At 40.9% G+C, this 115,343-nt stretch carries 106 protein-coding genes and 2 pseudogenes (2 of these 108 running past the window's edge); 28 read left to right on the top strand and 80 right to left on the bottom strand.

Annotated elements, in window-relative coordinates; all coding sequences use genetic code 11:
• Positions 1 to 555, top strand: partial view of a cation:proton antiporter gene (locus tag ACY8DT_RS01920; protein WP_462421261.1) — the 3' end only. It extends 1,230 nt beyond the left edge of the window; 555 of the gene's 1,785 nt are visible here — the last part of the coding sequence; its start codon lies off the left edge, out of view; it ends in the stop codon at positions 553 to 555.
• A 90-nt stretch (positions 556 to 645) separates the two neighbouring features.
• Here ACY8DT_RS01920 and ACY8DT_RS01925 read toward each other — a convergent pair whose 3' ends face one another.
• From ACY8DT_RS01925 to ACY8DT_RS01955, 7 genes are all read right to left on the bottom strand, one after another.
• Positions 646 to 870, bottom strand: coding sequence for a DUF896 domain-containing protein (locus ACY8DT_RS01925; RefSeq protein ID WP_462421262.1), 225 nt, complete (start codon positions 868 to 870; stop codon positions 646 to 648).
• 14 nt (positions 871 to 884) lie between these two features.
• Positions 885 to 1,859 (bottom strand): LLM class oxidoreductase, encoded by a 975-nt coding sequence (locus ACY8DT_RS01930; protein ID WP_462421263.1) that lies wholly within the window; start codon positions 1,857 to 1,859, stop codon positions 885 to 887.
• Positions 1,860 to 1,882: 23 nt separating this feature from the next.
• Entirely contained in the window at positions 1,883 to 2,365 is a 483-nt protein-coding gene (locus tag ACY8DT_RS01935; protein ID WP_462421264.1) for an RrF2 family transcriptional regulator, read from the bottom strand.
• 199 nt (positions 2,366 to 2,564) lie between these two features.
• Positions 2,565 to 3,776: a multidrug effflux MFS transporter gene (locus ACY8DT_RS01940; RefSeq protein ID WP_462421265.1), complete on the bottom strand. Its 1,212-nt coding sequence runs from the start codon at positions 3,774 to 3,776 to the stop codon at positions 2,565 to 2,567.
• 147 nt (positions 3,777 to 3,923) lie between these two features.
• Positions 3,924 to 4,601, bottom strand: coding sequence for an RraA family protein (locus tag ACY8DT_RS01945; RefSeq protein ID WP_462421266.1), 678 nt, complete (start codon positions 4,599 to 4,601; stop codon positions 3,924 to 3,926).
• Between the two features lie 10 nt (positions 4,602 to 4,611).
• Entirely contained in the window at positions 4,612 to 5,628 is a 1,017-nt protein-coding gene (locus tag ACY8DT_RS01950) for a C-terminal binding protein (RefSeq protein ID WP_462421267.1), read from the bottom strand.
• A gap of 21 nt (positions 5,629 to 5,649) precedes the next feature.
• Positions 5,650 to 6,927 carry an SLC13 family permease gene (locus ACY8DT_RS01955; RefSeq protein ID WP_462421268.1) on the bottom strand — a complete coding sequence of 426 codons (1,278 nt, stop codon included), beginning with the start codon at positions 6,925 to 6,927 and terminating at the stop codon, positions 5,650 to 5,652.
• Positions 6,928 to 7,149: 222 nt separating this feature from the next.
• Here ACY8DT_RS01955 and ACY8DT_RS01960 point away from each other — a divergent pair, with 222 nt between their 5' ends.
• A complete protein-coding gene (locus tag ACY8DT_RS01960; protein ID WP_462421269.1) occupies positions 7,150 to 8,088 on the top strand; it encodes a LysR family transcriptional regulator in 939 nt (312 codons plus the stop codon).
• A gap of 58 nt (positions 8,089 to 8,146) precedes the next feature.
• The gene (locus ACY8DT_RS01965; protein WP_462421270.1) at positions 8,147 to 8,656 is read left to right on the top strand and encodes a cupin domain-containing protein; all 510 of its coding nucleotides are present in this window, start codon (positions 8,147 to 8,149) and stop codon (positions 8,654 to 8,656) included.
• Positions 8,657 to 8,707: 51 nt separating this feature from the next.
• On the opposite strand, the gene ACY8DT_RS01970 is transcribed toward ACY8DT_RS01965, so the two are convergent.
• A complete protein-coding gene (locus tag ACY8DT_RS01970) occupies positions 8,708 to 9,352 on the bottom strand; it encodes an NAD(P)H-binding protein (RefSeq protein WP_462421271.1) in 645 nt (214 codons plus the stop codon).
• A gap of 190 nt (positions 9,353 to 9,542) precedes the next feature.
• Between ACY8DT_RS01970 and ACY8DT_RS01975 the strand changes: the two genes are divergently transcribed.
• Genes ACY8DT_RS01975 through ACY8DT_RS01985 form a run of 3 tightly spaced genes read left to right on the top strand, consistent with a single transcriptional unit; the run spans position 9,543 to position 12,516 of the window.
• The gene (locus ACY8DT_RS01975) at positions 9,543 to 11,282 is read left to right on the top strand and encodes a carbon starvation CstA family protein (protein ID WP_462421272.1); all 1,740 of its coding nucleotides are present in this window, start codon (positions 9,543 to 9,545) and stop codon (positions 11,280 to 11,282) included.
• Positions 11,283 to 11,305: 23 nt separating this feature from the next.
• A complete protein-coding gene (locus ACY8DT_RS01980) occupies positions 11,306 to 11,563 on the top strand; it encodes a cory-CC-star protein (protein ID WP_092984002.1) in 258 nt (85 codons plus the stop codon).
• Between the two features lie 23 nt (positions 11,564 to 11,586).
• On the top strand, positions 11,587 to 12,516 hold the full coding sequence (locus tag ACY8DT_RS01985; RefSeq protein ID WP_462421273.1) for an ArsA family ATPase: 930 nt from the start codon (positions 11,587 to 11,589) through the stop codon (positions 12,514 to 12,516).
• 50 nt (positions 12,517 to 12,566) lie between these two features.
• On the opposite strand, the gene ACY8DT_RS01990 is transcribed toward ACY8DT_RS01985, so the two are convergent.
• The 5 genes from ACY8DT_RS01990 to ACY8DT_RS02010 all read right to left on the bottom strand — a co-directional run bounded on the left by ACY8DT_RS01990 (position 12,567) and on the right by ACY8DT_RS02010 (position 17,674).
• Complete coding sequence (locus ACY8DT_RS01990; RefSeq protein WP_462421274.1) at positions 12,567 to 13,535, bottom strand: alpha/beta hydrolase fold domain-containing protein; 969 nt, start codon at positions 13,533 to 13,535, stop codon at positions 12,567 to 12,569.
• 61 nt (positions 13,536 to 13,596) lie between these two features.
• Positions 13,597 to 14,262: a DUF6320 domain-containing protein gene (locus ACY8DT_RS01995; RefSeq protein ID WP_462421275.1), complete on the bottom strand. Its 666-nt coding sequence runs from the start codon at positions 14,260 to 14,262 to the stop codon at positions 13,597 to 13,599.
• Entirely contained in the window at positions 14,259 to 15,536 is a 1,278-nt protein-coding gene (locus ACY8DT_RS02000; protein WP_462421276.1) for an alcohol acetyltransferase, read from the bottom strand. Before ACY8DT_RS02000 ends, ACY8DT_RS01995 begins: the two co-directional genes overlap by 4 nt.
• A gap of 153 nt (positions 15,537 to 15,689) precedes the next feature.
• Positions 15,690 to 16,289: a 3'-5' exonuclease gene (locus ACY8DT_RS02005; protein WP_462421277.1), complete on the bottom strand. Its 600-nt coding sequence runs from the start codon at positions 16,287 to 16,289 to the stop codon at positions 15,690 to 15,692.
• A 47-nt stretch (positions 16,290 to 16,336) separates the two neighbouring features.
• Positions 16,337 to 17,674 carry a hypothetical protein gene (locus ACY8DT_RS02010; RefSeq protein ID WP_462421278.1) on the bottom strand — a complete coding sequence of 446 codons (1,338 nt, stop codon included), beginning with the start codon at positions 17,672 to 17,674 and terminating at the stop codon, positions 16,337 to 16,339.
• 298 nt (positions 17,675 to 17,972) lie between these two features.
• Here ACY8DT_RS02010 and ACY8DT_RS02015 point away from each other — a divergent pair, with 298 nt between their 5' ends.
• Positions 17,973 to 19,235 carry a hypothetical protein gene (locus tag ACY8DT_RS02015; protein ID WP_462421279.1) on the top strand — a complete coding sequence of 421 codons (1,263 nt, stop codon included), beginning with the start codon at positions 17,973 to 17,975 and terminating at the stop codon, positions 19,233 to 19,235.
• Positions 19,236 to 19,383: 148 nt separating this feature from the next.
• Here the strand turns inward: ACY8DT_RS02015 and ACY8DT_RS02020 are convergent, their stop codons facing one another.
• The 8 genes from ACY8DT_RS02020 to ACY8DT_RS02055 form a co-directional block, all read right to left on the bottom strand.
• Complete coding sequence (locus ACY8DT_RS02020; RefSeq protein ID WP_462421280.1) at positions 19,384 to 21,522, bottom strand: LTA synthase family protein; 2,139 nt, start codon at positions 21,520 to 21,522, stop codon at positions 19,384 to 19,386.
• A gap of 467 nt (positions 21,523 to 21,989) precedes the next feature.
• Positions 21,990 to 22,763, bottom strand: coding sequence for a DeoR/GlpR family DNA-binding transcription regulator (locus ACY8DT_RS02025; RefSeq protein ID WP_462421281.1), 774 nt, complete (start codon positions 22,761 to 22,763; stop codon positions 21,990 to 21,992).
• 79 nt (positions 22,764 to 22,842) lie between these two features.
• Positions 22,843 to 24,906, bottom strand: a complete 2,064-nt coding sequence (locus ACY8DT_RS02030; protein WP_462421282.1) for a bifunctional aldolase/short-chain dehydrogenase — start codon at positions 24,904 to 24,906, stop codon at positions 22,843 to 22,845.
• A 47-nt stretch (positions 24,907 to 24,953) separates the two neighbouring features.
• Positions 24,954 to 26,207, bottom strand: coding sequence for an L-rhamnose isomerase (rhaA, locus tag ACY8DT_RS02035; RefSeq protein WP_462421283.1), 1,254 nt, complete (start codon positions 26,205 to 26,207; stop codon positions 24,954 to 24,956).
• Positions 26,208 to 26,212: 5 nt separating this feature from the next.
• Positions 26,213 to 27,631 carry a rhamnulokinase gene (gene rhaB / locus ACY8DT_RS02040; RefSeq protein ID WP_462421284.1) on the bottom strand — a complete coding sequence of 473 codons (1,419 nt, stop codon included), beginning with the start codon at positions 27,629 to 27,631 and terminating at the stop codon, positions 26,213 to 26,215.
• Between the two features lie 18 nt (positions 27,632 to 27,649).
• Entirely contained in the window at positions 27,650 to 28,996 is a 1,347-nt protein-coding gene (locus ACY8DT_RS02045) for an MFS transporter (protein ID WP_462421285.1), read from the bottom strand.
• Between the two features lie 25 nt (positions 28,997 to 29,021).
• Positions 29,022 to 29,333 carry an L-rhamnose mutarotase gene (gene rhaM / locus ACY8DT_RS02050; protein ID WP_462421286.1) on the bottom strand — a complete coding sequence of 104 codons (312 nt, stop codon included), beginning with the start codon at positions 29,331 to 29,333 and terminating at the stop codon, positions 29,022 to 29,024.
• Between the two features lie 437 nt (positions 29,334 to 29,770).
• On the bottom strand, positions 29,771 to 29,893 hold the full coding sequence (locus ACY8DT_RS02055; RefSeq protein WP_462421287.1) for a hypothetical protein: 123 nt from the start codon (positions 29,891 to 29,893) through the stop codon (positions 29,771 to 29,773).
• 92 nt (positions 29,894 to 29,985) lie between these two features.
• Between ACY8DT_RS02055 and ahlS the strand changes: the two genes are divergently transcribed.
• Complete coding sequence (ahlS, locus tag ACY8DT_RS02060; RefSeq protein WP_462421288.1) at positions 29,986 to 30,843, top strand: AhlS family quorum-quenching N-acyl homoserine lactonase; 858 nt, start codon at positions 29,986 to 29,988, stop codon at positions 30,841 to 30,843.
• A gap of 25 nt (positions 30,844 to 30,868) precedes the next feature.
• Positions 30,869 to 31,996, top strand: coding sequence for a zinc-dependent alcohol dehydrogenase family protein (locus ACY8DT_RS02065; RefSeq protein WP_462421289.1), 1,128 nt, complete (start codon positions 30,869 to 30,871; stop codon positions 31,994 to 31,996).
• Positions 31,997 to 32,769: 773 nt separating this feature from the next.
• Here ACY8DT_RS02065 and ACY8DT_RS02070 read toward each other — a convergent pair.
• The 12 genes from ACY8DT_RS02070 to ACY8DT_RS02125 all read right to left on the bottom strand — a co-directional run bounded on the left by ACY8DT_RS02070 (position 32,770) and on the right by ACY8DT_RS02125 (position 45,350).
• On the bottom strand, positions 32,770 to 34,167 hold the full coding sequence (locus ACY8DT_RS02070; RefSeq protein ID WP_462421290.1) for an NAD-dependent succinate-semialdehyde dehydrogenase: 1,398 nt from the start codon (positions 34,165 to 34,167) through the stop codon (positions 32,770 to 32,772).
• 307 nt (positions 34,168 to 34,474) lie between these two features.
• Entirely contained in the window at positions 34,475 to 35,809 is a 1,335-nt protein-coding gene (locus tag ACY8DT_RS02075; RefSeq protein ID WP_462421291.1) for a dihydrolipoamide acetyltransferase family protein, read from the bottom strand.
• Between the two features lie 11 nt (positions 35,810 to 35,820).
• Complete coding sequence (locus tag ACY8DT_RS02080; protein WP_462421292.1) at positions 35,821 to 36,801, bottom strand: alpha-ketoacid dehydrogenase subunit beta; 981 nt, start codon at positions 36,799 to 36,801, stop codon at positions 35,821 to 35,823.
• A 15-nt stretch (positions 36,802 to 36,816) separates the two neighbouring features.
• The gene (locus ACY8DT_RS02085; protein WP_462421293.1) at positions 36,817 to 37,797 is read right to left on the bottom strand and encodes a thiamine pyrophosphate-dependent dehydrogenase E1 component subunit alpha; all 981 of its coding nucleotides are present in this window, start codon (positions 37,795 to 37,797) and stop codon (positions 36,817 to 36,819) included.
• Between the two features lie 105 nt (positions 37,798 to 37,902).
• Positions 37,903 to 38,664 carry an SDR family NAD(P)-dependent oxidoreductase gene (locus ACY8DT_RS02090; protein WP_462422206.1) on the bottom strand — a complete coding sequence of 254 codons (762 nt, stop codon included), beginning with the start codon at positions 38,662 to 38,664 and terminating at the stop codon, positions 37,903 to 37,905.
• 113 nt (positions 38,665 to 38,777) lie between these two features.
• Positions 38,778 to 39,554, bottom strand: coding sequence for an SDR family NAD(P)-dependent oxidoreductase (locus tag ACY8DT_RS02095; protein WP_462421294.1), 777 nt, complete (start codon positions 39,552 to 39,554; stop codon positions 38,778 to 38,780).
• Between the two features lie 80 nt (positions 39,555 to 39,634).
• The gene (locus ACY8DT_RS02100; protein WP_462421295.1) at positions 39,635 to 40,765 is read right to left on the bottom strand and encodes a mandelate racemase/muconate lactonizing enzyme family protein; all 1,131 of its coding nucleotides are present in this window, start codon (positions 40,763 to 40,765) and stop codon (positions 39,635 to 39,637) included.
• A gap of 119 nt (positions 40,766 to 40,884) precedes the next feature.
• Positions 40,885 to 42,177, bottom strand: a complete 1,293-nt coding sequence (locus ACY8DT_RS02105) for a TRAP transporter large permease (RefSeq protein WP_462421296.1) — start codon at positions 42,175 to 42,177, stop codon at positions 40,885 to 40,887.
• 87 nt (positions 42,178 to 42,264) lie between these two features.
• A complete protein-coding gene (locus ACY8DT_RS02110) occupies positions 42,265 to 42,744 on the bottom strand; it encodes a TRAP transporter small permease (protein ID WP_462421297.1) in 480 nt (159 codons plus the stop codon).
• A 193-nt stretch (positions 42,745 to 42,937) separates the two neighbouring features.
• Complete coding sequence (dctP, locus tag ACY8DT_RS02115; protein ID WP_462421298.1) at positions 42,938 to 43,966, bottom strand: TRAP transporter substrate-binding protein DctP; 1,029 nt, start codon at positions 43,964 to 43,966, stop codon at positions 42,938 to 42,940.
• A gap of 308 nt (positions 43,967 to 44,274) precedes the next feature.
• Positions 44,275 to 45,045, bottom strand: coding sequence for an SDR family NAD(P)-dependent oxidoreductase (locus ACY8DT_RS02120; protein ID WP_462421299.1), 771 nt, complete (start codon positions 45,043 to 45,045; stop codon positions 44,275 to 44,277).
• Between the two features lie 107 nt (positions 45,046 to 45,152).
• Positions 45,153 to 45,350, bottom strand: a complete 198-nt coding sequence (locus ACY8DT_RS02125; protein WP_462421300.1) for a tautomerase family protein — start codon at positions 45,348 to 45,350, stop codon at positions 45,153 to 45,155.
• Positions 45,351 to 45,683: 333 nt separating this feature from the next.
• Between ACY8DT_RS02125 and ACY8DT_RS02130 the strand changes: the two are divergent.
• Positions 45,684 to 46,232, top strand: a pseudogene (locus ACY8DT_RS02130) (transposase); the annotation flags it as partial.
• Positions 46,233 to 47,240: 1,008 nt separating this feature from the next.
• Here ACY8DT_RS02130 and ACY8DT_RS02135 read toward each other — a convergent pair.
• The 9 genes and pseudogenes from ACY8DT_RS02135 to ACY8DT_RS02175 all read right to left on the bottom strand — a co-directional run bounded on the left by ACY8DT_RS02135 (position 47,241) and on the right by ACY8DT_RS02175 (position 58,775).
• On the bottom strand, positions 47,241 to 47,783 hold the full coding sequence (locus ACY8DT_RS02135) for a hypothetical protein (RefSeq protein WP_462421301.1): 543 nt from the start codon (positions 47,781 to 47,783) through the stop codon (positions 47,241 to 47,243).
• A 281-nt stretch (positions 47,784 to 48,064) separates the two neighbouring features.
• Positions 48,065 to 48,841, bottom strand: a complete 777-nt coding sequence (locus ACY8DT_RS02140; RefSeq protein WP_462421302.1) for an IclR family transcriptional regulator — start codon at positions 48,839 to 48,841, stop codon at positions 48,065 to 48,067.
• Between the two features lie 215 nt (positions 48,842 to 49,056).
• Positions 49,057 to 50,277: an LlaJI family restriction endonuclease gene (locus tag ACY8DT_RS02145; RefSeq protein WP_462421303.1), complete on the bottom strand. Its 1,221-nt coding sequence runs from the start codon at positions 50,275 to 50,277 to the stop codon at positions 49,057 to 49,059.
• A 1-nt stretch (position 50,278) separates the two neighbouring features.
• A complete protein-coding gene (locus ACY8DT_RS02150) occupies positions 50,279 to 51,217 on the bottom strand; it encodes an AAA family ATPase (protein WP_462421304.1) in 939 nt (312 codons plus the stop codon).
• A gap of 4 nt (positions 51,218 to 51,221) precedes the next feature.
• Positions 51,222 to 52,058, bottom strand: coding sequence for a hypothetical protein (locus ACY8DT_RS02155; RefSeq protein ID WP_462421305.1), 837 nt, complete (start codon positions 52,056 to 52,058; stop codon positions 51,222 to 51,224).
• Between the two features lie 8 nt (positions 52,059 to 52,066).
• Positions 52,067 to 53,932 carry a DNA adenine methylase gene (locus tag ACY8DT_RS02160; RefSeq protein ID WP_462421306.1) on the bottom strand — a complete coding sequence of 622 codons (1,866 nt, stop codon included), beginning with the start codon at positions 53,930 to 53,932 and terminating at the stop codon, positions 52,067 to 52,069.
• A 60-nt stretch (positions 53,933 to 53,992) separates the two neighbouring features.
• Positions 53,993 to 54,298, bottom strand: coding sequence for a hypothetical protein (locus ACY8DT_RS02165; RefSeq protein ID WP_462421307.1), 306 nt, complete (start codon positions 54,296 to 54,298; stop codon positions 53,993 to 53,995).
• Between the two features lie 755 nt (positions 54,299 to 55,053).
• Positions 55,054 to 56,799 (bottom strand): hypothetical protein, encoded by a 1,746-nt coding sequence (locus tag ACY8DT_RS02170; protein WP_462421308.1) that lies wholly within the window; start codon positions 56,797 to 56,799, stop codon positions 55,054 to 55,056.
• Between the two features lie 527 nt (positions 56,800 to 57,326).
• Positions 57,327 to 58,775 (bottom strand): annotated as a pseudogene (locus ACY8DT_RS02175) (DUF2075 domain-containing protein).
• Positions 58,776 to 59,065: 290 nt separating this feature from the next.
• Here ACY8DT_RS02175 and ACY8DT_RS02180 point away from each other — a divergent pair.
• Positions 59,066 to 60,487, top strand: a complete 1,422-nt coding sequence (locus tag ACY8DT_RS02180; protein ID WP_462421309.1) for a sodium:solute symporter family protein — start codon at positions 59,066 to 59,068, stop codon at positions 60,485 to 60,487.
• 197 nt (positions 60,488 to 60,684) lie between these two features.
• Here ACY8DT_RS02180 and ACY8DT_RS02185 read toward each other — a convergent pair whose 3' ends face one another.
• Positions 60,685 to 62,358 carry a M20/M25/M40 family metallo-hydrolase gene (locus ACY8DT_RS02185; protein WP_462421310.1) on the bottom strand — a complete coding sequence of 558 codons (1,674 nt, stop codon included), beginning with the start codon at positions 62,356 to 62,358 and terminating at the stop codon, positions 60,685 to 60,687.
• Positions 62,359 to 62,619: 261 nt separating this feature from the next.
• Here ACY8DT_RS02185 and ACY8DT_RS02190 point away from each other — a divergent pair, with 261 nt between their 5' ends.
• On the top strand, positions 62,620 to 63,324 hold the full coding sequence (locus ACY8DT_RS02190; protein WP_462421311.1) for a DUF554 domain-containing protein: 705 nt from the start codon (positions 62,620 to 62,622) through the stop codon (positions 63,322 to 63,324).
• Positions 63,325 to 63,452: 128 nt separating this feature from the next.
• On the opposite strand, the gene ACY8DT_RS02195 is transcribed toward ACY8DT_RS02190, so the two are convergent.
• The 4 genes from ACY8DT_RS02195 to ACY8DT_RS02210 all read right to left on the bottom strand — a co-directional run bounded on the left by ACY8DT_RS02195 (position 63,453) and on the right by ACY8DT_RS02210 (position 67,329).
• Positions 63,453 to 64,484 carry a glutamate synthase-related protein gene (locus tag ACY8DT_RS02195; RefSeq protein ID WP_462421312.1) on the bottom strand — a complete coding sequence of 344 codons (1,032 nt, stop codon included), beginning with the start codon at positions 64,482 to 64,484 and terminating at the stop codon, positions 63,453 to 63,455.
• A gap of 37 nt (positions 64,485 to 64,521) precedes the next feature.
• Positions 64,522 to 65,145, bottom strand: coding sequence for an NAD(P)H-binding protein (locus tag ACY8DT_RS02200; RefSeq protein ID WP_462421313.1), 624 nt, complete (start codon positions 65,143 to 65,145; stop codon positions 64,522 to 64,524).
• Between the two features lie 303 nt (positions 65,146 to 65,448).
• Entirely contained in the window at positions 65,449 to 66,894 is a 1,446-nt protein-coding gene (gene aldA, locus ACY8DT_RS02205; protein ID WP_462421314.1) for an aldehyde dehydrogenase, read from the bottom strand.
• A 72-nt stretch (positions 66,895 to 66,966) separates the two neighbouring features.
• On the bottom strand, positions 66,967 to 67,329 hold the full coding sequence (locus ACY8DT_RS02210; RefSeq protein WP_462422207.1) for an MFS transporter: 363 nt from the start codon (positions 67,327 to 67,329) through the stop codon (positions 66,967 to 66,969).
• Between the two features lie 187 nt (positions 67,330 to 67,516).
• Between ACY8DT_RS02210 and ACY8DT_RS02215 the strand changes: the two genes are divergently transcribed.
• Complete coding sequence (locus ACY8DT_RS02215; protein WP_462421315.1) at positions 67,517 to 68,767, top strand: hemolysin family protein; 1,251 nt, start codon at positions 67,517 to 67,519, stop codon at positions 68,765 to 68,767.
• Positions 68,768 to 68,829: 62 nt separating this feature from the next.
• Here the strand turns inward: ACY8DT_RS02215 and ACY8DT_RS02220 are convergent, their stop codons facing one another.
• From ACY8DT_RS02220 to ACY8DT_RS02245, 6 genes are all read right to left on the bottom strand, one after another.
• The gene (locus tag ACY8DT_RS02220) at positions 68,830 to 70,098 is read right to left on the bottom strand and encodes a TRAP transporter large permease (RefSeq protein WP_462421316.1); all 1,269 of its coding nucleotides are present in this window, start codon (positions 70,096 to 70,098) and stop codon (positions 68,830 to 68,832) included.
• Complete coding sequence (locus tag ACY8DT_RS02225) at positions 70,095 to 70,598, bottom strand: TRAP transporter small permease (RefSeq protein WP_462421317.1); 504 nt, start codon at positions 70,596 to 70,598, stop codon at positions 70,095 to 70,097. The genes ACY8DT_RS02220 and ACY8DT_RS02225 overlap by 4 nt, the downstream gene beginning before the upstream one ends.
• Before the next feature lie 21 nt (positions 70,599 to 70,619).
• Entirely contained in the window at positions 70,620 to 71,618 is a 999-nt protein-coding gene (locus ACY8DT_RS02230; RefSeq protein ID WP_462421318.1) for a TRAP transporter substrate-binding protein, read from the bottom strand.
• A gap of 117 nt (positions 71,619 to 71,735) precedes the next feature.
• Positions 71,736 to 72,497, bottom strand: coding sequence for an SDR family NAD(P)-dependent oxidoreductase (locus ACY8DT_RS02235; protein WP_462421319.1), 762 nt, complete (start codon positions 72,495 to 72,497; stop codon positions 71,736 to 71,738).
• Between the two features lie 50 nt (positions 72,498 to 72,547).
• Positions 72,548 to 73,540 (bottom strand): transketolase family protein, encoded by a 993-nt coding sequence (locus tag ACY8DT_RS02240; protein WP_462421320.1) that lies wholly within the window; start codon positions 73,538 to 73,540, stop codon positions 72,548 to 72,550.
• 1 nt (position 73,541) lies between these two features.
• The gene (locus ACY8DT_RS02245) at positions 73,542 to 74,390 is read right to left on the bottom strand and encodes a transketolase (protein WP_462421321.1); all 849 of its coding nucleotides are present in this window, start codon (positions 74,388 to 74,390) and stop codon (positions 73,542 to 73,544) included.
• Positions 74,391 to 74,593: 203 nt separating this feature from the next.
• On the opposite strand from ACY8DT_RS02245, the gene ACY8DT_RS02250 reads away from it, so the two are divergent.
• Positions 74,594 to 75,592, top strand: a complete 999-nt coding sequence (locus ACY8DT_RS02250) for a LacI family DNA-binding transcriptional regulator (protein ID WP_462421322.1) — start codon at positions 74,594 to 74,596, stop codon at positions 75,590 to 75,592.
• Positions 75,593 to 75,805: 213 nt separating this feature from the next.
• On the opposite strand, the gene ACY8DT_RS02255 is transcribed toward ACY8DT_RS02250, so the two are convergent.
• The 3 genes from ACY8DT_RS02255 to ACY8DT_RS02265 all read right to left on the bottom strand — a co-directional run bounded on the left by ACY8DT_RS02255 (position 75,806) and on the right by ACY8DT_RS02265 (position 78,807).
• Positions 75,806 to 76,270 carry a DinB family protein gene (locus ACY8DT_RS02255; protein ID WP_462421323.1) on the bottom strand — a complete coding sequence of 155 codons (465 nt, stop codon included), beginning with the start codon at positions 76,268 to 76,270 and terminating at the stop codon, positions 75,806 to 75,808.
• A 172-nt stretch (positions 76,271 to 76,442) separates the two neighbouring features.
• Positions 76,443 to 77,414 (bottom strand): C-terminal binding protein, encoded by a 972-nt coding sequence (locus ACY8DT_RS02260; protein WP_462421324.1) that lies wholly within the window; start codon positions 77,412 to 77,414, stop codon positions 76,443 to 76,445.
• A 28-nt stretch (positions 77,415 to 77,442) separates the two neighbouring features.
• Complete coding sequence (locus ACY8DT_RS02265) at positions 77,443 to 78,807, bottom strand: YjiH family protein (protein ID WP_462421325.1); 1,365 nt, start codon at positions 78,805 to 78,807, stop codon at positions 77,443 to 77,445.
• 533 nt (positions 78,808 to 79,340) lie between these two features.
• Here ACY8DT_RS02265 and ACY8DT_RS02270 point away from each other — a divergent pair.
• The gene (locus ACY8DT_RS02270) at positions 79,341 to 80,411 is read left to right on the top strand and encodes a YkvI family membrane protein (protein WP_462421326.1); all 1,071 of its coding nucleotides are present in this window, start codon (positions 79,341 to 79,343) and stop codon (positions 80,409 to 80,411) included.
• 74 nt (positions 80,412 to 80,485) lie between these two features.
• Here ACY8DT_RS02270 and ACY8DT_RS02275 read toward each other — a convergent pair whose 3' ends face one another.
• Positions 80,486 to 81,655: a M20 metallopeptidase family protein gene (locus tag ACY8DT_RS02275; RefSeq protein WP_462421327.1), complete on the bottom strand. Its 1,170-nt coding sequence runs from the start codon at positions 81,653 to 81,655 to the stop codon at positions 80,486 to 80,488.
• A gap of 200 nt (positions 81,656 to 81,855) precedes the next feature.
• Here ACY8DT_RS02275 and ACY8DT_RS02280 point away from each other — a divergent pair, with 200 nt between their 5' ends.
• Both ACY8DT_RS02280 and ACY8DT_RS02285 read left to right on the top strand, forming a co-directional pair.
• Positions 81,856 to 83,157 (top strand): acetamidase/formamidase family protein, encoded by a 1,302-nt coding sequence (locus ACY8DT_RS02280; RefSeq protein ID WP_462421328.1) that lies wholly within the window; start codon positions 81,856 to 81,858, stop codon positions 83,155 to 83,157.
• 326 nt (positions 83,158 to 83,483) lie between these two features.
• Positions 83,484 to 83,633: a hypothetical protein gene (locus tag ACY8DT_RS02285; RefSeq protein WP_462421329.1), complete on the top strand. Its 150-nt coding sequence runs from the start codon at positions 83,484 to 83,486 to the stop codon at positions 83,631 to 83,633.
• Between the two features lie 52 nt (positions 83,634 to 83,685).
• On the opposite strand, the gene ACY8DT_RS02290 is transcribed toward ACY8DT_RS02285, so the two are convergent.
• A complete protein-coding gene (locus tag ACY8DT_RS02290) occupies positions 83,686 to 84,345 on the bottom strand; it encodes a carboxymuconolactone decarboxylase family protein (RefSeq protein WP_462421330.1) in 660 nt (219 codons plus the stop codon).
• Between the two features lie 191 nt (positions 84,346 to 84,536).
• Between ACY8DT_RS02290 and ybaK the strand changes: the two genes are divergently transcribed.
• Positions 84,537 to 84,989 (top strand): Cys-tRNA(Pro) deacylase, encoded by a 453-nt coding sequence (gene ybaK / locus ACY8DT_RS02295; protein ID WP_462422208.1) that lies wholly within the window; start codon positions 84,537 to 84,539, stop codon positions 84,987 to 84,989.
• A 54-nt stretch (positions 84,990 to 85,043) separates the two neighbouring features.
• Here ybaK and ACY8DT_RS02300 read toward each other — a convergent pair whose 3' ends face one another.
• Positions 85,044 to 86,006 (bottom strand): YsnF/AvaK domain-containing protein, encoded by a 963-nt coding sequence (locus ACY8DT_RS02300; protein WP_462421331.1) that lies wholly within the window; start codon positions 86,004 to 86,006, stop codon positions 85,044 to 85,046.
• A 209-nt stretch (positions 86,007 to 86,215) separates the two neighbouring features.
• Between ACY8DT_RS02300 and ACY8DT_RS02305 the strand changes: the two genes are divergently transcribed.
• The 3 genes from ACY8DT_RS02305 to ACY8DT_RS02315 are packed head-to-tail and all read left to right on the top strand — an operon-like array spanning position 86,216 to position 87,495.
• Positions 86,216 to 86,479 carry a DUF2243 domain-containing protein gene (locus ACY8DT_RS02305; RefSeq protein WP_462421332.1) on the top strand — a complete coding sequence of 88 codons (264 nt, stop codon included), beginning with the start codon at positions 86,216 to 86,218 and terminating at the stop codon, positions 86,477 to 86,479.
• Positions 86,476 to 86,694, top strand: coding sequence for a DUF2243 domain-containing protein (locus ACY8DT_RS02310; RefSeq protein WP_462421333.1), 219 nt, complete (start codon positions 86,476 to 86,478; stop codon positions 86,692 to 86,694). Before ACY8DT_RS02305 ends, ACY8DT_RS02310 begins: the two co-directional genes overlap by 4 nt.
• Positions 86,695 to 86,697: 3 nt before the next feature.
• On the top strand, positions 86,698 to 87,495 hold the full coding sequence (locus ACY8DT_RS02315) for a cytochrome c oxidase assembly protein (RefSeq protein ID WP_462421334.1): 798 nt from the start codon (positions 86,698 to 86,700) through the stop codon (positions 87,493 to 87,495).
• A 71-nt stretch (positions 87,496 to 87,566) separates the two neighbouring features.
• Here the strand turns inward: ACY8DT_RS02315 and ACY8DT_RS02320 are convergent, their stop codons facing one another.
• From ACY8DT_RS02320 to ACY8DT_RS02350, 7 genes are all read right to left on the bottom strand, one after another.
• A complete protein-coding gene (locus tag ACY8DT_RS02320; RefSeq protein ID WP_462421335.1) occupies positions 87,567 to 88,364 on the bottom strand; it encodes a sugar phosphate isomerase/epimerase family protein in 798 nt (265 codons plus the stop codon).
• A gap of 2 nt (positions 88,365 to 88,366) precedes the next feature.
• Positions 88,367 to 89,440, bottom strand: coding sequence for an ABC transporter ATP-binding protein (locus ACY8DT_RS02325; RefSeq protein ID WP_462421336.1), 1,074 nt, complete (start codon positions 89,438 to 89,440; stop codon positions 88,367 to 88,369).
• Between the two features lie 14 nt (positions 89,441 to 89,454).
• Positions 89,455 to 90,270: a carbohydrate ABC transporter permease gene (locus ACY8DT_RS02330; RefSeq protein ID WP_462421337.1), complete on the bottom strand. Its 816-nt coding sequence runs from the start codon at positions 90,268 to 90,270 to the stop codon at positions 89,455 to 89,457.
• Positions 90,260 to 91,135: a carbohydrate ABC transporter permease gene (locus tag ACY8DT_RS02335; RefSeq protein ID WP_462421338.1), complete on the bottom strand. Its 876-nt coding sequence runs from the start codon at positions 91,133 to 91,135 to the stop codon at positions 90,260 to 90,262. Before ACY8DT_RS02335 ends, ACY8DT_RS02330 begins: the two co-directional genes overlap by 11 nt.
• 62 nt (positions 91,136 to 91,197) lie before the next feature.
• Positions 91,198 to 92,508 carry an ABC transporter substrate-binding protein gene (locus ACY8DT_RS02340; RefSeq protein WP_462421339.1) on the bottom strand — a complete coding sequence of 437 codons (1,311 nt, stop codon included), beginning with the start codon at positions 92,506 to 92,508 and terminating at the stop codon, positions 91,198 to 91,200.
• A gap of 3 nt (positions 92,509 to 92,511) precedes the next feature.
• Positions 92,512 to 93,189: an HAD family hydrolase gene (locus ACY8DT_RS02345; protein ID WP_462421340.1), complete on the bottom strand. Its 678-nt coding sequence runs from the start codon at positions 93,187 to 93,189 to the stop codon at positions 92,512 to 92,514.
• 176 nt (positions 93,190 to 93,365) lie between these two features.
• Positions 93,366 to 93,938 carry a glycerol-3-phosphate responsive antiterminator gene (locus ACY8DT_RS02350; RefSeq protein ID WP_462421341.1) on the bottom strand — a complete coding sequence of 191 codons (573 nt, stop codon included), beginning with the start codon at positions 93,936 to 93,938 and terminating at the stop codon, positions 93,366 to 93,368.
• 288 nt (positions 93,939 to 94,226) lie between these two features.
• On the opposite strand from ACY8DT_RS02350, the gene ggt reads away from it, so the two are divergent.
• On the top strand, positions 94,227 to 95,996 hold the full coding sequence (gene ggt, locus ACY8DT_RS02355) for a gamma-glutamyltransferase (protein WP_462421342.1): 1,770 nt from the start codon (positions 94,227 to 94,229) through the stop codon (positions 95,994 to 95,996).
• Between the two features lie 73 nt (positions 95,997 to 96,069).
• Here the strand turns inward: ggt and ACY8DT_RS02360 are convergent, their stop codons facing one another.
• The 6 genes from ACY8DT_RS02360 to ACY8DT_RS02385 form a co-directional block, all read right to left on the bottom strand.
• Positions 96,070 to 96,843 carry a serine hydrolase gene (locus ACY8DT_RS02360; RefSeq protein WP_462421343.1) on the bottom strand — a complete coding sequence of 258 codons (774 nt, stop codon included), beginning with the start codon at positions 96,841 to 96,843 and terminating at the stop codon, positions 96,070 to 96,072.
• A 133-nt stretch (positions 96,844 to 96,976) separates the two neighbouring features.
• The gene (locus tag ACY8DT_RS02365) at positions 96,977 to 98,662 is read right to left on the bottom strand and encodes a glutathione ABC transporter substrate-binding protein (RefSeq protein WP_462421344.1); all 1,686 of its coding nucleotides are present in this window, start codon (positions 98,660 to 98,662) and stop codon (positions 96,977 to 96,979) included.
• A gap of 404 nt (positions 98,663 to 99,066) precedes the next feature.
• Positions 99,067 to 99,429 carry a TM2 domain-containing protein gene (locus tag ACY8DT_RS02370; protein WP_462421345.1) on the bottom strand — a complete coding sequence of 121 codons (363 nt, stop codon included), beginning with the start codon at positions 99,427 to 99,429 and terminating at the stop codon, positions 99,067 to 99,069.
• Between the two features lie 134 nt (positions 99,430 to 99,563).
• On the bottom strand, positions 99,564 to 100,274 hold the full coding sequence (locus tag ACY8DT_RS02375) for a GntR family transcriptional regulator (RefSeq protein WP_462421346.1): 711 nt from the start codon (positions 100,272 to 100,274) through the stop codon (positions 99,564 to 99,566).
• Positions 100,275 to 100,374: 100 nt separating this feature from the next.
• Complete coding sequence (locus ACY8DT_RS02380) at positions 100,375 to 102,069, bottom strand: glutathione ABC transporter substrate-binding protein (RefSeq protein WP_462421347.1); 1,695 nt, start codon at positions 102,067 to 102,069, stop codon at positions 100,375 to 100,377.
• Between the two features lie 220 nt (positions 102,070 to 102,289).
• Positions 102,290 to 103,699, bottom strand: coding sequence for an MFS transporter (locus ACY8DT_RS02385; protein WP_462422209.1), 1,410 nt, complete (start codon positions 103,697 to 103,699; stop codon positions 102,290 to 102,292).
• Positions 103,700 to 103,833: 134 nt separating this feature from the next.
• On the opposite strand from ACY8DT_RS02385, the gene ACY8DT_RS02390 reads away from it, so the two are divergent.
• Positions 103,834 to 104,694 (top strand): LysR family transcriptional regulator, encoded by an 861-nt coding sequence (locus ACY8DT_RS02390; RefSeq protein ID WP_462421348.1) that lies wholly within the window; start codon positions 103,834 to 103,836, stop codon positions 104,692 to 104,694.
• A gap of 139 nt (positions 104,695 to 104,833) precedes the next feature.
• Here ACY8DT_RS02390 and ACY8DT_RS02395 read toward each other — a convergent pair whose 3' ends face one another.
• Together ACY8DT_RS02395 and ACY8DT_RS02400 are read right to left on the bottom strand one after the other, a co-directional pair.
• On the bottom strand, positions 104,834 to 105,523 hold the full coding sequence (locus ACY8DT_RS02395; protein ID WP_462421349.1) for a TMEM164-related integral membrane acyltransferase: 690 nt from the start codon (positions 105,521 to 105,523) through the stop codon (positions 104,834 to 104,836).
• 143 nt (positions 105,524 to 105,666) lie between these two features.
• The gene (locus ACY8DT_RS02400) at positions 105,667 to 106,050 is read right to left on the bottom strand and encodes a hypothetical protein (protein ID WP_462421350.1); all 384 of its coding nucleotides are present in this window, start codon (positions 106,048 to 106,050) and stop codon (positions 105,667 to 105,669) included.
• Between the two features lie 136 nt (positions 106,051 to 106,186).
• On the opposite strand from ACY8DT_RS02400, the gene ACY8DT_RS02405 reads away from it, so the two are divergent.
• Complete coding sequence (locus ACY8DT_RS02405; protein WP_462421351.1) at positions 106,187 to 107,446, top strand: amidohydrolase family protein; 1,260 nt, start codon at positions 106,187 to 106,189, stop codon at positions 107,444 to 107,446.
• Positions 107,447 to 107,630: 184 nt separating this feature from the next.
• Here the strand turns inward: ACY8DT_RS02405 and ACY8DT_RS02410 are convergent, their stop codons facing one another.
• Positions 107,631 to 108,524, bottom strand: a complete 894-nt coding sequence (locus ACY8DT_RS02410; protein ID WP_462421352.1) for an SDR family oxidoreductase — start codon at positions 108,522 to 108,524, stop codon at positions 107,631 to 107,633.
• A 169-nt stretch (positions 108,525 to 108,693) separates the two neighbouring features.
• On the opposite strand from ACY8DT_RS02410, the gene ACY8DT_RS02415 reads away from it, so the two are divergent.
• Positions 108,694 to 109,368 (top strand): SDR family oxidoreductase, encoded by a 675-nt coding sequence (locus tag ACY8DT_RS02415; RefSeq protein WP_462421353.1) that lies wholly within the window; start codon positions 108,694 to 108,696, stop codon positions 109,366 to 109,368.
• Between the two features lie 442 nt (positions 109,369 to 109,810).
• On the opposite strand, the gene ACY8DT_RS02420 is transcribed toward ACY8DT_RS02415, so the two are convergent.
• On the bottom strand, positions 109,811 to 111,334 hold the full coding sequence (locus ACY8DT_RS02420; RefSeq protein WP_462421354.1) for an AbgT family transporter: 1,524 nt from the start codon (positions 111,332 to 111,334) through the stop codon (positions 109,811 to 109,813).
• A gap of 229 nt (positions 111,335 to 111,563) precedes the next feature.
• Between ACY8DT_RS02420 and ACY8DT_RS02425 the strand changes: the two genes are divergently transcribed.
• The 3 genes from ACY8DT_RS02425 to ACY8DT_RS02435 are packed head-to-tail and all read left to right on the top strand — an operon-like array spanning position 111,564 to position 112,618.
• On the top strand, positions 111,564 to 111,743 hold the full coding sequence (locus ACY8DT_RS02425) for a hypothetical protein (protein WP_462421355.1): 180 nt from the start codon (positions 111,564 to 111,566) through the stop codon (positions 111,741 to 111,743).
• A complete protein-coding gene (locus ACY8DT_RS02430) occupies positions 111,724 to 111,927 on the top strand; it encodes a helix-turn-helix transcriptional regulator (RefSeq protein ID WP_462421356.1) in 204 nt (67 codons plus the stop codon). The genes ACY8DT_RS02425 and ACY8DT_RS02430 overlap by 20 nt, the downstream gene beginning before the upstream one ends.
• 1 nt (position 111,928) lies before the next feature.
• Positions 111,929 to 112,618 (top strand): DUF3169 family protein, encoded by a 690-nt coding sequence (locus ACY8DT_RS02435; protein ID WP_462421357.1) that lies wholly within the window; start codon positions 111,929 to 111,931, stop codon positions 112,616 to 112,618.
• Positions 112,619 to 112,989: 371 nt separating this feature from the next.
• On the opposite strand, the gene ACY8DT_RS02440 is transcribed toward ACY8DT_RS02435, so the two are convergent.
• The 4 genes in view from ACY8DT_RS02440 to ACY8DT_RS02455 are tightly spaced (at most 42 nt apart) and all read right to left on the bottom strand, a layout consistent with a single transcriptional unit that may run on beyond the window.
• Positions 112,990 to 113,988: a zinc-binding dehydrogenase gene (locus ACY8DT_RS02440; RefSeq protein ID WP_462421358.1), complete on the bottom strand. Its 999-nt coding sequence runs from the start codon at positions 113,986 to 113,988 to the stop codon at positions 112,990 to 112,992.
• A 24-nt stretch (positions 113,989 to 114,012) separates the two neighbouring features.
• Positions 114,013 to 114,420 carry a hypothetical protein gene (locus ACY8DT_RS02445; protein ID WP_462421359.1) on the bottom strand — a complete coding sequence of 136 codons (408 nt, stop codon included), beginning with the start codon at positions 114,418 to 114,420 and terminating at the stop codon, positions 114,013 to 114,015.
• Positions 114,421 to 114,462: 42 nt separating this feature from the next.
• A complete protein-coding gene (locus tag ACY8DT_RS02450) occupies positions 114,463 to 115,044 on the bottom strand; it encodes a TetR/AcrR family transcriptional regulator (RefSeq protein ID WP_462421360.1) in 582 nt (193 codons plus the stop codon).
• A 12-nt stretch (positions 115,045 to 115,056) separates the two neighbouring features.
• On the bottom strand, positions 115,057 to 115,343 hold the end of the coding sequence (locus ACY8DT_RS02455) for an MFS transporter (RefSeq protein WP_462421361.1). The gene runs 928 nt beyond the window's last position; the window shows 287 of its 1,215 coding nt (coding positions 929–1,215); the start codon falls outside the window, past its right edge; the stop codon is at positions 115,057 to 115,059.

A 115,343-nucleotide genomic window follows, 5' to 3' on the forward strand; every position in this document is an offset into this window, starting at 1 on the left:
GGAGAAAGTTATTTTGCGATACAGCTTGCGATCAAAATTCAAAAACATAATATTCCCGTCGCAATGTCCGACGTCCTTGCGAATCAAAGGTACAATATCGAAGATTACGGCATCGAAAAGATTTCCGGCAGTCTGCTTGCAGAGTCTGAACGCATGTTCCAGGATATGACCCGTTTCGACAAATGTCTGCTCCTGACGCGTTCATTCACGTTCAACAACCTGGCCTTCAATGTTCTCAGCGAAGAGTTTGGGGTTAAAAACGTGAATATTGTCGCCCCGCCGAAAGATGCCCACTCTACCATAGAGGATTGGGAACGGAACCATATATTATTCAATGAAGATTTAAACTACAAAGTGCTGAATAAATATATCAGGGAAAATGAAATTGTCGAAATTCCTTCATCCGAACGTAAAAATCTCGATGATGATGATATTGTGCTCTACCACATCAGTAAAGATAAGAAGATTACATTCAATGTACTGACATCAAAAGTGAAAAATTCGAATGGCAGCGTACTTGGAGTATTAAAGGGCGCCGGTAGATATTTGAAATGATTCATCAAGTTAAAATCACCATTCCTGAGCTTTTCCAAACAAAAACAGCCATCCACATATGAAAGTGGATGGCTGTTTTCAACTCCAACATTATATATTACCCAGTTCCTGTTCTCTTTTCAGTTTTTCCGGAGTGACGTCATTCCCCAGCGGGTCTACGACAGTCATTCCTGAAAAGGAATCAAGCACCTGGCCTCTGATCTGCTTCAAATAATTTTCTCTTAACACGCTTTGTTCTTCTTTTTCTGCATCGGTCAAACCGATTGTTTTCTGTATTTTTGCCAACTCGTTGATTCTATCCAATCCTACTATCATCATATATCCTCATTTCATTTAAAATTTAAAAAGCTGTACTTAGGTTCGATAATTGCCGGGAACTTCGGGACCACATACTCACCCAGTTCCTGGATGACTTCTTCCGCTGGACGGCTGTTCTGCTTCAGGGCGATCATCACATGATTCACGCCCGCTTCCTGGTATGCATTCAAATAATCGATTAAAAAGTGGCGTCCTGACCTGAATCCGATCGGCAGCGGCTTCGCTGTTTCACCCGGCCGTTCGGACAGGTCAATCGCAAGCGGCTGCGCGAACGGTTTGAATGTCTTCGTTGCTGCTCTCCACTGATTCACCAGTTTTTTCTGACCCTGCAGATCCTGCGGGTAGAATAACCAGCCGTCAGTATTTTCAGCCAGCCATTCCATCTTCTGTCCACTGTATCCCGTCCCAAAAACAGGGATGCCGCCCAACCCCGGCTTCGGTACCACGTCGCCCTCGGTCAAGTTCACACGTTCCGACTGGATTTTCGGAAATTCTTCAGCCCACATCTGCTTCATCACTTCAATGGACTCCCTGAACAACTCACCTTTATCTTCAACGTCTGTTTTAAAAGCAGGAAATTCGATCGGCCGGTCCCCGCTGGCTGCGCCGAATAAAAACCGTTGGCCGGAAAGGCTCTCCAGTGTCGCGGCTGATTTTGCCGTATGAATCGGATGGCGTAAAGTTGTCACAATACTGCCTGTGCCGAGTGCGATCTCTTTAGTATGCGCCGCAACGTAAGTGAGAAACATGAAGGGGTCATACAGACCGCCGACATCTCCGAAGTTCGGATCATAGAGCGGCGCATCCCTCACGAATAATGAGGCGAAGCCATAATCTTCAGCCATTTTCGCCAGCCTGACCTGTTCTTCCAGATTCATCTCTGGAAAACTGCCTGTGTAGGATTCCAGCGGAAACATCAGGCCGAGTGTCATTTTATTTTCTTTGAATGTTCTTTTGAAACCTTTATGATTTTGAAACTGAGTCATATCTTCACCTCTTTCTATGTATGTTAAACAACCATCTTCTCTTCAACCCATTTTTTTAAATCGATTATATTTTCTGTAAAACGTCTCGAGCCGATATCTTCAGACAATGAAGCGATCGTTTCCCGCTTCAATACTTTCTTCCATGAAGTTTCCGCTTCATCCATCAGTTCCTCGAGGACGCAGCATCTGTCATCTTTTTCGAGTTCCAGCATGTCATCCAGTATTCCGCTTGGACTGTAAAGTGACTGCTGACCCTCAATCGCAACATATATATCATACACCCTGATGTCTTCAGGAGCCTTATTCAGCTTGAATCCGCCTTTAACTCCGGGTACGGATTTGATGATATCCGCACTGACCAGCTTTCGCAGCAGCTTTTGAAAATACGTCGGCGAGGCACCCAGCTGTTCACTGATCACTTCACTGTGCAAAACCGCTTTTTCCGGAAGCATATTAAGCAGCAGCACCGCGTACACCGACTGTTCCACACCAGTTTTCATCTGCATCATTCACACCGCTTTTCATAATGTCATTCTAAACTGGATAATCATTGTCCGGTTTAGCTTTCACTATATTAACAGACGAAGTTTAAACAGTCAATACCCGTGCTTGGAAAGGTTTAACAGGCACTCGCCAAACTCACGAGTGCCTGCAAGACAAGAAAACCACAGAAAACACTTCGGTTTCCTGTGGTCGACCATATATTTAATTACTTTGAACTTCTTTTCTCCAGACGAATGCCATAAAAATAGCGAATGCAGATATGCTGCATATGATTGTGACGAGAGCGAGCGGCCATGCGATGTGTTCGCCGCCTAGTCCGACGAGTGGTGAAACAACCGCTCCGCCTATAAATGGAAGGAGTCCCAAAAATGCCGAGGCGCTCCCCGCTGACTTCTTCTGGTTTTTAAGTCCCAGTGAAAATGCGGTTGGTGACACAAATCCGATACTGGAAACGACCATGAACAGAGCGATGATAATCACAGGCAGAGATAAATCCCCGACTACCACAATAATCAGCAGCACACTTCCGGTCAGTGAGAGCAGTACACCGGACAGCATGATCTTCACTTCATCCACCTTAGCCGCAATTCTCCCCGAAATCTGTGCAGCGATGATGATCCCAAGGCCATTCAGTGCAAATATCAGGGAAAATTGCTGTGGTGACACTTCATAAATATTTTGAAGGATGAACGGTGAGCCTGCGATATAAGCAAACATGCCCGACATGATCAGACTTTGTGTAAATGAAATTCCAAGGAACACTTTATCTTTCAGCAGGTCTCCAAATGTTTTCACCACCGCAAAAACTGTTCCTTCAGACCTGCCCTCAGCCGGAAGGGTTTCACTGTACAGAAACATCACTGATAACAGAAGCAGTATGCCGATCATGGCGATGATATAAAATACGACCGGCCATGAACCGAAATTGAGCACAAAGCCGCCGGATATCGGTGCCAGTATCGGTGCCGCACCGCTCACGAGTGCGAGCAGCGCGAATGCTTTGGTCAATTCATTACCCGAATAAATATCCCGTGCTGCAGCGCGTGCGATCACAATCCCCGCTGCACCAGTGAAGCCCTGGATAAAACGGAGCAGAATAAAAATCCCGATAGTCGTCGTGAATGCAAGCGCCAATGATGTGACAGAATAGATGGCCAGACTGAAAATCAAAGGTTTCTTCCTGCCTCTGATATCACTTAACGGACCGAACATCAGCTGACCCGTTGCGAGGCCGATCAGACATGTCGTCAGACTCATCTGTACGAGTGAAGCGGATGTATTGAGATCGTCCGCCACTACTGGAAGCGCCGGCAGATACATATCCATCGATAAGGGACCGATTGCGGTCAATGCACCGAGCAGGATGACAATCCAATATTTATTATGACTTTTATTACTTATAGATGAATTCATGACAGCAGCCTTTTCTTGAAATTATTTATAGACGGAACAATCAAAAGTATACCACTCCCCTATTTTACTTGCTATGGCACAAAAAAGTTCCAATCCTTTGATGGATTAGAACTCTCGTTTCGAAAAACATTCTTTTTAAGTTGAACATTATATATATTCAACCTGCAAATCTTTTAATACCTCATCTACCCATGGACGTTCATATTTCCCATTCTCGACAATATTTTTCATGATACCCACTTCTTTATCAGTAATTTTCCGTGCCTTTTCAGCCAAATCTTTTGCATCGTCAGGGTCTATGATAACTATCCCATCCGCATCTCCTACAATGATATCTCCTGGTTTGACGACTTTGCCACCAAAAGTCACTGTCGTGTTAATTTCACCTGGACCATTTTTGTATGGGCCATCAGGGGTAATGCCTCTAGCGTATACTGGAATATCCATCTGCTCCAGTGCATCAGCATCTCTGATACTCCCGTCAACAATCACACCTGCCAGTTTCCGAGACTTGCAATAACTCAGCATGATTTCTCCTAAAATCGCTCTTTCAGTATAACCGTCTGCATCTATCACGATTACATCCCCCGGTTGAGCCATATCCATAGCTTTATGGAACATCAGATTATCACCTGCCGGTACCTTTACAGTGAAAGCTGTCCCTAAAAGCGGAGCTTTATTCATAGGCCGGATTTCTGGTGCAACAGCTCCGAGCCTCCCCATACAATCATCTATATTAGGAACAGGAAGTCTTTTAAAAAGATCGACTACATCTTTGGACGGCCTATTAAATTCTTTTACTATACGACATCCGATATTTTTCATAATCATTCTCCTATTTGAAAGTGAATTCAGTATTTTTATCAAGTATTTCGCTATTCGCAACAAACCTTTTATCAATCGTATTATTATTCAGAACATCATTAACTAATTCAAACGCCCAGTTCAGTTGTTTGCTTTTTGATCCATCACCGTAAAAAGCACTATGGCTAGTAAGCAGAACATTATCCATTGCTTTTAATGCCGAATGTTCATCCAGAGGTTCGTTTTCAAATACATCCAATCCAGCAAATCTAATCTTTTTCTTCTGTAATGCATCTACTAAAGCTTCTTCATCAATTAGTGGTCCACGCGCAATATTGATAATCATCGCATCAGATTTCATTTTTTCAAATGCATCATAACTGAACATATACTTCGTTTCATCATTCAATGGTGCGTGGATAGATATTACATCTGACTGTTCAAGTAACTCATTGAAATCTACAAATTGCACATCAAAGTCTTTCTGAAGTTTTTCAGGAAAAAATGGATCGCAAGTAATCACTCTTGAATTGAATCCATGTCTAAAAATTTTATATAGTTCCTGAGCAGAACCACCAAATCCATAAAGGCCAATTGTCATTTTCGGTATGGATTTAGGTATGAAATACTGTGCTTTTGGCCATTCGCCTGCCCTGATTTTTCTATCATAGTAAGAAGTATTTCTAGTCAAGCCCAATATAAATGAGGTCGCATGTGCAGCCAGCTCTTCTGTACAAAATCCCGGCATATTCAATATCGCCGTGTTGTTGTTACTTGCAGTATCCAAATCGATGGAGTTAACACCGATTCCAAACCTTTGTACGAGTTTCAGATTCGGTGCAGAATCAAGGACTCTTTGACTGATTGGTGGGTTTCCAGTTCCCAGTATCGCATCGGCATCGGCTACTCCATCAATGATCTCATCTTCTGTATCATAATGTTGTAACTCTAGTTCTATTCCAACTTTTTTAAATTTATCTTTCAGCATTGTCAATTCATCATATGTGACACTGCCATAGTTTTTGTCTACAACAACTGCTTTCTTCATAACATTAACTCCTTTTCTGTATTATAGTGGCCAAAATATTGGTATTAAAATCATGGACCCGACTAAAACAACTACTGAAAGTCCTATACCAGGTATGAAAAATTCTTTGAATCCCAGGTTCCCCGGCTGTATCACCAATGTATTGGTGCCAGAACCTACAGGAGTTAAGAATGGTGCAGAGGCGGCCACACAAATTGCTACCCCGATAGCCACAGGATTAATATCCAGCGTTACTGCAATTGGAATGAATAACGGTGTTAACAGTACAACTGTAGAAGTATTCATCATCATATTGGTGAGCAACATGGTCAATACAAGAATAATAAATAAAAACAACAGTTTATTAGGGCTGTCTCCTAGTACATATACCATACTGTTTGCAATTACATCTCCCGCTCCACTGACACTCATTGCTGTAGATACTGCAATCATACCACCCACGATGAACAGTGTAGGCCAGTCAATTGCTTTTACAGCTTCTTTCTGGTTAAGACAACCTGTCAATACCAATAAAGCTGCGCCAATTGCGGCTACAAAGAACATCGGAAAACTTTCGTGATTAATCGCCATTGCAATCAGGACTCCAAACAATATAATTAATGTTATAACTGCTTTGAAAGGACTGAACGTTCTTGTCTCATCTTCCGATTGTGTATAAGATTTTAAAAACTCGGAATCAGAAGAATCTCCAGCTACAAGCATCTTCTTACCTATAGTTAAAAAGTACAGCAAGAATAATATGACGAGCGGCACCCCTATTTTCCCAAGTTCAAAAAAGGATAAGAACTCGATACCTTGCTCTTCAATCAGGCCGGCAGTTGCCATGTTACTTGCAGCACCTGCCAAGGTTAAGTTGCCACCTATACTTGCTGCAAAAGATAATGGAATCAACTGTCTGGAAACTGAAACTTTCGCATTCATGCTCATTCCAATTACAATTGGAAGCATCATTGCAACGACTCCAAGCCCACTGGCAATTGAAGATAATAGTACTGCTACCAAAACAACAGCCACCATAATGCCCGTTTCAGAATCTCCTGTGAATTTGGTCAGCCAGGAACTTAGCTTTCCAGCAATCCCTGTATGAAATAACGCTGAACCAATAATCATCATCGAACCCAAAAGAACGATTGTCGAGCTTCCCATTGCCTGAAAAACAACTTCCTGTTCTATTATTCCTATGACACCCAGTAAAATAGCTCCTGACATTGCTGTCACAGCCAAAGGTATCTTTTCTGTAACAAAGAAAAAGACCATTACTGCCAATACTAATAAAGTTATTATCGCTTCTGTTTCCACTTAACCACCCCTATAGCTTTAAAGTAATACTTTCTATCTTTATAGCAACAGCTCAGACAATTTCAATATGAAATTAAAGATATAATTTTAAAAACCGCTTACATTTCTAAATAATCTGAGTTGTTTGCTTATGAATACATTCTATATCTAATATCAATTGAATGATAATATGTATTATTCTATAATTGGTATAACCTTTTGGCTATATAGGAGGCATATAACATGCTCTTTAAAAATTACGATTATTTTATTGCAATAGTGGAAGAAGGCGGAATATCCAAAGCAGCTAAAAAATTGTATATTTCGCAACCTTCATTGAGTAAGTACTTATTGAGACTCGAGGATAATCTCAATGTCACTCTTTTTGACCGTACAAAAACACCGCTCGTACTGACGTATACAGGAGAGCGGTATTACAGATATATTAAGGAAGTAATCGCTTTGGATAAAAAGCTTCAAATTGAGTTTTCCGAGATTAATGAAACAGAAAGAGGGGTTGTCAATCTTGGACTAGCTCTATGGAGAGGCTCGGTTCTATTGCCGGAAATCCTGCCGAAATTTGTGAATGATCATCCTTATATTGAAATTAAGTTGACTGAGGGTATTTCCAGTTTTTTAACTGGTGAAATCATCAATGAAAAATTGGATTTTGCAATCATGAATCTGCCTATGGATATGGATATTAAAAATCTTTCATTTGATACTTTAGCCGAAGAAGAAATTTTACTTGTGGGAAATGAAGAGAGTCCTTTTGTGCAGAAAGCCCTGCAGCAAAATGATGTTAAAGGATATCATCCTTACCTGGATATTAAGACCATTCATGATGAATTGTTCATCCTTACCAAACATGGACAAAATTTAACCCGTTCAATCCATCACCACTTCAGTAAACATCATATTGAACCTAAAAATATAATTGAAACGGAAAATTTGACCACAGCGATAAACCTCGTGTCAGAAGGTTTAGGATTTACTTTTGTACCCGAGAGAGGTATTATCGGCAAGCATTTACCGGATAATATCGTCCCCTTTACCCTTAATGATCCAGGCTTGATCTGGCCTTTGGCAGTGGTTTATAAGAAGGATACTTATTTATCAAAAATATCAAGTTTATTAATAAACCACTTAAAAGATCATTTCAATGAAGACATTGATGAATGATTAACTTAACGCTCTCCAGGCTAAAGTATACTAACTAAAAATAAAGGAATGATAAATGATGAAAAGTCCTAAAGAAACAGAAATAATCCAGTTGAATATAGAAGACGATGGCAGAATACCCAACCATTGGAAGTTACCGCTTCTTATATATAAAAACGTGTTGGACGAGGAGGATGATGCCGTTAAAATCCTGAACGGCAACAACTGGGCCGGCGAATGGCTCGGTTCAGTGTTTCCATACCACCATTACCACAGCAACACCCATGAAGTCCTTGTGGCTCATAGCGGTACCGCAACTCTGCAGCTCGGCGGTGAACTTGGAGAAACGGTTGATGTAGAAAAAGGGGATGCAATAATCCTCCCGGCAGGTTACGGACATAAGATGATTGAATCAAGCAACGATTATCAGAACTACGGTGCCTACCCGAACGGAATGAGCCATGATATGTGTTACGGAAAAGAAGAGGAACGACCGGAGATGTTGGAAAACATAAAACATGTGCCCATGCCTGAAGCAGATCCCATTTTCGGTGAAGAAGGTCCGCTGTTCAACTACTGGGAAGATTGATTTATTAAACAAGCCTGTACTTGAATTTTCAGGTACAGGCTTGTCAGTATTCTAGTAAAAATCCGGCTTATCCAAATGTTCCGACCCCGGTTCATACACACCCGGGCTTTCCCGGCTGTATTTCGCCGAATTTCCTATGATATCCATGACCATTCTTGCTACGGCTTCGCGTGTAATCCGGGCACCGACGAAGGGGTCGCCTTTATCAGTCGTACTGTACGATTCATTTTCAGGATCATTATATAACCACGTCAATCTCAGTAAAGTATAATCGAGACTGGAATTCTCTACAGACTGTGCTTTTTCTTTATGCACCTGCATCACCGGAAGGCTGCCAATGATGCTCTCATTCCAGCGTCCGAACCTTCCTGCCACATCATCATATATATCCAGGACCGATGCAGCAACCAACCTCTCCACCCTGCTATGCTCCATCACGTCAATGATATTTTCAGTGCCGGAGTCGTCCGCCATCTCATTCAAATAAACAACATCCGCCCCGTCGATTGCCTGCTTCAATTTTTCAGTATCATTAAAATCGCCGTTAATAATTCTCTCTCTGCCGGAATCCACTGCTGCCAGCCTCTGATTTCCATTTCTCGCAAACAACACGATTTCGTGGTCCGTTTCATCTCTCAGTCTTTCAGTCAATATTCTGCTGATCTGCCCGGCTGCACCGAGAATCGCTATTTTCAATATACAAACCTCCAAACAACTTTATACTTTAAATGCTACAAGTTCCAAAGCTTGATAAACAGCGATTTGCCTATAATAAGCATACCGGTTTTATTTTCAAATCCTTCTTTTTTAATACTATTAAAAAGTATTTACAATTATCTGAATATTAGATATGATTATTTTCATAACATCACAGAGGGGGAATTTTATGAACGCAATAGTAGTAGCAGTCATTGGTATCGCAGTGTTCGCGCTCGGCTACCGTTATTATTCAAAATTTGTAGCAGAGCGGATATTCAGGCTGGATCCAAATTATGTGACACCGGCCCATAAGTATAATGATGGTGTCGATTTCGTCCCGACAAATAAATTCGTACTTTGGGGACACCACTTTTCTTCAGTAGCAGGTGCAGCACCTATTTTAGGGCCGGCCATCGCAGTATACTGGGGCTGGGGACCTGCATTTTTATGGGTCATCCTGGGAACGGTGCTTGCTGCAGGGGTACATGACTTCGGTACGCTGGCATTATCCGTCCGCAACAAAGGACAGTCCATCGGTACCATCGCCGAAAAATTTATCGGCAAGCGCGGAAAGATTCTATTCTTATTTATAATACTTACTTTACTATTAATGGTTAACGCAGTTTTTGCATGGGTGATCGCCAACTTATTCATCTCTTACCCTGCAAGTGTCATTCCGGTATTCATCCAGATTCCTCTTGCGATATGGATCGGGTATGCAGCATATAAACGTAACATGAAAATGCTCATTCCTTCATTGATAGCGCTCGCCATCATGTACGGTGCAGCAGTGGTTGCAGCAGAAGTGCCGTTCCTGCAGATTGATCTTGTGCAGTACATGGGCGGAGAAAATGGTGCCGGCATATTCGGTCTGGGTGCGGTGTCCAGTGCTTTCTTCATCTGGATCATGATACTTCTGATCTATGTATACTTTGCATCAACTCTGCCGGTTTGGAAACTGCTTCAGCCGAGGGACTTTATCAATTCCCACCAGCTGTCAGTCGGACTGCTTATCCTATATGCGGGTCTGTTATTTACAAATCCTGAGATTACGGCACCCATCACAAACCCTGATGCAGAGGTGTCATGGCTGCCGCTGTTATTCATCACCATCGCATGTGGTGCGATTTCCGGTTTCCACGGACTTGTATCATCCGGTACATCTTCCAAGCAGCTGGATAAGGAAACGGATGCCCGCTTCGTCGGTTACTTCGGTGCCGTCGGTGAAGGAATTCTTGCTTTGATTTCCATCCTTGCCGTTGTCACATTGTTCAACAGTACGGCTGATTTCACAGCAGCTTACGGCAGCTTTGCCGATGCAAGTGCCGGCGGCCTGAACAACTTCGTTGAAGGTGCAGCACTGCTTGCAGGCGGTCTCGGTATTGCACCGCATATCGCAACGACGATCGTTGCGATCATCGTGGTCAGCTTTGCTGCCACTTCACTTGATACATCAGTCCGCCTGATGCGTTACATCGTTTCTGAAATCGGTGTTGAATACAACGTCAATGCTTTAACTAATAAGCACGTTGCGACAACGATCACAATCGGTGCTTCAGCAGCACTTGTACTGCTTCCTGAAGGCCCGAACGGTTTCGGTTCAGGAGGATACCTGATCTGGCCGCTGTTTGGTACATCCAACCAGCTGCTTGCCGGTATCAGTTTATTATTAATATCCATCTGGCTGAAACGTAGAGGCATCAACTATGCCGTCACGCTGATTCCCATGATATTCTTGATGTTCATGACATTGTATGCGATGTTCACCCAGGTATTCCTAGAATGGGCGTGGTACGCAGAGGATTCAAACATGCTGCTGTTCGTACTGGGTGCAATCATATTCGCAATCGCGGTCTGGATCATCATTACGTCAGTCCAGGCACTCAGCGGTAAATTTGATGATGAACTTAAAAAACATAAAGACTAGTAATATACAGGGTGGTGATATATATGTTGGAAAGTGTGAAGAAACTGATCCGGTATTATGAGGAAGTGCTGGAAATGCCGCACAGGACGGAAGTGGCGAGGGAGCTCAGGGACGAGGATGATCTATTCCTGCTCCTCCTCTACTCCGAAATGATCGGCATACCGAACCCGGTCTACTATTATACGCTTGAATTATATCCGCATATCATCGAAGATTTCCATGACTGGCACCTCAGAATGGGCATGGAAAAGTCACCACTCACAGGCATACGCTGCTGTTAACATAATAAAAGGAGCATATTCACATGGCAGATCACTTGAATAAAATACTCTTCATCGGCGGCAAGGGCGGCGTCGGCAAATCGACTTCCGCCGCTGCCGTAGCCTGGAAGCTCGCCAAAGAGAATAAAAAGACGCTTCTTATTTCCACCGACCCTGCACACAATCTGGGAGATATATTTTCACAGAAAATCGGCGGGGAAACACAGAAAATAACAGACGACCTGTATGCTTTGGAGATTGATCCCGAAACAGAAACGACAAAGTACATCAACTCTGTAAAAGAAAATATCAAAGGCACGGTCCAGTCCAGCATGATTGATGAAGTGAACCGTCAGCTGGACACTGCCAAAGCTTCACCCGGTGCGGATGAATCCGCACTTTTCGATAAGCTGATTTCCATCATCATCGAAGAGGAGAAAGTCTATGACCATCTCGTCTTCGACACAGCCCCGACCGGGCACACCATCAGACTGCTGACACTGCCTGAATTGATGGGTGTGTGGATTGAAGGACTGCTGAAAAAACGCAGAAAGACAAATGAGAACTATACACAGCTGTTGAATGACGGCGAACCGATTGAAGACCCGATCTATGATGTGCTGCTCGAACGGCAGAACCGATTCAAAAAGGCACGTGAAATATTGCTTGAATCTGATAAGACAGGCTTCGTCTTCGTACTGAACCCGGAAAGACTCCCGATTCTTGAAACGAAGAAAGCAATCGACCTGCTTGATCAGTATCATCTTCACGTGAAAACCATTTTTGTCAATAAAGTCTTGCCCGAAGAAGCCGACGGCGCCTTCCTTGAAAAACGCCGCCAGCATGAGAAACAGTATTTGAAAGATATAAAAGATACATTCCCGACACAGCGGAAGATCTATATTCCGTTACTGCCTCATGATATTACGACTTTGGATGAGCTGGATGCGTTCAGTGAATATTATCAACTATAGAGACATTAAAAACAGCGGCCGCTCTTTTTATTAAAGGGATCCGCTGTTTTTTATTCCAACGATTCCAATATTTCTTTGATCTGTCTTCTCGCTTTCGCACCTTCTAAAATCGGATACTGCGGGAAGACGTGGTTCATCATCGGATATTCGTAATATTCATTTTCTACACCTGCAGCATCAAGCATGCCGGCAAACTTCCGTGCATCCGGCAGACAGATTTCCCGCTCGCCGACGAACATGTAGAATTTAGGCAGTCCCGTCAATTCGCCGTGAATCGGCGACACTTTATAATAATCGAGATCTGAATTACCGGCCCATATACGGCCGATGATTTTTAAATTATCGGGCTTAAGCATCGGGTCCACCTTCGCATATTTCTCCATTTCCGGATGGCTCAGGCTGACATCCAGCCACGGTGAAATGACGACAAGACCTTTCGGCTGAGGCAGTTCGGTCGTCGCTAGCCACTGGGAAAAGCCTATCGCAAGCCCGCCGCCTGCGGAGTCTCCGACAATGACCATCTCTTCCGCGCTCTCTTCCATCAAGTTCTTGTATAACTGCTCCACCGCCTCATACGCCTTCTCATAGGAGAACTCGGGTGTCTTCGGATAGATCGGCACAATGAATTCCTGGCCGGTATCCTGTACCATCTTATCTATGAACAGCCAATGGAACGGTGACGGCTGATGGATATAACCGCCGCCGTGCAGATAAAGGACACGTCTCCTGCTCTCTTTATCTCTTGGAATGATTCTGTATACTTTCATCCTCGCATCATAATAGTATTCAACTTTCGACCGCATGAGGTTTTCACGGATCTTATGCTCTTTTCTGTTTTCCTTGAAGTTTCTTGCGAGCATCTTCGAGTCCACCTCTTCCAAGTCAAAGTTGACGACTCTGATCAGATCTTCTGCAATCTTGCTGCCCACACTCCGCTTATCCACAAATATTGCACGGCCGGCATAGACAAGTGCGCCTGCACCTGCGAGAAAGAGAGAAGTTTTAATTACGTGTTTCATTCCATCATTCCTTTCAATTCCTATGTTCCATATGAGAATGCTGAGACATGATATATCCGCTCTATAAATGGAATCTTCTGCCGAGCTGTGTCATGAATGTCTGGTTGGCAAACACCAGAAGTAATGCAAATATCGTGACCGCGAATGACCCGGCGGTAATACTCGGCCAGAGCACTTTCGCGAGTCCCGTAATATAAAAAATCAGAGGGACAAACCCCATCGCCAGCATCATCAGTAAAAAGCTGAAATAGCCGGTCCAGTTCAGACGCACCCTGAGGATGCTGATGGACATAAGCAGTATCCCTGCAATGATCAGAAACGGTACAACATAATCCACCGACCACTGGAGATTGCCGGACATGAAATCGATGACCAGCAGCAGTATGGTCAGACTGATGACCTGCGCCGTAATCTTACCTCCGATGTGTGATGCTGACAATATCGTATGGCTCAATGATACAAGTATATAAAATACCGCAACGGCCACATAAAATACCCACAGAAACTGCGGGATGACAATCAGGTTTATCGCAAAGCATATCAATACTGCGAGTGAACCGAGCAGTATTGCGAGCCGTGAAATCCTTGTCCGTATCTTCTGTTCCTTAACATCATATTCCGGATACCCCACCGTCATTTCAGAATCTTCCTTCTTCGTCAACTCCGTACGGCATAACGGGCATATGTCCTGAGCCGTCGAAATATCACAATTCGGACATTGATTCATTCATCCTCACCCCATTCATTAGAGTAGACCATAACATCCAGTCCGGTGATTTTTCTCAGTCTCTTGAAAAATTCCTGAATGATTTCCCGTTCTTCAATCGACCGGGCAAAAGTGATGGTCAGCTTGTCATTCACAGTGCCGAGACCGCAGTTGATCGGGCTTTTTCTCGTCGGATACAAGATGACTTCCATTCTGTCTACATGCGGCTTCATCGAGTCCGGCAGTTTGGTGTTGCCGAGGTTTGACAGTGTCATCGTTTTCGCACGTTCACCAATCTGGTTAAAGCCGAATTTCATCAACGGGTATTTAATAAAGACCGGCACACCTCTGATCCACAGACTTTTCTGAAGCGAGACAAAGCGGTTGATGCCCGTCTGCAACGTATCTTTATCCGTCTTTTTAATCAGCTGACCCGTGACATCTTGAATGATATCCTCCAAATGCATATAACCGTCCATCTGCACGCCGATGTTCGCAACCGAGAAGAAATTTCTTAGTGTCGTCGATGGGAACTGTTTCCTCAGACTGATCGGTAATGCGATGGAAACCTGACCGTCGGTCAAATCCTTCGCCATTTTTTCATCATGGACAACCTCAATCATCAGGCTGGTCAACAGTCCTGTCACAGTGGTTCCCCGCTTTTTGGAGAAAGCATTGAGTTTGCCGGCATCAATCACCCCGTGGATGACATTGATCCCCGGCGGGTCGAATGCTGTGCCTTGAATCTGATAGGCTTTCCCCGGCCGCTTACCGGGACGCTTCATCGCGTGTGATGTCGCGTGTTTTTCAAAGCTGTCTTCCATTTCTTCAGGCATCGGCGTTTCATCCGGATCCAGCACCAGCCCTTCCATATCGACTGCTTCACCCTTCTCTTTCAAATACTGGTAGATCAATGTTTTCAGGAATTCCACCGCACCGCCGCCGTCTGTCAGTGAATGGAATATTTCAACCGATATCCTCTTTTCAAAATAAAGGACCCGTATCAGATAGGCATTGTTCTCCTTTCTGTCAATCGGCGTACACGGATGTTCAGTCTCTTTTTTGACGACAAGCTGTTCGTCATTATGTTCCATGAAATCCCAGAAAAGCCCTTTACGCACCCGGACCGTCAGTGTGGGAAAACGCACCGCTGTGATATTCAACGCTTCCTGTAAATATTCAGGTTCTATCTTCTCATTCAGTATCATGGACACCCTGAACACCGAGGAGTTTGTCCCATCGGAAACCGCATGAAATATCTTTCCCGTATTATCGATTCTATACCACTGATCCATCCATACACCTCCTTCTCGACACCGTCCTGTTTATACTCTTCCATTCAATTTTACCATGACTCAAACCATTTAAAATATATATATGAAACAAGTTCTGTCAAAAGAAAAACGGCCACCATTCACCCGGAGGTGTGATGACCGTTGACATGACCTTTATTTTATCAATCTGGACTTTGATCTGCGCTTTTTCGTATAGCCGTTTCTGCCCAGAGTACCCAGCTGATAATTGTAGCTGGCATTGAAATCGTCGATGCTCAAATTGTTTTCTTTAAGAATATTATATGTGATGTGCCCAGCCATCCTCGCATCTGCCAGCGCGTTATGATGGTTGTCCGTCTTCACATTGAAATACTCCGCCATCTGGACGAGCTTATGCGATGGTAATTGGTAAATGGATTTTGAAAGCCTGTAGGAACATATATAATTCAAAGGCGGTATTTCCAGTCTGTACTTATTATATGCATCCTGGATGCCGTACATATCAAACTGGGAGAAATGCGCCACCATTATATCATTATCGATAAACGACTCCAGCTCACTTCGTAATTCCGGGAATGTCGGCTGACCGACAACATCCGCTTCAGTGATGCCGTGAATATCTATATTCATATAAGAGAAATAATCCACTTCAGGGTTCATCAGCGAATAAAATTCATCGATGATTCTGCCCTCTTCAAACTTGACCATTCCGATGGAACAGATTGAACTTCTTTCATTATTGGCCGTTTCTATATCGAGCGCCACGTATTTCATCATTCTGCCTCCTATCATAATTTCTTATTATAACTGCCCGGCGCCGATTACACAAAATACAGGATTACAATCATTGCATAACCCGCGAACCACATGCACAGACTGTACAACACATTATGCTTCGGCATGGTGAATATGCTCTTATTTGCAAGGCTCGACATCAGCAGGTTAATGCCGGTGAACGGCGTCATATTGACAGTAACCGTCCAGTTTAAAAGCAGCCCGATGGCGATATAATAATGCTCACTGACATCCATGTCCATACTGAGCACGGCGAGTGAAGCGACTGTAATCGTAATGATTGGATGCACACTGAAAAATGATAACCCGATAGTGAGGACCGCGAATATCGGAATGAGCAGCAGCACATGACTCACCCCTGCCGCTTCAAGCATGCTGATCAGAAACGTATCAAATCCGATGACTAAGAGCGATGTCCCGAATACGCCGGCACTGATGAAGACCAGCAACTCGTTACCCATCTTCGGAATCCGTTCCTGCGTATAGCTTTTCAAGCCTTTTTGCACTTTAGGAAATCCACCGATAACTGATGTCCAAATGACAAACAGAACAAGTGCAACAATCGGAATGATGTTGACGATCGCAAATCCGCTGAATATATCAAGCGCGATGATCAAAGCCGTCATCGACAGCATGATTGCTCCGAGCTCCATAATCCGCTTCTTATTGTAGGCCTCTGGCGGTGATTTTTCAATTTCCTTATATTTTTTAGTAGAAGATAAAAACCATTCGCCGATGATACTGACTGCCGACAATGTGAGTCCGAATGCCGCGATGGCCACCCACTGCACTTCAAAATATGACAAAATGACCGCAATGGAAATGAAGTACGGCGACCAGGTGAAAAGGAGTGCTATGCCGCGGTTCAGTGCCGCCATACGCATCACTTTATGGTCTTTGAACTGTTCCGTGTCAGTCAGATAGTACAATATTGGCAGCGTTCCGACGTTCAGTACGGAACCAATTGAAAACATCCCGAATTTCAACGCATTGTACGACTGCTTCGTATTTTTAAAAGACGACTTCAAAAGTGCACTGATATCATTCAGGTACCTCGGTGAAGTGATCGGTATCGCAAGAAGCGGCACGAAGATGAAAATCATCAGAACTGCAGTGTTCATGAGCAGCCCTTCAATGACATCATCCATCGTCCCGCCGATAGAATAGAAAATTACCGCAGTCACATTCAATATGATGACAACGATCAAAGGCACCCTGCTCAAGTAAGGCAGATAACTGATGAGTGCCAGTGCGGTGAATACGGCAATGGCGATTTCGATGCCGGGGATGTCCACGAACAAAGACGTCAAGAACATGATCCCCATGCCGAGGACGAAAAACGGTCTGAAGAATTTTATTTTCATATGTAACTTCCTTACAAATGTTTTAACTTCATGATAGCGTATTTGATTCGATCAGGACAGTAAACGGTTTGAATATTTTATATAGTGAAACTTCTCTGTCAAAGACCACTGATTTATCCTATAATTAATGAATATATTGATGGATATATTCCCCCACACATTTATCGTGAAAGCAGGTTTTACATTGAATATCCTATACAATCAGACTTTACTCAGGAACTTCTATTACATATATGCCACATTGTTCATTCTTTTTCTCATTTATTTTTTCAGCGGTATCGGAATCCTTGGAGGATTCGTGAATTATCTGGCGATAGGGGTGCTCATCATATCCTGGGTTTTCAGTTCCAGACTGTTCAAGATGATTGGCGGTCTCTTCGTTGCCGCCGGAGGTATATTTACACTCACATCGGGCGGAGGCATTGAGACAATCATCAGCAATTCGACAAGCAATCTGCCCCTTCTGATGTTTTTCAGTCTACTGCCATGGATTGGTACGGTCGTTAAAGTCGGCGGACTCGATGAAAGCATCACGGACATGATTCAGGACCGGAAGAACAGGGTCGATAAAATATACGGCAGCAGCGTCTTCACGACCTACTTCCTTGGAATCTTTCTAAATATATCGGCCATCTACATCATCCAGCGGATGTTGAACGATTTGTTCAAAAGAGCACCTGTCACTTTAAAGAATGAATTCATCATCAAATCCACGCTCAGGGCGTTTGCACTTGCGGTCATTTGGAGCCCGCTCGAAGTCATCGTCGGACTGACTGTAGACTCGACAAGTGTTTCGTATTTCACACTGCTTCCTTGGCTGCTTCTGACTTCAATCATTGTTGGACTGATAGAAGTGTTTATGACAAGACGTGAATTCAACGGCATTACAGTTGATGCAGAATTCGATGAAATAAACAGCTCGGCGCTTCGGAAATCCATCATCAAGATGTTAATATTGCTGGTCAGTTTCCTTTCAGTCGTGATGTTCTTCAATATGAATTCAGAACTTGATTTCGTTTTGACAGTCGCATTGATCATTGTTCCGTTTTCTTTCGTCGCGGCATTCGTCATGAAACGTTTTCCGATCTTCCTCAAAACAGGATGGAGTACGTGGCAGAATCATAATAACCACATGCAGAACTTTTCAGTGCTGTTCCTGTCACTCGGTATTTTCTCCGGCGGATTCAACAGCAGTGCCGCTCCGGACGTGATGCAGCAGGTGTTCGACTATGTCGATTCATTCCTTATACTGATACTGCTCTTGATCATGGCCGTCATCTACGGCCTCGCCATGATCGGCGTCCATCCGGTGGCATCACTTGCCATATTGGCAGAGGTTCTGACACCTGTCATTACTCCCGCAAATGCCCTCGCCATCGGAATCGTGATGGTCGTCTGCGGCATGGGGATATCCGCAGCCGCACCATACGGAGTCAATGCGACCATGACCGCCCAGAGTATGGGCATCAATCCTTACAAAATCACTAAAATGAACATGGGCTTTTCGCTCAGGATGGGCCTGACCGGCATCCTGATCGCAATGATTGCACTGATGATATGAAATAGCTACTGAATTACAATCAATCAATTTGAAATGAGATTTTCTATAAAATTGATACATGTTCAAATAACTAAAGACAGGATATCCAAATTCATGGATATCCTGTCTTTTAAACTACTGTATTCTTTTTTGACTCTAATTCACTCTTTTATTCCGGTTGACCAGGTGAATCTGAATATTCATCTGAGGCACCATTTCCTGACTCTTGTATTTCAGGTGCATCTGTTTGATATAAATCCACAGTTGACTCTCCATCACGCTGTTCAATCAAACTCGTTTCTTTTCCTGGTTCTTCTTCTAAGACATCTAATTGATCACGATATAAATAATCAATTTCTTTTAATTCATCCATATGTTCAGGGTTATAGAAACGCAACAGATCTTTCATTTGAATTTCGTCAGAATGATTTAATTCTTCCCTTGCTTCGTCTCTATACTCGAAAAGTTCTTCCAATTCTTCTTCAGAAAGCTTATCGTTCAGTAATTCCCCTGATTCTGTATCATAGACTTCCGATTCAAAGAAAGTATATTCAGGTGTCACTACACGGCCGTTTCTTAGCGGTACGGTATTATCATGTTCTTCTGATAATATATCCTGTCCCATAAATAGATAGCCATCTGTTTTCATGCCCAGTAAATGCATTAAAGTCGGCAGCATGTCCACCTGTCCGCTGTATGTGTCGAATACTTCACCATTATCAACGCCTGGAACGTGCACGATAAATGGAACTCTTTGCATTTGAGTATCATTATAGCTGTTCCATTCCTCACGCTCTTCACCGACTAAAGGTGCGAGACTGGGATTTCTCATATCAGAGATACCGTAATGGTCACCGTACATGACTATGATTGAATCTTCATATAAACCGCTGGACTTCAAGTAATTGAAAAACTCTTCCAGCGCCTGATCAGCATAATGCGCTGTCACGAAATAATTATTAATTGTATCATCGTCTGTCTGTGCAGCTGGAAATTCCGTATTTTGCTCATCTAAAGGATAAGGAAAATGATGGGAAACAGTAAGGAACTTGGAATAGAATGGCTGAGGCAGCTGTTCTAGATACTCTGCCGAATCATGGAAAAACAATTTATCCTTCAAGCCATATTCCATTGACCTGTCCCCGGATACATCATAAAACTCAGAATCAAAGAAGTAGTCATAGCCAAAGCTTTGATAAGTATCCGTCCGGTTCCAAAATGAGCCGACATTTCCGTGAAAAGCAGCTGAGGTATAATCCCCTTGCTGCTCCAAAATATTTGGCGCAGAATGAAATGTATTCGTGGAACCCAATGTTTGGAAAACACTGCCCTGAGGCAGACCATATAATGACAGCTCGCCTAACACTTCAGCGTCGGATGATTTACCCTGACCTGTCTGATGGAAAAAGTTTTCGAAACTGTATGAGGCCTCATCATCATATATACTTGAAAGGAACGGCATGACTTCATGAGATTGTCCATTTTCATCTTCCAATTCATAATCAATGACAAATTGCTGCACACTTTCCAGTCCAATCATGATGACGTTGCGATCTTCCGCCACCCCGAAGTATTCAGGATTTGGCTCCGCATGATTTTCAGATGAAAAGTTGAACACCTTCGATAAATCAGACTCGTCAGCACTTACGCGCAATTGACTGCTTTGTGTTGTTTTGAAAGCATCATAACCTGAATAGAAATTCAAACCTAAATATTTAACAATATAATTCCTGTCAAAAGTCCGGGTCAATAATTCCGGACGGTCAATTTCTGCCAATATCAGGTTTCCTGCCAGAAGCAGGACACCGACAAATGTGACTGAGACTTTTGTCCACCGTTTATATTCTTTTTTACCTCCACTGAGGGGTGCTTCCTTTTTATAGAAGAACAAATAGCCGAACAGCATAATATCGACCCAGTATAACAGGTCCCAAAATCTCATCATTTCAAACGTTGAACTAAATAACGCTGAAGACACATTATTGGAATTCAATAAAATATTAGATGTCAGAAAATCAGCGAACTCCCTGTAATATAGTATGTTCGCATATAACAATACAGTCATTAACAGTAATAATGTAAACATCATCCATTTTCTTAATGCAGGACTTTTAAAAAACAGTGCAATGGACAGCAGTATGACACCCGTCGCAATCGGGTTGATCAGCAATATAAGGTGTTGATATATGCTTGAAACACCTAAACTGAATTCAATCCAGTACGCTGTGTATGTTTTCAGCCAGAATAAAAATAGAAATAAGATGAAATATCCATACCGTTTATTCAATAATTCTTTTATTTTTGACATAACTTCACTTCCTGATTCTCTATTTTTCTGTTATTTTCAAATAATTGATAAAGAATCTATCCAAATTATTCTTAATAAATTAAAATAGAGTAAAATATAATAAAACCCTCGAACACTGGCGTTGAGGGTTTTGTGACGGACGGCAAGGAAAATTAAAACACTTAACTATCAGTGGTTACAAGAACGTATTGTCAATATAGAAACCGTCGTTCCCTCACGTCATTGAGGTGTTACCCCTTTACGGATCCTATATTGACAACTTCAATTTTTTCACTTACAGCCTCAGATTTTTACAATTACTTAACGAACTTTATCAATGCTTAACATTATAACCTATTATATATACATAGAGCAAGAAATTACACAAATCTTAACAAAAATATTTATAGATAATTGATAAATCCCCTGTAACCATTTAAAAAATGTACAGGGGATTTCTAACAACATATTATATTTTACAGATTGACTCACTCATCCATTTCCGGTCTGACGACTGGAATTAATCTATCTTCAAAGAATTGAATTGCTTCCCGGCTCATTTTGCTGTCTGTGATTATTGTATCCACTAACTTCACACTTCCGATACACGAAAAAGACTTCAAGCCAAATTTGCTGTAATCTACCATAATATATGACTGAGTCGCACTCTGAATCATTTTTGATTTCACCACTGCCTGCTGCTCATCTGATTCACTCATTCCAAAAGTTGGATGGAGGGCTTTGCATGAGATAAATGCCTTATTTACATGATATGAAGCTATCGTTTCCTCAGTCTTGTAACCAACAAAGGAAAGTGATTTTCTTAATAACTCCCCACCTGTAGAAATGACTTTAATATTGGTTTTTGAAGTGAGTTCCAAAGTAACTTTTATAGAGTTGGTCACCACAGTCAAAGAAACATCAGGGAGTGCTTTTGCCATATACCATGCGGTTGTACTTGCATCCAGAAAGATTTTGTCACCTTCTGAAATGAATTTAACCGCTTCATCAGCTATCGCTTTTTTCTCTTCCATATTGATGATTTCTCGTTCAAAATAAGGTATTTCAGTTGTGTCTGATTTAGAAATGCTTAATGCGCCGCCGTGGCTTCTTTTCAGTTCATCGTCACGCTCGAGCTTTTCTAAATCTCTCCTGATGGTTTCTTCTGTAACTGAAAACATTTTACTCAGTTCAGTCACTCTTATACTTTTCTTGTCATTGACTATATCGATTATTTTCTTTCGCCTTTCAGCTACGAGCATAATAGACATCCTTTTCAAGTTATGTAATTGATGTAATTGTATAACAAAACCCGCATTCTTGCGAACGCGGGTTTTATCATTACCTTGTAAAGGCTGCTGCCACTCCACCATCAACGGTTACCATGCAACCGGTCGTTTTAGCAGATTTTTCCGATGCCAGGAATCGTATGGTTTCTGCAATATCGCTTGGCAGAACATTTTCCTTCAATATCGTTCTCTGTCTGTAGTGGTCTTCCAGCTCGTCTGCACCGATACCATATGATGATGCTCTTTCATTTTTCCATTTGGAATCCCAGATCTTAGAACCTTTTATCACTGCATCCGGAAGCACAGAGTTCACTCTGATGCCGAATTCTCCACCTTCTACTGCGATTGTTCTTGCAAGATGTACTTCTGCTGCTTTCGCAGTACTGTAGGCAGCATTGTTTTTTCCTGCATAAATCGAATTTTTTGACCCTACAAATACCATAGATCCACCTAAATTCTGATTTTTCATGTGCGAGAATATTTCTCTTGCAACTAAAAAGTACCCTGTCAGCAATACATCGATGTTCAGATTCCATTTTTTCATCGTCGTTTCTTCCAATGGGCTGGAACTTGCAAGTCCCGCGTTGTTAACAAGTACGTCTATACCACCATACTGAAGAATGGAGCTTTCTATCGCCTGAATGACTTCCTGCTCTTTTGTCACGTCCATTTTCACAGCATATGCTCTGTTTTCACCATACATTTCATTGAAGCCTTCAACGACATCTTCGGCACCTTCCAAGTTGATATCAGCAACAATCACATGACCCCCTTCTTCAAGGAATGCTTTACATGATTCGCCCCCGATACCTCCGGCGCCGCCTGTAACGAACGCCACTTTTCTCGAGAATTCAGCTTCAGCAGGTGCAAGACTTAATTTATATAGCTCAAGCGGCCAATACTCTATCGCAAAAGATTCACTTTCATTAAGTGATACAAATTGCCCCAGTGCATAAGTGCCTTTCATCACAGAAATCGCACGCTGATAAAGTCCATCACTTACTTTTGATGCACTCCAGCTCTTGCCGGTGTTTATCATGCCGATACCAGGAATAAGAATCACTCTAGGTAAAACTTCCATTATTTCATCTTCTTCACTGCTGTTTCTCTCGAAATATTCGATATATTCTTCTTTATATTTCTTGATTCCATCACGAACCAGCTGTTTTAAATCGTCCAAGCTGTCTTTTTGAGGATTCCATTCTACGTATAATGGTGTTCTTTTCGTGTGTACCAGGTGATCCGGGCATGCTGCACCAACCTGTGATAAATCTTTTGCCTCGGCGCTGTTGACGAATTCCATTATTTTTTCCGAGTCATTATAAGAGACGAGCATTTTCTTTTCCGCACTTACCTCTCCTCTGACGATTGGCATAATTTGGACTAACGCATCTTTTCGCTCTTCCGACTCGAGAGCCTGATATTCCGCTCCTCCAAATGAAGCCGAGCCTTCTGCTTTTTTATGGATATAATTTTCTGCTTCACGGATGACTTCAATCGTTTTATCATAACTTTCCTTTGAAGTCTCTCCCCATGTCACCAGTCCATGTTTTTCCATGACAACAAGGTCAGCATTTTTGTTGGCAGCCACACCATCAGCAATTAATTTCGAGAGTTTGAATCCTGGTCTGATATAAGGCACCCAGACCATTCTGTCACCATATATTTCTTCTGCTATCTTTTTACCATTGTGTGCGCACGCAATACTTATAATTGCATCAGGATGCGTATGGTCTACGTGTTTATAAGGTAGAAATGCATGTAATAAAGTCTCGATTGATGAACGGGGATGTTTGGTATCCAACATGCAATGAGACAAGTAGCTGACCATATCTTCATCTGACATATCTTCTTTTTCTTTCAGCGGTTCGATATCATTTAAGTTCAGTGCTGTGAAATTGTCTTTCGTCATAGTCGCCAAATCGGAACCACTGCCTTTAACCCACAGGACATCCACATCTTCACCTTTGAAGTTTTTCTCAACACTCTTGACCGAAGTGTTTCCGCCACCCCAATTCACTATAGATCTGTCTTTGCCTAAAATATTAGATCTGTACACAAGTTCTTCCAGACTGTTATTAAAACTTTTATCATCTGTCCATAAATTTTCTACCATAATCATTTACGCCTCCATAATTAATCAACTATTTTAACAATTAACTCTTATCTTTTATTCGTTACTTCTTTTTCATATTGTTCTACATCGTTCAGCCATTCTTCTCTGACAGGAACCCCCATCGTTTCACAATAGTGGTCCCAAACAGCACCAAATGGATATGTTTTGAACTCCTCATAAAGTGCCAACCTTTTTGTAAAATCACCCTTTTCCTGAAGTTCCTTCATATAGTCGTTGGGTACAAGCAGCGCATATAGTATCGATTTGATCATATTACGTGTACCGATAACCCAGCCGGCAACACGGTTGATACTTGCATCAAAGAAATCCAACCCGATCAGCACTTTATCAAGTGCATCATTCCTTACAATTTCCAAACCGATTTCCTTCAGTTCATCATCAAAAGCAACGACATGATCGCTGTCCCATCTGACCGGTCTTGAAACATGAAGTGCCAGCTTATCATTGAATAACAGCATTGATGATATTTTATTGGATACCATCTCTGTTGGATGATAATGACCAGTATCCATCAGGCAAAGCTTATCGTTTTTCATTGCATAATTCATATAGAATTCATGGGAACCGACGACATAAGCTTCAGAGCCTATACCGAACAGTTTACTTTCCAATGCATCGAGGTTATACTGCTCATCAATTTTATCTTCATAAATTTTATCCAGTGAGTCTTTCAGTCTTTTCCTTGGTGTCAGTCTGTCACTCGGCGTGTCTTTGAAACCATCCGGTATCCAGACGTTTGTCAACGATGGCGTTTTTAATTCTTTTCCGAAATACTCGCTGATTTTCCTGCTTGCCTGAACATGTCGGATCCAGAATTCCCTTATTTCTTCATCTGGATGAGCCAACGTCAAACCATCATCAGTTTTTGGATGGGAGAAAAGTGTCGGATTAAAATCCAGGCCCAGATTATTCTTTTTAGCCCACTCCACCCAATTTTTAAAATGTTCAGGTTTCAATTCATCACGGTCCACTATTACTCCATCAGTTTCGGCATATATGGAATGCAGATTCACTCTGTGAGTGCCAGGAATGAGAGAAAGCGCCTTTTCCAGGTCTCCTCTCAATTCTTCAGGTGTCGTCGCTTTACCGGGATAATTACCGGTGACATCGATCCCGCCTGAAAGTTCCTGCTGATCCACTTCAAAGCCGCTGATATCATCACCTTGCCAGCAGTTGACTGAAATTGAAAGTTTCTTTAATTTTTCAAAAGCTTCCTCAACATTTACGCCTAATTTTTCATACTTTGCTTTTGCCAATTCAAACTCTTTATTAGTATTCATTATATTCAACCTTCCGAGATAAATATTTGACCGATCTGTTTTATATCAAAGGAGTTTTTTATCATTTCCCTTGCTTCATGAATGCCGTCTATCTCTTTGATGGATATGAGCTGACTGGCTATATTGCCTATTGCTGTCGCTTCAACAGGTCCTGCAAATACTTCTTTTCCTGTAGCTTCTGCGATGAGACTGTTAAGATAGTCGTTTTTTGAACCGCCGCCGAAAATATTTATCCGTTTAAATCTTTTCTCATATATTTCTTCAATTTGGCTGATGGCAGTACAATAACTGACGACCAGACTTTCAAAAATGCATTTGGCAATCTGACCGGGTGTTTCCGGTATCTGCTGACCAGTTTCTACGCAATAATCCTTGATTTCTTCAACCATATTTACAGGTCTCAGAAATCTGTCATTATCCACTTCCACTATGGACTTGAAGTTGTTTTCCTTTTTTGCGAGTTCGACCAATTCAGAATGAGTGTATTTATCTTTATAATTCCTCTTCACTTCCTGAATCATCCACAGACCCATAATGTTTTTTAAAAAACGGAACCTGTAGTCCAGACCACCTTCATTAGTGAAGTTATACTTACGGGCGATATCGACACTGATCGGAAAACTGTTTTCGACGCCGATAAGCGACCATGTTCCTGAACTGATGTATATGCTGTCTTCCCCGCTCGCCATAGAGACAACGGCAGAAGCTGTATCGTGGGTTGCAGGTAATACGACCTCTGCATCAAACCCAAAGTCTTTGACATGTTCATTTCTTAAAGAACCGACCGTAGATTTGGGTGGCAGAATATCCTGAAATATATTTCTATCCAACCCTAGTTCTTTCAAAAGACTTTCATCCCAATTCTTACTGAAGGCATTCACCAATTGTGTCGTTGTTGCATTCGTGTATTCATTCGTCTTTACTCCTGTGAGTAAAAAATTGATATAGTCTGGAATCATTAAAAATGACTTTGCTTTCTCTAATACTTCAGGGTATTTTTTCTTTAAATAATATAATTGATAAATGGTATTGAATTTTTGGAATTGGATTCCTGTCTCCAGATACAGTTTTTCCTTACCTACTATATCCAGTACTTCTTCCATGATTCCGTCCGTTCTTGGGTCCCTGTATGAAACCGTTGGAGTCAACGGCTCATCATTTTCATCCAATAAAATGAAATCGACCGCCCATGTGTCCACACCGATGGTGCTTGGCGAATAATCAGATTCCCCCGCCATTCTTAGACCGGTTTTAATTTCCTCATATAACTTGTCTATATCCCAACAGATGTAACCGTCTTTTTCGATGAGATGATTTTCGAATCTGTAAATCTCTTCTTTCTTGATGAACCCATCTTCTACGAATCCAACGACAATCCTGCCGCTGGAAGCACCAATGTCCACCGCTAAACTACACTTCTTCATACATACACCTCTAAGCACTTATATTGTAGCTGTATTTTTCTCAGCAGTTTCATCTTCTGAAACCACTTGCCCGTATCTTTCTCTTTCAATTTGCTCCAAAGTTTTGCCACGTGTATTCGGTGCAAGTGCCAATCCGATCACGAGCTGTATCACGAGGAATATTGTCATCACTATTCCTGCTGTTCTGAATCCTAGCGTTGCCATGATAGTCGGTAAAACAAATGACCATAAAGCAATTCCTGTTCTCACAACGAAATATAATAGACCTTGAGCTGTCGCACGATACTGTGTCGGGAATAACTCATTCGTCCACAGTGCATAGAATGCCTGCGCTCCGATACCTGCTGCTGCGCCCCAAAGTACGACGAATGCGATTAAAGTCGGCCATGTCATTGGAGAGAAAGTTAGAATAATCCATGCGACGATTCCCATGACTGCCCCGATTGTAAACATGGTTCTTCTGCTGATGACATCTCCGAATTTCATAAACACAAAGTATGTCGTGAGTACCGTAAACATCCATAGGAAGGCTTGTAACAAGTTGGCCTGTATATTGCTCAGTCCGCCGACATTTTCGTAAATGTAAGGCATGAAGTAACCCATTGCTCCTGCAGTCAAGTTCCAGAATAAGTATATACCTAAAGTCAGATATATCGCCTGTCTTGTTGCCGGGTGTGCAAATAAATCTTTCAAAGAACCTTTTGATGCCATTTTCGGTTTAACTGTTTTATTTTCTTTAGCCAGTTTTAATTTTCTTTGTTCCTCTTCCCAAACTTCTGATTCAGGCAATCCTCTTCTGATATATAAAGCGATACCTGCAATAATGAATAAGTGTAGGAAAATCAATCTTGACCCTAGAAGGCCGAGTGGCGCTACCAATACTGCCAATGCAAATGTGATCATCGGACCCACCGACCAGGCAAGCTGAGCAGTACCTACGTGCGCTGCACGTTTATTTTTAGGTGACTGTTCTGCGATGTAAGTCCATGAAACCGGAACTCCCGCACCAACCGCAATACCTGTAATCACTGTACCTACGAGTAACATCGGAAAGTTGAATGCGAACACTATGAGTATCACACCGACCATGTAAATTAGTAAATCATAGTTAAAAACAATTTTTCTTCCGAATTTATCGGTCAATGGTCCACCGACCAATGCACCGATTGCTGCCCCAAGAGCATTTGCGCTTAATGCACTTAAAATTCCCACTCCAATGTTGTCAAAACCTAAAAACGCCTGCCATAAAGTCAAACTGCTTGCCGCCGCGATAATCGAACCTGCTTCTATGTAATTCGCCATGGCAATCGCTATCCGTGCTTTTAAACCGGTTACATTCTTTGCTGCAAATCTTTTTGCTGACATAAATATTATCCCCCTCTATATTAAATTAAAGATGAAATACTTCCTTAAGATCAATAACTGTCGGACTGTTATCATCATTGGTCTCCATTAAAGGCGCCATATGATTCCACCATTGCTGGTTAATTTCTGTCTGTGCCATTTGATTCCACTTTTCTTCGTTTTCAATTTCCAAATAGGCAAAAAGCTTACTTGCTTCTTTGTCCAAATATATTGAATAACTGATTACCCCATGATTTTTCAATTCTTTTTCCATTTCCGGCCAAATATCGTTATGTCTTTGTTCGTATTCATCATGCTTATCTTTGTAAACATTCATTAAAAACGCTTTCCTGATCATTTTCATTACCTCCTTAAATAAATATATATTACACAGAATCTTTACATATTTTTGATTGTATTCGCTTTCAAGTTAAAAGTCAACACTAACAAAAGATAATTATTAGCTAAACAAAAATAAACAGACATTAAAATAGTGTGATAAGTTTTAAATAGTGTGAACTGATAACTTGAATCAACTGAATAGATCAACTCAAAAACAAATGAAGAATGGCTCTTTCTAAATGGTTTGAACGGAATTACCAGGGCGGGCTAGTAGATAAATTGAAGAAAAAAAGATACCACGTCTTTTCTGACAAGAGTATCAAGATAACAGTATATTAAATTTTATAGAATCGTTTACTTCTTTTTGGAAAGTTTGATGTTGAAGGAATACATATCCGTTCTTTAGGCAGCGCGCTCATATCGACCAACTTTCTTTCGAAAATGGTGAGGACTCTATTTGAATATACTTTTTAAAAGTTTCCCATCCTCCTTTTTAACAAGCTCTGATTGGATTGTCTGGCCGGCTTCGATCGACATGATGCCCAGTTCCTGCTCCAGCAGGTCATCTAACGACACTTCGTCCAAATCATACTGAATTCAGAACATTCTTTGTTTTTGTAAACGTTTTCATATATAATAAAATTACATTATATGAAGAGGTGAATGACATGGCAAACATCAACAAAGACCGCATGAAGATTTACGTTCTCGACAATGGTACGCTCAGAATGGACAAGAACCTCATGATTGCTAACTCCAATCAAGCCACTATCGACAATCCCAATGCACCGAATGAGTTAATCGAGTTCCCTATCTACACTGTTTTCATCGATCACCCTGAAGCAAAGATACTTTTCGATACTGCCTGTAACCCTGAAGGTATGGCAGGTGAAGATCACGAAGGACGCTGGGGACCGAACACCCAGAAAGCGTTCCCCTACTCTGCCACTGAAGAATGTTACTTACCCAACAGACTTGAACAGATTGGTGTCGACCCGAAAGAAGTTGATTATGTTGTTGCTTCCCACCTCCACCTTGACCACGCAGGATGCCTCGAATATTTCACTAATGCAGTAGTAATCGTACATGATGATGAATTGAACGGCACGATGCAGACCTATGCCAGAAACCAGAAAGAAGGCGCTTATATCTGGGCGGATATTGATGCCTGGATTAAAAATGATTTAACATGGAAAACCATAAAATCTTATGAAGATAACTTAGAAATCGTAGAAGGTATCAAAGTGCTGAACTTCGGCAGCGGCCATGCCTGGGGCATGATCGGTCTTGAAATAGAAACTGCAGAGCTTGGTACGCTGATTCTTGCGTCTGACGCCATCTATACAAAAGACAGCATGGAACCGATGTTGAAGCCTCCTGGTATCATATATGACTCCATCGGATGGGCACGCTCTGTCGAGAAAATCCAGAAGCTTGCCAAAGAGAAGAACGCAGAAATCTGGTTCGGCCATGACGGTGAACAATTTGAAGGTTTCAGAAAGTCTACAGAAGGCTACTACGAATAAACTAAGCAATTAACAGGAGGTAACTATGGAGATCAAAGCTGCGGTTTTACATGAAATGGGGTTGCCTGCACCTTATGCAGAAAGCAAGCCCTTGAAGATAGAGACACTTGAACTGGATGATCCGAAAAGTAATGAAGTGATGATTAAAATCGGGGCTATCGGCCTGTGCCATTCGGACTTATCCGTCATCAACGGCTCAAGACCACGTCCGATGCCGATGGCACTCGGGCATGAAGCGGCCGGGGAAATCATCAAGATCGGCGATCATGTCGATGACTTTGAAGTCGGCGACCATGTCGTCTGCGCGTTCGTGCCGAGCTGCGGCCACTGCATTCCCTGCCGTGAAGGAAGACCGGCCCTGTGTGAAAAAGGTGCGGCATCCAATGAAAAAGGCGAACTGCCGGATGGCGGCAAGAGACTGCACATGGACGGCGAAGAAGTCCACCACCACGTCGGGGTTTCAGGGTTTGCGACACATGCGGTCGTTTCGGCGAACTCCGTCATCAAAGTCGATAAAGATATTCCATTTGAGAAAGTGGCGATATTCGGCTGTGCAGTAATCACCGGCATTGGTGCCATCATCAACACCGCCCAGGTCAAACCGGGCAGCACCGTCGCAGTCGTCGGGCTTGGCGGCATCGGATTGAATGCGATCCTCGGCGCCAAACTCACCGGTGCCAGTAAGATCATCGCACTGGACATCAACTCGAAAAAATTTGATCTTGCGAAAAAACTGGGCGCCACCCATACATTTGATTCATCAGATGAAAAATCTTTGGATGAAGTCAAAGAACTGACGAACGGCGGAGTCAACTATGCGTTCGAAACCGCAGGCGTCGTCCCTGCGATGGAAGCCGCCTACAAGATCACAAGACGAGGCGGCATGACAGTCACCACCGGGCTTCCGGATCCAAAGCATAATTTCTCCTTCCCACAGGTCACCCTGACGGCGGAAGAAAGGACGATCAAAGGATCCTACGTCGGCAGCTGTGTCCCGATCCGTGACATCCCGAGATTCATCGACCTTTATAAGCAGGACAGGCTGCCCGTGGATACGCTGTTGTCGGACACGCTTAAACTTGAAGACATCAATGAAGGGTTCGACAGGTTGGAAAAAGGAGATGTTGCGAGGTTGGTTGTGAAAATAGATTGATATAGGTGTTCAAATGAATATCTATTTCTATGTTGCTTGAATCAATTTTCTTTAAGATTATAGAATATTGTATGCTTGAATCAATTAGCTAGAAAATTTTTAAAGAATTCGATTATCACCCATTACTATTTGTAAAATTTAATGGAAGAGTGGATTTTAAAATGAAGAAAAAGTAAGTGCATCAATTTGTTTCTGATATATGGTCAAGTAACAGGCATGTAAAATGCACACTCACCGATTGGACTGGGTGCCTTATAAAATACCTAGAACAGAACTTGAAGAATCTTCAGCAAAAACTGAGTTAATGAAGTATGGAATGTATTTCTATAGGATTATCTTGTGATTTATAGATAGTTGAAGTTTATATTGGGCAAATTCAGACTATACAAAATGATTAACAGAATTGATTAATGGAGAAAAATTGTATACACTGTAGAACTCTCTATAGAGTCATTAATTTGAAGGAGAATGTATCGAAAGGCTTTGCAGTACTAATTAGCGATTAAAACCTAAACGAAGATGCTTACAGAATAAATAAAACTGAAGAAAAATTCCTATACATCATACTTGTAGTTGTTTTAGTAGTGTATAGGAACTTTTATTTGAATGGTCATAAAGAATACAACACTTATTATTGAAACTTGACTCAGTAATTTATAATGAATAATCTTAAATGAACTCTATTGTTTCAGTTTCCAATCAACTCATCTGAGAATACTGAGTATCAAACTATACCTTCAATATTGTTCTGTTTATAAACTGAATCTCTTTCTTCAAACTAAATTCCCAATCGATAAATATTTCGTATCCAAATACGCTTCGATGCCTTCAATGCCGCCTTCTTTTCCAAGGCCGCTTTCTTTCAAGCCGCCAAACGGGGCGTGAGCAGCGGAAGGCGCACCGTCATTCCAGCCGATGATGCCGAAGTCCAGCTGTTCTGACAGATATAATCCGACTTTGTAATCATTCGTAAAGTAATATGCAGCCAGACCAAAAGGCAGTCCGTTCGCAAGCACGATTGCATCATCTGTATCCGTGAATGACTGAATGGGAATTAACGGACCGAATGTCTCTTCATTCATAATTTCCATTTCCTGATTTGCATTCTTTATCACTGTAGGCTTATAAAAGTAAGTCTTTCTATCAGCGTCAACAATGCCTTCGCCGCCGCACAGAATCTCTGCGCCCAGTTCTCTCGCATTGTCTGCATGGGCACTGACTTTGTCATATGCCGCTTCATTGATCAACGGACCGACCTGGATGCCTTCTTCCAGACCGTTGCCGACTTTCAGCTCTGCGACTTTCGCACTCAGCTTTTCTGAAAACTCGTCCACCACGGATTCATGGACAAACAATCTGTTCGCGCATATACATGTCTGACCCGCATTTCTGAATTTCGATGTGATGGTCTGATCGACCGCGATATCAACATCCGCATCACCGCAGACTATGATCGGTGCATGCCCGCCGAGTTCCATGGACAAGTGCTTGACAGTCTCCGCACTGTTTTCAATTAGTGACTTTCCGACTGATGTAGATCCTGTGAATGTAATCTTTCTGACCAATGGACTGTCTGTAAATAAAGGCCCGATATCCTTGCCGGAACCGTTCACAGCTTTGAAGACATTCTCAGGTATGCCGGCCGCGTAGGCAAGCTCGACCAGTTTCTTTGTTGTCAGCGGTGTTTCTGCCGCGGGTTTGATTATAAATGAGCATCCTGCAGCCAGTGCTGGTGCGACCTTTCTCGTCAGCATTGCTGCCGGGAAATTCCACGGTGTAATTCCTGCGACTAAACCGACCGGCTGCTTTTTAATGATGATATTTTTATGCGGCGAATTTGCCGGTATCGTTCTGCCGTAAACACGCTTCGCTTCTTCTGCGTACCATTCAATGTAGGCATTCGCATAGGCGGCTTCACCCAGTGCTTCCTGCAGGGGCTTGCCGCTCTCTTTAGTAATGATTTCAGCCAGTTCGTCCTTATTTTCATTGATCAGACGGAACCATTCATTGATGATACCGGAGCGGTAATGGGCATCTGTTTTACTCCATTCCTTGAAGCCTCTATGGCATTCTTCGATTGCTGCCTGCACTTCTTCTTTTGAACTTTTATTCAAAGTATCAATGACTTCACCGGTTGCCGGGTTTTTAACTTGGACTGTATAATTAGCCATTGTTATCTTCCTTTTTTTATGTTTAATTTATAGACTTTAACGATTAGTTATAATTGAATCTTTTCTAACTACTAAATCAATTTTCCAAAAAATTTCTTGAGCGTCTTAATCTGTGGACATCTATTACTATACTTGATCTTTTTAAATAAACTACGCCAAGATGATTAAAACCTCCTATTAAAACATACATTACAAACATGATTGGTATCAATAGAAAAGATTTTCTTTTTTGAACTATATATAAAAGTTATCCATAAACCTAAACTATCTCAATAAGTGTAGAATCACGATACATGATATTATCCACTTATACTAACAATTGGTTTGGTTGCTCAAGTAGATTTTTTAAATCTGTTAAAAATTTCGCAGCAGGTGCACCATCTATAACACGGTGATCAAATGACAAACTTAAAGTCATAATTGATCTTATATTTAACTCATTATTTACCGCAACAGGCTTATCTTGAATTTGACCAACACCTAGAATTGCAGCATTAGGCTGGTTAATAATTGGTGTAAAACCATCTACTGAAAACATACCTAAATTGCTGATTGAGAAAGTACTTCCCTGCATATCTTCCGGGAGAAGTTGTCCTCCTCGAGCTTTTTCAGCATATGATTTTGACTCTTGGACTAAAGAACCTAATCCTTTTTCATCAACATTTTTTAAAACCGGTACAACTAATCCATTAGGTACTGCCACTGCCATACCAATATTAATATTAGAATGATAAACAATTTCTTTTTCATTTTCTAAAGAAATGTTTATCTCTGGATTATTTTTTAAAGCATATGCACTAGCTTTAATCATTATCTCATTGTAAGATAAGCGGACACCATTCTTCTCTTCAATTAATGGAAGAAGTTGTTCTCTTAGCTTCACAACTTCAGTCATATCTATATCTGAATATAAAGTTACATGAGGAGCTGAATAAAAACTTTCAGAAATCCTATTTGCAATAACTTTGCGCATGCCTTTAAATGCAACTCTCTCTTCTTTATTAGCATTTAAATTTTCTTCATTTATATGTGATAAGTCTTTTTCAACAATTTTTCCATTGGTTCCTGACCCTTCAATATTCGTCAATTCAATTTGTTTATCTTCTGCAATGCTTTTCGCTAATGGAGTGATTAATTTACTATGTTTGGCTAAATATTTCTCAACATCTACTTTTTGAATACGACCAAAAGGTCCTGTTCCTTTAATTTCAGCCAAACTGATATTATTTTCTTTGGCTATTCGACGTGCTTGTGGAGTTCTTCTTACTTTGTTGGGCTCATGTTCTTTGAGTTCTGGCTTTTCAGATTGTACTTCTTCTACTTCTGATGTAGAGGATGCTTTTGTATTTAAATCAGCGACATCATTTTCCTGATTAATAGAGGTATATTCTTCAAGATTTTCATTCTGTTCTCCAACAAAAGCTATTACTTCTTGTACAGGGACTGAATCCCCTTCTCCATAGAGTTTTTTCAGTAAAAATCCACTTATTTCAGCTTCAACTTCCATTGTAATCTTGTCAGTTTGAATTTCTACTATTGGATCTCCTTCTTCTACCTCTCCCCCAACTTCGACTAACCACGTATCGATTATACCTTCTTCCATTGTAGCCCCTAGTTTGGGCATAACTATTTTTTCAGCCATATGGCACCTCCTTACTTGTTCAATATTGATTTACATTTATTAATAATATCTTTTACTTGTGGTACTGCTGCCTTCTCTAATGTTGGATTGTATGGGATTGGAGTAGCTACACCACCAAGTCGGATCACGGGTGAATCTAAAAAGTCAAATGCATCACTCTCACCTATCATGCTGGCTATCTCTGCTCCATATCCTCCTCTTTCTACAGCTTCATAAACTACCAAAACATTATTGGTCTTTTTAACTGAATTTACTATAGTTTCTTTATCTAGCGGAACTAAGGTTCTTGGATCTATGACTTCAACATCGATACCTTGTGATTCTAATTCTTTAGCCGCTTCAAGAGTTTTACTCACCATTATACCTGTAGCCACAACTGTTAAATCGGCACCTTTTCTCTTAACATCTGCAACCCCAAGAGGAATTTCATATTCATCCTCAGGTACGTCACCCTTAGTGCCGTATAGCAGTTTATGTTCGTAGTATATAACAGGATTATTATTATCAATAGCAGATTTCATCAACCCTTTTGCATCATATGCATTAGATGGTTGAACAACAATTAATCCTGGAACATGTGTCATCCAAGCTTCCAAACTTTGAGAATGCTGAGCTGCAAAACCTGCACCTGATCCACCGGGCAATCTGATTACTGTAGGAACTTGTGCTTTTCCTCCAAACATATATCTCATTTTAGCTGCTTGGTTAACTATATTATCCATTGCAATCATTACAAAGTCTGAAAATTGCAATTCTAATATAGGTCGCATACCCATCATTGCTGCTCCTACAGCACATCCACTAATAGCTGACTCTGATATTGGAGTTATTCGAATTCTTTCATGGCCAAATTCATTAGTCATACCATTTGTTACTCCAAAAGCCCCTCCGTAAACACCGATATCTTCACCTAACATAAAAACATTTTCATCTACACGCATTCTCTGGCTCATAGCCTCTCTTAAGGCCTGTGCATATGTTATTTCTCTCACAAAAAGCATCCCTTTCTATGCATAAATATCTGTAGTTAAGGTTTCTAAACTTGGTTCATTACTTTCTTCAGCAAACTTTAAAGCCTCATCTAATTCTCTACTCATGCGTTGTTCTAGTTCTGCAAACTTGTCTTCAGACAATACCCTCTCTTCCATCAATCTGATTTTAAATGATTCAATTGGATCGCGGTTCTTTCTCCAATCTTTTTCTTCATCTCTGGAACGATATTTTCTTGCATCACTTCGAGAATGTCCTCTCCATCGGTAAGTTTCTGCTTCAATCAACGTTGGACCTTTTCCACTTCTAGCACGTTCAACAGCCTTTTCAGTCGTTGCAGCTACTTCTAGAACATTATTACCGTCAATAGTGGTGCCTGGAATTCCATAAGATTTTGCACGTTCAGCGATATGTTCAACATTAACCATTTCTTTTATTGAACCTGACATACCATATAGGTTGTTTTCACAGAAGAATACCATAGGTAATTTCCATACAGATGCCAAATTCAGTGCTTCATGAAATGCCCCTTCATTCGTAGCACCATCGCCAAAAAAGCATAGAACCACATATCCAAGATCTTTCATTTTGGAAGGGAGTGCGGCCCCTGTACCTAGTGGCAATCCAGCTGCAACAATTCCATTAGCTCCCAAATTTCCTACATCAAAGTCTGCGATATGCATTGAACCACCTTTACCTTTACAGTATCCCGTTTCTTTGCCAAGTAATTCAGCCATCATTCTATCTACTTTTGTACCTTTAGCAATACTATGCCCATGTCCTCTATGATTACTTGTAATCTTATCTTCGTTAGTTAATGGTGTGCATGCCCCTACTGCTGTTGCTTCCTGCCCTATGCAGAGATGCATAGTTCCATGTATTTTTCCATCTTGAAATAGTTTTTCAACAGTTTCTTCAAAGCCGCGAATTAACATCATATCGTATAGCATCTCAATCTTTTGTTCGTTATTATATGGCGTTTCTTTTTTTTGTGACATTATAAACCTCCGGAATTATCTCGAGGTCCTGATATTTCTTAAAAAGACCTCAAAATATGATAAAATTCATATATTATTTTTGTGATTCTTGTCTCTTGTAACCATTTAGAAATTCATACGAGATTGACCGCCATCTACATTTAAGCTTGCCCCTAAAACCCATGAAGATCTTTCTGATGCTAAAAAGACAGCAACATTTGCTATTTCTTCTGGAGTCCCGAAACGCCCAGCTGGAATTTCATTATCTATGAATGATTTTATTGCTTCAGGATTTTCTTCTAATCTCTTTTTCCAATTACCTGTATCATGCAGAACGCTACCTGGGGCAATGCTATTGACCCTTATCCCCTCTGCTGCTACGTCATTTGCTAATGATTTCGTATAACTAATTAAAGCAGCTTTTGCAGTATTATAAGTTACACTACCTCCACTTTCTCTGCCAAAAATTGATGTAATATTAATGATAGAGCCGCTTTTTTGTATTTTCATTTGTGCTACAACTAATTTACTCAAGTGAACTGCAGAGAAAAAGTTTATCTCAAATGCATTGTAGTAATCTACTAGTGGTGTTTCAGATGCACTTCCATCTATACTGCCACCTGCATTATTTACTAAAACATCTATCCTTCCATGATCTCTCATAAAATCTCTTATTAATTTTTCTCGTTCAGATTCTTTTGTTAAATCAGCTGAGTATATAGAAAGTTTGTTTTTAAGATTTTGATTAGCTTCTTCAAGAGTTTTTTTAGTTCTTCCTACAATTGAGACTTCTGCACCTTCTGATACGAACGCTTTGGCAATTTCAAAACCAATACCTTTTGAACCACCTGTCACCAATACTTTTTTTCCATCTAGATTCATAGTGATTTTCCTCCTGATTACTTTAATTTTATTTATTAATTAAGAAATATTTATATAAATTTATATACTCTAAATTTAACAGCCTGACTTCTCTTCCTATTTAATAAAATAACCTCTAGTCAGGACAATGCAGCCATTCCACCATCTATTCGCAGACAACTCCCTGTTATAAATGAAGATTTATTTGAAGCTAAAAATAGTACAGATTCTGCAATCTCACTTGGTTCAGAATAACGCTGCATCGGTATTCTTTTTTCATAAATTTGCTTAGATATAGATGCATTCTCTGGATTTTTCATGGTATCAATTGAATTTATCATCCTTGTATTAACTGGTGAAGGACAGATTGCATTCACTCTTATTCCATTAGCTGAAGCTTCCAAAGCAGCTGTTTTTGTTAGTCCAATTACGGCATGTTTAGATGCTGAATACGAAGCAAGTCCAGGTGATCCGTTTAAACCAGCAATCGAAGAAGAATTAATAATATTCCCCGATTTATTTTTAATCATTGCCTTTAGTACATACTTTAATCCGTAAAACACGCCTTTCACATTTACATCAAACACTGAATCAAACATTCCAGTGCTCGTGTCAGTAATCATGCCATAATTGCCTTCAATTCCAGCATTGTTAAAAAATATATCAATATTTCCATATTTACTGATAGTGGCATCTACATAGTTTTTAACTTGTATCTCTTTTGATACATCTGCCTTTAAAAGTAGTAAATTTTCGTTATTGGTTAAGTGATTGAAATTGTTTTTTAAAACTTCTAAATCTAAATCAACAAGCGCTAAGTTTGTTCCTTGTTTATAAAATAATTCTGCAACTGCCTTACCAATACCACCTGCTGCGCCTGTAATTAAAACTGTTTTTCCTTGAAAACTTGATTCCATGTCCATCCTCCTTAATAAAATACAAAATGAGACTTCTTAATCTAATCATAAGAGCAAATATATTAATTAAACATTAGAAACTATGCATTGTAAGACTGTATATCAATAGTATGGGAATCCATAAATTCTCTATTAGGAATTAAACCAAGGCCGAGAAAATCTTTAGGATAAGCAACACCCTCTCTAAATTCGTAGTTTTCTCCTACCAATAAAGAAAAACTACTATTTTTATTTTGTTGAGATACAACTTCAACCATATTAGAGTTTGGAAAAGCTAGTGCTGTATGTAGATGAATAGGTGCAAAATAATGTGGAATCATTTGCAATCCCCATGAACTTGCCATTGCTGCGATACGTTTCCACTCTGTAATACCTCCACATAAAGTGGCGTCAGCACGTACAATGTCCATGTAACCTCTACTTATTGCATTTTTAAATGACCATCGACCAGCCATAAATTCTCCAACTGCAATTTTTACCGTTGTTTGATTACGTAACCATGTGTACCATTCAATATTTTCTGGTGGAAAAGGCTCCTCAAGAAAAGAAATTTCATAATTTTTTTCTTCAATTAGATTTATCCAACGTAAAACAGCTTTTGGATCGTCCCAACTTCCATTTGCATCGACAGCTAGAGTTATATCTGAAGGAAGATTCTTTCTTAACATAATAAATCTCTCTCTATCCTCTTCCATACTCGCCCCACCTACCATAAGCTTCAGATGCTTATATCCGTCTTTCACATAGCCTTCATACTCTTCCAATAACTCATTAAGATTTTTATCAGTACCATAGTATCCCCCAGCCATTAAAACTGGAATTGAATCACGATATCCGCCTATCATTTTATAGAGAGGTAGTTGAGCCTTTTTTGATTTTATATCCCAAATAGCTAAATCTACAATACTTAAAGCTCTCATGAACAACCCCTGCTGGCCATTTAAACGATTTTTAATATAAACTTCTTCCCAAATTTTTTCGACTTGGTCGATCGACTGTCCTATTAATATAGGAGCTATATTTTTGATCACTGTTGAAGTTAAGTCTCCACCTCTTGAAAATGTAAGTGCATAACCAATACTCCCTTCACTTGTAATGATTTCTATAAAACAGTAATCTCTTTCTGTTACTGAAGAACCTCCTAATTTAACAGGTTTATCCAACGGTACTATAATGGTTCTGGCTTTCACTTCTTTAATTACATCTTTCATAAAAGATAACCTCCACGTTTAACAATTCATGACTCCAAACTTCCACTAGAATTATTATTATTACACATCTCAAGAATTGACTATAATTCAAGCTATTTTATTTTTATTCTCAGAAATTTTTAAAGTAATAGATCAGGAACAATCGTTATTATTTGTGGGAATAGTAAAAATAATAGAATTACTGCGAGTAAAACTAAGAAAAATGGTATTATATTTCTCATGTATTCTCCTGTTGAAATACCTGAGATAGACATTGTTATGAACATCATCGTTCCAAACGGTGGTGTAATTCCTCCAATAACCAAAGTGACACACATTATTATTCCAAAATAAACAGGATCAATTCCCATAGCTGCAACTATTGGAACAAAAAGCGGAGTAAGTAGTATGACTGCAGCAGTCCCGTCTAGGAACAAACCAATTATGATTAAAAAAATGACAATCATCAAAAGTAATGTAAATTGGCTATCCACATTACTAAATAAAAATTCTGTTAAATGGTGAGGTATACGCTCAAAAGTCAAATAACTTCCAAAAGCCATCGCTGAACCAATTAAAATCATAACTTCTGCTGTGGCCAAAGCTGATTCTTTAAGTATTGGCCCAAAATCCCTAAACTTTAATTCTTTATAGATAAACATTCCAACTAGAACAGCATATAGAATACACATTGCTCCAGCTTCAGTTGGTGTAAATAAACCAAATCTAAGCCCCATTATTATGCCTAGTGGCAGCAATAAAGCCCATATAGAATCAATAAATTGTAAAGATATTTGTTTGAAACTTGCTATTTTTTCTCTTGAAGGCTGGAAATTTCTTTTCTTAGAAATGAAATGTACAGCTATCATCAGAGCAATAGCCATTACTATGCCTGGAAGATATCCTGCAAAAAATAGCTGTGTAATCGATACATTCGCAACTACCCCATATAGAATAAGCAAGATTCCAGGAGGTATGATGGGAGTAATCGTTGATGATGCAGCTGTTATAGCAACTGAAAATCCTTTATCATAACCTAATTTTGTCATCTGAGGAACAACAATTTTAGTTTGCATCGCTGCATCTGCATTAGATGATCCTGAAAGCCCTCCCATAAATAAGCTCAAAAGAACATTCACATGCCCCATGCCGCCTTGTAGATGACCAATAATATATTCAGCTAATTTCATTAATCGTTCTGTAATTCCTGCATAATTAAAAACAACCCCTGCGCATACAAAAAAAGGTATAGCTAGCATAGTAAAAGATTCTGTAGTTGAAAAAATTCCTTGAACTATAAACTGTACTGGTAAATCATTATTTATAAATAAAAAGTAAATAGCCGATGAAATCAGTAAACTATATGCCACTGGTACTTTTAAAAAGAATAGTATAAATAGTAAAATAATTGGTAAAAATGATGCGAAATCCATAAGCAAGCCTCCCCTCGAAATGTATATAAACACTTTAAAAAATTCCTCTTAGTTACTCAATTAGAGTAACTTTATAAACAATCAAATTCACATTATTAAATTACTTTCATCACTTGAATTTGGTGGCCTTTTTATTAAAAATGTGATTGAATATATTGTCATTAAAGAAAATGCTACAAGTGCTGATAGATACGGTATAGTATAAGGAATGCTTAAAAAGGTTGTTTCTCTCATCCAGCCATTTACTGTTAAGATATAACTGAGATATGCTAAAAATAAACTAGTTAATATCATAAACAAGCTGTTGAAAAACAGAACTATTCTCTCTATTTTTTCTGGTAGATTATCGACGATTACTCCAATCGCTATCAAACCTTTTGTTCGATATAATACGACCATGCCAAACATTATGCTATATGAAAAACATATAAAAGAGATTTCAGCTGTAAATCCTAAAGAATAATTAAATATTATTCGAGACAAAACATCAACTGTAACTACAACAACCATAATTAAAAATGAAACAATAGCAATCAATTCTTCCAAGTTTTGTATAAATCTCTTCATTCTTCCACCTCACTTTCAGACATAAATTATTTAGAAAATGTCGATTTTAGTATCTTATTGTTAATCAATTAAAAATGCTAGAAAAGATTTCTTAATCCAATAATAAGGAACCCAATCCATTTACATTTAATAGAAACTAGTAGTTTGGTATAAAGGCTCCTTATATTTTAAATTTTTGCTTCAAAAGTAAATATTATTCAATTATTTCTAATACCTCTTCATATAGTCCTGGTGTCCATTCAGGAAAATCATCACTTATATTTTCAGCAGCACTTTCGAAACTTTCTAGGTCCACTTCATGCACTTCTGTTCCCTCTTCTTTTAATAGTTCCAAATAATTTTCTTCGGACTCAAACATAACATCTCTTAATTTAGGTGGAAATTCGCTTCCGACTTCATCTATTGCTGTCTGAGCCTTGGGATCTAATGACTGGTATACTTCTTCCGACATTACCATTCCATTAGTTGCAGTTAGATGACCTGTTAAATTCAAATGAGGAGCTGCCTCATAAATTTTTGATGAATATATTCCTGAGACTGGATTCTCAGCTCCATCAATTACTCCTTGTGAAACAGCCGTATATACTTCCGACCAAGCTGTATGAACTGGACTACCGCCTAATACATACGTTACTTGATCCCACATTTTAGTTGGAGCATTTCTAAACTGTAAGTTTTGTGCATCATCCCTTGTTGTTACTTCTTGGTTTGCTATTAAATGTCTTGTCCCAAAATAGCCTAAGGCACTTACTCTTAAACCTTTTTCTTGAAGTTCACTATCCAATCTCTGTCCAAGATCAGATTTCCATAGAGTGTCTATATCATCAGGTTCTTTTAGTAAATAAGGATGCATATAAATTGAATAGTCATCTACATACTCCCCATATTGCGAAGGATCACTATGCATCATGATTGGTGCTCCTTGTGATATTTGTTCAATTACATCAGCTGCATTTCCTAATTGTTCTGATGGATAAACTTCAACCTCAAGTGTTCCTTCGGATGCTTCCTCTAAATCTTCTGCATATTGCTCCCATACCGCATAACTATCTTCTGATTCTGCGATTACCATATTCATTCTTAATAATGTTGCTTCGTTCTCCCCTTCACCGGCTTCAGTTTCGGTCTCTTCAATTAATTCTCCCGAAGAACACGCAACAACAAAAATTACACTTAGTAATGTTAGTAGCAACATAAACTTTTTTTCTGTTTTGAAATTCATTATTTTCTCCTCCTCGTATAAATACCTATAAATAAATTTTCGTTTGTATTAAAAATTATTATCAAATCCAAATACCGACATTATCACTTACTTCTTTCTGGTCTAACCAACTGCTTAATCATTAAAAATATTGCTTGTATACTTTTAAGAAACAATTATTATCAATCCCCTTTTAATAAATTTAATTGACATTTACATTATGAATGCTTTTATCTGAATCATATCAAAGCCAAAAACATCTCCCCCTTTAATGGCTTTAATATTACAAAATACTATTATTGAAATATATTGAAGCATGACCTAAATTTTTACTGAGATAAAAAACCACCATCAATGGGTAATATATGACCAGTAATCATCTTTGAAGCATCAGATGCTAATAAAATAACTGCGCCAATAACTTCTTCTTTTTTTACCAAGCGTCTTTTGGGAACGTTTTCAATTGTATGTTTATATAATTCGGGATCATTAAATACCTTCAAGCCCATTTCAGTATCTGTCCAAGATGGTGCAACTGCATTAACCCTGACTCCACGACTAGCCCATTCCACTGCCATTGTACGTGTAATTTGGTTTACTGCACCTTTACTTGCAGCATATGCTATAGACCCTTTAAACCCTACTTCCCCCGCAATGGATGATAAGTTAATAATACTACCACTACCTTGTTTAATCATAAGAGTTCCAACTATCTGAGAGCTTATAAGAGCACCAGTCAAGTTTACTTCTATGATTTTATCCCACATTTCCTTGGAGAAACTCTCTGAAGGCTCCCTCTTGGTGATTCCAAAAGCATTTACCAAAATATCAATTGTATTAAATTCATTCGTTACAGAATTCACCATTTGCTTTACTTGTTCTTGATTTGTAATATCCACTTTATAAGCGAGACAAGATCTTCCTGTTCTTTCCTTAATTTCTTTTGATACTTTTTTTGAATTTTCAATTGATAAATCGGCAACAGCAACATTAGCGCCAGCTTCCGCTAACCCAAACGCTACCTCTTTCCCAAGTCCTCCGATACCTATAACTAAAGCATTTTTATCATTAAGTCCAAATAAACGTTGTAATAATTCCATTTAATTCCACCTTATTTCATTAATTCTAAATAATACTTAATAATGCTACTATGAAATTTTCTATAACTATCCTTTATGATTCTCTACTTTAGATAAATAATAATAAATCATTCATTACTTTTTTTATCTATTACTAAATCTCCTCCTACACTAAATAAATCCTTCTCAACTTCAATTAATTCAATCCTTACGTTGTCCGGAGTTATTTGAAGAGACTTACAAACTGATTCTGTCACAGATGAAACAAGAGTTCTTTTGATTTCTAAGCTCCTTCCTTCAACCAACTTCAATTTAATATATGGCATACTATTTTCTCCTTTCACTATTTATATAGTTTATATAACTCTAAATATGTATTATTTAACTATTTGTTCGCAATGTAAAATGTCCTTATGGTGAACATTATATTTGTAAGCGTTATACATGTCAATATAAATTTCAAAGTTTTATCTATTTTCTCTATATTCTTAATTTTTAGTATATATCCTTAATTATTCATACAAAATTACTTACCGGCTGTGAAGCCCGGTATAATTTGTTTTTCTATCAAATAGCCATTCATCTAAAAAATGAAAAAAGAACCCGTTTCTGATAAGGTTAAAAGTACCACCAAATAACCAAAAGAAAGGGTTCTTCTAATGGCTACATTACCGCATTTCACACTGGATTTCAATCGTCAAATCAAACTCACGGGTGACGGGGGTGAACTTTCGTCAGATACCGGAGAATTCCTGTTTCGGGAATTCGATGAAACCATCGGGTTCTCTCAAACATTGGCGGACCATCTGCACCTCAAGGATGACCGGTTGTATCATATTCATTCCAACGAAAATCTGCTGCGTCAGAAGCTCTATCAGATGATCGCTGGATACGCCGAAGATGATGCCGCAGACCATTTGACGGCCGACCCGGTATTCACGCAGATCCTTGGCACCGATGCCTTGGCATCACAGCCCAGTCTGTCCCGATTTTTCAGTCGTTTTGACGATCAGTCCATGGCACAGCTGAACCAGGAGAACCAGGAAATGATCGACAAAGTGCACGGGCACCGACAGTCCGAGACGGTCATCTTTGATCTGGATTCCACGCATGCCGATACGTACGGCGAACAGGAGTCGACAGCTTACAATGCGCACTATGGCACCGTTGGCTTCCATCCATTGGTAGCTTTCGACGGAGTCACCGGTTGCCTCGAGCTTCCTTCAGATTCCGCCTCACGACGGACACCTTTGCTTTTGGCTATGTGTTTACCGCTACCCGGTCACACTCGGGACTTTCACCCGTTAGAGTTCGCCCATGCTGGGCGAACAAAAAATAATCCTCTAAAAGAGGATTGAGTGGGTACATCTAGTCCGATTCAGGTGGTAATATGGTGTGCGATTTGGGTGGTATCAAAACCTCCGACGCAGTGGTAACATTAGAGCGCCGTAAGCACACTATATAAATTCATATTTTTATTAATTCCTAAATCGAACTTTAAGTACAAAATCAATTCCATTAGTAAAGTTATTAATTAATGAAATATAAAATAACCCCCGAAAACTCTCCTATTGAGCTCCGGGGGTTATTTATTCTGGTGAACTTGTGAGTAAACTCATGGTAAGTAGTCTATCACTTATTAGTAACAATCATGACAAAAATACTGAGTTTATAAAAAATTAATGATCAGATGTATTCATAACAATATAAACACTTTTCAAATGATTACGGCCAACCGAATGTACCACCTCTGCCATCTTTCTTACCACCAAATGACAAGAAATGTACCAATCAATGCCGATCCATTTACCAGTACTTCCGGTATAATAAATGCGCACACTAATTAGTGTGACATTTTTATATCGGAGGTATTTTTATGATTCGGTATCGTAAGATATTAGAATTACACGATGAAGGCATCAGTTTAAGAGGTATTGCGGCCAGTACAGGTCACTCTTCACAACTGTGATTCAACTGGCAGAAAGGAAAGGGTTAACCTGTCCCTTGGCAGAGGAAATGACAGATATTTGGATTGAAGAATTCTTGTTCCCAGAACAGATGTTAGAAGTTTCTGGGCGTCAGCCACTGGACTTTGAGTACATTCATAAGGAGCTCGCAAAACCGAATGTCCCCCTGTCACTCCTGCACCGTAAATATGAAGCTGAATGCCGGACCAATCAAAAGATTCCTTATTCATACCGGAGTTTTGTGCGCCATTACAGTCGATATGCCGATAAGCATAAAGCCACGATGAGAATTCGTCGAAAACCTGGGGAGATTCTGGAGGTGGATTGGGCCAAATGTAAAGCTTTACATTTACTCCAGTCGACTTCAGTGGTGGCGCCCGGTTTGTGTACCAGGTGGTTGGTGAGTTTATAACTTAAGATATACTCTTGATAACCTTGGCAAAACTTTGTATAGCCCATGGCGATAGTACCTTTATCCTGACACTTTTCTTGATACTCTTTCCATAGTAGTTTTAACTTCACCCCGACCCGTTTCAATTCTTTATGAATATACGCATATTCAGGGGCTTCATAGAGTGTCTCCGATTGATACCTGTCTGGAAAGACCTTTTTATACACTTCCATTTCGGATAAATCCGCTACATCTTGATAGGTTAAATCCAAGTCCTCTCCACGCTTGAAGACGTCACTCACTGAACTTCTTCCGACTTTCTGTGTCTTTGCGATGAGATTCCTTGATAATCCCATTGCCCGATACTCCAGTATTCGCTTTGCTGGAATCTTTCTGGCCATAATAAATAGGCCTCCTTTTCATTAAATTTGAAAGCTTTAATGCTTTCAAATTTAATATACCGAAAAGCAGACCTCAGGGCGGACTCTTTATATGTATTGCCGGGCTTCAACTGCGAATTGATAAAATCATGGGACAGACTCGATGTCATGAACGGGTGGACTCCAATTGCGTATAGGCGGACTTCAACTCGCGAAATAATCAGGTAACATCTCATGGCTGTAATCATTCAAATACTTAATAAACTTATCTTAAAATATATTTATGAATTTAACATAAAACTTTAACTTAAAAGATTACTATATATCTTTTTATCAATTAGCTTTTCAAACTTTGTAATAGATTCCTGTACAGCTAATATTACTTCTGGATATTTTTCCATTCTAGCAGTAGGTAGAGAAGATGAAACGCATCCAATAATTTCATTTTCTAATTTAACAGGATGAGAATAACAAATAACACCATCTAAAAATTCTTCATTATCCTCAGCATATCCCTGGTTTCTTATACGCTCTAATTCATTTAAAAATTTAGGTTTTGATACGATTGATTTTTTTGCCAATTTTTGTAGGGGGGAATTGTTAAGATAATTATTCAATTCATCATTGCTTAAGGTGCTCAAATAAATCTTTCCCGCAGCTCTCGCATGTAGGTGTTGTGGTTCTCCTGGAAGTGGATTTGCTTGTACAACCCTTAATGCACCTAAACCTAACACAGAATCCACTGGGACTACTCCACCATCAAACAATGAAAAATAAGTGGTTTCTTCAGTATTACTTACAATGTCAACTAATATGCTATTAATGAAATTCAGTAATAATCCTCTAGGATTTTGATTAATAACTTCGTAGAAAAATGAGCCAATATAGTATTTATTATCAGTTTTTGTTTCAACAAAATTATGATCCAGTAAAGTAGAAATGAGATGATGCGCCGTACTACGATTCAAATCTAAGTATTGGCTTACCTCTAAAGTCGTTAATCCCTCGTTTTTAAAGCTTAATAATTCAAGAATATTACATGCTCTTGAAACAGACTGTACTCTTGATTTTTTTTTCAAAATTTTTACTCCACCTTTATTGTAAGTTCTCTAATTAATGTAATATGATGAAAGTTAGCATATTATTTTACAGAAGTACAGTGAAAGATAACAAGTAAATTTAAAAATATATTTATTAGTTTATGACAAATTCAAGATATTATCTACAAAACATAGTATATTTTTCCAGTATTTATATATATCCCTACAATTCATTCAGCACTGTGCAAAGAACATTATAATGGGCTTTCTAAATAACTCTTCATCACATCTTTTACGGGCAATGTTAATTCATAAATTACAAATTTATCATCACTTTTTAGTTTAAAATGTTCTACAACATTTTCTTCAGGACCTGGCAATATTATTGCTGAAATAATTTTAATAAATGATTTAGCTGAAATATTTCTAAAAATTTGTAAATAGGTGAATTGCTTATAATCTAAATGTGTTATTTTTCTATAATATTTTGAATCGAAAAGGTAAAGTGTATCATTTTTTTGCCAAATGTGATCAGGACTTATATAAAAGTTGTTTTTCGAATCATCGATATAGTAATCAAATGACTCGAATTCATTTTTCTTTGATAAAACAGTTTTTGATATAACAAGTTTTTTAGCTTGCATGTCTATGAAATGATTATTCAAATAATATGTCACCATATTTTGCCAAATAAAATTAAAATATTTTATTTTTATATGAAAATCATTAGCTTTATTTACCTCATCAAAACTCCTAAAAAACGAAATTAAATTTTGTACTAAATTTTTTTCATGATCTTTTCTTAATGAAGTGAATATATTCATTAATTTTCTAATAACAAAATCTCGGTTAGTAATAAAATCAAAATTATTATGTAAATCTTCAACTTTTTTTAGAAATATAAAGCTTTCAAACCTGCTGATAGTGTAATTAATAACAAAAGACATACATTCGCTGATAAACTCATAATTGTATTCTTTAACTTTAACTTTAAAAGGTACATATATAAGATTTCCATTATTTAAAATAGTATTTGATTGTTGTATTGTTGATTTCCATGCAATATTACCAGAATAACCATCTTTTATTCTTTTTTTTTCATAGCGGTAAAAATTATATCTAATATAATATTCATATACATTTAAAAATTCTTGGAATGGAAAATTAGAATCAAATAAATGCTCATCACCATAATACAATTCTGCTTTAGGATTAGTTTGAGCAATTTCTAAATATTTAAATATAGTTTGAAAGAGCATCCGTGAATCTTTTTCCTTAATATCATCAATATTGTTTAAGTATCTACATGGAAATACAATTAGGTTTTTATCTTTTTGAGATATGATGCCAACAAAGTTATAATAATACTCTTTTTCTTTTGAATCAAAACGTATGTCAGGTTGCTTTAGTTCAAAATAGGTAATTGTATCTACAGAAACAAAACCTTTATCAAACCCATATTCAGTTTCAAACATACTATTCTCCTTTTAATAACCCTATAAAGTCAGGGCTGAATATTTGTTTGTTAGCTGCGAAATTTTTAAAGAGCATTTCAAAATTCTCAATATCAGAATTAAAAAGCTTAACAGTTGGTCTAAAACTAGCTTTATGAACATCTTCCCATAAATAGAACAACATTTTATTCTTGAAAGTCATTTCTATATATTCATGATTAAGAAGTTCATTGAAATAAATAAAAAATTGTCCTATTTGTTTATCCTCACTCAAACCCAAGTATGATTCCGATGTAATGAATTTGTTCAATTTTTCATAAAAGTCTACCCATTCGACAGTAATTGTTGAATCGATATCATATAATATCAAATCTGGATTATTAAGATAATTACCATCTACACCTTTAACTGGTTCTGTACCGACATACTCCCATTCAAACCTTCTTTTGAAAGCAGTATCTAATACAAAAACATTTTGATCACTCGTGTTAACAGTCCCAAGTATATATAAATTAGGTGGTAGTCGAACTTTGTCACTGTCAAAGTTTAATACATCTTTAGCAATTAACTGATTAGTAATAAAATATTTACTATAACCTTTAGAGATGCCTTTTGTATGTCTATCAAGCAACTGGAAAATATCTCCTAAAACTGCAGAACTATTTGCTCTAGAAATTTCTTCAATCACCAAGTAAACATTCTCTGACAAATCCAAATATGCTTTTTTTAAAGCTTGAGTAAAAACACCATCAATAAACTTATACTTAATTATTTCTGTATTGTTATCTTGAGACTTTTCAATTACAGGCATTATTTGACCAACAAAATCATTATAAGTGTACTCAGGATGAAATGTAATTCTAAAAATATTATTCTCCGATACTTCATTACTCTTAAGATAATTGTCTATACTATGACTTTTGCCAGTACCTGGTGGGCCATAGTAAATCTTTTGTAACATAATCCTAATACCCCTCATCTATAAATTGTTGAACATACTCCTTAAAAATATCAATAGTTTTATTATGTTGTACATAATTTAAATCTTCCATATCAATCGAGTAATTCTCTCTCACTGCCATTTGTACTATTGTATATCCTTTAATAACAAACCAATATGGTTGATTGGTTAATGTTTCTTTAGAAATTCTATCTTTTTTTATCACGACTTTCTGATTTTCGATATCCAAATCAAAAAAATCATTAGTGTGTTGTTGCCTTCCGCTTTTTATCAAATTATAATTATAATCACTCAAGTTATGTGCTTTAGTAACTAAATCGTTATCTACCATTATTTTTTTCATATCTCTATCAAAAACATCGATATAGTTGAAGCCTAAATATTCACCACTTTGAATGTTAATAACCTTAGAAGCTGTAAGTTTATTTTCATTTAAATTAACAATAAATACTGGTCTATTAGATATACCATTTTCATTAGATGTTATAGTTTTAGAAATAACAGTAGATAGAGAAGGAAACACTTGTTGAGCTAAAAGTCCTGATCTAGTATCATACTGTGGGGGAATAATAAATAAATAACCTGATATTATATCGTTATAATCTTTAATCAAACATAGGTGACTAGAGCTTTCATTATAAATCTCTACTTGCTCTTCATAAACAATCTCCTTCAAATTTAAATGAACATACTTCTTATTTAAATTCCTAACAGATTTTTCTAGAAGATCATCTACATTATTAATTTCATACTTTGACCAAAATTTTAGTGTATCAGTATGAAGATTTTCTGTTGAAAATTTCTCTGAAAATGAACTAGGAACCACTAATTTTCTTTGCATTATATCCCTCAATAATTTTTTATAATTACTTCTTTTTTACTGTATCTCCATCCACTTTTCCCTAAATCTACAATATTATAATCATTCTTTTTTATCCAATCTACCAAAAGATGATTAGTTTCCCCTTTGTGTTCAATAGCATTTGACAAAATAAATTTATATCCTAATTGATTGATATTATCTAAAGTACCTAACAACTCTCCATCCGAGTTGTTATTCCATCCTTTTTGTCCCCGTTTACCATCATTATAAGCTGCTTTTGTGAGGGAATAAGGTGGATCGAAATAAAACAATGTTTCCGCTGGAAAACTTTCCCAATTTAGTTCTAAATAATCTTTATTTGAATATTTCACTTTTTTTGTTTTAGGATTAAAATTTAAGATTCTGTTTTTCATTGCTTCACTATAGCCAGCAACTCCTATTGGTGTATTGAATTTTTTATTTGTATTAAACCTTATCATATTTTGAAAAGAATACAGATGTAATATATAAAGCCATAATACATTCGGGTTTCCGTTATAAAGTGTTCTTAAATTGTTATATTCTTCCTTTCCCCTTTTTGATAAACTGAACAATTTTATATCATTCTCAATATCTTTAACTAATGATTGTTTATCTGAAGTCAATAACCATTTCACTAGAGAATAAATTTGGGTGTTAATTTCATTATAAACTACTTCATTTCTAGCATAAATATTGCATCCAACATTAAATGCCCCCCCCATAACATCTACAAAAGTATCGATAGATTTTGGAAGTTCTTTTTGAATCTTTGAAACTAAATAATTTTTACTTCCGGAATAGTTAAGTGGTGATTTTAGAATTGTTAAGTCTTTCTCAAAATAAATTATAACTTCTTTATGCTTTTCACTTGATTTAAGTTCTTCCGGCGTTTTGTTCCTAACTCTATGATTTCTATATTCTCTATAATTTATAGTTTTTACATGTACTATATTATCTTTTGCAAATGTTTTAGCCAAACTTATTAATTCCTCTAAATCAACCAAACCTTTATTGTTGTAACTTAATAATATATGTTTAAAATTTAGCTGTCTAAATAAGTCTTCAAACTGATGTAAGACTCGACTTCTTTGGGAGTAAAAGGAGTTTTGACCATTTCTGTCTCTTTTACCACCTATTCCTTTAATCTCTGGATAATCATAGCGAGCTATTGTTTCAAACATATGATAAGCAGAAATATATTGTGTAACAGTGTAAGGTGGATCTAAGTAAGCAATATCTCCACTTATTTCTCGGGCTAAAATATTGGCATCTTTCTGGAATACCTCAGAGCCTCTTAATTTTAATGTGTTTTTAAAATTTAAAGGAGAAATAATAAAGTCATTTAATGCACGTTTATCCCAGTGTTTCAAAAATGCTTCATATGTTCCTGATATATTAGAGAACTTTGTAATACTCTCTATTAATGATGCTATTAAAAAATTATATTCATTATCATCAATCTGATTTTTTATTTTTAAATTCTCTATCTCTAGACGAATGGAATCAATTTTTATTCCGTTTTTTTCTGTGAAAAATTTCCTGTTACCTTTAGGTGTATAGTTATTATAAACAAAACATTTAGATTTATCTTTAGATGGTAAGGAGTTTAACCATAAAAAAATATCGCAATTATAGTTTCTATAAAAGCTTTTAAATTGTGGAATCTCATTATTTTCGAGTTTCGCTTTATTTAATATATAACAATAATATAAGCTATCATTTGATATTATTTTGTATTTATCTTTAAAGTAATCGCCTACAACTCCAGTTCCAGAAAATAGGTCAGCGAATGTCTCCCCTTTTATATTATGTTCATCGATAACATTCTCAATTAGTTTTAATAATTTTGTTTTATTTCCTAAATATCGCAATTACTTTCTTCCTTTACAAGATTATAAGTTATAATAATATATTATACCATACATCTCAGTTCAATAAGAACATTTGTTCTGTTTTTTTATTTTTTCTTTATATGCTTTCTTTACTATTCTATGAAGAGCATCATTTTTTGAATCAGATAATATGATGTTTTTCACTTTTTCAAAATTTAGTTGTTCTTTATAAAATGAATTTTCTTTTACTGACTTTCTTACTATGCCTACTATGCTTCCTGTTTCAGTATAAGTTTTAATGACATATGTTTTTAAGTCTTTTTCCTCATAATCATTAACCAGTTGTACATATTCCTGCAGTGTATAAATTTGATTAATAGCCTCATCATAAGTTAAAAATTTCACTGTAACTCACTCCTGTCACCTCTATGTATTAATCCGCCAACTTCAAATATTCAAGTAGATATTTCTTTTGAAAACCCATAAAGTTCTTTTAAACCATCATTTATAAATTTTCGCAAATCTGATTGTAGAACACTACAAAAAACATCTTTATTATATCAATATCCTTTTGAAATTTTCTAAATTTTCTATATTAAGATAAAAATCTGCTGATGATCTATTAAACCCCCACCAACAGATGATTACAAATATTATCTAATTATTCTTTTCCATATTGTTGAAATCTCTCTTTAAAAGGAATAACTTTTCTTTTTAGATTCATTCGAGACAAAGCATTTCTTGTCCATCACTTATTTTTTCTAAATATATATTCATAAAAATATCATTCCTTTAAACTTCAGACAACACTGCGATAAATGTGGATCAAAATATTCTTTGTTTCATATCTTTTTTAAATTCTACTTTTATCACTTATGAAGTCACAGTCTTACATGACAGTATACTATCGCTCTATTTATATAAGTGGGATAGTTATCCATTATTATCCCAACTTGCACCCTAAATATATAAATGAAATAAAAACTTTCTAAAATCTTAGCGGATATATTTGTAACTCGATCTAGACATTTTAAAGAAAAGATGAAGTTTGTTGAACATCGTTTAAAATATTCTTTTAATACAAAGGGTGTTTTCTTCAAAGTGAATTAAATATCTTGTGCTACTGGTATGGTTCCATCTGAATCCTGTTAAAAATAAAATTATATTATCGATTTAAATAAGTGATAAATTGGATAGTTATAATATTCTTGCTTCTTTTTCTCTTCTAATTTTGAAAAGTTGTCTATAGCGTATGCTTTATTTTCTAATAACACATGAATAGAGAATAAAAATTCATTGTTATTTTCATATATTTCAATCATTTCAAATAAACGCTTCAAATATTTTCCATCTATTATGTTACCTCCTGATCTCTTAATAGCTTGTAAATAATTTAGAAAGAGTATATCTTTATTCTCTTCATCTATCAGGTTACCAGATGCTATTTCATATAGAGATTTCACTAAATAAATAAAACTATCATTATTGAATTGGTCGAAAGCATTGAGTGAATTCAATATAAATCTATTGATATTAGTAAACTGATAGTCAATATGAGTGACATCGATTTTATTGAATGAATCTTTTATAATACCAGAATCGAAATTCTGACATTCAAATGCTTCAAATTCTAAAACTAAGAAAATAGATGTTACTATATCTTTACCTTCATGCGTAAAATAAGCAATACTTCTTTCTTCAAAACTTTCAAATGGGTTTATTATATCCTTACTTTTCGGATTATAAAAAAGTAAGAATTTTTTATAATATAGCTTAATAATAAAAAATATATAATCGGAATTATTTTCGAACTTCGTCTTTGAAAAATTCTTTTCCAGAACCATGTCATTTAAAACACTTAATGTATGAATGTCTTCATCGCCTTGAATTACAAAATTTAAAGGTAAAAAAAGTTTAGCTGCTGTTTTTTTGAAGTTTTCGAGTTCATATTTCATTTCTTGAAAATATTCAATAGAGTCTAAAATATTGTCTGTATCGAAAATTATTTCAAAATACCTAGATTTTAAATGACCATTTTTTAACAAAATAATAATAAAATTGATAATGGGCAATTGGGCGTTAACATCGCCATATTTAATTAGTGAGAATCTAACTTTTTGAGAATTTCCGTCGATAGGTTTCAATAAAAACTTATCCTCAATAAATAAATGCCATTCATTTTCTTTTTTTGTGTATGTTATATTCAAATTAAACTCCTCGTCATTTACATACAGCTTACTTAATGTATTTATAATACTAATCCCTTCTAAATAAGATATTCCGACAGGTAACTCCATTTGATCAATATGTCCATATGTAGAGAATGGCTCTTTGAAAATACTGTTCTCTTTAAAAATATCTTTCAAATTTGGGGTATTAGGCACTATTTCAACCTTTTTTATAGTTGGATTGGATAATGAGATTAAACCTTTATTATGTTGCTTGATCATTTCATTTTTCATAAATTCACATATTTGTATTAAATGTGCTTTTGATTCTAAGATATGAAAATTTTGAGAAATGTATTTGTTTTCTCTTTTACTAATCAATAATTCATTTAAATACATAGGCAAAAAACATTTAAAATATGGCTTTGCTTCCCCAGTTAATTTATTAATTTCTACGATAAAAACTAGACAACCACCTCTTTTTATATAATTTTTAAAATGAGCTGACTTAAAACTATAGCTTATAGATCCTTCAGTAAAAGCTGTCACTTGCTTAGATTTAACCTGAATAGGAATCTCATATTCATAACCTTCTATTTTTCGTCCCTTTTTATTATAAAGTATTATTTTACCATCAAATGAAATACCTTTATCATTAACAGGAATATCACTAGATAATCTGGTAGATAGTGCGCATAAGTTCGCAATTTTATCTACTGCTAGCTTTTCAAATTCCATTTAATCTCTCCTTTAATAAAGAGTGTATAATACTATCTTTGTCTGAATAAACTCAACAAAGCATTAAAATTTCATTTTTTTAAATAGTGTCTTCTAAAAGAGATTATCATTATCAATCTACTTAATCGGATACTTAACTTCATTCTTTTTCTGAGGGTTTCTATTGAAAATTTTCTGACAAACCTTAGGCCTTTAAAGATAATATCATAGCTTAATTTTTGAATTATGACATTTTCTCCTGTTTCTTTAATCCCTGAATTTGTTGATTTCAGTAATCAGATTTTCCACGGACAGTCCTTTCTATTTAATGTGATTCAGTGCTCTACGTAATTTTATACCACTTGCATAAATATATAATTTTAAATCCCCTTTTCATCAACACATTAACGATGTTTAATATGATTTGTTCTTTGGTTTCTCTAACGTTAAACTCGACTGTTTTCTTCGTCGAGTCACGGAATGCTTCTACACCCTTTATACATTTACGCTAAAATCACCAATTCTTCTTTTTTCTCACTATAGGAAGCCTATGGACCTAGTATGACTCCTATATAATTCAAATCAAAGCACTGTACCGTATAGATGGAGCCGACTTCTTTTACCGTGTCTGTCCTCTCTGCCCATGTCTGCTTTTCACCGGTGGTGTTCCATATGCCTTTAAAGCCAATTTCCTCTACATAATATTCCTTGCCGTCTTTCTTATGTTCATAATCAAAAGTTGCAACGATCCTGGATAAACTGTGCGTTTTATCCTTCTTTTTAATGAGGTCGAACATGTCCCCTGCATTATCAAATACTTCCAACTCATAGTCGTCCGATGAATCCGGAATCGGCCGGACTTTCTTGCTGACAAAGTCGTCGATCCAGTCCACAATTTCATCATCTGCCTGCATCCTGAACTGGTCGGTCAGTTCGAAAGTTTTCACTTTCGCACCTTTGCTGATTTTCTTAAATAAATCTTCAGACCAATAACTTTTCAATTTCAAAAATTGTTTTTCATCAAAAACAACTATCGTCACTTTGCTGGATTGGATAATATCCTTTAAATGATTATCTCCTACATAATTGTTATATGCATCTTCCCTCGACAACAGTAAGTGCGCTTCATCAACCAATGTGATATCCGCTTTCTCGATTTTCCCCTTACTGACATCATTAATGAAAGTCGTCGGTTTCATGAAGCTCTTCTTCAGAAGATTCGGCAGACTCTACGCTATGGATTTATAAGTCTTTATCATTTCTTCATGATTGACCAGTAAATGATTTTTCGTATCAAATAAATCTGAATGCTTCTCTTTCGACAAATCCTGGATTGCATTGAATGTCGAACTCAAGACAACACTCTTACCTGTCCCTGCGTCACCTTTAATGAAATATACCGCAGGCTCTTCACTATCAATATTCTCCTTACAGAACTCCAGTATGTTTTCCTTCAACTCTATCTGTGACTCTGAGAGTTCCTTATAGGGTGACAATTTGAATATGTCTTTATTCTGCAGATGCTCGAGCGTCCCGTCCACCAGCTTGTCCTGCCTGAGCTTTTCCCATAAATCCTGGAATATATCATAATCATATTTTGGTTTCTCATAATAGTTATGGGTCACTGAAGATGTTGTCTGGCTTTTATTCAGCAGTTCATATTTCTGATCAGCAATGAAATAATTTATGAGGTTCGTCTCAATATTATATGTCGCTGATTGATTAAAGTGTTCATGAGAAATAATGAGCGCTTTATCCATCGCCTTCTTATCTTTCCAATGACTGTTCAATCTGTTCCGGATTTGAACGGTCTCCCCTATGTATGCTTTCAACTTCTTCCTATTGCTGTGAAGTATGTATACGACTGGATAATTATTGTAATCCATACTTTTGAGTCCAGTTATTCTGTCTTTAGTGAATGGAATGATTTCTGTGTTTAATTTCCCCATTAAAACAACTCCTGAGTACGAATGAAATTTTATGAAGTGATGGGACATTCATCTTGACTCCCACCATTCGATAGAATTGGAATTTGATTCCATTGTACTATATTTATCTGAATAATAAGAGTATATGATTTGAATAGTGTATGTCGTTGATTGACGGGCTGCATATATGCAGGTACCGCATCAAAAATGTAAATGATCATTCATCTCCTGTCGCTATCGTCTATAAATATTTTTCATTTTATAGTAAACAGATTGGAATTAAATAATGAAATTGGTAAAATAATTGGTGGGTATTTTTAAAATTATACTACATAAAATTTAAAGAGGTGGGTCACCGTATGTTCAGCGGAGATGCAAGAATCTTTTTGTCAGTCATCGTATTTGCCTACTTCATCTTTCTGTTTGTCATGGCTTTATACATGACCCGGAAAAATAAGACATATGAAGATTACAATGTGGCAGGCAGATCTGTTTCAATCTTACCCATAATCATGACATTCATCGGGACGGGCGTCGGCGGCTCGACGCTGCTCGGCTACATGGAAAACGGCTACCGCCTGGGTATGGGACAGCAGTGGATACATATTTCCATATTCCTGTGCGTGATCATTTTCGCTGCATTTTTAATCAAACGCATCGGCCATCTGGGCGAGCAGCATAATATGGTCACGATTGGAGACTACACTGCGCTCCGTTACAGTGAACGCGCTCGTGTGCCTACTGTATTCAGCATTTTATTCTCTTACTGCGCTATGACAGGTACGAATTTCATCGCAATTGCCACCATATTGAATTTGACAATCGGGATGAACTTCACGCTCGGTATTTTCATCGGATGGTTCCTGCTCACGTTCAAAACTTATTTCGGCGGACTGAAGGCCATCATCTGGCAGGATGTCATCCACGGGACCATCCTCACCATCGGCATCATCATCTTATTCATCACAGTAGTGTCAGCTTCCGGCGGATGGGGTCCGACTGCAGAATATGCTGCATCCGTCGGCGATGAGAACATGCTCAGCGTGATGAATATCTCAACAGGTGAAATATTGATCTATCTGTTTACGCTCGGTGTGTTCCAGTTTGTCAGACAGGATCTCTGGCAGCGTGTGTGGGCATCGAAGAGCGTCAAAACCGCCACCAATGCGTACTGGATATCAATGGTCATTGCCGTCGGTCTTGGTGTGCTCATCGTCCTCATCGGTGTATTCAGCCGGTATGGGCTCAGGCTCACGGATATCGATCCAGTATTCATTTACTACGGCGTCATTGAAGAAGTATTTCCCTTCTCGATGGTCGTTCTGATGATCATCGTGCTGCTTGCGGTCGTCATCTCAAGTGCAGATTCTTTCCTGCTGGCCGGTGCCTCTTCAATCGTGAACGACATCGTCAGACCGAATGCAACACATTACAGAGAAAAGAAAATGCTGCTTTGGAGCAGGTACTCTGTACTGATCGTGTCCGTCGTCGCACTTATTTCTGCATTGGTGATCCCGGAGCTCGTCAACCTGATGGTGACTGGCACGGCAATGACCGTCTCCGGTCTGCTTGCTCCCGTCATCATCGGAATGTTTTGGAAAAGAGTGCCGAATTCCGCCGGTATTGCCTCCATGTGGGGCGGCCTGGTCACAGCTGTCATTTGGCAGGTGCTGGGGCATCCTTTCGGACTGCATCCCATCTTCATCGGTCTGCCGGTGTCGATCATCATTCTGCTTGTCATGACTTTATTTACAAAAACAAATTCGCCCGCGAGGGCATAATAATAAATGCCGTGAGTCTCCAATCAAGGACACTTACGGCATTTATTTATTCTGGAATTGATTAATTGAATGACGCGATTTTATGGTAAAATTATACAAACGGAATTTAAAATACGCCCAGAACTGTCAGGATATATAATAACGGTCTGAAATACTCATATATACTACACACTGAGCATTTGTCGTTTATAGTGATTCTAGCCGGTTTCAAGCACTCTTCTCAAAACAATATTCGCAAGATTCGGCACCATTTCAAGCGAGTAGGTCATTTCCATCCGCTCGAGCCGCTTATGGCCGTCCATGCCGTATGGTCCGATGTTGATGACTGGGATATTCAGATCGGCAACATCCTGATAATCGACGTACAGCTTCTTACCCCACGACGGTGTATTCCGGACCATATCATCAATTTCAGACATGTCGTCACTCATCGCAACAAAACTCATATCCGATATATGCGGAAAGAAATTCTTCGCCACAATCGGGTGTGCATACTCCGGCTGCATCTCCTGGATTGCCGCATCCAGCGCATCAAGCAGCCTGCGCTCGTTTTCGTCCTCCCCCGCCAACGCCACTCTTGGTGAATAAAGTGAAGAATAAAACACGATGATTGCAGGATTTTTATCCGGCATGAACTGCCATGCCTCTTCGACCACACGTGCCGCAAGCATACGTGAATCTAAACTTTCGTCCTGTTCAAGCTTTTCCTTGAAATCTTTCATATGTTTAACATAATTTTCACCATGTGCCTCTGTAAGAAGGGCATCCATCTCATCATAAGTGTAGACCCTCGGTTCCCACTGGATTTCGCGCTCCTGTCCGCCGCTCATTTCGCTAAATTTCCGGTATCGTGCTTCGAAGGTGTCGAGCGCATTCTGAAAAGCGATGCGTGCCTGTTCCTTCAATAGTTCGAGCACTTTCTCAGGCGACCATGAATGGACGAAGAAATTGTAGTACACGTACGCGGACAACGCCGTCTGGACCGTATAGTTCGGTTTCAGATCGGTCTGTTTGAGTGACACAGGCGGAATCGTCGCCTCCCCCAGCGCCATGTCTGAAAGCTCCGGATTGTAGCTGATCTGACGATTGAGTTCTGCTGCGATGAAGTTCGGATCGAGCCCGTCGAATGCGGAACCCACATGCGTCTCCTCGCCGGTGATGAAGAATGACGGGAGCAGTTTGCCGATTGTCCCTTTGTATATGTAACGGTTCTTATCTCCTGCGTAGGCGGGTGCGACGAAGTCTGAGTTGATTGCAGAGACGTAATCGAAGCCTTCTTCCTTCTGCCAGCGTTTCAATGTCTTCAGTGCCGACAATATGCCGTGCGAGCCATCTTCCTCATCACACTCCACGACCAGGGCAAGGTTGCCGTCAAGCTGCTCCGGATGTGATGCATAATACTTGAGCAGATGAATGTTGCTTGCCACCCCGCTCTTCATATCGAGCACACCACGGCCGAACAGCCAGTCATCCGATTCCACCTGAGACTGCACAGCTTCCGGGAGAGATTCATTCTTTAAATGCACTTTCCATTCATCGGGTTTGAATGCGAGTTCCTGATACACACCGAAGTCATCGACCCCGACCGTATCCATATGCCCCATCAGCACTACCGTTCGGTTGCTTTCCGTCTGCGTCCCCTTCACATATGCCATGACGTTATACCTTTCCTGCTCATCATTTATCGTCTCTTCCATAACAAGCCGGTCCGGGTTCGTTTTAAAATATGGATGTTTTTTAAGTCTATCGTATACCACTTCAGCAATCGCGCGTTCCCCGTCTGTATTGACTTCGCTTTTTATACCGACGAGTTCTTTTGTGACTGCCAGAATTTCTTCCCGGCAATCGAGCCTTTCTATCTTTCCATTCATAAGTATGCTCCTTTACATATAGAAGTTCTTTATTTTCTTAACTTGATTATATCAATGTTCATCTTGCTGCGTGGTGCAAATGTTAACTTCAGCTGCATAAAATACTGAGTTGATCAGCTCTTTTCAATATCATTAAAACGCCAATTTTGTCAGGTACCGTAAAACTTCCCTTTGACAATCCGCCGTGCTGGTACTATCCTTATACTAATTTACAGTGGCAATATTCTGCATCATACATACTTAGTGAAGTGAGGTAAGGCTATGTTCGCGCTCATCGGCACCGCAGTAAATGCGCTCGCAATCATGGCAGGCAGTTTCATCGGCCTGTTCTGGCGCAATATCAGTGAAAATATGAAAACCACCCTCATCCAGGGTCTGTCGATTGCCGTAATCGTCCTCGGTATCGATATGGCTCTTGAGAGCGACAACATCCTCATCGTCGTGGTGAGCCTCGCCCTCGGTGCCATGCTGGGTGAAAAATGGCAGATTGAAGAGAAGATGAACCGCTTCGGCATATGGCTGGAGACGAAGACTGGCGCCACTGACGGCGGCATCGCCAAGGCATTCGTCACTGCGACTCTCGTCTATGTCGTCGGCGCCGTCGGCATCGTCGGTGCACTCGACAGCGGCCTGCGCGGTGACCATACAGTGCTTTACACGAAGTCGCTGATCGACGGGATCATGTCCATATTCCTGACATCCGCACTCGGCATCGGCATCATCTTCTCGGCGCTGCCGGTCTTCTTGTTCCAGGGGACCATCGCACTTTTCGCAGCACAGATCGACCGTTTCGTCCCGCCGGAGTTGATGGATCAGATGATTACGGAAATCACGGGCACGGGTGGTGTCATGATCATCGCAATCGGCATACGTCTGCTCGGCCTATTGAATATCCGCGTGGCCAACCTGCTTCCGGCTATGCTGTTTGTGGTGCTGATCATGACGATGATATATTACTTCATATGAAAAGGGGCGGGGGCACAAGCCCTTAAAAGAGTAAGGTCTGGATAAAAGAGACGAAAAATCCGTACATTTGACTCTCAGGAGGCAAACGTACGGATTTATTCATTCATTAAATTTTTGTCTCGCTTCCTTTATTCATCGTCTTCATCCCGCTGAATCTTCTCAAGCATGTTTTCCACTGGTTCGATGCGTCCTTTACCGTCCTTATAGATGATATGTTTCCTTTCCAGTTTCGTCGGCGAATCCACGCCGGCAGCGGCGGCTATATTGAAGAGCCCTTCGCGGAGGGACGTGACGTAGTTGGAGACGCGGTAGAGCTTTTCATCAATGATCAGGCCTTCCTGCAGTTTGGCATCCGTAGTCGCAACCCCGACCGGACATGTATTTGTATGGCACACTTCCGCCATGATGCAGCCGACACTGATCATGAAGCCGCGTGCGATATGGATGAGGTCCGCACCCATTGCGAGCGCAATCGCCGCCTTGTCCGGTGTAATGAGTTTGCCGGATGCAATCAGCTTGACCCGGTCCCGGACACCGTAATTGCGAAGCAGTTCGTCGACGATTGGCAGGGCTGTCAGGATCGGCAGCCCGACGGAATCTGCGAGTTCCTGATATGTCGCGCCTGTCCCGCCTTCCCCGCCGTCGATTGTGATGAAGTCCGGTCCTTTGCCGGAATCCTTCATGACCCGTGCCATCTCTTCCACACCTTCGATATCACCGACCACGATCTTCATCCCCACCGGTTTCCCGCCGACTTCGCGGAGTTCTTCGATGAAATCGAAGAGCTTCGGGAATGTATCATATTCGACGAAGCGGTTCGGAAACAGGCTGTTACGGATGAAATAACCTTCTTCTTCAAAATCTTTGTCAGAGCCGAATCCGACCAGCCGCTGGTTATACTTCCCAGCTTTGACGACACTCTGGAACTCAAGTCTTGAAAACGGTTCGCCCTCATCATCCGCAGAAAACAAATACTGTCTGAGTTCCGGTCCGACATGCTCAGAAACATACCTGACCCGTCCGAGCAGCGGGAAATTCCGCAAAATTGCATGCTGTTTCTGACGATTGTCCTTTTTGTATAGATATGCAAGATAAGCAAGCGGTGTCGCCAGTGCAGTCCCTATCATTGCAGATGGCAGATAATCCGAGAATTTACCCATAAAATCCTTCCTTCCCATTTTAAATCTTCACTGATATTTACAAGTCTTTCAATGCTTCTTTTATACTGGTCTTTCCCTTTGTCATTCCAAATGTCTTCTTTAATGTATTTTTATTGTCCAGCGCCTCCACAAGTACGGCGGCCACGTCTTCGTAAGGTATCTCATCATTATCCTCATCGGCTGAATCCGTAATATCTATTTTCCCGTGTCCAGGTTTGCTGACCCGCTTCACAGAACGTATGACCGTATAATCAAAACCGCTCTCCTTGATCCATTCTTCAGGTTGGTCCTTTCCGCCTGTCTTTTTGGATTCATCCGACTCATCCAGATGGACGGGGCTTAAGTAGACAATGCGCTCTATCCCTTGTTGCTCAGCTTCTTCGAGTGACTTCACCACTGTATCGGCATCGACCAGAGCATCCTGATCGTCCCCTGTGCCGGGGCTGGCGCCTGCGATGTAAATAATCGCATCGACATCATCGAGTGCCTTGGTAAAACTGTCCTTCCCTTCAATGATCACCTCGGTTGTGCCAATCTGACCCAGTGCTTCCGCCCTGTTGTCAGTTTCAGCAACCGTTACCGCTTCATGTCCTTTTTCATCCAGTTGCTTTAAGATATGGTCACCCAGTCTTTCACTGCCGCCATAAACGAATACTTTCATCTTTTTTCTCCCCCGATCTGTTTATTGTTTAACATCCCTATACGATGGCATTGAAACACTATTGATAGTGAAAAACCTTTTAAATGTTGACCATGCTGTTCTTTTACTTTTTTAAAATGACATCACAACTGACAGCAGCTGTTCTCAATAATAATTATTTAATCATCAACTGCTTCAAATCTTTAAAAGTGTCAAAAAAGCTCCTCCTGAATAAAGACGATCCGTCCATTTCATTATTTCACACTATAAAAAAGGCAAGCCATCGTTGGATGGCCCACCTTTTTCACTTAACTATTTTTTTGTTTACTGAACATCATTGTCATATTCAAGGTATACAACATGTGTTTGTAAATATTCTTCCAGACCGTGCTTACCGTCTGCCCCACCGATACCTGATTTTTTCGTACCTGCATGGAATCCTTGCATTGCTTCGAAGTTTTCTCTGTTGATGTAAGTTTCTCCGAATTTAAGTTTTGCAACGATTTTCATCGCTTTGTTGATGTTTTCTGTATAAACGGATGAAGTTAAGCCGTATTCACTGTCATTCGCAAGATTGATGACTTCATCGATTGTCTTGAATGTTGCGACTGGTGCAACAGGTCCGAATACTTCTTCCTGCATGATATTCATATCATTACTCACGTTTCCAAGAACGGTCGGCTCAAAGAAGTTACCTTTCCCTTCTACAACGTTCCCGCCGAATAGAAGTTCAGCACCTTCTTCGATTGCTTTATCGACTTTTGCTTTTACATCTTGTTGTGACTTCTTAGTGATTAAAGGTCCCATATCGATGCCTTCTTTTTCAAGCGGGTTACCGTATGTCACCTGTTTCATTGCTTCTACAAATTTACTGATGAACTCATCTTTGACTTCTTCCTGTACGTAAACGCGCTCTGCACAGTTACATACTTGACCAGTGTTGATGACTCTTGATTGAACGATCGATTTTACTGCCAGATCGAGATCAGCATCTTTAAGTACGATTGCAGGTGCTTTTCCTCCGAGCTCAAGGTTCACTTTTGTGATATTCTTGCTCGCCGCTTCCATAACTTTGTGTCCTGCTGCAACACTGCCAGTTAATGAAACAAGTCCCACTTTTGGGTTGGAAGAGAGTTCTTCTCCGATGTCTCTGCCTCGGCCGTTAACTAAGTTGAAAACCCCTTTAGGCAAACCGATTTCATCAACGATTTTTGCAAAGAGTGCTGCGTTATTCGGTGATTCCTCACTCGGTTTAACTACAATTGTATTACCTGTAATCAGAGCAGGTGCCATCTTTCTCGCAATAAGGAAGAACGGGAAGTTCCATGGCAGGATTCCTGTTGTTACACCGATTGCCTTTTTGAAAACAAAAATCTGTTCGTAAGGCCGGTCACTCTGGATAATCTCTCCTTCATAGCGTCTTGCCCACTCTGCCATATAGTCAATGTAATCCGCAGTGAAATTGACTTCGACTGTAGCAAGTTCTTTAGTCTTACCAATCTCTTCACTGATTGTACGTGCAATTTCAGTCACGTTTTCTCTGATTTTACTTGAGATCGCTTTTAAATAATTGCCACGTTCAACGGCAGGGAGTGCTTCCCATGCATCCTGAGCTCCATCTGCTGCGTCAATCGCTTTTTTCACATCGTTTATCGTACCGATTGGAACTTGTGATACCAATTCATCAGTGGAAGGATTGAGGACGTCAGAGTATTCCTTGTTTTCCCCTTCTACAAATTCACCATTAATATACATTTGATACTTCTTCATGTTTGTACACCTCTTATTATTTTTTATAATTATCTCATTTTTTGTAAGTGCTTACAAATATTTTATATTAGCCTATGCTCTGTTCTTAATATCTCTAACAATATCTTTATAAAATGTATCCAGATTATAAAAATAGAATAGTATAAGCAGTAATACACCACCGGAAGTAAGCCCCGTACCGACAGTCGTTGCGAAAGTGCCGCCGGCAAAAGTAAGTCCTTCGTTTCTGACTCCGTTCTTCCATTCACCATAATCAATAACGTCAGCGAGCATTGCATAAGCTGTACCCATTATTGGTGCAAATCCTAAACCTCTGATTACAGAGCTGACACCGATCAACAATAAGCTTGACGTGTCGACTAACATGACCATACTGCTGATGATTAAGATGACCAATCCAATAATTATTGTTGTTCTTCTCCCAATTTTTCTCATCAATAGTGAAATGATTAAGAATCCTGAAATCAGACTAATAAAAATTTCAGAATTTCTGCCATTATAAATAAATTTTCATCATCGTTTTACGAACCAACAATTCAACTTACCTCCCCCACTTTGTTATAATTTAATCAAGTAACTAAATTCGAATTACATTTAACTAATAACAAGAGGGTGGATACATTTGACTGGATTATTCATAGCAATCATTTTACTTTTCATAGCATCTAGTTATTTTTCCGGCAGTGAGACTGCACTCACAGCGACGAACGAAATGAAGCTGCAGCTGAAAGCGAACAACGGTGATAAAAAAGCGGCGCGTCTGCTCAAGCTTGTCAACAATCCTACGGTGTTCATCCCGGGTATATTGATCGCAAACAACCTGCCGAACATCATTCTACCGTCTTTGGTCACCATCGTCGCTTTGGAATACGGCTGGAACATCGGAATCACTACAGCAATCCTGACAGTCCTCATCATCATATTCGCAGAAGTGATGCCAAAATCAGTGGCAGCTGCCTTTCCTGAAAGAATTTCCCATATCGTCTACTATCCGACTGTGGGGATACTTTTCGTCCTGAGACCTTTTATTTGGCTGTTGAACTTGATTACAAAAACGACAATCAAAATGCTCGGCAAAGATGATGGACGGGAACTCACCATTTCAAGGTCGGATATGCGGGCGATGGTGGACATCGGGCATACAGAAGGTACTTTTGAGAATGAGGAAGTTTACGGGTTGAAAGGCGTACTCGACTTCTCCAATCTGAACGTCGCCGATGTACTCCAGACACCTCGTACGGAACTGGACGGCCTGAGTGCTGATATCACGTTTGAAGAAGCAAAAGAAACACTGCTCGATTCAAGATTCAGCCGCTACCCGGTCTATGAAGGCGATCTGGATAATATCATCGGTGTCTTCCACGCAAAGTTTTTCGTCGCATGGTCAGATCATCCGGAAAAGTCCATCAAAGAATTCAGTGACTTGAATCCTATGACTGTCTATGAATTCCAGCCGATCAAAGCCGTATTCCAAAGAATGCTGAGAGAAAACAAACATATGGCCATCGTCCTTGATGAATTCGGCGGTACAGAAGGCATCATCACAAATGAAGAGCTCATCGAAACACTCATCGGTCAGGATATTCAGGATGAAACGGATGTCGACGGCATCCTCATCAAAAAACAGACGCGTGATGAAATAATATGTGACAGCAAAATTCCGCTTCACTTTCTGAACAATACATTTAACACACATATTCCCGAAGAGGAAGATAACCTCGCTGGATTCATCCTCAGTGAGTTTGAAGATATTCCCGAAATCGGTGACACAATGACACATGACAATCTGACTTTTGAAATTATGGAAGCTGAAGAAAGAAAGATAAATACGGTGAGGATAACTAAAGGTGAAAGTAAGGATGAGGAAGATTAAAAAGAGATCTATAAAAAAAGATATGCCAGCTATAATATAGCCCGGCATATCCTTTTTATTTTCTACAACATCATCAATGACAGTTGTGGTACAAGCACTATTATTATCAATCCGATCAGCAGTACAAAGAAAAAAGGGACTATAGCTTTTGCAAGTGTCGGTACACTGAGTCCGGAAATGCTTGACCCGACGAACAGGTTGACACCCATCGGCGGTGTGATGAACCCGATTGATAGTGCCACAATCATTACAATACCGAAGTGTATCGGATTTATCCCAATCTCCAGGACCATTGGCAATAGTATCGGTGTAAATATTATTACTGCTGCAGATGTGTCGATAAATAATCCAATAATGAGTAACAGAATGATAATTAAAATCATAAGCATCAATTCATTTTCAGTAATAGACAGGAATCCTTCTGCAACAACTTGAGGAATACGTTCCATCGACAGGACTGTACCAAAAGCGTTTGCTGTACCGATGATAAGTAAGATTACTACTGAATTCAGTGCCGCTTCTCTGATTGCAATCGGGAATTCTCTTAATTTGATTTCCTTATGCAGGAACAGGCTGACGACTGCTGCATAGACCACTGCAACGACTGCCGCTTCCGTCGGTGTAAATAAACCACCATATATCCCTCCAAGAATTATGACTGGAATCAGGATGGACCATTTCGCATCATTCAATGCACTGAACAATCTTTTGAAACTGAAAGGTTCTCCCGTGCCTGTAAATCCCTTCTTCTTTGAGTAGAAATAAGAGTAGATCATAAGCAGGAGTCCAATCAGCAGACCCGGGATGATGCCCGCTATAAACAAGTCTCCTATCGACTGGCTTCCCGCCACACCATATAAGACCAGGGGTATACTCGGTGGGATTATGATTCCAAGGGCACCTGCCGACACAATGACCGCTGTCGCAAATTTCCTGTCATACCCTTCGGCAACCATTGCCGGAATCAGCATACCGCCGATTGCTGCGACCGTTGCAGGACCTGAACCGGAAATCGCAGCAAAGAACATACTCGTCAAAATTGCCGCCATCGCAAAGCCTCCGGTGTATCTGCCGACAAATACGTTGGCCACTTCGAATAACCTTGAGGAAATGCCGCCTTTTCCCATAATCTCTCCAGCGAGAATAAAGAAAGGCACAGCCATCAATACAAAATTATCCGTCGAAGTCACCAGACTCTGTGACAGAAACGTCAGCGTCAGGTCCGGTGAGTATAAGGCCGTGACTATCAATGCCAGACCCAGCGCTATCGCAATCGGAACAGACAGCAGCATGAAGAGGAAGAAACTCGCAAAAAGTACTATTGCTGTCATAATGATTCTCCTCCTATTCCTGTGTCATCTCCGTTGTTTTTTAATTCCAAGTAGCTCTTATAAATATTCTGGATGAGTCTGATCGACGTCAGAATCATACCGACCACAAGGGCCAGATAAACGTACTCCATCGGTATTCCGAGTGCTGTAGATTCCCTTGTTATCCTTCCTACGATATCTATACCGTAATAAGTGATTACAAGTGCAAATATAAGGAAAAGTACATTCGCAATCATATTGATGATAATTTTTCCTTTATCGTTAAAAAGCATCGTGATTACATCAACACTCAAGTGTTTTTGTCTCTTCACCCCATAACTGACACCTACATAGATCAGCCATATAAATGCGTACCTCGCGATTTCTTCAGACCAAGGCAAGGAACTGCTGAATATATATCTCAAAACAACTTGAGAGAATATGATAACGACAGTGAAAGTACTTAAAATCACCAAAATATATTCTTCGAAATGTTCATCCAACCATCTTAGAATGCCCATTGATTTTTCCCCCTCACTGTTTTATTCTCTATCAAGCTGATCAAGAATTTTATCTAATATCTCATCACCATAGACATTTCTATATGTTTCATGGACACTCTCTGCCTGTTTCCTGAATGGTTCGGTGTCCACCTCTACTATTTCCATTCCTTCTTCTTCCAATATGTCTTCTATCTTCTCTTCATTTTCAACGATTAAATCTCTATGAAATTGTGCAGCTTCCTGTGCACTTGTTTCTATTACCTGCTGCTGCTCTTCAGATAAAGAGCCCCAGAAATCATCACTGATTGCCACAGGCAACGGCATATATTGATGTGATGTCTTGTTCAGATATTGCTGAACTTCCTGGAAACGGCTTGTATAAATATTTGAAATCGGGTTTTCCTGTGCATCTACAGTCCCTTGCTGCAGTGCCATATACAGTTCGCCGAATGCCATCGGTGTCGGGTTTGCACCCATTGCCTGGAAAGTCGCCAGCGATAATGGGAATTCCGGAGTTCTGATACTCAATCCTCCAAAATCTTTCGGGCTTTCTATTTTTTTATTCGCCGTGACATGACGCATACCATTTTCAAAATATGCTATTATCCTTAAATTATTTTCAAGAAATGGTTCGGCAACCTCTTCGCCCACTTCTCCATCAAGCACTTCCCATGCTTCTTCATAAGATTCGAACAAGTAAGGCAATTCAAAGATGCTGATATTCTGGTCATACTGACTGAATGCACTTGCAGCGACCATCTGGAGATCATTTAAAGTGACACTTTCAATCATTTCTGCTTCAGTACCGAGCTGTTCATTGGGATAGACACGCACTTCCATGTCTGACTGTTCCTCAACCAGCTCTTTAAAGCGCATGACAGCCTCATGCCTTTCATTGCTTTCCGGCTGACCATGGGCAAAACGGATGATCACATCCCCATCAGATTCAACAGTCTCACTGTCGGTAAAAAAGATATATATTACAGTGACGGCCAATACTGTAATGATACTTAACATCAGTATTTTAAGGATTCTCATACTTCCCCTCCTTTTCCAATTCCATAAATCTGACACTGGAGCGGACCTCTTTTGTAAACGCATACATATTTCATATAAAAGTGGAAGGTCATATAGACCCTCCGCTTAGAAATTCTACTAATCGATATGTGAGCCGCCGTTGATATCCAGTTCTTCTCCTGTAATATAACCTGCTCCTTCAGAAGCGAGGAAAGCGATCGAGTATGCAATGTCATCTACAGTGCCCACGCGTTTCAAAGGAATGCCTTCGATGATCGTCTTTTCAGCTTCTTCTGTCAATAAACCGCCGGTAATGTTAGTGCCGCCGACAAGTCCCGGTGCCACCGTGTTACAGGTGATATTGAATTCCGACATCTCTCTTGCAATGGCTTTAGTAAATCCTGTGACACCTGCTTTCGCTGCAGAATAATGCGAGCCGCCGAAGATTCCGCCGCCACGCTTGCCTGATACGGAACTTAAGTTTATGACTCTTCCGTATCCTTCTTCTTTCATGGATTTCAATACAGCCTGCGTGACAAAGAATAAACCCTTCATATTGATGTTGAATACAAGGTCCCATTCATCTTCAGGAATTTCCAGCACACGCGTCGGTCTAGAAATGCCGGCATTATTTACAAGAATATCTATTTTCCCGTGCTTTTCAACTAATTTCTGAACTGTCTCGTTCACCTGTTTCTGATCTGTTACATCTATTGTATAACCAAAAGCGTCTCCGCCGTCATTTCTTAAACTTTCTGCAACCTGTTCTGCCCCGTCGCCGTTTATATCAGCGAGGATGACAGTGGCACCACGTTCGCTTAATGTTGCAGCCGTCGCTTTGCCAATCCCCGTCTCAGAACCGGCTCCGGTAATTAAAGCCACTTTTCCTTTAAAATCCATCTTTACAACTCCCCGTTAAATTAAGATACATCTCTCTTTTTTATCACCTGTTACTTATTTAAAAATTCTTTGGCTACAGAAGCGATGCCCTCTGCATCCAATTTATAATGCTTGTATAGGTGGTAAGGCTTGCCTATCAAGGAGTTTTCATCATAAAAACCATGACGTTTGAATTTACATGAAACATCCGACTCCATCAGAACTTCAGCTACTGCACTGCCGAGACCGCCCTGGATATTGTGCTCTTCAACTGTAAGTACCGCACCAGTGTCTTCAGCCGCATTGATGACAGCTTCTGTATCCATGGGCTTGATTGTATGCATATCGATGACGCGTGTTTCAATTCCCTGTTCGCTTAACTCCTCTGCCGCCCTCAATGCCTGGAGCACTTCGATTCCGCAGGCAATAATCGTCAAGTCCGAACCGTCTCTCAGAATATTCGCTTTACCAATCTTGTTCTGGACATTCGCTCCTTCTTTATAAACCGGTTCTTCCCTGCCGCGGCTGACTCTGAAGTAAATCGGTCCGTCATATGTTTTTACGGATTCTTCAATCATCTCAGATAAAGCGACACCGTCAGCTGGTGAAATGACAGTCATATTGGCCATTGCTCTCGTGATGGAAATATCTTCGGTTGCGTGGTGGGACGTACCGTAAAAGCCCATCGCAATACCGGTGTGCGTGCCGATCAGTCTTACATTCAGATTTGGATAGGCAACAGCAGTTCTGATATTTTCAGCCGCCAATACTCCAAGAAAAGAAGCATAAGTTGAGACAAACGGGATTTTTCCTGTCGAAGCCAGACCCGCAGCAGCTGTCACCATGTTTTTCTCAGCTAGGCCGAAGTTGAAAAATCTCTCCGGATATTCTTTTGCAAATGGCCATAATCCTGTCGGTTTGCTGAGGTCTGCACTCATCGCAACAACTTCAGGATGTTCATCTGCAAGCGCCGCCAAAGTTTTTCCGGACGTCAATTGCTTTGCCATTTCAAGACCTTTATATAATTCCCATGTATCTTTATGGAATGTATTTTGTGTAGTCATACTATTGTCCCCCTTCAATTTCTTCTACTGCACGTTTAATATCATCTTCACCAAGGTTTGCTACATGCCACTCGTAGCCGTGTTCCATGAATGAAACACCTTTACCTGCCACAGTGTCACAGATGATGACAGTTGGAACATCAGAATCAGCCGATGGCAGATTATCGAATGTCTCTATAAGCGCTTCTATGTCGTGTCCGTCCACTTCCACTACGTTCCATCCGAAACTTTGCCATTTTTCTTTTAATGGGTCTATATTCATCATTTCGTGCGTATGCCCGTCAACGGTCACTTTATTATTATCAACAATACCTACAAGATTGCCGAGCTTGAAACTCGCAGCACTCATCGCCGCTTCCCATACCTGGCCTTCGTGCATCTCACCGTCACCCATCAGTATGAATGATCTGTAATCTTCATTATCGAGACGTGCACCGAGTGACATTCCCACACCCACTGATAATCCATGACCGATGGAACCTGAACCAAAATCAATGCCTTTAATCTTATTCATATCAGGATGATCACCGAATGCACTGCCTAAATCAGTATATGTGTTTAATTCTTCTTTAGGGAAAAACCCGACATCAGCCAGTATTGGATATACACCGACTGCAGAATGACCTTTACCCATTACGAAACGGTCCCGGCTCTTCCACCTGTGATTTTCAGGGTCATAATTCATTACATGGTAATACAGTGTCGCAAAAATTTCAGAACTGGAAAATGAGGATCCGTAGTGTCCACTTTTTGCTTTTGAGATTAATCTTATCGTTTCTAAACGTGACAATTTAGCTTTTTCTTTAATGAGTTCAACTTTTTCTTCTGTACTTAATTTTGTGTCAGTCATGTTAATCCTCCTAATGGTTAATCGTTTAACCTGATGTATGCATAATACTATGTAAACGTTTTACTTGTCAATAGTAAAAAGAGAATATTTTAAAAATTTCGTATTTGCAATTGTTTCTATGCTGATTGATTATAATGTGTAAGTCGCATAATATAGTATTAAATGGAAGTTGTTTAAATACTCTTTTATAAAGGAGAAATAGCATGAAGCTGACGATGAAAGATATTGCAAAAGAAGCCGGAGTATCTGTGGCGACGGTGTCTCATGTGATTAATGGCACGAAAAATATAACCGAGGATAAAAAGAATAATATACTGAAAATAATTGAAAAATATAATTATGTCCCGAACTCGACGGCTAAAAACCTGAGAAGACGATCCACAAAAACAGCAGCATTACTCGTTTCCAGTTCAACGGACTCCTTCGTTAACGAGATGATCTTTGGAGTGGAGAAAAAAGCGAGGGAAATGGGATACAGTCTGCTTCTTGTCAATACTAATGAGGATGAAGTATACGAAGAGAAAACGATAAATATGCTCTATTCCAAAATGGTTGACGGCATCATTCTTTCCCCCACTTCAAACAACATTGATTATCTGAATAAGTTCACAAAATCGATGCCCATCGTACTCGTCAACCGTTATAATGAAATTGTCAAAAATGCTCCAAGGGTCACAGGGGACAACTATTGTATCGGGTATGATGCAACGGACCATCTCATAGAGCATGGTCATGAGAGCATAGGCGTCATCTACTCGGTTCCTGATGTGTCGACGACAGAAGGAAGGATCAAAGGCTACCGGGAGGCTCTCGAACAAAACAACTTACCCTATGATGAAAATCATTTGGAAATTGGTTACGGAACTGTCGATGGCGGTAGAAAAGCCGTAGCAAACCTGTTAGAAAGAGAAAAAGATATCACCGCTTTCTTCTTCCTGAACGATTTCATGACAATCGGCGGCATTTCCAAACTGAAAGAAATGGGGTTGAGCATCCCGGAAGATATCGCATTAATAGGATTTGGCGACTCACCCGCTTCAGCCATCATCGATCCGCCGGTTACAAATATGATCTTACCGCCGCAGGAAATCGGTATGAAAGCTTTCGAATCTTTGGCAAGGAAGATAGACGGAGAGAAAAATGTAGATAATTTTGAAATTCCGGCTTCGATGGTGATCAGGCAGTCATGTGGGTGTGAATGAAGAAGCTGTGCGTATATAAGTCTTCTTAAATAGGCGGGGGGAGAGAATGAACATCCTCTTGCCCCTCACACTACGAAAAATTTCATACACGGCGTTTCAATTTTTGTTAAGCATATCCTTTGTTATAGTGTTCAATCGTTTAGAAATACAAAATAAATAATCCCGGCTCATCAGCCGGGATTTTCGCTCAAAATTTAACCAAAAATTCATTTATCATTCAGAGCCGTTTTGTATCTTTTTAATGGCTTTAACTATACCAACGTGTGCACCTTCGTGATACAAAGTGAAATTCAAAATTTCACCGACTGTCGACAGGGACATGAATGCTTCTTTGGCTTCATCATCCATCTGTCCGGACAATGCCTCTTTCAATTTAGCCGGCTGGTCTTCAAGCTGCTTTTTAATTTCTTCAAGGGTCGGCGCTTCTTCTTCCCAGTCTGCAGGCTTTGTCCCCGGCGCAAACATTTTCAGATCTCTGGACAGGGTTTCGATATTTTTCCCACCGTAATCGGAAAGTAAAATATTTTGAGTCACATAGATGTGTGCCAGATTCCAACGGATGTTGTTGCGGAAACCTTCAGGAATCTGATCAGCCTGTTCTTCAGATAGTCCTTCCATCTCCTTCAACGTACTTTGTCTGACCATATCGACCTGCTTGAAAATCTGTTCTTCATTCATCTCTTTAACCTTCCTTTCCAATGATTCATCATATGATATCCACTATATAGTCTTCCCTGTATGAATGCCCCTAAACATTCCTCCAACTGACTGGATAAAGAATTACACCATAATAATACTCCAGATTTTGAGTCCTATCACTCAAAATCCGGAGTTTATTAATAAAATCCGTCTATACATTGACCCCGTTCACTATCTGGGCTTCTTTATAATTCCCGTCAAAAAAGTTTTTAACGTTCGTTGCGCTTTCCAACGAAGCTTCTCTGACTGACTCTTCGGAATAGAATGCGATATGTGGTGTCAAAATGATATTTTCATATTCCATGAACGGGTGTGTAGTCAAATCCGGATGTTCATCCACCAGTACATCTGCTGCATAGTAACCGATTTTCTCCGATTCGATGGCGCTCACAACCGCAGTCTCATCGATCAGCTGGCCTCTTGCGGAATTGATCACCGTCACCCCCTCTTTCATTTTGGAAATGCTCTCATCATTGATAATCTGCTCAGTCTCTTCATTCACAGGCAGATGAATGCTTAAAATATCCGCTTCTGCCAGCACTTCATCAAAGGAGACTAAGTCTGTATCATACTTTTCTCTCGCTTCATCTTTATCAATAAATGGATCATAAGCGATAATTTTCACCCCGAAAGGTTTCAATCTTTCTGCAATCAGTTTCGGGATGTTGCCGAAACCAATCAGTCCGACTGTCTGTGTCCCAAGCCTTCTCATATTCATAACGGCATCAAAATCCCACTGCTTATCCTTTCTGAGCTGGTCGTGGAATGAGTTGATGCCACGATTCAGCATCAGTATCATGCCGACAGTATAATCCGCCACCTCAGTGATGCAGTATTTTGATATATGAGAGACTGCGATACCTTTGGATTTCGCATATTCCACATCTGCATCATTGAAGCCGATCGTGCCGAATGCAATGAGTTTCAAATTCGGCAGTGCATCGATCACCCTTTTTGTAAAAGGCTCATATTCACAGATGACTGCATCTGCATCCCTGCAGTTTCTTATCAGATCATCTTCGGTAACGGACGGCGCCTCTATAATTTCGATCTGATTTTTGAACACTTCTTTTTCAATTTCAAGTGCTCCTGGAAAATCATAAGTGCGAACAACTTTAATCAATGGACAGCCTCCTCGATAGTTTCATCTTTTAGTAGATGATGTGTGCAATGATTGCGATGATCGGAATGGAAATGATCGTTCTTTCAATGAAGATGATCAACAGTCTCCAGAAATTCGCAGGCATTTTTGAAATGATGATCAATGTTGCCATTTCCGTCAGATAAATGATCTGAACAAGTGATAATGCTGCGATAAAGAAACGTGTCATCTCTGATTCTATACCAGTGGCAAGCACTGCAGGAATGAACATGTCGATAAATCCTGTAATTGTTGCAGGTGCTGCTGCTTCCGCTTCAGGTATGCGAAGAAGCTCGAGTACTAAGACCATCGGCTGTGAAATGATGGTGAATACCGGTGTAAATTCTGCAATGATAAGAGCGATTGTACCGATTGCCATTACCTGTGGAATCAGCACGAATGAAATATCGACAAACACTTCAACACCCTGTTTTATCTGCTTCTTGAATGAACCTGACTTTTCAGCAGCTGTTACAGCCTGCTCCAAAGCCCATTTGAATACATTTTTATCTTTCGGCACAGTTTCCTCGTAATGATTTTCAACCGCAAAAGTATCCGGTATTCTGGATATCGGCGGAATTCTCGGAATGATTATGGCACAGATGATACCAGCGATCACTATCGTCAGATACAGCAGCGGAAAAACATGGTCGACTTCCAGCATACGTGCAATGACAAGACAGAACGGCAGGGATACTGTAGAGAAGTTTGTTGCGATGGCCACTGCTTCCCTGCCGGTATAAAATCCCTGATTATACTGTTCGCGTGTCAGTACAACACCGACGTTCACGTTACCAATCCATGAAGCCAATAAGTCAATCGCAGATCGACCCGGTAATGTAAATAAAGGTTTGATGACCTTTCTCAGCAATGTTCCGGTAAATTCCATGATGCCGAAGTTTATTAAATAAGGCATCAGGAATGATGCAACCAGGAACCACATGATTAATGTAGTCAACAGACCCAGCATTGTGCCGCCTGTTACATCGGAATACACAACTTCAAGTCCCACCTGGAAGTAGGTCATGATAATTCCAACCATCCCGATGACCCTGATCGTGGTCCACAGCAGGCTGGTATTGAACAATGAATTCAGCATCTCGTTGGATGTGATGAATTTCGGTTTGAACAAATATGTAATGACGGATAAGACGGTCGAAAGGACAATCACTCCGGTAATTACTTCCGGCAGAAAACCTTCAAATAAAGCGATGAAATACTCAGTGATGACACCGAGCAGAATATTGAAGTTGCCGTCTGCATCTGTAATCGGCACCAGGAAAATTATGATCCCGAATAATGATGGTATCAGGAATTTCATTAAACTTTTTGTTGTAATCTCTTTACTTTCAGAACTCTTTTCAAAGTCACTCATAACACCCATCCCCTTATTCTAATTGTGAATCAGATGATTGTTTCCATCCTGTTTAAATTATTAAGCTTGAGAAAATCCCCCTTTGGATTACTTAAGTAGTATATAAAATATTATTAAAGAAGTTTATACAGTACTTAATTATTATGAATAATCTTATAATTATATACAGTGCTTGTAAAGTGAAACCCTATATATAGTACAGATTCTTTTCATTGCAAATTATTTCATTGCCATTATAAACATTCACAATGCATACTGTTGATGAAACCGGCATAAAAGCATTGTTGGCTCAGCCGCTTTTCTGCTGTCCCCGCCGCCTTGTATTGTTTTTATAATTACGTTACTATGGTTTGTATGTAAAAAATCTAAATCATTTAAAAACTTTAAGAGGGATTTGAATTAATACTTACCAGAATTATTTTCAGATGACTCACCACTGACGGGAGCACTTTATTGTAAGCGGTCCCAGGGGCTAACTTGAAAATAATTTATCAACCTTTTAAAAATCAATCATTCAAATGGAGAGTGTTAAGATGAAAGACACCTTAAGAGTCGCCGGCGTCTATATTGGCGCGATCATTGGAGCCGGTTATGCTTCAGGACAGGAAGTGCTTCAGTTTTTTACAAGTTCCGGCTGGATAGGAACATTGGGAGCAATCATCACTATGATTCTCTACCCCCTGCTGGGATATTATCTGATAGTGCTCGGGGATAAATTAAAAGCCAATTCCCACAGAAGAGCGCTTTATCATATTACCGGCAGATATGTCGGTCCGATTATTGACATGCTCATAGTATTCTTTCTATTTGGTGTCGCTGTGGTCATGGTTGCAGGCGCGGGGTCGCTCGTTGCCCAGCAGTTCGGATGGCCTGCAATCGTCGGAAACATTGTGTTGACTGTACTGGTCATGCTGGTAATGACGCTTGGACTGAACAGAATCGTTACAGTCATCAGCTGGATTACACCGTTCGCATTTTTACTGATCATTATCATTGCTATATATTCTTTATTTATCAGCAGTACTGATATCAGTACACTTGAAAGCGTCGCAAAAAACCAGTTGTCCGCTTCACCAAACTGGTTTTTGAGTGCCCTGCTCCACGTATCTTTTAATATCGTCATCGCCTTTGGAATCATGATGATGATCGGCGCAAACGAAAAAGATAAGAAAGCCGCAAAACGCGGTGCCATTCTCGGCGGCGTCGTCCTTGGACTGATTGCCTTGATCATCAATCTGGCAGTCTATGCAAATATCGATGTTCTGCAGTATGCTGAAATGCCGATGCTGCTCCTTGCAGATCAATTCCATCCGATACTCGGCACACTGATGGGACTCGCCCTGTTCGGTATGATTTTAAGTACTGCGGTGCCCTGCCTGTACACTGTCGGTGCCCGCTTCATTCAGGCGGATACCCGCAACTTTAAAATCGGGGCGGTCATTTTGAGCCTTGCTGCTTTCTCACTCAGCTTCGTCGGATTTACACAGCTTGTAAACACAGTGTATCCCCTGCAGGGGTATGTAGGCTTCGTCCTCCTTGCGGGGCTGCTCATCAATGTGTTCAGAACTAAAGGACAGGCAAATAATGTGCCGCACCAGCATTAAATAAAACTTAAAACCCCGGATTTCTGCTCCAGTCAGCAGAAATCCGGGGTTTTTATGACTATAATAGCTTCATTTTACCTCGCCTTGGTCGCAAAGTTGACCAGGGCTTCTATCGCTGTCTTAATACTCTTTTCTGAAAATATGATTTCCGGACTGTGCAGTGAATAGCCGCTCTCTTCCACGTCTTCCATACGGGTTCCGATACGGAATGCCGCTCCGACGTAGTCCTGCATATAAAATGCGAAGTCTTCCGATCCCATGGACGGCTCTTTCAGTTCATGGAATTTCGAATCATGATCATCACCTGCATTGACGAACTCATCTACAAGTTCGGGATTGTTGATGACCGGCGGGCAGTAGTTGGTGTATTCAAGTTCACAATCCCCGCCTGATATGCCGGTCAGTCCGCCGATGTAGTTTTCAATCATCTTTTGGGCAAGCTCAATCGAATCTTCCGAAAAGCTTCTGATGGTACCGCCGAATGAACATTCATCCGGTATGACGTTGTTCGCATCGCCTGCATGAATCTGTCCCACGGTAATCACTACAGGCGTTGCGGGATTGTTGAACCTGGATACGATACCCTGAATGAACTGGATGATATTCGATGCAAGGTAGATCGGGTCTGCCGTCGTATCAGGGTGTGCGGCATGTCCGCCCTTCGCCGTCACTTTGGCATTGAATCCGGTCGATCCGGCACAGAACTGCTCTTTTCTGTAGCCGATCAGTCCCTCGTTCATGCTCGGCCATGTATGGTACATGACAATTTTATCCACCGGCACTTCCAGGCGTTCAAGCTCCTCCTTCATATATTTTGCGCCTTCCAGCGTTTCCTCGGCCGGCTGGAATATGAAGACGATATTGTACTGGAGATCGTCATACATATCATTGATCACTTTCGCAAAACCATACATTATACTCGTATGGATATCATGGCCGCACGCATGCATGACCCCGTCATTTTTCGATTTATAATCAAGACCGGTCCTTTCTGTGAGCGGCAGTGCATCCATATCCGCTCTTACACCGATATATTCATATTTCGGGTCCTTTTCAAGTATGCCTATGGCACCCGTTTTTTCACTCAGTTCATAAAACTTGATCTTCGTATCTTCCAGGCCGTTCTGGACCAGTTTCGTCGTCTCATATTCCTTGAAACTCAGTTCCGGTTCTTTATGCAGTCTTCTTCTGAAGTTGATGATATGTTCCAGATGGTTATCAATCACTTCTTCTTTTACAGCCATTTTAAAACTTCCTTTCAGCATTCGAAGATTTATCATACATAATTGAATGCTATCTACATATAACTCTTTATCCGTTTCAAACAGCGTTAAACCTTCTGAGCATATTTCATTCAATGTGGGGCCGGTTTTTATTTCCACAGTCGACTTTGATGTTTTGAGAACGTTTTTATAATATAATAAAGTCAAGAGGAGATGATGAAATGGCTAACCAAAATTTCAAACAGACTGTCTATGTCAATCGTTTCACAGACGGTACGCTGGATCCAAATGTTGAAATGTCGTATCACGTGAAGGACAAAGGGAATATCATCGCAAATACTGCGCCTGGGTGCTGGGGACCGATGATTACGCCTGAATTAAAAGGTGGTCATGAAGTCACGCAGCCGGTATTTGTTGAAGGTGCGGAGGTCGGAGATGCGATCGCCATCAAGATCAATTCAATCAGGGTGACTTCTGTTGCTACTGCTTCGGGGCATGACCAGCCGATGGAAGGCAGATTTACGGGCGATCCGTTCGTTGCAGGCATCTGCCCGAACTGCGGTGCGAAGAACCCGAAAACCGTCGTTAAAGGCATCGGCCAGGGTGCAGTCAGATGTGCAGAGTGTGATGAGGATGTTACACCGTTCACTTTTACCAATGCTTATACGATGGCGTTCAATGAAGACAGAAGCTTGGGTGTTACGCTGAACAGGGAAGCGGCTGAAAGAATCGCGCATAAGGCGAAGGACTATATGTGCACACCGGAAAATTCCATTCAAAACCCGGTCGTCACTTTCGCCCCGCATGATATTGTCGGTGCCATCGCGAGAGTCATTCCATTTTTAGGTCAGCTCGGCACAGTGCCGGCAAGTGCTTTCCCGGATTCACATAACGCCGGGGACTTCGGACAGTTCTTGCTCGATGCGCCGCATGACTATGTGAAAACTGTGGAAGAACTTGAAGACCGGACCGACGGTCATATGGACATCAACAGAGTACGGGAAGGTGCCATTTTAATATGCCCGGTCAAAGTCGAAGGCGGCGGTGTATATCTTGGAGATATGCATGCGATGCAGGGTAACGGTGAAATCGCCGGACATACGACGGACGTTGCAGGCATTGTTGACTTGAGTGTCAGAGTGTTGAAAGACCTTGAAGTCGACGGACCGATTTTACTGCCTGTTGAAGAGGATCTGCCGGTTGTTGCCAAACCCTACTCCACAGAAGAAATGGAGAAAGCCCAGAAACTTGCAGAACAATGGGGTGTTGAAAAGATTGAAGAATCCTATCCATTATCATTTGTCGGCACAGGCGCCACATTGAATGATGCGACTCAGAATGGATTGGAACGCGCCGCCAAACTGCTCGGCATCGAAGTGCCTGAAGTGATGAACAGAGCGACCATCACCGGTTCGATTGATATTGGAAGAAACCCGGGTGTCGTTACCGTCACATTCCTCGTGCCGAGTGACATGCTACGGAGAATCAGGCTGGATCAGTTGACACGGAATCATTATTCATAGGCAGTATTTAGGACTATCTGCTTTTTAGAAGTGGATAGTTTTTTATTTTCCGAGAACTGTCCGTTATTTGAGTTGGAAAGCAGACGATTTACTGGACTCTCTTGAAGCTTACGAATCTTGGTGTAGAAAAACCGTAAGCTATGACTGAAATCTCTCAAAACTTACGAACAAACCAACGAAGAACCTAGAAAGAATCTGATCCGAAAAACGGACAGAACTATGATTTTAGGATGGATGCCGAAATCGCACGATGCTGCCAGGTTCGGGGTGGGTCGTGCGAAAAGTAATGTCGAAATCGCACGATGCTGCCGGAGGCGGAGTGGGTCGTGCGAAAAGTAATGTCGAAATCGCACGATATTGCCGGAGTCGGGGTGGGTCGTGCGAAACAGGATGCCGAAATCACACAAAGCTTGCGAAAAGGGTCGGGAAAAGAAGACAGACAAACTACTGAGCATGATTCTGTTCAAAAAAAGTGAAAAACCGGACAGAATGGCATCGAGGCGCACTCTGTCCGGTCCACTTTATAATTTATTTTTCATCATAGGCGTTCAGTGCGTTGACGCCGTGCGCCATTGCAGAGCCTGCTTTCAAGGCGGCAGCGACTAAAATCGATTCTGACATTTCTTCTTTCGTCACATCCAGCTTCTTGGCATTGTTCGTGTGGATTTCAATGCAGTATGGACAGCCGGTGACATGTGCCACCGCAACGGCGATGAGTTCTTTATCCTTCTTAGAGACTGCGCCTTCTTTCACTGCTTCTTTATCAAGTTTGACGAATGCCTTGAAAGCGTCTGGTGCGAGCTTGGCAAATTCGCCCAGTCTGTCAATGTTGGATTTTTCATACAGGTCACCGTTGTTGTTGCCGTCATAGGCCTGCAGCGCATTGACACCGTGTGCCATCGCTGAACCTGCTTTCAAACCTGTTGCCACCATGATGGATTCGGCAATTTCCACTTTTGAAACGCCCAGTTTCTTCGCTGCATTGACATGTATATCGATGCAGTATGGGCATCCTGTAACGTGGGCCACTGCCACTGCAATCAGTTCTTTCGTCTTCTTAGGAATCACGCCGTCAGCAACCGCTGCCTTATCGAATGCCGCAAAGCTCTTAAAAGCATCAGGTGCGAGTTCGGCAAACTCTGATAACCTGTTAATATTGGATTTTTGATATAAACTCTCTTCTGACATATTTATGCCTCCTTGAATTTTCAGAATATAAAATCATCCTTTGTTGGTATGATATACAAAAAGGCGGTACGACTCAAACTTTATGGCTGGTTTTATTTTACTTATATTCGCATGAAGCCTGATATAATTGAAACAACAACATTCAGGAGGGTTTGACTTTGAAGAAAAAGAAAATCCAGAAAACGAACGCAATGCGTCAGCTTGAAAAAGGGAAAATAGATTATACAATACACGAGTACGCATGGAATGAAGATCACCTGGATGCGGGGAATACTGCTGAACAGGTATCTGTGCCTTTAGAGAAAATATATAAAACAATGGTTGCGACAGGGAATCAGACAGGTGAAATCGTTGCCTGCATCCCCGCGGAATCCAAGCTGGATCTGAAGAAACTTGCTGCAGTGAGCGGCAATAAAAAAGTCGATATGCTGAAGATCCGCGACCTGGAAAAAACGACAGGCTACATCCGGGGCGGCTGCTCCCCTGTCGGGATGAAGCGACAGTTCCCGACTTATATTGAGGCGGGCGCCGAGTCGCTCGATACCATCGTCGTGTCCGCCGGTAAAAGAGGCATGCAGATGGAACTCTCGCCGGATGAACTGATTCAAATCACTGAGGGGACATATGCCGATATGATTTTATAACATTCAAAAAAAGCGGAACACAAATATTTGTGTCCCGCTTTTTTTATTACAGAATTATATTCTGTCTCTGTCCTGGCCCGGATAATCCGGATCCCGACCTGATTTTCTATTTCTCTCTTCACGTCTGCCGTTATCCGTTTCATCAATATCCACTTCTTCACGGCGGACATCCTCCGATACATGTTCAGTATCCTGAACTTTATCTTTTCTGACGACAACCTCTTCGTCGACAACACTTTCTTTATCGACATTGACCCGTTCTTCTGAAACAGGGATGTGGATGGAGTCGTCATCTGTCAGATCGTCATCCAAGCCGCCGGCTTTCCGTTCGCCTTCAACCGGTCTTTTTTCAATCGTGACTTCCTCACGTTCGACCGGGACATCGAATTCCTGATGATCGGTTTCTACATGTTTATCAACATTCACTTCACCGGTTCTGACATTTTCTTTATCGACTTTCAGACGCTCTTCTCGGAGCTGAATTCTTTCTTCTTCTGATAAGTCGTTCCATTCATCTTCTGTCAGACCATAGTTATCATCGGTGACCTTTTCATCGATACCGTAAGCACCTTCACGTTCACCCAGAGCATTTTCACGGTCTGAGTCAGGTACAAACTGGTCACGTTCGCCCTGAACTGCACCAGCACCGGGACCATCTTTTTCCACGGAGCCGTCATTGCCGGCATAAGTGTCAGCATCTGCCGTTCTGTTGTTGATGTAAAGCAGAAATTCTCCTCTGTCCAATGCACTTTTATATTCCGCTTCTTCTTCTGCACTGAGTTCCAGATCTGACATTACCCGGTCCTCGGGCTCGTCTTCAGTGAACCATGACGCAATTTTATCCCATGCACTGCCTTCAGCAGCTTTAAAATTAACCTCGGTATAGTTTAATGCATCTCCCGCCAGATCTTTATCTGCTACGACAGTCATCGCATTTTCTTCTACACCTTCCGCTTTTAATTGCTCTATTCTTCTTAACAGTTCCTCTTCTGTAACAAATGTTTCAATCTTACGCATAATTAAAAACCTCCATTTAATTTCAATCTTTTATCCAACTATTTCTGGTGATTAAACTCGCATGGCGTTCTTTCATGATGCATGCATTTCACATGTAATAAATATTTACCCATACATATTTTTTATAAACAAAAATATTTGAATTATTATTTACACTTTACGGATAAAGGGTATTAAATATTATAGATATTATGAAGGAGATGTTTAAAATGACTCAGGAACACAGACCAAAATCTGCTCAAAATAAAATTCTGTTATCCGGTGTATTCATCGGTGTCGGCATCATGGCACTCATAGATGAAATCATTTTCCACCAGCTGCTGCAGTGGCACCATTTCTTCGATTTCAATACGATGCAGTTCGGCATTTTCTCCGACGGCCTATTAAACTCGTTTGCACTGTTCGCCATCGTTGCAGGCATATTCCTTTTTGCGCATGTGACAAAAATGTACAGCTACTCTCTCTTGACTTGAGATGGTGGTCAGGTATATTCATCGGACTGGGTTCATTCCAGCTGTTTGACGGCATCGTCAGCCATAAATTACTGCAGATCCACCAGATCAGATATGGAGTGGAGCTCCTCCCTTACGACATAGCATGGATTGCTTCAGCGATTCTGCTTCTTGCCGTCGGTATTTTCATGTGGCTTAAAACAAGAAAAAGTTCTGTGTCGAAGGCGGGAGGCTAGATGATGGAACATCATGCAATCCATGAATACTTTCCGCTGATACAAACAACTGTAATTATACTGACTGCTGTTTTAGTCGCCGTCTATATCTGTGCGATGGCCGTATCAAACAAGAGATTTAAATCATGGCCGGTAAGACGTTTATTCTTATGGGTATTGGGCTTCGTTACCGCAGCAAGCGCGTTTGTCGGCCCCATCGGCGATTTGGCGCATGAGAATTTCATCGCCCATATGTTTGGCCATCTGCTGCTTGGGATGCTTGCACCCATATTTATCGTTTACAGTAAACCGATGACATTGCTGCTCCGGGCGTTATCCACTGAACAAGCAAAATCAGTCAGCCGTCTGTTGAACACAAATTACGCCAAATTGATCACCAATCCGTTCGTCGCCTCGATACTTAACATCGGCGGACTGTTTCTAATATATAAAACCGGGCTGTATGTATGGATGCACGAAAGTATTCTGCTGTTCATCATCGTCCACCTGCACGTCTTCCTTGCAGGCTACCTGTTTACCATCAGCCTGATTTATGTGGATGTGACCTCACACAGGTATGCCTACTGGTACCGTGCACTCGCCCTGGTCATTGCGCTCGGATTTCATAAAGCAATGTCGAAACTCATTTATCAGAGCCCGCCTGCGATGGTGCCCGCCGATGAAGGTCAGGCCGGCGCCATGGTGATGTATTACGGTGGAGATGTTGTCGATCTGATTCTGATCATCATCCTCTGCTTGCACTGGTACAGATCAAGAACACCGGCTGAAAATCGGAACAAGGAGGCAGTTGTTCTGAAATGATAAAAAACCTGAACAATTGCTGTTCAGGTTTCTAGTGTGAAGTAAGTATTTATATCATTAAATTGGAGTAATTATAGGTTGAATTTTTCTTTCAAATAATTTATATCTTCTACAATCTTGTCTGTATCGTAGCCGATATCATAATTGTATTCCAGTACAAGGTCAGCGTGCGGCGTGTGTTGCTGATGCAGTCTGATGAATTCTTCGAAATCCAATGTCCCGTCGTGGAGTCTATTGTGGTCATCATGGAAACCATCGTTGTTGTGAAGGTGGAAATGAGTGATTTTGTCTCTAAGAGAAACGATTATATTCTCCATATTCCAGCCGTTCGCATGGACATGACCGATGTCAATCAGGATATTATTCTCTTCAATTTTAGCCATTGCGATGAATTCTTCTTCATCAAATAACATATTATCCTTGCTCTTTACACCTGCATTTTCTATTAAAATTTCAACTTCGGCCTTTTTACATACCTCATTTAATTCATGCAGATTTTTAGTGCTTTGGTCAATGGATTCCGTCTTGTTGGCCTCATCAATTTTTTTGTTGTTATGGTGGAATACCAGGTGTTTGATACCGAGTGATCGGCAAAGTTCCAGTGTTTTATCAATCTGTTCCATACTGTACTCGTAACTTTCAGTGCCTTTCGGCGCACTGTGTTCGACGTTGAAATAGGGACCGTGCACCGTTAGATGTCTATTTTCAATCAATGGCTTTAGTGTTTCGATATCTCTGTTGAATGCTTCATTTTCCCAATTCGGAAAAATTTCCAGCCCGAAATTGATACCTGCTTCCTTAGTCATTAACTCTTCCAAAGATTTAAGTCCTGAATCGATGAATGTATTTGTACTCAGTAAAATATTCATAATCACTTCTCCATATATTTATAGTTTAGTTCTGTTTCCTTATCAAAAATATGCACATGCTTTTTGTCGAACTTGATTCCGATTTCCTTACGGTCGATGACTTCAGGTGCCATGACGACAATTTCCTCATCCTCTATTTTTACCGTATGTGCAACTTCTGCACCAAAATTCTCGGTAAAGATCACTTTTCCTTTAATATCATGATCGTCCTCTGTCGCAGGCTTCATGTTTTCCGGGCGGATGCCCAGATATACTTCAGTGTCATTCAAATCATTTTTGAAGGTCGAAACGTCTGATATATCTATGTTCTGTTCACCGTAGTGGAACTTGGTACCTTTAATCACACCGCTCAATATATTCATAGGCGGAGAACCGATGAATTTTGCTACAAAGATGTTTCTTGGGTGATGGTAGACATTTTCCGGAGTATCCACCATCTGAATTGCACCTTTGTTCAAAACAACAATTCTGTCTCCGAGCGCCATCGCTTCCACCTGGTCATGGGTTACATAGACGAAAGTCTGCTTGAACTCTTTGTGTAATTTAAGAAGTTCACGGCGCGCCGTCACTCGCAGTTTCGCATCCAGATTGGACAACGGTTCATCCAGAAGAAAGTAATTTGATTTCTTTACCGTCGCTCTTGCCAGAGCCACCCTTTGACGTTGTCCACCTGAAAGATCTTTCGGCATTCTTTTCCTATAATGATCCAGCTCCAGCATGCCAAGAACTTTATTCAGCCTATCCTGCCTATCCGACTTGTTGATGCCGTTTCTTTTCAATGCATAGATGATGTTGTTCTCCACCGTCATATGCGGATATAATGCATAGTTTTGGAAAACCATCGCCACATCCCTGTCGCCTGATGGCAGGTGTGTCACTTCCTTCTTTCCAAGATGCACTTCTCCTGAAGTCACCGGTTCAAGCCCTGCTATCATTCTTAAAATGGTTGATTTTCCGCAGCCCGACGGTCCGAGAAAAATGATTCTTTCACCATCTTCTATTTCAAGATTCAAATCTTTGATTACTGTCGTGTCACCATAACTCTTTTCTATATTTTTCAATGTAATGTTTTTCATTTATATAAGCACTCCTATTTAATACCACTTGAAGAGAATGTGTTAATGATATATCTCTGGAAAACCAGATATAAAATCAATGGTATGGCCATTGTAATTACAGATAATGCCATAGCTACCGTGAAATTCGTTCCGCCTTCTGAGCTGACGAACAACTGCAGCGCAAGCGGCAGTGTGTAACTCTCCCGCGATCTCAGCATTAAGAGCGGCCATACATAGTCGTTCCATGCCAGTATGAAAAACCATATGGCTGTGGACGTAATCGCGGGTCTGACGATCGGCAGGACGTGATCTTTCATGATGTTGAATGTCGAGATACCGTCAATCTGAGCTGCTTCAATCAAAGGCTTCGGTATATTACGCATTGCCTGTGTCAGCATGAATATCCCGATTGCATCTGCAAGCTGCGGCAGGATGACACCCCAGACACTGTCTATCAGATCAAACTCCGATATGATCAGATAATTCGGTATCATCGTTACCGTGAACGGGATGAATATCGTACTGATCAGCAGGAAATATGTAGCCTTTTTGAATTTGAAATGGAAATAGGTCAAAGCAAAAGCGGCCAGAAATGATGTAATCATTTTAAATGTGGTAATCACACTCGCAATGATGAATGTGTTCAGTGTAATCCGGAATAAAGGAATCGTATCCTGAAGATCCACATAGTTTTCAAGTGTAAATGGATTCGGTATAAGACTGATTGTCGATGAATATGCATCCGCCAGATGTTTAAATGAGTTTGAAACCGCAAAAAGAATCGGATACAGCGTAAGAAGTATGAACACTATGATGATCAGGTGAAATATATACTTGTTAATTTTCATAGTATACATTCCTTTCTACAAACAGGAACTGAAGTGCGAGCAATACGATAAATATAACGAGTGTAATGACTGAACTTGCCGCCGATACACCTGTATTGAACAAGTCGAAAGCTTCCTGATATGAATGATATATTAAGTTGCTGCTCAAATAGTTCGGCCCGCCCTGTGTTACGACCCGTATCGGTGTGAACACATATTGGAGCCCCTGGACGATTGTCATGATCAGTATATAGAATCCTGTAGCCGAGCTCATCGGTATGATGATATCGGTAAAAATCCTGAACTTTGATATTTTATCCAGCTTGGCCGCTTCAATGATCTCGTTCGGTATACCGACGATTCCGGAGTACAGAACAATAAAGTTATATCCGAACACCTTCCAAGCAACGATAAGACTCAACACGACGATTACCGTCCCTTCCGTCACAGTCCAGTTGGGTATCGACAATCCAACCCATCCGAGCACTGTGGCAACTGGTCCTGAAACTGGATTTAAAATCCATAGGAACAACATTGAACCGACGACCAGTGAGATGACCGAAGGCGTAAAGATGGCAGCCTTGTAAATAGGTTTCCACTTATCAACCAGATGAGCGATGATATAAGCGAAAATATATGTGACCACTGTATTCAGTAAGACGAATAAAATGATGTACTGAAAGGTTTGAAAAATGATTTTTCTGAAGGTTTCACTTTGAAACAGTTCTGTATAGTTATCCAAACCTACGAATGTCTTATTCGGAGAAATCATGTTCCAGTCAAAAAAACTTAAATAGATAGTATATATCAACGGGCCGATCGTAAAAATCGCCAGTAAAATCAATGCTGGTGCCAACAATAAGTAGTTAGTATATTTTTTGCCCAACTTACACACTCGCTTTCAAAAGAATGACAGAAGACCGAAACTCCCGGCCTTCTGCTTGAAGATTAATCGAGCAATTCATTAATCTCGTCTTCAGTGTTCGTTACAGTCTCTTCAACATCCACATCACCGCCGAGTATGATATCCCTCATATCGAGCAGTTTCTGCTCTGCTTCAAGGCCGGCATCTCCCGGGAATGAAGCCCATGGCACGACTGAATCCATTTGACTGATTGCTGGCTGCATCATTTCATTTTCTTCAAGGAATTCCTGAAGTCCGTCAGGGTTATCTGCAACACCTTCACGAGGCGGCACATAGCCGGTACCTTTCGTCCACTCTGATATACCTTCAACACTGTACAGGTAACGCATGAATTCCCATCCTGCAGCCTGTTGTTCTTCTTCCTCTGCAGTAATTGCAAGCATTGCACCGCCAGCTGGCAGGCGTCTCTCTTCGCCTTCCCAACTTGGAGATTCTATCGCAGAAATATTGAATTCAGAGTTGCTCTGAACGTTATTTCTCTGAGCAATTGTTGTAAACAGCATGCCGACATTACCATCGATGAAACTCTGAATTCCCTGGTCCCATCCGATGTGTAAAGCTGTTTCATCTTCAATCACCAAGTCCTGATAATATTCGAATGCTTCGACACCCTCTTCAGAAGCAAATGCTGCCTGTCCGTCTTCTATGAAGTTTGCACCGTTACTTTCTACAATTGCCTGCTGGCCCCATGTATCTGCAGGTTCTTGAATGTAAATACCGTAATTATCTGTTTCTTCTTTAATGACATTTGCGTATTCTCTGACTTCTTCCCATGTTTCAGGTCCTGCAGTATCAAGACCCGCTTCTTCAAGCATATCTTCGTTCAAATAAAGAACAGGAGTACTCAATGAATATGGAATCCCGACCTGGCTGCCGTCTGAATTCACAGCAAGATCAAGTATGTTCGGTAAAAAGTTGTCTTCAAGGAAATTTATATCTTCTTCATGGTGCTGCTCAATCACTTCTTGTGGCTCAGTGTAATGGAAGTTTTCAGAGAAATAGTCCAAAAACGCCCATCCGACCTGTACTACTGCTGGTGTATTGCCTGCTGCCACATCAGCCTGCAAGTTTGACATCAGGCCGGCATACATATCCGGATTGTAACGCGCAACAACTTCAACCGTATCGCTCTGTGCGTTGAAATCTTCAACAAGCTTATCCACGGATTCACCGCCCTGCGTTTCGGCGTTGACATGCCAATACTCTATCTGTGTTTTTTCAGCTGAAGCTTCAGCTTCGTCATTGCTTTCTTCCTCTGAGCCTTCACCGCCGCCGCATGCTGCGAGTACTATCGTAATCAGCGTCAGCATCATCATCAAATATATCTTCTTCATTATTTAAGCCTCCACAAAATTTTTATATAAATAATCGTTCAGTTCTTCAAGACTGAAAACTGTCACATCGTTCAAAGAGTTAGTATTATAGTGATTGATATAGACCGTATTTAATCCGAGCGCTTTCGATGAATGGATATCATTCGTCAGATTGTCCCCGATTTTGTAAATGTTGTAATCAGGATATATTGCTTTAATTTCATTGATATGTCTTTCCATATCGAATGGCTTCCTGGCGTCATAAATGTGATGGTCAAATATATTGTTCAAATCCAGATATTCAATGAAAGGTGTCGCACTGTCCTCCGGCGAGTTGGTCATCAGAACCATTGGATTTTTCAGTTGTTTAATTGTTTGAATCAACTTCTCGTCCACTTCTATCATTTTTCCTTCTATCATCTTCTCTCTGATTTTCAGAAAAATATCAAATTGATAATCGACGGGAATGTCCTGTTCAGATGAAATAAATCTGACAATCTGCCAGACATCCCCCAAAGGCATATCATTCTTATGAAAATGTTGGCGTTCTTCAGATGAGAACTCTTCTATTATTGAACGATAGTCATTTTTCATTTCTTGTTGTATTCCGACTTCATCTGTCAACATCTCTATGTATTCATCAACAAAATTATCAGTGTGATAAAGTGTACCGTCCATATCAAAAATCAATACATTATTCACCGCGGTAATCCTCCAGTAAAATATTAAAGTGCAGTGCTGTGTTAGAAACATTCTCCTTTCCTCAAAATAAAGAGACCGGTATTGATTGTTTTAGCCAATACCGGTCTCTCTAGCGCACCGTTTCCTATTCACTTTCAATTACAACTATAGCAGTGGTTTGTAAATCTTCTGTTAATTTAATATAAATCATTGTTAAAATATTGTTTCCATATCTCAACATTTGATGTGGAGACGAATGAAGCACCGTCTTCCAGAGCCGCATTGAATATTTTTGCATCATCCACAAGACCGCCTGCTATAATATTTATATCATGGAACTTCTTTATCTCAGGAATCAGATAAGACGTAATCGCCGGCATGATTTCAAGATAGTCCGGTTTCTGTCTCTTCAAACCATCAAGCACCATGGAAAGCATTCTGTTATCGACTACAAAAGATCTCTGGACCACTTTCAGCCCTACATTTTTCGCCTTTTTTATATACCCTGTTTTTGTCGTGATGATACCGTCGGCACCGACATTATTTTTAATGAATTTAAAAGCATAATCATCTACTTTCAAACTCTCTATCTTGTCTATATGTATGTAACTTTCAATGCCTTCCTTCTTCAACTGGTCCACTATCATTTTAATATTACTGATGTTACCGAAAAGGACGAACACACATGCCAGCGTCTCTTTATATTTCACTGCTTTGTCCAATTGTTTGAAATCTGCCACTGCACCGATCATCTTGCTTTCGTGGTTCATATGCACGCTCCTCAAAATTTAATAGTATTTATATTCTATCATCATGAAAAGCCCTTTAACATTATATGTTCAAATGCGATTAATATAATTATCTTACGAATCTCGAAATGATTCTTTATGTCACTGCTGCATTATGGTAATATTACATTAACGATATCTTAAAATTTAGATATTAGATGCCCGGACTATATCCACTTTCAAGACGACGCAGAAATCCTCTATCACACAGAACTTCCAGCATTTGAGACTCAAGTACAAATTTTAACTACTATAAGGGGTGTATGTACTATGAAATCTTTTCTCAGCCGTATCAGCATGATGTTTGGTGTTTTATTGTTGACCGTTGTCACTTTATCCCAGGGGCTGCTTGCCGCGTCGTTTGAACCGGATTATGGAACAGAGAACAATATAGCTACAGCAAATGACGGGATGGTCGTTTCCGCCCACCCGCTCGCTTCAGAAGTCGGACTTGATATACTTAATGAAGGCGGTAATGCAGTGGATGCTGCGATTGCCATGCAGTATGCACTGACAGTCACTGAACCGATGATGTCGGGTATCGGGGGCGGCGGCTTCATGATGGTGTATGATGCCAACACAGAAGAAACGACAATCATTAACAGCAGAGAGCGTGCACCGGCAGGCGCGGACCCGGAAATGTTCTTAAAAGATGACGGTGAAGCGATGGAATTCCAGGATCGTGTCATCCATGGTAACTCAGTCGGTGTTCCGGGGACACCTAAAGGACTGCAGACCAGCCATGATATGTGGGGTACAATCGCAATGCCCGAGCTGATTGCTCCGGCAATTTCTCTCGCTGAAGAAGGTTTCCCGATCGATGACTTCATGGCTTACCAGATTGAAGAGAACGCAGAGAAACTCGACAGAAGTGCAGCCAGTGAAGTCTTCTTCAATGAAGGCGCACCACTCGCAGAAGGTGATATGTTAGTCCAGGAAAATCTCGCTAATACATTAAGAATGATCAGTGAAAACGGTACGGACTATTTCTACAATGGTGAAATTGCCGATGCACTTGCAGAAACCGTCCAGGAATTCGAAGGCTCGATGACCAAGGAAGATATGATGAATTATGATGTGACCGTGGACGCGCCGGTGTGGGGTCAGTATAAGGACTATGACATCGCAACGATGCCGCCGCCGAGTTCAGGCGGAATATTCCTCCTTCAGATGCTTGGTATACTGGACGGCTTCGATCTGTCACAGTATGACATCCAGTCTGTAGAGAAATATCATCTTTACGCTGAAACGATGCATCTTGCCTATGCTGACAGAGCTGAATACGCAGGCGACCCTGAGTTCGTCGATGTGCCGATTGAAGGACTCCTTCACCCGGACTATCTCGATGAAAGACGGAATCTGATCAGTCTCGATTCGGTCATCGAAGAACCGGAAGCGGGAGATGTCACACCTTATCAGGAAGGTTTTGAAAGAGAAGGTGGCGTTGAGCAGCCGGGAGACAAAGTCGACGGGCAGACGACACACTACTCGGTCATTGACCAGTACGGCAACGTCGTATCCTATACAACAACGATCGAGCAGGTCTTCGGTTCCGGCATCATGGTTCCGGAATACGGTTTTCTACTCAACAACGAACTGACGGACTTTGATGCAGAACCAGGCGGTGCAAACGAAGTCCAGCCGAATAAACGACCGCTCAGCAGTATGACGCCGACAATCGTATTCAATGACGGCCAGCCTGTCCTGACAGTCGGTTCACCAGGCGGACAGACGATCATCACATCCGTACTGCAAACCATTTTAAATACGTATGAATATGACTTGACACTTGAAGATGCTTTAAACGAACCGAGAATATTCACCAACGGCCCAGACACCTATTCTTATGAAGAAGGTATTTCTGAAGATATCATTTCAGAACTCAACGATATGGGTCACGGATTTACAGAAGATCCTGCACCAATCGGCAACGTCAACAGTATCATGTACAACACTGATGATGGCACCTACACAGGCGCCACCGATGAAAACAGAAACGGTGCAGCTTTTGGGTTTGAAACGGAACCAGTTGGGCAGTAAAGATATAAATTACAGAAAGTGAAGAAGAGGTGGGCATTTAAGCCCACCTCTTCTTTTTGCACTGATATTTTTTCTATTGGAAGTATTTCAGCAAAATTTTCCCCAAGTCATTCAGGAAATGCCTCGCTTCCAAGTTACTGTTCCACTCAGATGAGAGCACTGAAAACTTGACTGCCTTATCCTTTGACTGGAAAACGCCGATATCATGCTCAAGGTTATTGATTGTACCTGTCTTGTTCGACACGGTGATTTCATCCTCATCCCCGCCGTCATTCAGCGCTCCGCCGACCCGGTCGTTGAACTGGGAGTCTTTCATATGCTTCTGCATATCAATTCTCACTTCTTCAGGTATGAATTCATTTTCTACATATACAAGTTTGAGAGCTGTCATCATGTCCCTGGCTGTCGCGACGTTATACATTTTCGAAGTATCACCCGACATATCCATGAAGTGCCGCTTGAGCGTCGAATCATTGATGCCCCACTCCTTGAACGATTGTGAGAGTTTATCAAAACCGACATAATCCATCAGCATATTCGATGCGGTGTTGTCCGACACGATCATCGCAAGAACAACGACATCCTTTACAGGCAGGACTTCCACATCATTCAGCGAATAAAGAACTCCCGAACCGTCCACTTTATCCTTGACCAGCAACAGGTCATTTCTGCCCGAATCATGCGCCTTCTTCAGCGCTGCCAGACAGAGCGGTATTTTGATGACACTTGCCGAGCGGTAGATTTTATCCTCCTGATGCTGTATCACTTCACCTTCATGCTCGATTACGTATGAGATATTCTTTGTAGACTGCTGGCTGACCAGCTGCTCAATCACTTCTTTGATCATATGACATCCCCTTAATGATTTTTAGATTGTCTTTATTATAGATTAAATTATCAACTTTACATATTTCTCTGATTCGTTTCAATAAAAACTCCTGATGACCTTTATTTTCCATCAGGAGTTTATCATTTGTCTCTTATTTAAATGTTACATTTTCTAAACGTACTATGCCAATCGGGTCCATTTCGACGCCTTCGACCTGTGATGAATCTACACCGATTGAGAAGTTTGAATGTACGATCGATGCAGTCGGTGCTTCTTCAATGATGATTTCCTGTGCTTTTGAATACGCATCTGCACGTGCTGTTTCATCTGCTTCGGTCCTTCCGTCCACCAAAGCCGCATCTAATTCCTCATTAGCATAAAATGAACGGTTGCCTGTTGCACCGAAATTATCAGAATGGTACAGGGCGTATAATCCATTATCGGCATCAGCCGTGACAGTCGTCCAGCCCATCAGGAACATTTCGTGGTTGCCCTGGGCTGTGCTCTCAAGGAATGTTCCCCACTCAAGCTGTTCAACTTCAACATCTATATCGAGTTCAGCGAGACTTTCCTGGATATAAAGTGCAGTATCCACATTCATCTGATCATCTCTGACCCATAACTCAGTGCTGAAACCATCAGGATGCTCGCTTTCTGCCATCAGCTCTTTTGCCTTTTCCAGGTTATATTCCTGGCCGGCCAGTGTGTCATCATAACCCCAGACGTCCGGCGCAATCGGATGTGAGGCCGCCTGGCCCATCCCGTCATACACACCTTCGAGAATGGCATCTCTGTCGATGGCCATTGAGACCGCCTGTCTGACTTTGACATCATCGAACGGTTCTTTTTCAACATTGAAACCCAAATAATCCGTACGGAGTGACTCCTGTTCAATCAATTCGGTGTTCTCTCCTTCTGCAACACGGCCCGAGTTCGCAGAGTCTACATCACGGACGACCTGGACGCCGCCGGTTTCAAGTTCTGCCAGTCTCGCACCGGATTCAGGGATGACCCGGAATGTAACTTCTTCGAAATTCCTTTCTCCGCCCTGGAAATTTTCAAATTTCGTGAGTACAGTTTCCTGCCCTGGAGTCCGATTTTCAAGCACCAGATGATTCGTTCCGTCGGCTTCAGAACCTATGACAGAACCAAGATGTTCTGAAATATCATCTTTGACACTTTCGTAGTCCTTACCGCCTGAATCTCTAAGCTCATAGTAATCATCGGCAGTCATATCAAGACCCGCTTCATCCAGAGCAAACTGATAATCTTTATCGATCAGTGACTTGCTTATAATCCCCCCGGTGTTATGTGCCAGATGACTTGGCAAAGGTGCGAATGGATATTCTGTATGTATGTTGATTTCATAATCACCAACCACTTCAACTTCTTCAATCATTTCAAAAAGGAATGCAGCTTCGGAAGCCACTGCTTCATCTCCAACTCTTTCAAGCGTCGCTTTCACATCTTCCGCCGTAAAGGCTTCACCACTGTGGAACGTCGTGCCTTCTCTTAACTTGAAATTCCAGACACCCTCGTCCACTGATTCCCATTCTTCAGCAAGACCAGGTTCGAGTTCCATATCCGTACTCTGATTTACAAGAGTTTCATATATATTCATGCGGACCTGTGCTGACGCCGTATCATTACTGCCGTGCGGATCAAGGGAAACTACATCATCCTGCATGGCAATGACCAGATTTCCTGCATCCGATTCTTCAGATGCACCATCATTATTTCCGTCCGCAGTCTGTTCATCCACATTCGAATCATCGGCACATGCCGCCAATGATAAAACGAACAGCACAGCAAATAAAGGCAATATGTATTTCTTCATTCAATTTCCTCCTGCATTGTAAAATCATTTTATAATCCGAACACTAACTTTAACACAATATATGTCCTTAACATATAGAGTTTTCTAACAATTTCACAAATTAAAAATACTTATGAACATTTAAGTGTAACTCTCATATTTTCTCAATAATAAAAGCCTCAAAAGATGATGTGCTTCCAGTGCAATATAAAAGGACTCCCAGTCACAATAGATTATGCGTGAAAGACATTCTTTGTAGACTGCTGATCACTTCCTTCATTAATAATAAAAGACGCTTTCAAAAGCAGATCTGTTAATCTGTGGCTTTTGAAAGCGTCTGTCATCTTGATCATATATAATTATTAGTATGTACCTTGCTGTTTTGAAATATTAATATGTATCGAACTCAACAATAATTCTAATGACTAATTATTAGTTCTTGGTGAACCTAACCCTAAATTTGTAATGATTTTTCTTTCTATTTGCAAGTTTGCCTGATCGATTCTTCCGCTTAAGAAAAAAGCGTCAATTAGTACCCAGAGGCCCATTATGAAAAATGTAACACCCAAAGTGAGCCAGCCTAAGAATAGGAAATTAAGAATTGTAAACGACAGCATACCTATAGCTATACCCATATCACCAGAATAGAACCTATGACCGCCAAAGATTCCTGTAAAGAACCATAAAACAAAGGCAACACCTTTATTTTTCTTAGATGTATCCATTTCACTGTTTAAAATTGCCAGATCTTTACTGGTCATGTCTTGTTTCAAATGTATATTCGTCAATAAAACACACCTCCTAAAATATTAATTTTAAAATTCTTACATTTTAATAGTCAAAGTCAATTATCACAATATAGACTGACATTGTCAACGCTGTTTCCTGTCAATTTACAATTTTCAGCACTAAATTGTAATAATCATATCAGATCCACCGTATATTTATATTTATCCTCGACCATCAGACTGCTGGTAAACTCGATTACCTGCTCATTGGCATAAGCGAAACGCTCCAGTTTCATCCCAATGGCACCCTCGGTTCTTTCAAGCAGCGAGGCATCTTTTTCATTCAAAGAAGTTGGGTTCAGTGTTTCAAATGCCTGATCGATTTTGACTGAGTATTCCTGCTCCAACACTTGATATAGTGACAAGTCCCCGAAATCGAATCTGTCCATATCAGGTGCGACGCTGTAAGGTATAAAACTGTATTCTAATAATAAGGGGCGTCCGTCCGCCATCCTCAGCCTGGAAAGTTTATAAACCGGTGTTTCTACAACGATTCCCATCTTTTTATTTAAATATAAATCTGATTTAATACGCTTCATGTCGAGCATTTTTGTCTCCGGGCGTTCTCCTGCCCTCTCAATATCTAAAGTGAACTGGGAAAAGATCTCCGGCAGCTTTCCATATTCAAATGGCAGTATATACGTCCCCTTCCCCTGTTTCCTGTCAATGATATTCAAATCCTCCAGCTTATCGAGTGCCTGTCTGATTGTTATGCGGCTGACACCGAATTCTTCGCACAGCTTTCGTTCCGGCGGCAGTTTGTCACCGCTCAGATATTTGCCGCTGTCAATTTGATGCCTGATTTCATTCGTGATTTTTGCATATAAATGCGCATCGCTCTTCACACCGACCCCACCTGTACTTTTTATTTATAATAAAACCCGCAGCCAGACTTTTATCAAATCCTAAGCTGCGGGTTGCTATTATAATGAAAATTTTACTGTCTTACTCGTTAAATGTTACATTTTCCAAACGCACGTCACCAAGTGCATCGAGTTCAACGCCGTCAACTTGTGCAGTATCTACACCGATTGAGAAGTTTGAATGTACGATCGGTGCGATTGGCGCTTCTTCAGTGATGATCTGCTGTGCTGTTGAATAAGCGTCCGCACGTGCATCTTCATCAGATTCAGTTCTGCCGTTATCCAGCGCTTCGTCCAATTCATCGTTTCCATAGAATGAACGGTTGCCGACTGCACCGAAGTTGTCTGAGTGGTGCAGTGCGTAGAGACCATAGTCAGCATCTGCGGTTACTGTCGTCCAGCCAAGCAGGTACATTTCCTGATCCCCCTGGCCTGTTCTATCTAAAAATGCGCCCCACTCCATACGTTCAACTGATAAATCAATTCCAAGTTCTCCTAAACTTTCCTGGATATAAAGTGCCGTATCAACGATCATCTGGTCGTCTCTCACCCATAATTCGGCTGAGAATCCGTCGGGATGATCACTTTCAGCAAGTAATTCCTGGGCTCTGTCCATATCAAATGGCTGACCTTCCAGGCTGTCATCATAACCCCACACATCCGGCGGAATCGGGTGTGTTGCTTGAATACCCATTCCTTCATACACACCGTCAACAATTGCTTCTCTGTCAATTGCGTGAGCAATTGCCTGTCTTACTTTCACATCATCAAAAGGCTCTTTTTGAGTATTAAATCCTAAGTAGTCTGTACGCAGTGATTCCTGCTCGATCAGTTCAGTCGTTTCACCTTCAGAAACACGGTCGGCGTTGGATGCATCAATGTTATGTGCAACCTGGATGCCCCCTGTTTCAAGTTCAGCAAGTCTTGCACTCACTTCAGGTATTACACGGAAAGTGATTGAATCAAAGTTTCTTTCCCCGCCCTGGAAGTCTTCAAACTTCGTAAGGACTGTATCCTGACCCGGGTTACGCTCTTCAAGCATACCGTGGTCTGTTCCATCCGGATTTTCACTGATTATATTACCGACGTCTCCTGAAATCTGATCCATCACTTCTTCGTACTCATCGCCGCCTTCTGCTCTGAGTTCATAGTACTCATCTGCAGTCATGTCGACCCCCGCTTCATCCAGAGCATTCTGGTAGTCTTCATCAATTAGAGATTTGCTCATGATACCGCCTGTGTTATGCGCCAGGTGGCTTGGCAGCGGAGCAAATGGATATTCTGTATGAATGTTGACTTCGTAATCCCCTACGACTTCAACTTCAGTAATCATTTCGAATAGAAATGCCACTTCAGAGGCAACCGCTTCGTCGCCTACTCTTTCAAGTGTCGCTTTGACATCTTCCGCTGTAAACTCTTCACCGCTGTGGAATGTTGTGCCTTCTCTTAATTTGAAGTTCCAAACATCCTCTTCAACAGATTCCCACTCTTCAGCAAGTCCGGGAACAAGTTCCATATCCGTATCCTGTGATACCAGGCTTTCATAAATATTCTGACGGACCTGTGATGATGCAGAGTCGTTACTGCCATGCGGATCCAGTGATACAGCATCATCCTGCATCGCAACAACAATGTCGCCGGATGCTGATTCTTCAGTTGCAGCGTCATCGTCCCCACTATCTTCTGCAGCCTGCTCATCGACATCCGAATCATCAGCACATGCCGCGAGCACTAAAATCAGTACACCCATTAATGAGAGCATTAAATATTTTCTCATCTGTTTTCCCCCTATATAATTTTTATATATACAGAACTTTCCATATTTATAATAGAAAGCCTTTACATATTATAACTAACACTTTACCACAACAAATGGTTATTACCAATATAATTTTCTAATTATTTGCGATAATTTAAATATTGTTTAAATTCATATGTCACTCCAATAAAAAAAGAACTGCAGGATTTTATTCCCGCAGTTCCAATAAGATTTCATATTATGCTTTACCCGCAACTTCGAATGCATCCGACAATCCTTCTTCCGGAGAAATCGTCTTTGAGACCACCCAGAATGAGAGGATTCCGAAAACGAATGCTGTCAGTATCCCCATCGCGCCGGCGATGTGTATGTTGTCCGTCATCAGCTGTACTGTCCCGTATATTGCGGTTGAAATCGCGATACCGAATGAGTTTCCGAGGGAGCTCGCCATCTTGTAAATACCGGAAGCGATACCTACCTGGTCGTTGTTGATATGGACAAGAGACGTATCCATTGAAGGCGTTGCGTACATGCCCACTCCGATACCCGCGATCAGGAATCCGATGAAGACGACAACGACATATGCTGCATCCGGCAGAAATGTCATGGCTGCCATGCTCATGCCGAGTGCCGCGATCAGTATCGACCAAAGCATCGGTTTTCTCGCCCCCAGCGTCTGAAGCATGCGCTCCCCGACCCTGATCATCACTAGCAGTGTGATGATATGACCGATGGTCAAAAGTCCCGCTTCAAATGAGCTGAACCCTCTTGCGACCTGCACGTAGATGTTTGCGACGACGATTGTTGCGACGATTCCGTTCTGCAGGAAGTTTGAAACCACTGCGCCCGTGTAGGGCTTTATTTTGAAAAGATTAAAGTCGATGAACTGATGTTTCCTTCTCTTCTCATATTCAAGGAAACCGGCGAGAACAAGCAACGTTCCACTCATCAATACGATCATCAGCGGACTCGTCCAGCCAAGCTCCTGACCCTGGGTGACAACAATGTTGACGCCGAGCAGCAGTATTACGAATAAAACGAATCCGACATAGTCGAATGGTGCTTTCTTATAATCATTCGCCTTACTTTCTTCAATGTCGCGTAAAATCCACATTGCGATCAGAGCGACGATGATGGAGATGACAAAAATCCATCTCCAGCCCATGTAAGTTGCTATCAGCCCGCCTGCGAGAGTTGCGACACCGGCACCGCCCCATGAACCGAAGGACCAGTAGCTGAGTGCTCTCTGGCGGTCTTTTTCATCAAACGCGGTTTTTATCAGTGAAATCGTTGCAGGCATGATGAATGCTGCGGATATTCCCTGAAGCGCACGGCCGGTGATCAGAAATATCGGACCCTGTGCGAGTAAGACGAAAATGCTTCCGGCTACACTGAGTATCAGGCCGATGTAAGTCATCTTCTTCCGGCCGGAACGGTCGGAAAGGCCGCCTGCTACGACGATGAACAGTCCGGAGAACAGCGCGGTCAAGCTTGTTGCAATATTTAAAATGCCGAGTGAGATATTCATATCTTCAATCATGGCAGGAATTATGTTGATCATGGAGTTGGCGAAAAGCCAGAACGTCAAAACGGCGAGTACAATACCGACAATATACATATTTGTTTTTTTGTTAGACGTTTTCATAATTTTCATCCTTATTTATAACTATAGTTTTTGTGATATTCTTAACATACATTTATGATACATGTTATAATTCTATTTGAATAGTATATAAAATCTATATAAGTATAAATATTATTTATACAAGTGAGGCGAAAATCATGGACATCAAACAATTACGCTACTTTGATGCGATCGTAAGACACGGAAAAATAAGCTGGGCAGCCAACGCGCTGTATATTTCCCAGCCCTCTTTGAGCATGTCTTTAAGCAAACTTGAAGATGAACTCGGATTCCGGTTGCTGGAACGGAATGACGGAATGTTTAAACTGACAGACTCCGGTAACGAATTTTATCATCATGTGAAATTGCTCTTATCCATATACGGAAATATGGAAGATGAAGTGAGATATATAAGGAAGAAAGGCAGCGGGAAATTGAAAGTAGGCATCACCGAAACATTCAGAATGGTGACGCCGGAACTGTTCGAACTGTTTCTTAAGGCGTACAATGACCTGGATATCCAACTGACCGAAGGCACGACCACCCACATCATCAATCAGGTCAGAACCCATCAGCTGCACTTTGGACTCACGACTTTGAACTATAAGGAAGATGACATGGAATCCATCTTCCTGGGGCAGAATGTCTACTCGGCCCTCGTCCATAGAGACTTTCCAATGCAGAATGCGAAGCTGCAGGAATTGACCGCTCATACGTTGATATTCATTGAAAACTCCACTGTGCTTAACAAATTTCTGCAGGAAAATAATCTGCAGTTCAGAAACATCATCCGGGTCGACACCATCGGGACCGCAGTCCGGCTCGTCAAAAAAGGATTGGGATTTGCAATCATACCTGAATTTTATGCGAAGAACTATACCGATGACGACGTAAAGAGCATCGACCTCCAGCACGATCTTAAAAGCCCTGATCTGTACTTGTCCTTTATGAAAGACCGTCACTTTTCCCCGGTCATCGAAGATTGTATAGAAATGACGAGAAATTATTTATTGGTATAGTGGAAAATCGGACAGAATTTCGCCGGAGGTAAATCTGTCCGGATTTTGATACGATTTTTCGTAATCTTGGAGCCTTTTCAAACATAGCTTACGATTCCAGCATCACTTTTCGTAAGCTTTACGTCGTTTCAAACATAGCTTACGATTCCGGCTCGTGCAGCGTTTGCTGCACTTTTTTGTACATCCACTCCCCCGCCATAAACAGCATTAAAGTGAATATCAGCGAAAGCGGTATATAGAATAGATCATGCAAACCAGCAAAAATCGGTTTATGTTTCAAATAAAAGTAATTGCCGTCCGTCAGCATATTGACGAAATACGCGACAGCGACATACAGCACAAACCACGGGAAGACTTTCAAACTGTCCATGGTTTTTATTTTCATATTATAGGCGATGATGCCGTAGAACGGCAGCAGCAAAGTCACCACATGGTTGATGAAGAAGCTCCACCCGATTGGGTGGGTGATGCCGTAGACTCTGCTCGGATACAGGAAGCTCAACCATGCAAATAGTCCGAAGAGTGCCAACACCCTGAACACTTTTTCATTTTTGGTGATCAGGAAGATGATGCCGAGTATCGTATTGACCCGGCTGATCTGGAGCGGCAGTGATTCGCCGAGGTCGAAGTCCAGGATGAAGTAGTAAGAGCTGTAGAGCAGAATCTGCTGGAAGACACTGACGATTAATATCGCTGCAGTAATTTTACTTCTGTCCTCTTTTAGAGCATCTCTTTTTATAAAAAGTGCGATACCGACGAGGATCATGCCGAGTATGTATATGATGTGGTCGGGATTGAATAAAGTAATGTAGTCGGCGTAGTTGGTCATTGACATCATAGCCTCCGGGTTAATGTTTAAATGTAATTATGCCTATTATATTACATATTGACCATTTATCCATGTAGTTTTTCTGTGCTGATGCTCACGTTCAATTAACGCAAAAGTCACCAGCTGTTCAGCCGGTGACAATTTTATTGGATCAATACTTCGACATGTGTTTCCGTGCCGTCGATATAATACCTCAGAGTCTCCACATTGTTCCCTATATTCAGTTCGTATACATGCAGGATTTCATCTTCACTTTCTTCAGGCTTCTCCATCTTTATATCCAGAAATCTTTCGTCCGCTTCTTCCGCTGTCAGCTCGGTCGCTCCTGGAGCATAAAATACAACGTAATCTTTGTTGCCGTCTTCCGCCTCGACATGCATGATGTTATTGACTTCTTCCGTTTCAATATATTCCTGAAGTTCGCTGTCGAGTTCGCTTACGTCCATCTCTTCCACACTTGACTCACCTACGGCTGTACAGCCGGTCAGTTCAATCGATAACAGTATGAACAGCAAGAAATATTTCATCATCTCATCCCCTTATTTTTTCTTATTATAGCTAAATATGCTTTTAAATCATACTATGATTTTATTCACCCCTGAAAATCCACCCTCTGATATAATAGGTTTGTAAATCATTTGCTATTATAAGGAGTAAATTATTATGAAGAAATTTGTTAACGCAAATATATACGGCGACCCGGAATCTACAGAGATTCTAATCGAAAACAGCCGGTTCAAAGCAATCGGCGCAAACCTCGGAGAGGCCGATGAAGTGATTGACTTAGAAGGCAGACTCGTACTGCCGCCATATGTCGATCCGCATCTGCACCTGGATTATATTTTCTCCGGCCTCGGACCGGGCAATGCGAACATTTCCGGAACTTTATTCGAAGGCATAGAGCGCTGGAGCGACAATAAAAAAGAGCTGACTGAAGAAAAAGTCCGCGAAAGTGCGCTGGAAGGCATCCGCAAAGAAGTCAGTCACGGTGTGCAGTATATCCGTACGCATGTGGATGTGACAGACCCGAACCTCACCGGGATGAAGGCGCTGATCAAACTGCGCGAAGAGCTGAAAGATATTGTGACGCTGCAGCTCGTTGCGTTCCCGCAGGAAGGTTTCTTCCGTTACGAAGGCGGCGAAGATTTAATGCGTCAGGCGCTTGAAATGGGCGCTGACGTTGTCGGCGGCATCCCCCATTTCGAGATTTCGTATGAACACGGTGTTGAGTCGCTCCGTCGCATTGTCGACCTGGCGCTCGAATTCGACGTGATGATCGACATCCACTGCGATGAAAACGACGACCCGAACAGCCGGTTTTTGGAAGTGCTGAATGCGCTTGTCATGGAAAAAGACTACGGTTATAAGACGACCGCTTCACATACGTGCAGCTTCGGTGCAGTCGAAAATTCCTATGCAAATAAAATGATGGGACTCTTCAAAGAGTCGAAGATCAATTTTATTTCATGTCCGACAGAGAACGCCCACCTACAGGGACGCGGGGACAACTATCCGAAACGGCGCGGATTGACACGTGTGAAAGAACTGCTTGAAAACGGCAATACCGTCGCGTTTGCCCAGGATTCCATCGCAGATTACTGGTACCCGCTCGGCAACGGCAATATGATGAATATTCTGGATAACGGCATCCATCTCGCCCACTACACTCATATTGATGAAATCAATAAAGCACTCGATCTGATTACGGTCAACGGTGCCGGTGTGATGAGAATCGACGAAGACTACGGCGGCTACGGTGTGGAAGCAGGAAAGCCTGCGAACTTCATCGTGCTGGACGCGGCAGACCCGTACGAAGCGGTGAGAGAACGCGCAGAAGTACTGATGTCAGTACGTGACGGCGAGTATCTGTTCAAGAAAGAAGTCAGAAAGAACGAAATCGAACATGAATTTTTGAATGAATAGACAGGTTTAAAGCTCCAGCGGATGCTCGTCATGCAAACGAACAGGTGTTAGAGCTCCAGCGGATGCTCGTCAAGTAAACGAACAGGTGTTAACGCTCCAGCGGACGCTCGTCACACAAACGAACAGGTGTTAACTCTTTATGTAAACAAAAAGCACCTCGAATCGAGGTGCTTTTTCATTCCATTTAAAGGTCTGTCGGGATGCCGCCTGTAATTCCGTAAATCTGTCCGGTAATATAACTGCCTTCGTCTGAACCAAGGAGTACATAGACCGGTGCAAGTTCTACCGGCTGACCGGCGCGGCCGAGCGGACTGCTCTGGCCGAATTCGGGAATTTTACCTTCCGGCTGTCCGTTATCCAGCTGAAGCGGCGTCCAGATCGGACCTGGAGCGACGCCGTTGACGCGGACGCCTTTGTCGGCAAAGTATTTGGACAATGACACAGTCAGATTACCGACTGCGCCATTTGTCGCTGCATAGTCAATCATCGCAGGGCTCGGAGCGAACGTATTGACAGAAGCCGTCGTTACGATTGCACTGCCTGGTTCCAGATGTTTCTCGGCAGCTTTGACTGTTTCAAACATGCTGATGACGTTCACCTTGAACGTATCTTCGACCTGCTTCACGGAAATATCCTGCAGTTCTGTCTGCGCAATCTGCTGCGCTGCATTCAATACAAGTAAATCCAGCGCACCGAACGCTTCGACTGTCTTATCAACGATTTCAGTTGCTGCATTATCATCACGTAAATCGTATGGAAGCAGCAGTGCTTTTCTGCCTTCTTTTTCAATCAATTCTTTCACTTCATCGGCGTCTTTCTCTTCGCCTGGAAGGAAATGGATGGCAACATTCGCACCTTCACGTGCATAAGCGATCGCCGCTGCACGGCCGATTCCTGAATCTCCGCCTGTAATCAACGCATTGCGGCCTTCCAGCCGGTTATACCCTTTATAGGATTCTTCCCCGCAATCCGGCTTCGGGTTCATCTTGCTCTGAAGTGCTGGCGTATCCTGCTCCTGGTCGGGAAATTCACCCGTATGGTACATCTCGCGGGGGTTGTTTAAATTTGAGTTTCCCATTTATAATCATCTCCTGATTAATTTATTCAGCAGTATATAAATACCCGTCTCCCTGTTCAATCAAACTCATTTTGCATATATCTCCGGCATTATGCTGATAAGTTGAACTTACGGTTTCATGCCTTTAACATATTAAATGAATCATAATAATACAATGAGGAGCGGTATGATGAATGTTTTAGTCATTGGCGCAAATGGACAGATTGGACAGATCGTTGTAGATAAGTTGAAGAATCACGCTGCACATGACGTCATTGCAGGCGTCAGAAAAGACGAACAGAAAAAAGCTTATGAAAATAAAGGCATCACCTCCCGTTTCATTGATTTGGAAGGCTCTATAGAGGATATGGAAAAAGCGATGGAAAACGTCGAAGCTGTCGTATTCTCTGCAGGTTCAGGCGGCAGCACCGGCGCAGATAAAACGATGATGGTCGATTTTGACGGTGCAGTCAAATCCATTGAAGCAGCTAAAAATGCAGGTGTAAAGCGCTATGTCATGGTCAGTGCAGTCAATGCAGATGACCGCGAATATTGGTCTTATGATATGGAAGAGAATTCCATTGGCGGCTATTATTTTGCTGCCAAGCACTATGCGGATGTATGGCTTGAAAATTCCGGCCTGGACTACACGGTCATCCGGCCGACACTGCTGTTGAATGATGAAGGGACAAGGAAAGTCGAAGTCGCAAAGAAATTACAGCAGGAAGGTAAGAAACTTGAAATACCACGCGAAGATGTAGCAAATCTTATCGTTGCTTCGCTTGATCATGATAACACCATCGGCAAATCATTTGATGCGAACGGCGGAGATGATGATGTAGACGAAGCGGTAAAAAAACTATAATTTAAAATAAAAACCAGCAAGCCTTGAAATACGTTTGCTGGTTTTTTAATTATCATATTGGCGCCATGTCGGGAGAACACCTCTGCCCCGACGTCGTTTTTACGCCATGTCGGGAGAACGCCTCTGCCCCGACATCGTTTTCGCACCATGTCGGGAGAACACCTCAGCCCCGACATCGTTTTCACGCCATGTCGGGAGAACATCTCTGCCCCGACGTCGTTTTTACGCCATGTCGGGAGAACACCTCTGCCCCGACATCGTTTTCGCGCCATGTCGGGAGAACGCCTCTGCCCCGACATCGTTTTTACGCCATGTCGGGAGAACGCCTCTGCCCCGACATCGTTTTTACGCCATGTCGGGGAAACCAATCTGTCTTCAGATTCAAATCAATTCATCCATAGAAAAGCCGGGGAAATTATTCCCCGGCTTTTCTATGGATGAATTATTGTCCGCTTTCAAGATAAGTTCCGACCCCCGGACCGTAAGGCAGTCCTGTGAAGTAGAATATCGCAAGCAGTATGATCCATGTAACCAGAAATGCGATGGAATAAGGGAGCATCAGTGATATATATGTACCGATGCTTGCATTTTTGTCATAGCGCTGCATGAATGCAAGGACGATTACCATGTACGGGAAAAGTGGTGTGATGATATTCACCGATGAATCCCCGATACGGTAGGCCATCTGGGTGAAACCCGGATGATAACCGAGCTGCATGAACATCGGAACGAATATGGGTGCTTCAATCGCCCATTTGGCAGAACCTGAAGTAATGAGGAAGTTCAGCATGGATGTCAGAATGATATAACCGACGACCAGTCCAAAGCCTGTGAATTCTATATCCTGGAGAAATTCCGCCCCGTTTACAGCAATCCATGTCCCGAGATTCGACCATGTAAAGTAGGCGATGAACTGAGCTATTGCGAATACAAGTACTATGTATCCCGCCAGGTCTTTAATGGACTCTGTCATATAATGCGTCACATCTTTGCCGGACTTCACTTTGCCGGTGACTATACCAAATACGACACCGATGATGATAAAGAAAAAGAGTATGATCGGAACTATACCATCAAGGAACGGCGAAGGCACAATGGTGCCGCCCTCACCCCTGAGCGGACTGTCAGGCATCATGATTACACCGACAATGATGACCCAGTATAACAGGCCGGCTCCGGCTGCGGCGAAGAAAGCCTTTTTAGCATTGGGAAGTTCCTCTGTATCCTCTTCTTCAACTTCATCTCCTTTGTACTTACCGAGTCTGGGTTCAACAAGTTTTGAAGTAAGCAATCCCCCGACAAATGTCAGTACGAACACTGAAACGATATTAAAGTACCAGTTATCCACCGGCGTCACGACCATAGTATCATCAATGATCGCTGCAGCTTCTGTAGATATACCTGCCAAAAGCGCATCTGTACCGGCAACGAACAAGTTCGCAGTAAAACCCGCACCGGCACCGGCATAACCAGCAGCAAGCCCCGCAAGTGGATGTCTGCCAACTTTGTAGAACACCAGAGCACCAAGCGGTGGAATGATGACCATTGCCGCATCAGAAGCAATATTGCCCATGATACCGACAAATACCAAAGTATATGTCAGCAGTGCCGGCGGTGATTTCAGTATTGTTTTACGAATGGCATAATCCAACAGACCGACCTTCTCTGCCAGACCGATACCGAGCATCATGGCAAGAACTAATCCAAGCGGTGCAAATCCTGTAAAGTTCTCCAGCATGGAAGTGAGAATGAACTGCAGACCCTCTCCGGATAAGAGGTTCTGTATAGGCAGTTCCTCACCGGTCCCCGGATGGACAACCGAAGCACCCGCCACGCTGAATATGTACGACAGCACAATCATGAATATTGCCAGAATAACGAACAACACGAATGGATCAGGCAGCTTATTGCCGACACGTTCAATGATATCGAGCGCCTTTGCAACAAATCCTTTCTTTTTGGTCATGGTGCACCTCTCTTTTGAAAGTGATGTAAATCTTTTTACTGCATAAAACAGACAAAACCACATTTATAAGAAAGCGTTTTCAAGATGATTAAACCATTTTCTGATTGTTCTGTCAATACAGAGTTATCTTAAATACTTAAACATGCTCTATTATTATTGTCATTATGACAAATTAAGTTGTCATAAAGTAAACTTTCTGTTACACTTTAAGTGAACGGAGGGCTTGAAAATGAAATTTGGAAATTATTATATAGACTATACTTTTTTAATCATGGCTGCAGTTTTTATCATTATCCCTTTCTTTGCAGATGCACCGCTTCTTTGGACTGGTGCCATCGTCGCCGTCATTCTTGGAACTAAGAAAATTGAACATGAAAAGGATGATAATAATGAAAACCAGATTACGTGAACTACGGGCGAGAGACCGGCTTAACCAGACGGAACTTGCTAAACTTGCGAAAGTATCCAGGCAGACGATCAGCCTGATTGAGCGTGAGGATTATATCCCCTCTCTCCTGATCGCAAAACGTCTGGCGAAAATTTTCGACGAACCGATTGAAGAGATTTTTATTTTCGAAGAGGAGGAACTATAAAATGAAACGTACATTAAGAATGCTGATGTATTTATTTTTAGGGGCGATTGCAGGGCTGACACTCAGCATTGTAGCGACAAGCACCAGCGATATTAACATGGACAGCATCTACTACTGGATCGGAGTGGTGACGTTAGCCACTTCAATCCTTCTGGCGATTGTCAGCGTATATCTTTACAGACAGCTCAAAACAGTCTCAAGTGACTATACGAAATATATGGACATGGATGCCTACGACATCTACCGCTACAACAAGTACAATGATCTGCAGGTCATCAATACGATGGCCATGATGCTGTCGATCATCGCTCTTTCCATATTCATGATTATAGAATTTCATTTTATATGGGTTCTGATCTCTGGTGTCACATATCTGGTTACCCTCTATTTGACAATTGTTCAATCAGGTATCATCAGCAGTTTATATCCCGACAGAGACCTGCCTAAGCCCGGCGATAAAAAGTATGCTGAAAAATTGCTTGCAGCAAGTGACGAAGGTGAACGACACATCATGTTGAACGGATTGTACAAAACCCATAATTTCGTGCAGATGGGATTATTCCTTGGAATAGTGATTTTGATCTTCTACTCCATCATTACCGGAGAATCACAAATATTCTCGATCATATTGATTGCAGTCATTCTGATCATTTCGCAGCTGAAATATTCAATGGAAATCCGGGAGAAATAAAATAATACTTCTCATCCAGTTTGGGGTATCCCAGGCTGGATGAGTTTTTGTCGATTACGTTTGTACCTGCTCACTTGGGATGATATTGCGAGTCAGGTGAGCAGACTGCGTTTAGTTGACTTCATTTTCACTGTCAACTAAACGGTTGAGATCCTTTGCTGTGCAGATGCCTTCACAATCAATGCTATCTAAACGTTTGAGGCCCCCTGGCGTTTAGATGGGTTGGATTTTTATTCTATCTAAACGTTTCGACCTTGTTTCCGTTTAGATGCAGCAGTTTTTCATCCTATCTAAACGGCAAACATTCAAATAATAAAAAAACAGGACCCTTCACCCGCCAAGGGGGTCCGGCTCCTGCTCCAAAATAAATTCTATATTGTAAAGGCGATTTTACCCATCATGTCCGCTTTATCTAGCCTGTCGAACGCCGCTTCAAATTCTTCTAGAGGATAGCTTTCATCCATGACCGGCTTGATATTATGCTTCTCGATAAATTCGAGCATTTCCTCAAGTTCTTCTGTGCTCGCCATCGTTGATCCTAACAGGTTGTACTGACCGTAGAAGAATTTACGCAGGTTGAAGTCTACCGTGTCTCCGGCAGATGCGCCGAATGCAACGAGTGTGCCGCCGCGTTTCAACTGGTCGACGGATTTGTTGAATGTTGCTGCACCCACACTCTCGATAACAACATCGACCTTCTCACCGTCAAGTCCATCTTCCACTCCGTCCCAATCAGATTCGCTGTGCATTACTTTATCTGCACCGAGCTCATGTAAAGTATCCATTTTTGAATCATCTCGTGAAGTCACAAACACTTCTGCTCCCACAGCTTTCGCGAACTGCAGCAGGAACGTGCCCGCTCCGCCGGTCGCACCTGGAATTAAAACGGTCATGCCCTTCTCGACTTTCGCCCTTGTAAACAAAGCCCTGTAGGCCGTCATCGCTGACAATGCCAGTACGCCTGCTTCTTCGAAAGTTAAATGTTCCGGTTTCGGCAGAACGTTCTCGCCCGGCAGTACGATGTATTCAGCAAACGTACCATTGAATGGAAACCCGACAATCTCAAAGCCTTCCGGCGGTGCGACATCATTTTCCTTCCATCCCAATGAAGGGTTGATGATGACTTCATCGCCCACTTTAACATTGCTGACCTCGCTGCCGACTTCCTCGACAATGCCTGCACCGTCTGAACCGAGCACGAGTGCCGGATCATTTTCGTCGTGGCGTCCCGGTATGAACAAGTCCCTGTGGTTCAGACCGGCCGCCTTCAACTTCACTTTTACATCGGTATCTTTCAATTCGTCAATTTCAACTTCGCCGTATTTCACGCCTTTTAAACTTTGTTCACCTTGATGATATACTGCTTTCATGAAATAAATCCTCCCTACAATGAGTTATTTTACCGGCTGTACTTTATAACCTTCATCTTCTTCAATCATCTGCCAGTTCGATGACAATGCATTACCAAGGTCCAAAGCCTGATCTCCATCCAGTTTCAATCCGGATAATTTAAATTCATCCACCTGGTAATCTTCCTCCGCAATTTTGCCGAATTTGAGTTTAATCAGGTTTTTCAGTCCGTTGAACGTCAGAAATTTGACCTTGTAGCCATCTTCAAGCAACGTCTTCAGACCGATGGACTCATCCATATCAATCAACAGACTGAAATCCAGATTTTCTTTCACCTTTTTAAATTCTTCAATGTCTTTCTGTTGCACCTTCGACAGAATCTGATCATTACTGTAGCCATAACTCCTCAAATTCTCTATCGCATATGCATCCATTAACGTAATCGAATTCATCTTGTTCCTCCCTAATGCCATGTTGATTCCATTATAACTGATTCAGGCTTTTATTCCTCTATAGAAAACCTGCCACACATTTTCGCTGCTCATTTTGGCGTCTTCAAAACTGTACAGCCCTTTCATCGTATCAATACCGTCTATCATAATAAAGTACGTATCGTAAATCTGAAGGCTGGTCAGTGAAACATCGATTTCCCCTTCTCCCTTACCTTCTTCCACCACTGAATCAAACATCTCATATAATTCCGACTCCATTTCCCTGTAGCGGTCGAGGGTGTATTCTTCAATTTCCACCGGCGGATATTTGATGAACCGGTAATAAAATTCATTGTCCATCTCCTTATTTTCATCGCCCGGGAGATGATCCATGAAAAGTTCAGACATTCTTTCAACGGCGGACTGGTTTTTATTGCTTAAAATTTCTTTGACAGACGAAAGGTACGCTTCGAACTCCTGCTGAAGTACGTCTTTGAATATATCCGCCTTGCTGCTGTAATGGGAGTAAAGAGAAGGTTTTCTGATGCCGACGTCTTCAGCAATCATCGACAACGTCGTTCCCTCATAGCCGTTCGATGCGAAATGGGCTTTACTTACAGATAAAATCTTTTCCTTTGTACTCAATACAATCTCTCCTTATGTTTCAAGTCGCTGAAATGCTTTGGCTTTGAATAAAACTGCCAGTGTAATGATGAGACCGATCGTTCCAAAACCGAGCAGCACGAGCTGTATCGAGATACCGGCGGATGTCATGATGCCGACGATTGCATAGGCAATCGGATCGAAACCGTTCATCGCGAGAAATATCAGACTCATCACCCGCCCCATCATTCTGTTTTCGGTAATTTCCTGTGTCGCTGTGAAAAACGGGATGAAGACGAATGCCATCGCAAATCCGATCAGGAAGAGCAGCACCGGCAGGA

The sequence above is a fragment of the Salinicoccus sp. Marseille-QA3875 genome (assembly GCF_054950095.1).

Coding starts and splice junctions, on each gene's coding strand:
- ACY8DT_RS02210 (WP_462422207.1), bottom strand. CDS start 67,329: ATGAGAAAAATTGGGAGAAGAACAACAATAATTATTGGATTGGTCATC.
- ACY8DT_RS02325 (WP_462421336.1), bottom strand. CDS start 89,440: ATGAAAAACATTACATTGAAAAATATAGAAAAGAGTTATGGTGACACG.
- ACY8DT_RS02305 (WP_462421332.1), top strand. CDS start 86,216: ATGACTCAGGAACACAGACCAAAATCTGCTCAAAATAAAATTCTGTTA.
- ACY8DT_RS02330 (WP_462421337.1), bottom strand. CDS start 90,270: ATGAAAATTAACAAGTATATATTTCACCTGATCATCATAGTGTTCATA.
- ACY8DT_RS01945 (WP_462421266.1), bottom strand. CDS start 4,601: ATGAAAAATATCGGATGTCGTATAGTAAAAGAATTTAATAGGCCGTCC.
- ahlS (WP_462421288.1), top strand. CDS start 29,986: ATGGCAAACATCAACAAAGACCGCATGAAGATTTACGTTCTCGACAAT.
- ACY8DT_RS02360 (WP_462421343.1), bottom strand. CDS start 96,843: ATGATCAAAGAAGTGATTGAGCAGCTGGTCAGCCAGCAGTCTACAAAG.
- ACY8DT_RS02425 (WP_462421355.1), top strand. CDS start 111,564: ATGAAATTTGGAAATTATTATATAGACTATACTTTTTTAATCATGGCT.
- ACY8DT_RS02200 (WP_462421313.1), bottom strand. CDS start 65,145: ATGAAAGTATTCGTTTATGGCGGCAGTGAAAGACTGGGTGACCATATC.
- ACY8DT_RS02245 (WP_462421321.1), bottom strand. CDS start 74,390: ATGACTGACACAAAATTAAGTACAGAAGAAAAAGTTGAACTCATTAAA.
- ACY8DT_RS02000 (WP_462421276.1), bottom strand. CDS start 15,536: ATGGATCAGTGGTATAGAATCGATAATACGGGAAAGATATTTCATGCG.
- ACY8DT_RS02405 (WP_462421351.1), top strand. CDS start 106,187: ATGAAGAAATTTGTTAACGCAAATATATACGGCGACCCGGAATCTACA.
- ACY8DT_RS02105 (WP_462421296.1), bottom strand. CDS start 42,177: ATGGATTTCGCATCATTTTTACCAATTATTTTACTATTTATACTATTC.
- ggt (WP_462421342.1), top strand. CDS start 94,227: ATGAAATCTTTTCTCAGCCGTATCAGCATGATGTTTGGTGTTTTATTG.
- ACY8DT_RS02350 (WP_462421341.1), bottom strand. CDS start 93,938: ATGAACCACGAAAGCAAGATGATCGGTGCAGTGGCAGATTTCAAACAA.
- ACY8DT_RS02430 (WP_462421356.1), top strand. CDS start 111,724: ATGAAAACCAGATTACGTGAACTACGGGCGAGAGACCGGCTTAACCAG.
- ACY8DT_RS02100 (WP_462421295.1), bottom strand. CDS start 40,765: ATGAAAGATGTAATTAAAGAAGTGAAAGCCAGAACCATTATAGTACCG.
- ACY8DT_RS02025 (WP_462421281.1), bottom strand. CDS start 22,763: ATGCTCGTAGCTGAAAGGCGAAAGAAAATAATCGATATAGTCAATGAC.
- ACY8DT_RS01975 (WP_462421272.1), top strand. CDS start 9,543: ATGAACGCAATAGTAGTAGCAGTCATTGGTATCGCAGTGTTCGCGCTC.
- ACY8DT_RS02320 (WP_462421335.1), bottom strand. CDS start 88,364: ATGAATATTTTACTGAGTACAAATACATTCATCGATTCAGGACTTAAA.
- ACY8DT_RS01985 (WP_462421273.1), top strand. CDS start 11,587: ATGGCAGATCACTTGAATAAAATACTCTTCATCGGCGGCAAGGGCGGC.
- ACY8DT_RS02365 (WP_462421344.1), bottom strand. CDS start 98,662: ATGAAGAAATACATATTGCCTTTATTTGCTGTGCTGTTCGTTTTATCA.
- ACY8DT_RS02120 (WP_462421299.1), bottom strand. CDS start 45,045: ATGGAATTATTACAACGTTTATTTGGACTTAATGATAAAAATGCTTTA.
- ACY8DT_RS01995 (WP_462421275.1), bottom strand. CDS start 14,262: ATGAATCAATGTCCGAATTGTGATATTTCGACGGCTCAGGACATATGC.
- ACY8DT_RS02250 (WP_462421322.1), top strand. CDS start 74,594: ATGAAGCTGACGATGAAAGATATTGCAAAAGAAGCCGGAGTATCTGTG.
- ACY8DT_RS01980 (WP_092984002.1), top strand. CDS start 11,306: ATGTTGGAAAGTGTGAAGAAACTGATCCGGTATTATGAGGAAGTGCTG.
- ACY8DT_RS02125 (WP_462421300.1), bottom strand. CDS start 45,350: ATGCCATATATTAAATTGAAGTTGGTTGAAGGAAGGAGCTTAGAAATC.
- ACY8DT_RS02275 (WP_462421327.1), bottom strand. CDS start 81,655: ATGGCTGTAAAAGAAGAAGTGATTGATAACCATCTGGAACATATCATC.
- ACY8DT_RS02150 (WP_462421304.1), bottom strand. CDS start 51,217: ATGTTACAAAAGATTTACTATGGCCCACCAGGTACTGGCAAAAGTCAT.
- ACY8DT_RS02290 (WP_462421330.1), bottom strand. CDS start 84,345: ATGTCAGAAGAGAGTTTATATCAAAAATCCAATATTAACAGGTTATCA.
- dctP (WP_462421298.1), bottom strand. CDS start 43,966: ATGAATTTCAAAACAGAAAAAAAGTTTATGTTGCTACTAACATTACTA.
- ACY8DT_RS02235 (WP_462421319.1), bottom strand. CDS start 72,497: ATGGATTTTAAAGGAAAAGTGGCTTTAATTACCGGAGCCGGTTCTGAG.
- ACY8DT_RS01990 (WP_462421274.1), bottom strand. CDS start 13,535: ATGAAACACGTAATTAAAACTTCTCTCTTTCTCGCAGGTGCAGGCGCA.
- ACY8DT_RS02220 (WP_462421316.1), bottom strand. CDS start 70,098: ATGACAGCAATAGTACTTTTTGCGAGTTTCTTCCTCTTCATGCTGCTG.
- ACY8DT_RS02410 (WP_462421352.1), bottom strand. CDS start 108,524: ATGGGAAACTCAAATTTAAACAACCCCCGCGAGATGTACCATACGGGT.
- ACY8DT_RS02185 (WP_462421310.1), bottom strand. CDS start 62,358: ATGAATGGAAAGATAGAAAGGCTCGATTGCCGGGAAGAAATTCTGGCA.
- ACY8DT_RS02380 (WP_462421347.1), bottom strand. CDS start 102,069: ATGAGAAAATATTTAATGCTCTCATTAATGGGTGTACTGATTTTAGTG.
- ACY8DT_RS02420 (WP_462421354.1), bottom strand. CDS start 111,334: ATGACCAAAAAGAAAGGATTTGTTGCAAAGGCGCTCGATATCATTGAA.
- ACY8DT_RS02300 (WP_462421331.1), bottom strand. CDS start 86,006: ATGCGTAAGATTGAAACATTTGTTACAGAAGAGGAACTGTTAAGAAGA.
- ACY8DT_RS02020 (WP_462421280.1), bottom strand. CDS start 21,522: ATGTCAAAAATAAAAGAATTATTGAATAAACGGTATGGATATTTCATC.
- ACY8DT_RS02340 (WP_462421339.1), bottom strand. CDS start 92,508: ATGAAGAAGATATATTTGATGATGATGCTGACGCTGATTACGATAGTA.
- ACY8DT_RS01960 (WP_462421269.1), top strand. CDS start 7,150: ATGCTCTTTAAAAATTACGATTATTTTATTGCAATAGTGGAAGAAGGC.
- ACY8DT_RS02005 (WP_462421277.1), bottom strand. CDS start 16,289: ATGAAATACGTGGCGCTCGATATAGAAACGGCCAATAATGAAAGAAGT.
- ACY8DT_RS02135 (WP_462421301.1), bottom strand. CDS start 47,783: ATGGCCAGAAAGATTCCAGCAAAGCGAATACTGGAGTATCGGGCAATG.
- ACY8DT_RS02070 (WP_462421290.1), bottom strand. CDS start 34,167: ATGGCTAATTATACAGTCCAAGTTAAAAACCCGGCAACCGGTGAAGTC.
- ACY8DT_RS02390 (WP_462421348.1), top strand. CDS start 103,834: ATGGACATCAAACAATTACGCTACTTTGATGCGATCGTAAGACACGGA.
- ACY8DT_RS02415 (WP_462421353.1), top strand. CDS start 108,694: ATGAATGTTTTAGTCATTGGCGCAAATGGACAGATTGGACAGATCGTT.
- ACY8DT_RS02280 (WP_462421328.1), top strand. CDS start 81,856: ATGGCTAACCAAAATTTCAAACAGACTGTCTATGTCAATCGTTTCACA.
- aldA (WP_462421314.1), bottom strand. CDS start 66,894: ATGAAGAAGTATCAAATGTATATTAATGGTGAATTTGTAGAAGGGGAA.
- ACY8DT_RS02170 (WP_462421308.1), bottom strand. CDS start 56,799: ATGGAATTTGAAAAGCTAGCAGTAGATAAAATTGCGAACTTATGCGCA.
- ACY8DT_RS02180 (WP_462421309.1), top strand. CDS start 59,066: ATGTTCAGCGGAGATGCAAGAATCTTTTTGTCAGTCATCGTATTTGCC.
- ACY8DT_RS02110 (WP_462421297.1), bottom strand. CDS start 42,744: ATGAAGAGATTTATACAAAACTTGGAAGAATTGATTGCTATTGTTTCA.
- rhaM (WP_462421286.1), bottom strand. CDS start 29,333: ATGATCAGGAAAGCGTTTTTAATGAATGTTTACAAAGATAAGCATGAT.
- ACY8DT_RS02195 (WP_462421312.1), bottom strand. CDS start 64,484: ATGGGTAAATTCTCGGATTATCTGCCATCTGCAATGATAGGGACTGCA.
- ACY8DT_RS02240 (WP_462421320.1), bottom strand. CDS start 73,540: ATGACTACACAAAATACATTCCATAAAGATACATGGGAATTATATAAA.
- ACY8DT_RS01965 (WP_462421270.1), top strand. CDS start 8,147: ATGAAAAGTCCTAAAGAAACAGAAATAATCCAGTTGAATATAGAAGAC.
- ACY8DT_RS02095 (WP_462421294.1), bottom strand. CDS start 39,554: ATGGAATCAAGTTTTCAAGGAAAAACAGTTTTAATTACAGGCGCAGCA.
- ACY8DT_RS01940 (WP_462421265.1), bottom strand. CDS start 3,776: ATGAATTCATCTATAAGTAATAAAAGTCATAATAAATATTGGATTGTC.
- ACY8DT_RS02145 (WP_462421303.1), bottom strand. CDS start 50,277: ATGTTTGAAACTGAATATGGGTTTGATAAAGGTTTTGTTTCTGTAGAT.
- rhaB (WP_462421284.1), bottom strand. CDS start 27,631: ATGAAGAAGTGTAGTTTAGCGGTGGACATTGGTGCTTCCAGCGGCAGG.
- ybaK (WP_462422208.1), top strand. CDS start 84,537: ATGCGTCAGCTTGAAAAAGGGAAAATAGATTATACAATACACGAGTAC.
- ACY8DT_RS02395 (WP_462421349.1), bottom strand. CDS start 105,523: ATGACCAACTACGCCGACTACATTACTTTATTCAATCCCGACCACATC.
- ACY8DT_RS01930 (WP_462421263.1), bottom strand. CDS start 1,859: ATGACTCAGTTTCAAAATCATAAAGGTTTCAAAAGAACATTCAAAGAA.
- ACY8DT_RS02270 (WP_462421326.1), top strand. CDS start 79,341: ATGAAAGACACCTTAAGAGTCGCCGGCGTCTATATTGGCGCGATCATT.
- ACY8DT_RS02065 (WP_462421289.1), top strand. CDS start 30,869: ATGGAGATCAAAGCTGCGGTTTTACATGAAATGGGGTTGCCTGCACCT.
- ACY8DT_RS02230 (WP_462421318.1), bottom strand. CDS start 71,618: ATGAGAATCCTTAAAATACTGATGTTAAGTATCATTACAGTATTGGCC.
- ACY8DT_RS02075 (WP_462421291.1), bottom strand. CDS start 35,809: ATGGCTGAAAAAATAGTTATGCCCAAACTAGGGGCTACAATGGAAGAA.
- ACY8DT_RS02435 (WP_462421357.1), top strand. CDS start 111,929: ATGAAACGTACATTAAGAATGCTGATGTATTTATTTTTAGGGGCGATT.
- ACY8DT_RS02400 (WP_462421350.1), bottom strand. CDS start 106,050: ATGAAATATTTCTTGCTGTTCATACTGTTATCGATTGAACTGACCGGC.
- ACY8DT_RS02190 (WP_462421311.1), top strand. CDS start 62,620: ATGTTCGCGCTCATCGGCACCGCAGTAAATGCGCTCGCAATCATGGCA.
- ACY8DT_RS02265 (WP_462421325.1), bottom strand. CDS start 78,807: ATGAGTGACTTTGAAAAGAGTTCTGAAAGTAAAGAGATTACAACAAAA.
- ACY8DT_RS02030 (WP_462421282.1), bottom strand. CDS start 24,906: ATGGTAGAAAATTTATGGACAGATGATAAAAGTTTTAATAACAGTCTG.
- ACY8DT_RS02315 (WP_462421334.1), top strand. CDS start 86,698: ATGGAACATCATGCAATCCATGAATACTTTCCGCTGATACAAACAACT.
- ACY8DT_RS01950 (WP_462421267.1), bottom strand. CDS start 5,628: ATGAAGAAAGCAGTTGTTGTAGACAAAAACTATGGCAGTGTCACATAT.
- ACY8DT_RS01935 (WP_462421264.1), bottom strand. CDS start 2,365: ATGCAGATGAAAACTGGTGTGGAACAGTCGGTGTACGCGGTGCTGCTG.
- ACY8DT_RS02045 (WP_462421285.1), bottom strand. CDS start 28,996: ATGTCAGCAAAAAGATTTGCAGCAAAGAATGTAACCGGTTTAAAAGCA.
- ACY8DT_RS02445 (WP_462421359.1), bottom strand. CDS start 114,420: ATGAATTCGATTACGTTAATGGATGCATATGCGATAGAGAATTTGAGG.
- rhaA (WP_462421283.1), bottom strand. CDS start 26,207: ATGAATACTAATAAAGAGTTTGAATTGGCAAAAGCAAAGTATGAAAAA.
- ACY8DT_RS02255 (WP_462421323.1), bottom strand. CDS start 76,270: ATGAATGAAGAACAGATTTTCAAGCAGGTCGATATGGTCAGACAAAGT.
- ACY8DT_RS02225 (WP_462421317.1), bottom strand. CDS start 70,598: ATGGGCATTCTAAGATGGTTGGATGAACATTTCGAAGAATATATTTTG.
- ACY8DT_RS02085 (WP_462421293.1), bottom strand. CDS start 37,797: ATGTCACAAAAAAAAGAAACGCCATATAATAACGAACAAAAGATTGAG.
- ACY8DT_RS01925 (WP_462421262.1), bottom strand. CDS start 870: ATGATAGTAGGATTGGATAGAATCAACGAGTTGGCAAAAATACAGAAA.
- ACY8DT_RS02010 (WP_462421278.1), bottom strand. CDS start 17,674: ATGAAAATAAAATTCTTCAGACCGTTTTTCGTCCTCGGCATGGGGATC.
- ACY8DT_RS02440 (WP_462421358.1), bottom strand. CDS start 113,988: ATGAAAGCAGTATATCATCAAGGTGAACAAAGTTTAAAAGGCGTGAAA.
- ACY8DT_RS02155 (WP_462421305.1), bottom strand. CDS start 52,058: ATGCAAAGAAAATTAGTGGTTCCTAGTTCATTTTCAGAGAAATTTTCA.